Origin of the sequence: Streptomyces sp. BE303 (assembly GCF_036290945.1) — a bacterium.
Classification (GTDB): Bacteria; Actinomycetota; Actinomycetes; order Streptomycetales; family Streptomycetaceae; genus Kitasatospora.
This window is the reverse complement of sequence record NZ_JAQYWZ010000656.1, coordinates 1-88,938: the sequence shown is the minus strand read 5'-3', so window position 1 is coordinate 88,938 and position 88,938 is coordinate 1. Positions and strand designations below refer to the sequence as shown.

Here is an 88,938-nt window from a genome sequence, read left to right as displayed (position 1 = left end):
GGCGAAGGCGGTGGCGACGAGGTAGTCGGTCATCGGAGGTATCCGAGGTGGTGGGCGAGGCTTTCGAGGAGGTCGCGGGCCTGGGCGCGGGTGAGGGGGACGGCGAGGTGGTCGCCGGGGGCGGCGTTGATGTCGAGGTCGGCGGGGAAGCGGAGCTGGAGGTCGGCGTCGGGGACGGACTCGACGGTGAGGTAGGGGACGGTGGTGCGCTCGATGTGCGGGCGCGGGATGGGGATCAGGTCTCCCATCGCGGGTCGGTCCTTTCGCGGAGGAGGCGGAGGAGGTTGAGGAGGGTGGCGACGGGGGCGTTGCCGAAGTCGATCAGGATGCGGCCGTCCACGGTGCCGGGGAGGGTGGCGGCGGAGCCCCAGCGGATGCCGAACGGGCGGCCGGCTTCGTGGAGTTCGGCAAGCAGGGCGGTGACCTCGGCGTCGGTGTAGGTGCGGATGACGGGGTCGTCCGGCGCGATCGGTTCCGGGCTCACGCGGCGGCGTCCAGCTCGAACCAGACGCGCTTGCCCGACTTGCGGGGGTCGGCGCCGAAGCGGTGGGTGAGGGAGCGGACGAGGTGGAGGCCGCGTCCGGAGAGCTCGTAGGGGTCGGCGGAGCTGCGGGGTTCGGGGAGGGTGGGGCTGTCGTCGGCGACGGAGACACGGACGGTGCGGGTGGGGAGGAGGACGACCACGACGGTCGGGGCCTGGCAGCCCGCGTGGCGCCAGGCGTTGACGTACAGCTCGTGGAGGGCGAGTTCGGCGTCGCGGATCAGGTCGTCCGGCCAGCAGGCGAGGGCGAGCACGTCCCGCAGCTCCTCGCGGGCGGCGGACCAGTCGGGCGGGTTGAAGGCACGCATGGGGAACCTCCGAGTGAGGTCGTGCGAGTGGGGAGGGTGAGCGTCGGCGGATGCGTCACCGTGAGCCAGGCCCAGCCATGGCTGCTCTGCGGTGCGAGAGGGCAGCAGACGCCTGCCGCCCGTACGAACAAGCGTTACTGACGACCCGTCGGATCGCTGTGACATTGACGATAGCGCAGGACAGTATCTAATTTTCCACTCTCGCTGGACTTTCACTCTAGGGTGGTAGCGGCGGCCAGAACCCCCCTCTCCAGTGGACCGCCAGCTGACCAGCGCGGCACACTGGGCCCGACCGTCCGGGAAGGAAGCCATGCCTCCACGTTCGACTCCAACGCTCCGTCAACGCCGTCTCGGAACCGAGCTGCGGCGGATGCGGGAGCAAGCGGGCCTTGGAGGCTCTCAACTCGGCCGCATCGTTGGGATGAGCCCTGCGCAGGTCACTCAGATGGAGTCAGGTCGGATCGGGATCAGCGTCGACCGCCTCCACACCATTGCTGCTGCCTGCAACTGCGCCAATCGCCCACTGATCGAAGCGTTGGCCGAGGTCATCGGAGAGCGGTCCAAGGGCTGGTGGGAGACCTACAAAGAGGTCCTGACCACAGACTTTCTCGAAGTAGCCGAGGTTGAGAGCCACGCACGAGCAATCTCGATCTGCACAACGACGTATATTCCTGGGCTTCTTCAGACCGGAACCTACGCCTCGGCCGTTTTTACGCGTGTCTACCCTCCACTATCCCGGGCAGACATAGATGTCAGGACGGCCTTCCGCGTTCAGAGGCAGCAGGTCGTTCGTTCCGGCAAGACGCCACTCACCACGTTCATCCACGAGGCGGCGCTACGCATGCAGTTCGGCGGTCCCAAAGTGCTCGCTGAGCAACTGGGCGCACTGGTCGACGACTCCGCTCAGTCTGGAATCTCGGTCCGGGTCGTACCATTCGCCGTCGACACTTTTCCTGGCGCTGGCGAGAACCTCACGTTCGCAGAGGGCCCAGTCCCCGAGCTCGACACCGTGCAGATGGACGTCTCCCAAGGAACTCTCTTCTTTGACTCCCCAGCGGATCTGGCCAAGCAGCGAGCCATCTTCAACCGGACGGAGACCTCGGCGCTCTCCGAAGACGGATCACGGGACTTCATCCGATCCATCAAGAAGGAAGTCGAGGGTAGGTATGCATGACCGGGATTGGCAGAAGTCCACCTTTAGCGGTGCACACGACGAGTGTGTCGAGATCCGCGCCGTCGATGGGGCGGTAGAGCTGCGGGAGTCCGATGACCCCGGCGTCATAGTCCACACTGACTCCATCACCTTCGCGAACCTCCTCCAAGCCATCAAAGCCGGCGAACTCGACCACCACGCCTGACCACAGGCGGCGGATCTGTAGCGTCGATACCCAGATCGCGGAGGCCCCATGAGCACCCATGCTTGGCAGAAGTCGAGTTACAGCGCAGCGAACAACGAGTGCGTCGAAGTACGTCTCACGGACGGGCTGATCGAGCTCCGCGAGTCCGACGACGGAGACGTCATCCTCCGCACCACCCCGACCGCATTCACCGGTCTCCTCCACGCCATCAAGGCCGGCGAACTCGACCACCACGCCTGACCTCCGAACGATCCGGAGCACGAAAGCCCCGCCCCGCCGAGCTGGGTGCTCGGCGGGGCGGGGCTTTTGCGATACCAGGACGTTCCCTCCGGATCGCCACTCGGCCCGAACGAGGAATCCCCCTCCCCCGGAGCCCGGCCCGACAGGTGGCCCGGTCCCCGGAAAGGCCGCCGCGTCGTCCTCCGGTCCCGCACCGGGGCGAACGCCCGGACCACCGGCAGCCTCGACGCACCCGGCTTCACGGGCCGGCAGCCCCGACCGCCACCACATCGCCCCCCGAGTCAGGCAACTGACGGACAGTCAGCCTAGCAAGCCTGATGCGCTGCGGTCCCCCGATCGCTACCATCCCTGTCGACACAGCTATCAGCGTGTGGCCGAGACGTACTGGGGGGGCCAGGGGTCATGTCCGAACTGCTCGCCGACATCACTGCGATTGCTCCGTATTTCACCGTCGCTGCAACCACCTTCGGGACACACCTGACACAGGAAGCCGCCCAACGCGTAGCCGGGGGAACCCTGGACGCGGGCCAGGGATTCTTCCGCCGGCTCTTCGGACGCCACTCCGACGAGGTGGCCGAAGCCCTCGACCGTCACCACCTGCCCGAGGAACAGGTGGACACCCTGCTCAGCGGCCTCGGTGATGCCGAGCGCCTCCGTCTCGCCCAGGCACTGTCCTCGTGGCTCGGCAGCGCGACGACGAGCGGCCTCTCCGCGGAACGGCTGGTGGACCTCGTCCGAACGGCGCCCGCCGGGCCCGTCACGAACACCTCGACCGGCGACCGGACGATCGTCGGCGGCAGCTTCGGCGACAACAACACCTTCAACTTCGGTGACACCCGATGACGGAACCCCCGGCCGCGAACGGGCCGCCATCCGTCACCTCGACCGGCGACCGCACGATCGTCGGCAGCACCATCGGCGCGGGCAGCATCTTCAACTTCGGCAACGGGCGGAACGGCGACTCGCTGCCGGTCGTGGTCCTGCTGCCGCTCCTGGCAGCGGTCGCCGCCGCCGTCTACGCCGTCCTGTCCTGGCCGGGAGGTCCGCAGCACCAGTACCTCTGGTTCTACCTCGCCCTCTCCGCCGCGTTCGTCGTGGCCGTCCTGTGCGTCATCGGCGGGGCGGCCGCGAAGGGCCCGAAGGGGGCGGCGCCGACCGCGGCGCCGAGCAAGCCGTCCACGGCCGGCCTGCTGCTCCTGTCCTCCGCGCTGGTCCTCGCGCTCCTCGGTCTGGCCGGACTGGAGGACGTCCGGCGCAACGGCGAGATCACCGTGGAGATCTCCGTCCGGGGCGGCCAGCCCCTGGCCGGCGCCGTCGCCGGGACGCGCACGCTGGTGGTGCCCGCCTCGACGGCCGACAACGTCCGGGACCACCTCCGCCTCGCGCTGACGGTCTCGGACGACAACCCGACGTCCCCCACCTGTGTCCACAAGACGACGGCGACCCTGACGCCGACCACGCCGGGAGTCACCCCGACGACCAAGCGGGTGCCCGCGCAAGCCGTCGTCGAGTTCGACCTCGGCGGGAGCCGCGGCGAGGTGACCATCGACGTCACCGTGCGCACCGGGCCCGGCTGCAGCATGCAGGTGGCGGCACGCGGAACGCTCTTCAACGACTGACGACGATCCTGGGGGAAGCACGTGACGGGTAAGCGTCGGGACGTACCGGCGATCCGGGCTGCCGCCGTGGCCGCCCTCCTCGCCCTCACCGGCTGCGGGGGCGAGGCGAAGAAGCCCCTGCTCGGCGAGGGGAAGCAAGTACGGGTCGGGGTGAAGAGCGACCAGCCGGGGACCGGCCTCGAACTGCACTCCGGCGAGTTCGTCGGGCTGGACGTCACCGTGGCCAGGGAACTCCTGGAACGGGTCAACGGGGGGACGCCGTTCTTCGACGGCGTCCTGTCCAAGAACCGCGCCCCCTTCCTGCGGAACGAGACCTTCGCCCTCGTGGTGGCCACCTACTCGATCACCGAGCAGCGCATGCGGCCGTTCAAGGAGAACGGCGAGGGGGAGGGTCTCGACTTCGTGGGCCCGTACGCCTCCGGCCAGCAGGGCGTCCTCGTGCGGGCGGACGACCGCGACCGGTTCCGGAGCACCGGCGACCTCGACGGCAAGCTGGTGTGCGTCTGGCGGAGCACGACGTCCGCGTCGGAACTGAACAAGCCCTCCTACAGCAAGGTGCGGCTGAGCGAGCAGGAGGACGCGGGGACCTGCGTCAAGGAGCTCAAGGAGGGGAGGGTGGACGCGGTCTCCACCGACCAGCTGATCCTCTACGGCTTCATGGAGGCGGAACCCACGCTCGCGGTCGTGCCGGAGATCGCGTTCGGGGCGGCCAACGACTACGGCGTCGCCCTCGCGAAGGGCCACCGCAAGGACTGCGAGATCCTGCGGGAGGCCATGAAGAAGTACGCGGTGAGCAACGAGTGGGACCGCGACTTCCAGAACAACCTGCCCAAGGTGCCGTTGGACACGCGCAACGAGGCCAGGCCCACGGCGTCCGAGATCGACGCCCTGTCCTGCCGCGACGGCGTGGGCAACGCAGCCGTGAACTGACCGGGAACACCACCCCCGCTCCCCCGGAGTAGGAAGTCGGCCGGGCCGACTTCCTGCACCGGGGCAGCCCTCCCGACGCCCGCAACTCCATGTCCCCGGGCCCGGGGAACTGCCGGGCCGAGCCGTTCGAACGCGGCCGAGGAGGCCGATCCGGGCCCGGGCCGTTCCGCGTTCGCCGAGTGGTCGACCAATGGTCGGCAGCCGAGGCGTACTGTCGGCGCATGGCTATCGAGCACCTTGGAGACCGCCTGGCCAACTTCCGGAGGATGGCCGATCTCACACAGGAAGGTCTGGCCACGAAGGCCGGCATTTCCGTGGACGTGGTCCGAAAGCTGGAGCAACGGCGGAAGCAGTCAGCACGGCTGCCCACCCTGCACGCCCTCGCCAAGGGCCTCGACGTCGAGCTGACGGCGCTGCTGGGCGACCCACCGGCCGTCCCCTCGACCGGGGACATCGAACCACCGGAGCTCGTGGCCGTCCGCCGTGCGATCATGCCGCCGCTCTTCGCTCCACCGCCCACCCCGGACAGTGCTGACGATCTCTCACTTCCCATGCTCCGGGCCGAGATAGCCGACGCGTGGACGCTCTACCACGAGGCCGACTTCGGCCGCGTGATGAGCATGCTTCCCGAGATCATCGGCGATGCGCGTCTCGCTGCCGCCGTCGGCAAGGGGCAGGACCGGCCGGCAGCGCAGCATGCCCTGGGAAAGGCACTGCAACTAGGCGGCCACCTCGCCATTCGGCTGGGAAAGACCGATCTCGGACTGTCCAGCCTGGAAAGGGCGATGGCAGCGGCGGACGCCTCCGGGGACCCGCTGCTGCCAGCGATGGTGTGCAACTCCGTGGCCTGGGCGTATCAGCGGCAGAACCGGCTCGACGATGCCCGGTACCTGGCCGTGCACGCCGCCGACGAAGTGGAGCGGGGCCGCATCACCGACGCCGACGGGCTGCGCGTCTGGGGCGGCCTGCTGATGTCGGCGGCCACGAGTACCGCTCGGGGTGGGGACTTCGAAGGCGCTTCGGACATGATGCGCACCGCCGAGAAGGCAACGACCGGGCTCGCTCGCCTGCCCGCCACCTCGGACGGTCGCATGGTCAGCGTGTTCAGCCGTTCCTCGGTCCGTATCGAGCGCGTGCGGCTGGCTGTGCAGCACGCCCGTCCGGATGAGGCGCTGAGGGTGGCCCGAGGAATGAGACTGAGCGCGGCCGACACGGCACGGCACCAGCCATCCGACACCACCACATCGAGAGGAGCCCCAAGCATGGGCAAGCACGGCGGCGGCAAGGGCGACGGCAAGGGCGGCAAGCAGCAGGACGACAGCAACAAGGGCTCGGGGCACGGCGGCGGCGGGTCCGACGAGGGCGGCAACACCTCCGACGGCTCGTCCCCGGCGAGCGGCAAGTGACCGGCACAACGCACAGGGAGGCGAGCCCCCGTGGGCTCGCCTCCGCGCTGTTGGCCGGTGGCGCACTACCGCTCCAAGGCTGACTTCAGTCGAGATGGTCGGAGCGGGGACGCCGACTCCGGTGAATCTCTGATCGACGCCGACGGACTCGCGGTCGCGGCGTCTCGCTCGGTACGAGCGAGACGCCGCCACACCACCGGGTGGAGTGGGAAGTCGGCCGGGCCGACTTCCCACTCCACCGGCGGCGGCCCCGGGCCGGGTCCGGGGAGCGGTCACTTCCGCCAGAACAGGTGGTGCGTCACCCCGCTCGGGCTGGGGACGACGTCCAGGTGGAACCGGTCGAGCAGCTCGTCGGGGGACTCCCAGAGCCGCACCCCGGACCCGAGCGTCACCGGGGAGACCGCCACGTGCAGGGTGTCGACGAGGTCCGCGTCGAGGAACTGCCGGATGGTGGTGGCCCCGCCGCCGAGTCGGACGTCCTTGCCCCGGGCCGCCTCCCGGGCCTGTGCGAGGACGGCGGCCGGGTCGGCGTCGACGAAGTGGAACGTGGTGTCGGAGAGCGTGAACGAAGGCCGCGTGTGGTGGGTCATGACGAACACCGGGGTGCGGAACGGCGGCTCGTCGCCCCACCAGCCGCGCCACTCGTGGTCGCGCCAGGGCCCGCGCTGGGGCCCGAACTTGTTGCGGCCCATGATCTCGGCACCGATGTTGCGGGCGTAGTCCCGCGTGAGGTAGTCGTCGAGGCCCCGGCTGCCCCCGGGGTCGGTGCGCATCGGCCAGCTCGCCGTGGCACCGGCCCAGGCGAACAGCCGCCCGGGGTCGACGTGACCGAACGGCCGCTCGAAGGTCTGGTCCTCGCCGGCGCCGATCCCGTCGGCCGAGACGTTGAAGTTCTGGACTCTCAGTAGCTGGACCACGTGGTCCTCCTGTCGTCGTGACAACGGTGGTGCGACCCTCCGGACCGGGTCGTCACCGTGAGGTCGGAGCCGGTCGACGGATCTTGACCCGTATCGGCAGAATCACCTGATCCGCTGAACGCACCGCCGGAACGTCAAGGGCGGTCGGCCCGCAACGACCACCCGGTGACGGGGCCCGACCGGGCACCGCGACGGTAAGGAGCTGGACATGAAGTTCTTGCTGATCATGCACATCGACCCGGCCATCATGGAGGAACTGACCGACGCCGAGCGCCGGGAGATCATGGACGGCCACGGCGCCTTCATGACGACGATCCGCGAGTCCGGCGAGATGGTCGACACCGGGGCGCTGGCCGACCCGTCCCAGAGCTCGGTGGTCCGCGTCCGTGGCGGTGTGCCGGTCGTCACCGACGGCCCCTACCTGGAGGCCAAGGAGTTCCTGGGCGGCTACTACCTGGTCGACGTCGCGAGCCGGGACCGCGCGCTGGAGCTGGCCGCGATGATTCCGGACGCCCGGGTCAACGGCCTGGGCATCGAGGTCCGCCAGGTGGTCTTCTCCGGCGGCCCGACCGCGTGAGCGCCTCCCGCGCCACCGTCGAGGACCTGCTGCGTGCGCTCGCGCCGCAGGCCCTCGGCGCGCTGGTGCGCCGGTACGGGCAGTTCGACCTGAGCGAGGACGCCGTGCAGGAGGCGCTGATCGCCGCGGCGACGCGCTGGCCGGCCGAGGGCGTCCCGGACAACCCGCACGGCTGGCTGACCACGGTCGCCGGCCGCCGCCTCGTCGACCGGATCCGCAGCGAACAGGCCCGGCGCCGGCGCGAGGACTCGGTGGCCGCCCGGGAGCCGGACCGGACGGCGCCCGGCCCCGGCGAGGACACCCCGGCCGACCGGGACGACACGCTGACCCTGCTGTTCCTCTGCTGCCACCCGGCGCTGACTCCGGCCTCGCAGGTCGCGCTGACGCTGCGCGCGGTCGGCGGACTGACCACCGCGGAGATCGCCCGCGCCCACTTCGTGCCGGAACCGACCATGGCGGCCCGGATCAGCCGGGCCAAGCAGCGGATCAGGGCCACCGGCAGCGAGTTCACCATGCCGGTCGGGCAGGACCGGGCCGAGCGCCTGCGGGTCGTGCTGCACGTGCTGTACGTGATCTTCAACGAGGGCTACACCGCCGGCTCCGGCGACCGGCTGCGCCGCGACGACCTGGCCGCCGAGGCGATCCGGCTGACCCGGCTGCTGCACCGGCTGCTGCCGGACGACGGAGCCGTGGCCGGCCTGCTGGCCCTGATGCTGCTCACCGACGCCCGCCGGACCGCCCGCACCGGACCGGACGGCGAGCTGATCCCGCTCGACGAGCAGGACCGCTCGCGCTGGGACCGCGGCCGCATCGCCGAAGGCGTCGCGCTCGTCACCGACGCGATGACCCGCTCGGCCCTCGGCCCCTACCAGCTGCAGGCCGCCATCGCCGCGCTGCACGACGAGGCACCCAGCACCGACGAGACCGACTGGCGTCAGATCAACACGCTCTACAAGATCCTGGAACGGATCTCGCCGAACCCGATGGCCGGCCTGAACCGGGCGGTGGCGGTCGCCATGATCGACGGACCGGGGGCCGGCCTCGCCCTGCTGGACGAGCTGGCCGCGGACGACCGGATCACGGACCACCACCGGCTGCACGCCGTCCGCGCGCACCTGCTGGAGCGGGCCGGCGACCGTCCGGCAGCCCGGGAGCACTACCACCGCGCCGCCCTCGGCACCACCAGCCCGACCGAACGCCACTACCTGGAGACCCGCGCCGCCCGACTGGACCGGCCCGGGAGGACACCCTGAACGCCGCCGGCACTCGAACAAATCAGTCGCCGGGGTGGTGGGCGCGCGGGAGCATGACGGCATGCGCATCCTCGGCCTCGTCTTCGCGGGCACGTCCACGCCCCATCGCTCCCGGATGGCCGCCTTCCTCGGCGACACCCTGGGGCTGCCCCGTCTCCAGGTGGAGGGCGTCGAGGCCGACCTGTTCGCACTGCCCGACGGCTCGACCTTCGCCGTGGCCTCGCCCGGCGGGATGGGGGACACACCCCGGTCCGTCGGCTTCCTCGTGGACGATCTCGACGCCGCGGCGGCAGATCTGCGCGAAGCGGGCGTCGACGTGGGGCCGGTCGGCGAGAACGACCGTGAGCGCTACCTGCACTTCCGAGCGCCGGACCGTCAGCTCTACGAACTGACCGAACGCAAATCCGGCCCTGCGTGACCCGCAGGGCGGTCAGGTCGGTGCGATCCTCGGGCGCCGCCGGCGGACGGCTGCGCAGCCGGGGGCGAGGAGGACCCGGCGGACAAGCCGGTGGCAGCCGGCGGCGGTTGCCCGCTCCGGGCGCACCGGAGCAGGAAGCCGGACCCGCCGACCTCCTGCTCCGTCGGGCCGCGGCCCCCGGTCATGCGGTCGTGCCCCGCGGGGCGGTCGGGTGGCCGCAGCGGAACAGCGGGTCGCGGGTGTCGAAGGCGACGTCCTCCCGGGCGGCCTCGACGGCGGCGTCCGAGCGCGGCAGGTCGAACGGGAGCGAGCCCGTCATCGGGGCCCGGCCGAACACCGCGTCCAGCACCACGTCGTCGGCCGCACCGAACTCGCCGACCAGCAGGGCCGCACGGGGCTCCAGCGGGGTCAGCACGGCAGGCCGCTCCAGCTGCGCGACGAAGGCGGTGGGCAGGGCGCCGGCCAGCTCCGCCAGCCGCGCGGCCTCCGCCGGCTCGAACTCCAGCGAGCCGGAGTGGAACGCCTGCTCCAGCAGCCCCTCGCGCCTCTCGTACGGCGTGGCGAGCCGGATCACCGCGACGTCGGCGTCCTGCGGCCGGTCGACGACCGTGCCGTAGCGGGCGGCGACCTCCCGGTCCACGCCCTCGACGTACAGCCGGCCGCCGCCGTCGAGCGGCTGCCCGGCGAGGTGGACCAGCGAGCGGGCCTGCACCCGGCGGCCCAGCGCGCGCCCGTCCGGGGTACCGACCAGCCCGGCGGCGGCGTCCGCGTCCACGTACGGGTCGTCGAACAGGCCGAGGCGGAACTTGTCGCGCAGGAGACGGCGGACCGACTCGTCGATCCGGGCCTCGCTCACCGCGCCGGAGCGGACCACGGTCAGGATCAGCTCCGGGTCGGTCTCGCCGCCGAGCTGGTCGGCGCCGGCGTCCAGCGTCAGTGCGACCTGCTCGGGCACGGACAGCTCCTCGACGCCCCAGTGGCGCGGCGGGAGGCTGACGATGCCCGGGACGTCCATGCCGGTGATCGCGTTGAAGTCGGTGCAGACGACACCGTCGAAGCCGTACGTGCCGCGCAGCAGACCGGTGATGACGTCGTGGTTGAAGTTGGCGCCGACCTCGGCCAGCCCGCTGCCGGACGGGATCGCGTAGGCGGGCATGATCTGCGCGGTGCCGGCCTCGAACGCGGCCTCGAAGGGGCGCAGGTGCTGCTCGAACGCGCCGCCCGGGTAGACGAGCCGGCGCCCGGCCGCGAAGTGCGAGTCCTCGCCCCGGAACTGGGGGCCGCCGCCGGGGAAGTGCTTGGTCATGCAGGCGACGCTGTCCGGGCCGATCCGCTCCCCCTGGAGGCCCCGGATGTAGGCGGCGATGGTCCGGGAGGCGCGGTCGGCGTCCTCGCCGAAGGTGCCGCTGATCCGGGCCCAGCGCGGTTCGGTGGCGAGGTCGGCCATCGGGTGGATGGCGAGCCGGATGCCGACGGCGCGCAGCTCGCGGCCGATCAGCTCGGCGTACTCCCGGACGAGGGCCGGGTCGTCGGTGGCGGCGAGGCCGATCGGCTCGGGGCCGGTGGAGAAGCCGCCGCCGGTGAAGGCGGTGGCCGGGTTCTCGGTGAAGCCGTGCCGCGGGTCGGAGGCGAGGGTGACCGGGATGCCGAGCCGGCCGGCGGCGGCGAGGTCCTGGACGTGGTTGTTCCACTCGGCCATCGTGCGGGCGTCGGGCACGGCCATCATGCCGAAGGCGGTAAGGCCGCGCTCGGTGATCAGGTGGTCGCCGGACGGGAACGGGCCGTGGCCGCCGGGGAGCATCCGCCCGTGGCACATCAGGGCGGCCTTCTCGGCGAGGGTCATCCGGCCGAGCAGGTCGTCGACGCGCTCCTCGACGGGCAGCCGCGGGTCCTCGTAGGGCTCCATGGTGCCGTTGTGGTTGAGGTCCCGGAACGGGGTGCCGTCGTGGTGGCGGAGCCGGGCCGTCATGCGAGGGCCTCCGCACCGGCGGTGGCGGAAGCAGCCGTGGCGGGAGCGGCGGCGGCGGCCTTGGCGCGGAAGGCCTCGATCGTGGCGGCCTCCACGCCGCAGTGGGCGAGGAAGCCCTCGGTGCCGCCGTAGCGGGCGGCGACCAGCTCCAGGAAGGCGACCATCGCACCGGCCGGGGCCTCCAGCAGCGGTGCGGGCACGGTGAGCGAGCCCGCGTGGTAGTCGTTCAGGGCGCTGCGGTTGCGCTCGGCGAGGATCTCGAAGATCTGCGTCAGCGCCTCGTTGGTGCGGGCGTAGTCGGCGACGATCTCCTCGGCGGGGACGCCGACCAGGTCGAGCAGCAGGGCGGTCAGCAGGCCGGTGCGGTCCTTGCCGGCGGCGCAGTGCAGCAGCGCGCCGCCGGGGCGGGCGGCGGCCTCGACCGCGCGTGCGACCGACGCGGGGGCGGACTCGGCCATCAGCAGGTAGAAGGCGCCGAGGTCGGCGGCGGTGGTCATCTCCCGCATGGACGCCTCCAGGGCCGGGTTGGTGGGCTGGATGCGCGCCTCGACGATCTCGATCCCGGCCGCAGCTGCCGCGGCCCAGTCGGCCGGATCGGCCTCGGCGTCGCCGCGCAGGTCGATCACGGTGCGGATGCCGGAGCCGGTCAGCAGCTCGACGGTGACGGGGTCGGCGGCCGGGTACGGCTGGGCGGAGCGGTAGAGCGCACCGGGGCGGACCCAGCGGCCGTCCGGGTCGGCGAGGGCGGCGGGGTCGCGGAAGTTCACCAGGGACATGGGAGGGGCCTTTCGAAGGAGGACGGTGGGGCGGGGTGTGCGGCCGGGGGAACCCGGCGGTGGAGCGGTGCCCGGAACCTCGGGGTAGGACATCTAGATGTCTAGATGTCTACCGGTCGAGCCCGGTGCAGGGCAAGCGACGACAGGATGAACATCGGACCGACCCGGCCGCAGTACGGGCCGACGGCGCCCACAGGCCGCCCGCGCGCCGCCCGCGCGCCGCCCGGCTCCGTAGGATCTGCCGCGTGGCAACGCACCGAAGCGACACCCCGCTGTACCGCCGACTGGCCCGGCAGCTCCAGGAGCGGATCGACGCCGGCACGTACCCGGCGGGCGCCCGGCTGCCCAGCGAGCCCGAGCTCAGCGCGGAGTTCGGGGTCAACCGGCTGACCGTCCGGCAGGCGGTGGCCGAGCTGGAGCGGGCGGCCGTGCTGGAGATCCGCCGGGGCGTGGGGACCTTCGTCCGCCCGCCGGCCGTCCGGATCTCGATCACCGTCGACCCGGCCAGCCAGCGGGTCGACCTCGGCAGCGTGCACGGCTCGCTGCCGCTGGACGCCCCGCCCGCACCGGACACCAGGCCGCCGCAGGGCACCGACCCGGACGGGGAGTTCGTGGTCGCCGCCCCACCGGTGGCCGGCTCGGCCGAGGACGAGGAGGCCGCCCGGCAGCTCGGCCGGCAGCCCGGCGAACTGGCCCGGGTGGACACCGTGATCCGGTTCGGCGGCCGGCCCCGGGTGGCCAGCAGCTACTGGGTCGCGGCCGGGCCGCTGCCCACCGAGCTGGTCCGGCCGGGCCGCCCCGGCAACATGGTGCCGGCCCTGGCCGGGGCCGCCGGGGTGGAACTGGAGTACGACTGGCGGGCGTTCGGCGCGATCGGCGCGGACCTCGCCGACGCGGAGCTGCTCGGGGTGCCGGCCGGCACCCCGCTGCTGGTCCGCGAGGGCGTCAGCTGCACACCGGACGGCACGCCCGCGCTGTACGTCCGGCGGCGGATCGACGGCAGCAGCGCGCGGTTCGTGATGCACTTCCGCGACCGGGACGACGCGGGCGGGTCCGCCCGCCGCCCGGAGGCGTAGGCCCGGCGCCCGGAGGCACGGGCCCGGCACCGCGGCGGGTCCGGCCCCGCCGGGCCCGGACTCACCGCGGGTCCCCCGCCGCGTCGCCCGGCCCGACCAGCTCGCGGAACGCCTGCGCCCAGGCCTCCATCGGGTTCGCCGTGCCGGGGGACATGACGTGCGGCCGGGTCATCCCGGCGAGGGCCGCGCCCAGCACCTGCGGCCGGACGTCGACGGCCGGGTCGACGCCGAGCCGCTCGCCGGCGATCACCACCGCCCGCTGCGCGAGGACGTCGATCTGGATCACCGCGAAGTCGTGCACGGTCCGGATGTCGATGAAGCGCCGGCGCAGCGCACGGCGCCGCGCGGTGTGCTCGGCGGGCTCCTCGAACTGCCCGTCGGTGGTCCGCGCGGCGTGCTCGAAGGCCGCCCAGAGTCCCAGCCCGGCCGGCGCCGCCGCGAAGGCGTCCAGCACCACCTGACCGAAGTCCAGGCCGAAGAGCAGCGCCTCCTTGCACGCGTAGTAGCGGAAGAAGGTGCGGTGGGCGACGTCCGCGCGCCGGCAGATCTGGTCCACCGTGGTGCCCTCGAAGCCCTGCTCCTCGAAGAGGTCGAACCCGGCTGTCCGGATCGCCTGCCGGGTCTGCGCCCGCTTGCGGTCGCGCAGCCCGCTCTCGGCCCCACTCGCCGCCACGGTGTCCGTCCCCTGCCCCTGCATACCTTGCTCGCCCCTCGTCGCGCCCGGTTCCCCCGGGCGTCGTGCGTGTCGGTCGTTCCCGTCAACTGCCGTACCGCATACGGCCTCGTCCGTACGCAATCACGGCGGACGCGGCTCGCTCAAGGCGAGCGCGAAGTCGTCGGCAGTTCGTCACGCGAAGTTTGCACAACTGCCAATTGGCAGTTGTGCCACTTCCGAAAGGTGGTCCCCGGCGACGTCCTCGGTGACGAACGCGGCGACGACCGGAACCTCGGCGTCCGCCCCTCGCCACCCCTCCCCCCCTCCGAGGAAGCACGGGAAACCATGAAGCGGCACACGCACGTTCTGGTGGCGACGGCCTGCACGGCCGCCCTCGCCCTCACCGCCGGCGCCTGTTCGGCCTCCGACGACACGGTCTCCGGCGACGGCGCGACCAAGGCCGTGGCCAACGACGGCCCGGCCGTCGACGGCGGCACCCTGAAGATCGGTCTGGACCGCCCCTTCGCCAAGCTCGACCCGGCCGACTCCACCCTCACGTCGATGCCGATGATGATCCTGACCAACGCGCTCTACGACCCGCTGATGATCAACGGCGACAACGGCGCCGTCCAGCCCCACCTGGCGAAGTCCTTCACCCCCAACGCCGACGCCACCGGCTGGACGCTCGACCTGCGCGAGGGCGTCACCTTCAGCGACGGCAAGCCGCTCGACGGCCAGGCCGTCGTCGACCACGTCACCCGCCTCTCCAAGCCCGAGGCCAAGTGCGCGTGCGCCGCCGACGCCGCCGCCATCGGCGGGATGGCGGTCAACTCCCCCACCTCCGTCGTCTTCACCCTCAAGGCGCCCAACGCCGCCTTCCCCAACCTGTTCACCCGCTCGCTCGGCTACGTGTCCGAGGCGCCCGCCGCCGCCGACAGCCCCGCCGTCGGCTCCGGCCCGTACACGGTGGAGAGCGTGCAGCCCGGCGTCTCGGTCACCCTCGCCCGCAACCCCTCCTACTGGGGCGCCAAGGGCCACGCCGACAAGCTGGTCTACAAGGTGCTGCCCGACTCCGACAGCCGCTACCAGTCGCTGCGCTCCGGCGACGCCGACCTGATCTGGACCGAGACGCCCGCCCAGTACAAGCAGGCCGCCGGCGACGGGCTGCGCGCCACCACCGGCCCCGGCTCCACCTCCACCGTCCTGTTCAACACCAAGGCCGCCCCCTTCGACGACCCGAAGGTGCGCAAGGCCGTCCAGTACGCGGTGGACCGCGAGGCGGTCGAGAAGATCGTCTACCTCGGCCAGGGCAAGGTCTCGGACGGCCCGATCGGCTCCACCTCCCCCTACCGCGGCGCCGCCGCCTACCCCGCGCACGACGCGGCCAAGGCCCGCGCCCTGCTCGCCGAGTCCGGGCACCCGGACCTCGCCTTCGAGTACCTGGTCGACAACCGGCCCGAGGGCCAGCAGCGCGCCACCGTGCTCCAGCAGATGTTCGCCGAGGCCGGCATCAAGATGACCATCAAGCCGATGGACTCCGCGAGCCTCGGCACCGCGATGTACCAGCGCCAGTTCCAGGTCATGGACTTCGTCACCAGCCTCTTCGGCGACACCGACACCGCCCTGGCCAGCCTCTACGGGACGAACGCCCCCTACAACTTCACCGGCTGGAACAGCCCCGTCGCCGGACAGGCGATCGCCGCCGGACGCGCCACCCTCGACCAGGACCGGCGGACCCGCTCCTACCAGGAGGCCGCGCAGGCCGTCGTCGACGAGGCCCCGATGCTCTTCCTCACCGAGAACCCGGTCGGCTTCCTCGCCTCCGCCAAGACCGGCGGACTGCCCGACGTCTCCAAGCGGACCGTCGTCAGCGTCTCCCCCGCCGCCCTGTGGGTGAAGAAGTGACAGCCCGGACCCTGCGCGTCGCCGGGTGGGCCGGGCAGGCCGGACGGGCCGGCGCCGTCCTGCTGCTGGTCACCGTGGCCGCGCTCGCGCTGCCGCACCTGATGCCCGGCTCCCCCGCCCTCGCCGCGCTCGGCCCCACCGCCACCCCCGAACAGGTCGCCGCGTACGAGGCGACGCTCGGCCTCGACGAGAACGTCCTCACCGCCACCTGGCGCTGGATCGGCGACGCCCTGCACGGCGACCTCGGCCACTCGCTCTCCACCGGCGCCGCCGTCACCACCGAACTCGCCGACCGCATCCCCGTCACCCTCGAACTCTTCGTCACCGCCCAGGTGGTGGCGCTCGGCCTGGCCCTGCCGGTCGCGCTCTGGTCCGCCTGGCGGCCCGGCGGCACGGTCGACCGGATCGCCACCGCCGGCGCCTTCGTCTGGCTCGCCGTGCCCGGCTTCGTGCTCGGCCTGCTGCTGATCTGGATCGCCGCCGTCCAGCTGCGGATCCTGCCCGCCACCGGCTGGACCCCGTTCACCGAGGACCCGCTCGACAACCTGCGCCACCTGGTGCTGCCCGCGCTCACCCTCGGCCTCACCGAGGCCGCCGTCTTCACCCGCACGCTGCGCGGCCAGCTCATCGACACCCTCGACCAGACCTACGTCGCCGCCGCGCGCAGCCGGGGCATGGGCACCGCGCGCCTGCTGCTGCGGCGGACCCTGCGCCCGTCGTCGCTGCCGCTGGTCACCCTGGTCGGCATCGGCATCGGGACGTCGCTCGGCGGCTCGGTGCTGGTCGAGTCGCTGTTCGCCGTCCCCGGCGTCGGCAGCCTGGCCGCCGGGGCCATCAACGGACGCGACTTCCCGGTGGTCCAGGCGGTGGTGGTGGTCAGTGCCGTCGCCGTGGTGGCGGCCACCTTCGCGGTGGACCTGCTGTACCGCACGATCGACCCGAGGATCGCCCATGACCACCGCTGAACCCGTGACCGGCGCCGGTGCCGTGACCAGCGCCGATGCCGTGACCACCGCCCACGCCGTGACCGACGCCCACGCCGTGACCGCGGCGGAGCTCGCGACGGCCACCGGCGCCCGGCCCGCCGCCCCGGCGACCGCCCGCCCGGGCAGGGGCCACCCGCGCAAGGACCTGCCGCGCAGCGCCCGGCGGCGGCCGTCCGCCGGAGTGATCGCCGCCGGCGCCTGGCTGGCCCTGGTCGCGCTCGCCGCCCTGCTGCTGCCGCTGCTGCCCGGCTTCGACCCGCTGCACGGCGACTTCGCCCACCCGTCCGCCGCACCCGGCCCCGGCCACTGGCTGGGCACCGACGCCGCCGGGCGCGACGTGTTCCAGCGCACCGTGGCCGGCGCCCGCGCCTCCTTCGCCGTCGCCGGCCTCACCATCGCCGTCGGCCTGCTCGGCGGCGGGGCCCTCGGGGTGGCCGCCGGCTGGTTCCGCGGCCCGGTCGACAAGGCCATCGGTTTCGTCACCGACCTGCTGATGTCCGTGCCCACCCTGATCCTGGTGATGATCGTGGTCGCCCTGCGCGGCCCCGGCCTCGCCGTGGTCGGCACCCTGATCGGCCTGTTCACCGTGCCGCACTTCACCCGTGTGGTGCGCGCCGTCGTGCTCTCGCTCAGCGAGCGCGGCTTCGTCCAGGCCGCCCGGATGATCGGCACCGCGCCGCTGCGCATCCTGCGCCGCGAGGTCGTGCCGCACGTCGCGCCCATCGCGCTGACCTTCGCGTTCACCGCCACCACCGTCGCCATCGTCGCCGAGGGCTCGCTCAGCTTCCTCGGCTTCGGGCTCCGCCCGCCGGAGCCCTCCTGGGGCGGCATCATCGCCGAGGGCCGGACCACCCTCGGCAGCGCACCGTGGATCTCGCTCGCCCCCGCGGCGGTGCTCTGCCTGACCGTCCTCGCCCTCAACTACCTCGGCGAGCAGCTCCGTTCGAAGGGAAGCCGCACATGACCGCCCCGGTCCTGGAGGTCCGCTCGCTCGACACCACCCTGCACACCCCCGACGGCCGGGCCCTGCACGTCCTGCACGGCATCGACCTCACCATCGACGCCGGCGAGTGCCTCGGCGTGGTCGGCGAGTCCGGCTCCGGCAAGTCCGTGCTCGCCCGGACCGTCCTCGGCATCCACCCCCGCACCACCAGGGTCACCTCCACCGGACAGGTCCTCCTCGACGGCGAGGACCTGCTCACCGCCGCCCCCGCCCGGCGCGCCGAACTCCTCGGCACCGGCGTCGCCATGGTCCACCAGGACCCGATGACCTCCCTCAACCCGGTCGTCCGGATCGCCGACCAGGTCACCGAGTCGCTCACCAACCGGCGCCGGCTCTCCCGCCGGGCCCGCCGCGAGACCGCCACCGAACTGCTCGCCGCGGTCGACGTCCCCGACCCGGCCCGGCGCGCCCGCGCGTACCCGCACGAGCTCTCCGGCGGCCTGCGCCAGCGCGTCGGCATCGCCGCCGCCCTGGCCGGCTCGCCCGCCCTGCTGCTCGCCGACGAACCCACCACCGCACTCGACGTGACCGTCCAGCGCACCGTCCTCGACCTGCTCGACCGGCACCGCGAGGACCGCGGCCTCGCCACCCTCCTGATCACCCACGACATCGGCCTGCTCTACGGACGGGCCCGGCGGATCGCCGTCATGTACGGCGGACGCGTCGTCGAGACCGGACCCACCGAGGCCGTCACCGAACGCCCCGCCCACCCCTACACCGCCGCGCTGCTCCGCTCGGTGCCGCGGGTCACCGGGCCGCTGCGCCGCACCCTCCCCGCCATCCCCGGCTCACCGCCGGACCTCTCCCGGCCGCTCCCCGGCTGCCCGTTCGCACCGCGCTGCGAGCGCGCGGAGACGGTCTGCACGACCGACGCGCCACCGGTCCACCGGGCCGGTCCCGGGCGGACCGCCTCCTGCCACTTCCCGCTCACCCCGTTGGAGAAGACCGTGACCGCCACGCCCGCCACGACCGCCACGGAGAGCGCCGCATGACCGCCGTCCTCCGGGCCACCGGGCTCTCGGTGGTCCACCGCACCCGCTCCGGACCGCTGCACGCCGTCAGCGGCGTCGACCTGGCGCTCCACGAGCGCCGGACCCTCGCCCTCGTCGGCGAGTCCGGCTCCGGCAAGAGCAGCATCGCCAAGGCCCTGCTCCGGCTGCCCCCGCCCACCACCGGCACCGTCACCCTGGACGGCACCGACCTGGCCGCCCTCGCCCCGCGCGCACTGCGGGCCCTGCGGCCGAGGATGCAGATGGTCTTCCAGGACCCCATCTCCTCGCTCAACCCGCGCCGCACCGTCCGCGACCTGGTCGCCGAACCGCTGGACGCCCACCCGGACCCGGCCCGGCACCGCGCGGAGGTGGTGGAGCGGCAACTCGACGCCGTCGGCCTGCCGATCGGCCTGTTCGGCGACCGCCGGCCGGGCCAGCTCTCCGGCGGCCAGGCCCAGCGCGTCGCCATCGCCCGGGCACTCGCCGCCGAACCGCGCGTCCTGATCGCCGACGAGGCCGTCTCCGCGCTCGACGTCTCCGCCCAGGCCACCGTCCTCAACCTGCTCCGCCGGCTCACCGAGGAACGCGGCCTCGCCGGCCTGTTCATCTCGCACGACCTGGGCGTCGTCCGGGCGGTCAGCGACGACGTCGCCGTGCTCCAGCTCGGCCGGCTCTGCGAACAGGGCCCCACCGAGGAGGTGCTCGCCGCCCCCGCCCACCCCTACACCGCGGCCCTGCTCGCCGCCGTCCCCGAACCCGGCCGCCCGCTCGGGGAGACCGGCCTGCTCCCCGCCGACCCGCCGTCCCCGCTGGACCCGCCCTCCGGATGCCGCTTCCGCACCCGCTGCCCGCTCGCCGACGCCCGGTGCGCCGACGAGGTGCCGGAGCTGCGGGAGGTCGCGCCCGGGCGCACGGCCGCCTGCCACCGTCCGCTGCTGCCCTGAGCGCCGCTCGCCCGGGAGACCGCCCCGGGGCCCCGCCGGCGCCCGGCCTGCGGTTTCCCCCCGGCCGCGTCCGCCACAACCCCTGCCCCGGGCACGGTCGGTGACAACCCGATAACATTCCGCCCGGGGCAGTGCATGCGAAGTGACGCGGACGAACCGGGGCGGAGCAGACGGCATGACGGTGACGAACGAGCACGGACCACCCGAACTGCCGGGCCTGTCGGAGCCGTCGGGCGCACCGGGGCCGCCCACCGTACCGGGGTCGACGGCCGCACCGGGGTCGACGGCCGCACCGGGGCCGGTCGACGTGGCCGCCGAACTCACCCTGCGCTGCCTCGACCTGCTCGCCGACGTCTCCCGCACCGGCCGCCTCCTGCGGCGCGCCGAACTCGAGAGCCTGCGCAGCCTCGGCGAGCGCGGCGCCGAGGCCGGCCACGGCCTCCGCGACCTCGTCACGCACTGCCTCGGCGCCACCCGCCAGGCCTGGCAGACCCTGCCCGGACTCGCCTCCGCCGTCACCGCCGCCGAGCTGCGCCGCACCGGTGACGCCGTGCTCGCCGCCACCGAGGCCGCGCTGGGCGCGCTCGGCGAGGGGCACGAACGCGCGCAGCGGCTGGCGATGCGCCTGGAGGAGTCCAACCGACGGGAGTTCATCGACGACCTGCTGCGCGGCCGCGGCGACCTCGGGGTGCTCGCCGAACGGGCCGAGCGGTTCGGCGTGCGGCTCGCCGCCGGCTACACCGTCGCGGTCGCGGTCGGCAGCCACCCCTACGTCGACGGGCGGACCGGTATCTGCCGGATCCTGCGGGACCTGTGCGGCCGGTTCGACGAGCGGACCGTCCTGATCGTGGTCCGGGAGGGACGGCTGGTCTGCATCGCCCCCGACGGCGAGCAGGAGGTCCTCAAAGCCTTCATCGACCTCACGCTCCGCCCCGCACCCGGCCACACCACGGCGGTCCGGGTCGCGACCGGCCGCCGGCACTCCGGCACCGGCGGCGTCGTCCGCAGCTACGAGGAGGCGCTCAGCACCCTGGAGTACGCGGAACGGCTGGGGCTGCCCGCGAAGCGGCTGCGGGCCGAGGAACTGCTGGTCTTCCCGGTCCTGATGCGCGACCGCGCCGCCATGGCCGACCTGGTCCGCAACGTGCTCGGACCGCTGACCGCGGCCCGCGGCGGCGCGCGACCGCTGCTGGAGACCATCACCGTGCAGGCCGAGGCCGGCTACGTGAACGCCGAGACCGCCCGCCGGCTCGGCGTGAGCGTGCGCACCCTCGGCTACCGGCTGGAGCGCATCCGCACCCTGACCGGCTACGACCCCTCCGACGCGCTGCACCGCTACACGCTGGAGACCGCCGTGATGGGCGCCCGCCTGCTGGAGTGGCCGGCCCGGCCGCTCTGACCGCCCTGCGCGCGGTCGGCCGTGTGCCGCCCACCCCCCGCGCGGCCCGTTCCTGCGTGGCCGACCTCCGTACGGCACGCTCCCGGCGTCCGGTTCCCCCCGATCGGTCCCGGACGTCCCGGGCCCACGGTCCGTTCCCGGGTGTCAAATGGCCGTCAAGATTGCCGGATCCTGGCAATGTGCGAACGGCCCTGCCCTGCCAGGATCTCCACGGCGCCCGGGGGGCCGGCGCCGCGAGGAGAGCCGGAGGGGCGAACGGATGCGGGGATTCTTCAAGGCCGCGCCGGGCTCTCCGATCCTGGTGACGGCCGTCGAGTACTGGGTGTCGGCCCTGCTCGGCGGCTTCGGGGCCGACGCCGCGCACGGGGGTCGCGACGTCGGCCGCCGCACCGGATCCGAATCCGGCGGTGCGGAGGCGTGCGTCGAGCCGTGTGCCGGCGACCAGGGGGACTGGGACGGTGACGCGTTCCCTCTCGTCGGCCGCGCCTGCGTGATCCTCCCCGGAGGCGCCACCGCCACCTCGGGCTGGGCCGAGACCAGCACCGACGACGGCGCCCCCGCCCTCCTGCCGGTCCGCACCGCGCCCGGCGACCCCGTCCTCCCGGCCGGCCGCACCGCCCTCCTCCACTCCCACGACACCGCGACCGGCGTCTTCCTGGTCTCCCCCCTCGACCTCACCGCACTCTTCAGCTGACAGCCGGCCCGACCCGCGCAGCCCCCCGCACGTGTGGCTCGGTGACCTCCTGCGCGCCGTCGGTGCGAGGGAGGTCCGACCGCCCTTCCCGCACCTCAGCGGCGGGCGGCCGCGAGGAGGGCGGGGACGGTGGGGAGCTTGACGCGGGGGCGGCCGGTGGCCTGGCCGCGGGCGCGTTCGGCCTGCTCGATGGCGCGCAGGTGGCGCAGGCCGAGGGCGTCGGGGCGGCGGGTGCGGACCAGCCGGTCGAACTCCTTGCGCGTGCCCGTGGGCACCGGAAGCGCACGGGCGGCGGCGTCGTCCAGCAGGGCGTCCACGGTCTCCTGGGAACAGGCCCGGTTGGCGCCGATGCCGCCGGAGGGACCGCGCTTGGCCCAGCCGACGAGGTACGCGCCGGGGAGCGGGCGGCCGGTGGCCGGGTCGAGGACGCGGCCGGCCCGGTGCGGGACGCTTCCGGCGGCCTCGTCGAAGGGGAGCCCGGGGACGGGAACGCCGCGGTGGCCGATGGAACGCACCACCAGGCCCGTCCGGAGCAGGGCGTCCGTACCGGCCAGCCGGACGGCGTCGACCCGCTCGGCCTCGACCCGCTCGGCCCCGGCGGGGCCGGTGCCGACGAGCTCGGTGGGCGTGGCGAGGAAGCGCAGCACGATCCGCCGGCCGGGGCGCGGCGGGCCCGCGCCGTCGACGCGCTCCAGCGGAAGGCCCGCGAGCAGCGCCGCGCCCGAGCCCTCGGGGGCGGCCGCGAGGGCGGCCCGGACCTCGGGATGATCGTCCACCACGACCTCGACGCCCGGTAGTTGGGTGAGGGCCAGGAACTCGGGCCCGGTCCACGCGGCGTGCTCGGGCCCGCGCCGGGCGAGCAGCACCACCTCGCGGATCCGGCTGCGGCGGAGCGCGGCGAGGGCGTGGTCGGCGATGTCGGTGGCGGCCAGCCGGTCGGGATCGGTGAGCAGGATCCGGGCGACGTCGACGGCGACGTTGCCGTTGCCGATGACGACCGCCCGCTCCGCACCGGGACCGTCCGCGGCGGCGGCACCCAGGTCGACCGCGTCGGCCGGGACGGTCGGCTCCGCGTTGTACCAGCGGACGAAGGTGGTGGCGGGCAGGCTGCCGGGAAGGTCCTCGCCCGGGAGGCCGAGCCTGCGGTCGGCGGCGGCGCCGACCGCGTACACCACCGCGTGGTGGTGGGCGGCGAGTTCGGCGTGGGCGAGGTCGGCGCCGACCTCGACGTTGAGGTGGATCCGCAGGCGCGGGTCGTGGAAGACGGACGCGAAGCTCTCGGCGATCCGCTTGGTCGACTGGTGGTCGGGGGCGACGCCGTGCCGCAGCAGACCGCCGGTCACCGGAAGCCGGTCGATCATGGTGAGTTCGGCACCGGTGGTGCGCAGCAGCGTCTGGGCGGTGTAGCCGGCCGAGGGTCCGGTGCCGACGATGGCGACCCGCAGCGGCCCGGTGCCGAGGTCGAGGCCGGCGGGCAGGCTGCGGGGGAAGGCGGGCGTGCCCCAGGAGTGGTCGGAGGGGTGGTCGCGGAACCAGTCGCGGTTGAGCTCCCCGAAGACGGTGTCCGGCCCCGTCAGGCGGTCGACGGGGAAGACGGCGTCCACGGGGCAGGCGTCGGCGCAGGCGCCGCAGTCGATGCAGGCCGCCGGGTCGATGTAGAGCATGTCGGTCCGGCCGAAGTCGGGCTCGTCCGGCGTGGGGTGGATGCAGTTGACCGGGCAGACGGACACGCACGAGGCGTCGTTGCAGCAGGTACGGGTGATCGCGTAGGCCATGGCGGAGGTGGGGTCCTCGCTGCGTGGGTTCCAGTGGGTTCGGGTGCGTGCGGGCCGACACGGGCAGACGCGGGCCGCGCGGGCCGCGCCCTGAACGCGTCGGGTCGTGAACGGGGCCGGGCCGTGTCTCAGAGCATGTCGACGCGGCGGTAGAGCGCCGCCGAGGCCCGGGTGAGCAGGCCGGTCTCGGCCAGGAAGGCCATCAGGTGGCGGCTGCTGGTGCGCATCATCGCCCGCCGGTGCCCGCTGGCCCGGGCCTCGGCCACCGCCCGGCCGACGTCCAGCCCGGCCGCCGCGTACACGCCCGGGTGGACCATGCTGCTGACGATGACGTAGGCCCCGGTCGCGATCCCCGTGGCGGCCGCCCGGCGGCGGGCCGGGCCCGCACCGCGCAGCCGTTCGCGGATCTCCTGGCGGGCGAACTTCATGTGCCGGGACTCCTCGACCACATGGATCCGGGACGTCCCCCGGACGATCTCCAGGACGTTCTCGCCGCGCATCCAGTCGCGCTGCATGACGTCCAGTACCTCCTCGGCCACCAGGATGCCGCCGTAGGCGAGTTCGCCCCGGGCGAGGGCCTTGAAGGCGCGGCCGGCCTGGGCGATGAGGCGGTTCGGCCTGTACTGCGGGACGCCCATCTTCTCGCAGGCCCGGGCGAACATGATCGAGTGCCGGCACTCGTCGGCGATCTCGGTGAGCGCGAAGCGGAACGCGGCGCTGGCGGGGTCCTTGAGGTACTGGTCGCGCAGCACCATCTGCTGGAGGATCATCTCGAACCAGATGCCGGTGGTCATGATCGAGCAGACCTCGTGCCGGGTGAGGACGACCCGCTGCTCCTCGGTCATCTCCGCCCAGAGCGCGGTGCCGTAGAGGGTGCTCCACTCCGGGTTGAGCCCGTAGTCCCCGGGCGGGAGCGGGGCGTCCCAGTCGATCTCGACGGCCGGGTCGTAGGAGAGCGTCGCGGCGGAGTCGAGCAGCCGCCTGGAGACGTCGTCGTCGGCCGCGGTGTGCGCGCTGCCGCGCGCGGTGGTGTGGGTGCGTGGCGCCGGGTGAGCCATGGCTGCCTCCAGGTGGATGCTCCGGGTGGGTGGCCTGCGCGGGATCCCGCCCGCCCCGCTTATTGACGGAGAGTACAATAAGAGCCCGCGCCCGAGAACCCCCTGCGCGGCAGGACACCGCCTCCCCGGCCGTGCGCCGCCCCGAGCCCCTCCCGTGCCCCCTCCCCCACCCCTCCCGTACGCCGGCGGTCCCCCGGGCGGCCCTGTGGCCGGGCCCGCGAAACTGGCGGCCCCGGCCGGCCGGGGGATGATGGAGAGGTCCCAGGCCGCGCCCGTGAGGCGCCGGCGGAGGAGAGGAGCGGACCGGATGAGCGCGGCGGACGCCCTGCACCGTGGCCGATCGCCCTTCCTCGGCAGCGCGGCCGGAGCCCTGCTCGACGCGGACGGCCGCATCGTCGGCTGGACCCTGGAGGCCGAACGGCTGCTCGCCCTCGGCGCCGCCCAGGTCCGCGGCCGGCCCGTCCGGGAACTGCTCGCCGACCCGGCGGGGTGGCCCTCGCTGGCGGACCTCACCGAGCAGCAACGGCTCGACGGCTGGTCCGGCGCCGCGGAGCTCCGCTCTGGACGGGGCGAGGAGCTGGCGGTCGCCTACCAGGTGCTGCCGCTCGGCGGCCCGCCCACCGAGCCGTGCAGCTGCCCGCCCACCGGCCCGCGCGAAGACCTCCGCGACGGCCACGACCGGCCCGACGCCCCCGCCCGGTACTTCGTCCTCGCCGCCCCCGCGACGCAGGTCGCCCGCTCGCGCCAGGACCAGGCGTTCACCCGCGAACTGTTCCTCCAGGACCGCGTCGGCCTCGCCGTCTTCGACGACCGGTTGCGGCTGATCCGCACCAACACCCACCTGCTCCCCTACAGCGGTCTCCCGCCGGACCTCCGGGGCCGCCGCCTCGGCGACTTCCTCCAGCCCCAGGACGCCGAGGCGGTCGAACGCGGCCTGCACGAGGTGCTGCGCACCGGCCGGCCGCTGGTCGGCGCGGAGGAGCTGGTCCGCACCATCGAGGACCCGGCCGGCGGCGCCGTGATGGCGATCTCCGCGTTCCGGCTCCAGGCCCCGGACGGTCAGGTCATCGGGGTCACCGCGCTGTTCACCGACGTCACCGAACTGCACCGGTCCGGCGAACGGCTCGCGCTGCTCCACCGGGCCACCGCCGCCGTCGGTGGTTCGCTGTCGGTCTCGGCGACCGCCGAGGAGCTGGCGGCCGTCCTCGCCCCCGGGCTCGCCGACCTGGCCGTGGTCGACGTCGCCGAAGCCGTGTTCGTCGGCGAGGAACCGGCCCCGGGCCGGGACGGCCGCCTGGTGCTGCGCCGTACCGCCGTGGCCGTCACGCCGGGACCGAACGCGCTCCCGGCCCCGCCCACCGGCGTCGCCGTCCAGGTCGACCCCGACGACCCGCCCACCCCCGCCGATCCCGCCGATCCGGCCGATCCCGCTGCCCCGGCCGAAGGCGCCGGCGTCACCGGCACGCCCGGCGTCGAGGCCCCCGACGCCGGGGCGGGCGGAGCCGCAGCCGGGGCCGGGGCCGACGCCCCGGCGGGCGTCCCGACCGAGATGACCGCCCCGATGCGCGCCGGCGGCAGCCTCCTCGGCCGGGTGACCGTCAGACGCGCCCCGAACCGGCCGCCCTACCTGCCCGCCGACCGCGAACTGCTGCGCGAGATCGCCGACCGGGCCGCCCTCGCCCTGGACAACGCCCGCCGCTACACCCGCGAGCACCGCGCCGCCGTCGGCCTCCAGCGCAGCCTGCTGCCCCCCTCGCAGGCCGAGACCGCCGCCGTCTCCACCGCCAGCGTCTACCTGCCGACCGACACCGCGAGCGGCATCGGCGGCGACTGGTTCGACGTGATCCCGCTGTCCTCCGCCCGGGTCGCCCTGGTCGCCGGGGACGTCGTCGGCCACGGGCTCGCCGCGAGCGCCACCATGGGGCGGCTGCGCACCGCCGTCCGGACGCTCGCCGACCTCGACCTGGAACCGGACGAGCTGCTGGTCCATCTGGACGACCTGGTCGCCCAGCTGATGGTCGAGGCCGAACGGCCGGACGAGGAGGCCGACCCGGACGACCACCAGCAGGCCGTCCCCTTCGGCGCCACCTGCGTGTACGCGGTGTACGACCCGGTGTCGCGGCGCTGCGCGATGGCCTCCGCCGGGCATCCGCCCCCCGCCGTCGTCGCCCCGGACGGCGCCGTCACCTACGTGCCCGTCCGGCCGGGTCCGCCGCTCGGCGTCACCGGCCTGCCGTTCGAGGTGACGGAGGTCGAACTCGTCCCCGGCAGCCTGCTCGCGCTCTACACCGACGGGCTGATCCAGGGGTACGGCGACGACCTCGACGAGGGCATGGCCGAACTGGGCCGCCGGCTCGCCGCCGTGGCCGGGCCCGGCCCCGCCGCCGGCGGCGCCGGCACCCCGTCGTTGCGCGACCTCGGCCGTGAGGTCGTCGCCGGTCTGCCCGCGCACCGCCTCACCGACGACGTCACGCTGCTGCTCGCCCGGACCCGGGCGGTACCGGCCGAAGCCACGGCGGGCTGGACCCTCGACGCCGACCCGGCCGGCGTCGCCCGGGTCCGGGAGGCCGCCACCGGACAGCTCCGCGCCTGGGGCCTGGAGGACTTGGTGTTCACCACCGAACTGGTGCTGAGCGAGCTGGTCACCAACGCGATCCGCTACGCCGGCGGCCCGGTCGGCGTCCGGCTGATCCGCGCCGAACGCCTCACCTGCGAGGTCTCCGACCCCAGCGCCACCCAGCCCCGGATGCGCCGGGCCCGCCTCACCGACGAGGGCGGACGCGGCCTCTACCTGGTCGCCCAGCTCACCAACCGCTGGGGCAGCCGCTACACCCGGCAGGGGAAGACGATCTGGGCGGAGCAGGACCTCCCCTGAGCGGCCTCCCGCCGTGCCGCGGACACGCCCCCGATCCGACCAATGCGGGTCGGTCGCCGCCCTCGACCGGTGTGATTGGTGCTCTGATGTGCCAACTCACCCGTTAAGGAGAGACATGCGTACTCGCACCACCCTCGCCGCCTGCGCCCTCGCCGCCGCCGCGGTCCTCGCCGGCGGCGGTACCGCCGCGGCCGACTCCGTCGCCGAGGGTGTGGCCGTCGGCTCCCCCGGCGTCCTCTCCGGCAACCAGATCCAGATCCCCGTCCACATCCCGATCAACCTCTGCGGCAACTCGATCAACCTCATCGGGGTCCTGAACCCGGCCTTCGGCAACACCTGCATCAACGCCTGATCCGCCGTCCCGGACGCGGGTCCGCCCCTCGCGGGCGGGCCCGCGTCCGCGCGTCCGGCCCCGCCCGCGCGTCCGGCCCCGTCCGGATGGGCGCTCCCGGGTGGCTCGCACACGATGCACCGCCTCATGCTGGGGCGACGACCCAGCGAGGTGCTGATGTTCGACGAAAGCTTCGCCTTCCCCAAGAGCCTGCTGACGCCGACGGCCGGAGCCACCGGTCGCGGCGCGGTGATCGGCGCCGGCATCGCCGGCCTGGTCGCCGGCTACGAGCTCCAGCGCCGGGGCTACGACATCGTCCTGTACGAGCGGCTGAACCGCCCGGGGGGCCGTGTGCGCACCCACCGCTTCTGGGACGGCACGTACGCCGACCTCGGCGCGATGCGCGTCCCCGCGAACCACCACTGCATCCAGCACTACATCGCGGCGTTCGGGCTGCGGACCCGCCCGTTCGTCAACTTCAACCCCGCCGCCTACTACCACCTGCGCGGCCACCGCGTCCGCATCCGGGACGGGCGGTCGCTGAACTCCGTCTACGCGCTGCGCGCCGAGGAGCTCGGCGCCCCGCTCGACGTCCTGGACAGGCTGCTGAGGGCGGTGTGGAGCTCGCTGACCGCGGACCAGCAGCGGCGCCTGCTGGCCGGCCGGTGGGACGATCCCGCCCTCGACCGGCTCACCACCGTGTCGCTCTGGCAGTACGTCCACGAGCGGCTGTCGCCGGAGGCCTGGCACCTGCTGGGCCACGCCAGCGGCCTGGCGCACTACGAACAGTCGTGCCTGCTGGAGGTCCTCGTCGACTACTTCGGCCTGTTCCACCTCGGGCAGGTGGAACTCGTCGACGGGATGGACACCCTGGTGCAGTCCTTCGTCCGGGCGCTGCGGCCGGGGACCCTGCGCCTGTCCACCCGGATCGACGAGCTCTCGCTGACCGGATCGGGCGTGCGGGTGCGGGGACTGCGGCTGGGCAGCCCGGTCTCCGACCGGTTCGACTTCGTGGTCTGCTGCGTCCCGGTGCCCGCGCTGGACCAGATCGTCTTCCGGCCCGACCTGCCGCACCACCAGCAGCACGCCATCCGCGGCATCAGCTACGCCAGCAGCACCAAGGTCCTGGTGCACACCCGACGGCGCAGCTGGGAGCTGGCGGACGGGATCTTCGGCGGCGGCAGCTTCACGGACATGCCGATCCAGCAGTGCTGGTACCCGTCGGACAACGCCCGCACGCTCGTGGACGGGACCGGCCCCGGGGGGAGCGCGCCCGGCGGAAACGGATCCGGCGGGAACGGATCCGGCGGGAACGGCCACCGCGGCCACGGGCCCGGCATCGGCGGCTCCGTCGTCAGTGGCTCCGTCAGCGGCTCCGTCAGCACGAACGGCGACGGCCCGGCCGGAGGCCCGTACCTGGTCGCCCTCGACCCCGACCGGTCCCACGAGTCCGCGGTGCTCACCGGCGCCTACCTCTGGGGCGCCAACGCCCGCCGCTTCACGACCCTCCCGCAGCCCGACCGCGACCTGCTGGTGCTCAAGTGCCTGGAGCGGCTGCACCCCCTCATCCGCCACGACGTCGACGACATCGTGCACTGGAACTGGGACGACCAGATCGGCCTGGGCGGCGGCGCGTTCGCCCACCTCGCACCCGGCGAGCACATCCGCTACCTGCGCGGACTGGGCACCCCGCACCCGGCCGACGACCCGCGGATCTACTTCGCGGGCGAGCACCTGTCCGCCTCGCACGCGTGGATGCAGGGCGCCGCGCAGTCGGCCCTCGACGTGGTGCTCCGGGTGCTCGACCAGGGGAAGCGGTACGGCACCGCCACGGTGGGGAGCCGACCGTGACCGGCGGGCGCGTGGCCGGCGGGACCGGCGGGACCGGCGGGACCGGGCCCGGACGGCTGCGGCGCGAGGACCTCCGGTCGATCTTCGTCCCGGCGGCGGGCGGCACCGAACTGGTCGGGCTGGAGATCGAGAACGGCGTGGTCGACCCCGAGACCGGCCTCGCCGCCCCCTACGAGGGCGCGGGAGGGATCGAGGAGGTCCTGGAGACCGTGCTCGCCGAGTGGGGCGGCGAACGCCGGACGGACGCCGGGCGGCTGACCGGCGTCGACCTGCCGGGCGGTGACCTCGTCACGCTGGAGCACGGCGGGCAGTTGGAGTACTCGTCCGTCCCGGTGGCCGGCCTGGCCGCGGCCGTGGACGGCACGCGCGAGGCGTTGGAGCGGCTGTCCGAGCTGGTCGGACGGTTCGGTCTGGCCCTGCTGCCGGGCGCGCGGCTCCCCTTCGACCGGGTGGACGCGATGACGTGGGTGCCGATGGTCCGCGGCGCCGTCATGCGGGACTACTTCACCCGGATCGGCGCGGCCGGGCGCGGGGCGCCGAACGTCATGGCGCTCTCGCTGTCCGCCCAGGTGCACCTGGACTACCTCTCGGAGCGGGACTTCACCGAGAAGCTGCGGATGCAGATGGCGGCGTCCTCGACGGTCACCGCGCTGTTCGTCAACTCGCCCCTGCACGAGGGTCGTTCCAACGGTCTGCTGTCACACCGCTCGCAGGACTGGCTGCGGATGGACCCGGGCCGCTGCGGTGTCATGCCGGCCGCCCTGCGGGACGACGTGGGCGCCGACGACGTCGTCGACTGGGCTCTCGGGCTCCCGATGATCTACCACCGGGGCGCGGACGGGGGCTACCGGCCGGCACCCGACCGGCCGTTCGGCGCGGTCCTGCGGCAGGGCTTCGACGACGGCACCCTTCCGGCGTTCGACGACTGGGTCTCCCACCTGTCGCAGATCTGGACGGCGGTCAGGGTCCGCCGGACCCTGGAGCTACGGGCCGGGGACGGCCCGCCGTACCCGCACCTCGCGGCCGTCCCCGCGCTGTGGGTGGGGCTCAGCTACCACCCGCCGTCGCGGGCGGCGGCCTGGGACCTGCTGCGCCCCTACAGCGCGGCGGACCACCGGGCGGCGATGGCCGCGCTGCCGTCCGAGGGCCTGCGGACGAACCTCGGCGGCGACCGCGTCCACGACCTCGCGGCGGAACTGGTCCGGCTCGCCCGGGCCGGGCTGCGGGCCCGGGTCGAGGCAGGGCTGGAACCGCCGAAGGTCCTCGCCTACCTCGATCCCCTGGACGAGGTGCTGCACACCCGGAAGACGTTCGCCGAACAGTGCGCGGACCGCTGGGAGGCCGACCTGCGGCGCGAACCCCGGCGCTACGTCGCGGCGTTCCGCGTCTGACCCTCCCCGCCGAAGCCGCAGGTCCGGCCGACGCGAGCCGGACCGGACCTGCGGAACGTGCGGTGTGCGGAACGTGCGGTGTGCGTCAGTGCCGGCGGCTCAGGCCCTGGTCGATCGCCGTGATCAGCTCACCGTTCGGGGTGTCCCCGTCGAGCGACCAGATCATGGCGCCGCCGAGACCCTCGTTGCGCACGTACGCGGCCTTGGCGCGCAGCACGGTCGGGTCGTCGTACGTCCACAGGGTGGTGCCGTCGAAGAGCCAGGCGTGGCCGTTCTTCTGGCCCCGGTACAGCTTGTACGTCCCCGAGTCGGCGAGCTTCTTCAGGAGCTTGTAGTCCTCGGTACCGGCCGTCCAGGTCGCCGGGGCGGGACCGGCGGCGGGCTGCCCGAGACCGTCGCCCCCTCCCGTGACCCCGGTCCAGCCCTGGCCGTAGAACGGCAGGCCGGTCACCAGCTTGCGCGCGGGGGCGCCCCGCCGCAGCCAGGCGTTGACGGTCTGGTCGACGCTGAAGTCGTTCCGGGCGTAGAGCGCGGACTGCTGGGCGGTGGTCTTCTCGCCGGAGACGTGGAAGTCGTAGCCCTGGAGGTTCACGAAGTCGAAGTCCCGGATGATCTTGGAGACCTCGAAGCCCGCGTCGATCTTGGCGGGGGCGGTGGGCACGTAGGCACTCAGCTCGAAGTGCTTGCGGCGGGACAACGACTTCCCGTACGCGTCGATCTGGGTGCGGAACTCGTGGACGAGGGCGGTGAAGTTCTTCTTGTCCTCGGGGCGGATGCCGTTGCCGGGGGCGCCCTCGGAGCCGGGCCACTCCCAGTCGAGGTCGATGCCGTCGAAGAGCCCCGCGGCGGCGCCCGCGCCACCCCGGGCACCGTCGGCCGGCAGGTTGCCCTTGAGGTAGAGGTCGATGCAGGAGGCGACCAGCGCCTTGCGCCCGGCGGCGGTGCGCGCCGCGTCCGAGAAGTAGGCCGAGCCGCTCCAGCCGCCCAGCGAGATCATCAGCTTGAGGTCCGGGTGCTCGGCCTTGAGCTTGCGGAGCTGGTTGAAGTTGCCGGCCAGCGCCTGGCCGTCGGCGTCGGCCACGCCGTCCACCGACTCGGCCGCGCCGACCGGGCGGACATAGTCGGCCCAGGTGTCGGAGCCGGGGCCTCCCATCTGGCAGGTGCCCGCCGAACCGACGTTGCCGAAGGCGTAGTTGATGTGGGTGAGCTTGTCGGCGGTGCCGCTCGTCTCCAGGTCCTTGACGTGGAAGTTGCGGGCGTAGACGCCCCACTGGATGAAGTAGCCGACCCGCTTGTACTTGAACCCGCCGGACCGGTCCTGGTCGCCCGAGTCCCGGGAGACGGCCGCCGAATCGGGGTCGGCCGCCATCGCGGCGGGCGCCAGCGGGACGAGGAGGCCGAGCAGGGCCGCGGCGGTTGCGCCGAGGGTCAGCCGGGTCGTGGATCTGTGACGCATGACGAGATCACCCCTTGTGCGGTGGGGGCCGCACGATCGTGGGAACGGAGGACGGCGGCAGGGAGACCACTGCCCCGAACGGTCCGTCGTGGGACGGACCGGGCCCGGAGGCCGTCACGTGCGGGGCGCGACGACTCAACAGGGGTAGGTCTAGACCTGTCAACCGGATCAGGCAAAGGTTTTGCAAACGCCGCACCCTGCCGGACCGATCGCCCCCGCACGACCCAAGTCCCGTAAGACCTGCCAAACTTGACGGCCAGTCCGATACTCCCGAGCCCGGGGTTGCGTACGGCACCGGCCCCCTGCGACGCGACCGTGACCGCAGGGGGCCGGACTCCCGGCCGGGCCCTGGACCGCCGGGGTGGCGAGTTGCTCGGCGAGCGGGCCGTACAGCTCGGGGCGGCGGGTCCGCAGGAGGCCGAACTCCAGCCAGTCCCGGCGCTGGTCGAGGTCGAGGTCGGCGACGAGGACGGCGGGCCGGCCCCGCGGGGAGCCGCAGGAGGTGAGGAGGTCGTACGAGGTCACGGGCGGGTCGCCTTCGGGGAGAGGGTGGGCTGGTGGTCCGCGGGTGCCGCGCACGGCATCCTGACTGGATTTTTAGTCAGAATGCACGCAAAAGGACCAGTCAAGGGGTCTCCGGCCGGGACGGGGCAGGGCGAGCGGGGCGGCCCGCCCTCATTCCGGCGGCGGACCTCCTCGGCTACTCGTCCGAGGCCGCGCGGATCGGCCGAGCGGAGGACAACCGAACGGGGACGCCACCGGTCCTGGCCAGGGCCGGGACCCGATCCCTCGTCCGGCACGGGAGCACCGCCGGACCCGGGGCCGGCCGAACACCGCACGGACAGAAGCCCCTTCACGTGCTTCGCTCCAGGTACGAGCAGCCCCGGACCCGGACCCGGGATCCGTGGCCGTCCACCTGTGCCGGACCCTCCGCGCTCGTCTCCCTCCCGACACCCGAACAGGGGATCTCCATGAAGCTCCGCCCTCTCGCCGCCGCGACCCTCACGGCCTGTGCCCTCGTGGCCGGCACGGCCTTCGTGTCGCCCGCCGAAGCCCTCAGTCCCGCCCCGGCTCCGGCCGTCCACGCGGCGGCCGATCCGGTGGCCTGCGCGGCCTCCACCACCGCGGCCGCCACGGCGGCCACCAACGCCGCGGCGGCGGCCGACGTGGCCAAGAGCGACGCGGCCACCTCGGCCGCTGCCGCCAAGGCCCTGGCCGCCGCCATCGCCGCGGGGGAACCCGCGACGGTCCTGGGTGAGGCCGCCGGGACGGCGACCGCGGCCGCCGCCGCGGCCGAGACCTCCGCCGACGCGAGTGCCGCCGCGGCCGCCACCTCCGTCGCCGCCGCCCAGGCCGCCGTCACCTCGTGTGCGGCGGCCTGAGATGCGCACTGTCCGGACCGTTCCGGCCGTCGTGGGGGCGATCGTCCTGACCGCGACCGCCGCCGCCCTCGCCCCGTCCACCGCACAGGCCGTCGTGGCCTGCGACGAGGGGGCGCTGGTGGCCGCCGTGAACGCCGCCAACACGGCCGGCGGCGGCGATGTCGTCCTCGCCGCCAACTGCACGTACACGATCACCTCACCCCACAGCAGTGACGGCGACGGCCCGAACGCCCTCCCGGTGATCACCACCGCCATCACCCTGACCGGTGACACGGACACGATCACCCGCTCGTCGACGCCGGGTACACCGGCCTTCCGCATCGCCAAGGTCTCCGCCGGCGGCAGTCTGACCCTCAAGGGCAAGGTCACCCTGCGCAACGGCCGCGCCGCCACGGACGGCGGTGGCATCCTCAACCACGGAGCCGTGACCCTCACCGCCAGCGCGCTCACCGGCAACACCGCCGCAGGCCGGGGCGGCGCCCTCGCCAACGCCGACACCGCGGCCCCCGCCAAGGGCCCGGCCGCGACCTTCACCGACAGCACCGTGTCCGGCAACAGGGCCACCGGCCGGGGCGGCGGTGTCTACAACGGCCTGCGCGGCTCGCTGACCACCACCGGCAGCGCCGTCAACGGCAACAGCTCCGGGGCCCAGGGAGGGGGGATCGCCGCGGTCGACGCGACCTCGACCACCCTCACCAGCACCTCGGTCAGCGCCAACAGCGCCATCAACGCGGCAGGTGTCTACCGCCGGAACGGGGAGATGACCCTCACCACCTCGCCCGTCAGCGGCAACGTCCCCGACAACTGTGTCGGCAGCGCCCCCGCCGTCCCCGACTGCGTCGCCTGACCTCCTCCGAAGGCACCCGCGTCGCCCGAGCCACAGGCCCGGGCGACGCCGGTGCGACTACCGGAACCAACCGGTCCAGACGCCGTTCCTCCCGCGGGTGTTGTACCAGAGCTTGCCGTCCGTGCCGGTCGTGACCAGCTGCAGCACGTACCCGTCCTCGGAGGCGACGGACACCCCACCGGTCACCCGCCCGCCCATCGAGACCCACGGGCCCCACTGCCGCGTGCCCGGACCGGTCCACGTACTCCACACCGCGAAGTCGGTGCCGACCGCGAAGACCTGCTCCACCTTGTCCGGGAAGTGGACGTACCAGGGGGAGCCCCACCTGCCGCCGCACAGGTACGGGCCGCCGAGCGTGGGATCGGTGCGCGGCCCCTCCGTGGAGCAGCGCTCCCACACCGAGTTGAAGGCCTGGGCCGACGTGGCCGTACCCACCGTTCCGGCCAGCGCCAACCCGACGACCACCGCCGCCGAGGCCACCGCCCTCCCGAACCTCCCCGTCCTCGTCGTCCTCGTCGTCCTCGCCATCGCTGCCATCTCCGCCTCCGAACACTCCGCCCTGCCGGGCGGCAGGCGCGCGGGAGGACCGACCGCCCGACGTCACGGACGGCCGCGGCGCCCCACCCACGAGGCGCCCGTCCTCCCGCACACCTCACCCCGGGCGGGCACCCGCCACCACCCCGACCGACCGGTAACAGCCTTACGGCCGGAGCGAGTTGCCCGCACAACACCGGCGGTCCGGCCCCGACGGGCACGGACCGGACCGCCGGGGGCGCGGTCCGGACCGGGCAACCCGATCGCTCACGTCCGACCGGCGCCTGCGATACTCGGCGCGACTTCACCCAGAGGAGACATTCCCCATGCGCCTGCGTCACGCCTTCGGGCTGACCGTCGTCGCGGCCACCGCCGTACTCGGCCTGTCCGTCCCGGCCGTCGCCGGACCGGCGGCCGCCGTGACCACCTTCCACACCGAACAGCGCGTCCAGGCACAGGCGCGGACCGCCCTCGCCGGGGTGCCCGCCCAGCTCCGGACCGGCGTCGATCCCAGGACCGCCGTGCTCCAACCCGGTGAGCGGGTACAGGTGCTGGGCACCAACGAGACCTCCCTCCTGAACAGCGGCGCCCACTACGGCTACGGGGTCTGGGCCACGTTCTCCACACTGGCCGCCACCAACCGGCCCTTCGCCGAGAGCGCCGTCACCTCGACCGCGATCGGCACCACCACCGACAGCGTGGTCCACAACGTGGCCGCCGCGGGCAACCGGGTCTTCATCGCCGACCGGCGCATGTCGGACGGCCGCTGGTCCTCGTGGGGCGAGATCACCTCGCCCGCCGTCGCCGGGCCGCTGCCCGGCGCCCCCCAGCAGGTCGCCACCGCCGTCATGGGCCGCAAGCTGCACGTCCTCGCCCTCGTCGACGGTGACGTCTACCAGGCCACCGGCGACTGGGGCGCCGGCAGCTGGTCCGGCTGGGGCAACGTCAGCTCGGCCGCCGACCTGCCCCTCTCCACCCGGGTCACGGCCGCCGTCACCGGGAACTCCCTGCACGTCGTGAGCCTCGGTCTCGACGACGGGGTCTACGTCGCGGACGGCAACTACGACCGCGGCACCTGGAGCTCCGGCGAGCCCACCTCCGTGATCGGCCTGCCCTCCGCCATAGCGATCAGCGAGCTCTCCGCCGCCGCGATCGGCAGCAAGCTGCACGTCATCGCCGTGACCGACGAGCGCCTGTACCAGGCCACCGGCGACTACGCCGCCGGCTACTGGGCGGGCTGGCACGACCTGACCACCGCCGCCGGGCCGCTCGGCCCGATCGACGACGTCTCCGCCGTCGCCATCGGCAACAAGCTCCACCTGTACGCCCTCTCCCGGCGCTGGATGTACAACGCCACCGGCGACTACGACCGCAGCGCCTGGTCCGGCTGGGGCAACGTCACCACCGCCGTCGGGGCCCCCGGCCTCACCGGCCTCTCGGTCGCCGCCGCCTGACGGCACACAGGCACCACCCGTGAGCCCCCGGCCGAGCACCCTCGGCCGGGGGCTCACGGGCTTTCCGGGGGGAAAGTGAACGATTCGGGCCAGCAAGATCACGACCGTACGACGATCGGATTTACGGTCGCCCACAGAGCATCAGCCCTGCCATACTCGGGCCGATCTTCACCGACCCTGCCCGAAGCGCGCCCAGGACCTACGCGTGCAGGCCCGTCGGTGAACGCACCGTCACATCCTGAAGGGGGAGGCACCACGTGCGTCTGCGTCACGTCCTCGGACTGACTGTCGCCACGGCCAGCGCCGCACTCGGACTGCCGGGACCGGCCACCGCGGCCCCGGCCGCCACCGCGACCACGCTCCACGTCAACGAGCTTTCCAGAGACTGCGCGGACCAGGGCGCCGGCGCCGGAACCGTCGCGCGGCCGTTCTGCACCGTCTCCGCTGCGGCCGCCGTCGTCGAGCCCGGGCAGACCGTCCGGGTCTGGCCGGGCGACTACCCGGAGGAGGTCCGGATCACCCGCTCCGGCACCCCGGAACAGCCGATCACCTTCCTCGGCGGTCCCGTCGACACCGCGCCCTTCCACAACGCGCCGGCCGTCCGCGGACCGGCGGACCGCAGCTCCTTCGTCCTGACCGGCGTGCACGACGTCACGATCCGGGGCTTCCGGACGTTCGCCCCGCGCGGCGTGCAGGTCCTCGGCTCGACACGGGTGGTCATCGACCAGAACTGGTACGACCGCTCGGGCTACCAGCAGTCCCTCCACATCGGCGAGGGCAGCGACCACGTCACGGTCAGCCGGAACTCCTTCAACCACGGATACGGCCTCGTCGTCGACGGCGCCGCCCACCACGTCCTGGTGACCGGCAACGACTTCAGCCGGACCAGCACCACCGGCGTCACCGCCACCGGCGTGGCCGACCTGGCCGTCACCAACAACACCTTCGCGCTCACCTGCTTCGGCAGCGTCCTGCTGGACGGCGACTCGCCGCGGGCCGTGGTGAAGAACAACATCGCGGTCGACGGGAACGCGAAGAGCGGCCAGGCCGACCGTCCGTACTGCTCGCCCTTCGGCGACGACCAGGCCCAGATCACCGTCTCGGCCGCGGCCGCCCCGACCGCGAGCGTCGACTACAACGTCGTCCACGCGAAGTCCGGCTCGCAGCCCTACAAGTGGGCCGGCACCCGCTACGCGTCCCCGGCCGCGTTCGCCGCCGCCACCGGGCAGGGCACGCACGACCTGGACCTCGACATCGAGTACTCCGCGATGACCCCGGACCGCCCGTTCAACCGGCTGACCCCGGCCGCCGCCGGCGCGATCGACTCCGCCGACCCGACCGCCCCCGGCGTCGGCACCGACCTGTTCGGCCAGCCCGCCCTCGACCACCCCGACGTCGCCAACACCGGGACCGGCACCCGCGACCGCGGCGCCCACGAGCTCGGCGGCATGGTCGGCGAGACCCGTCTGGAGATCACCGGCGAGGGCGTCACCACCCCGAAGGGACCGGTGCCCTTCACCGTCGTCGCCCAGCTCGGCTTCGACAACTCCTGGAACCTCGGCCCGGGTGCCTACCTCGTCGACTTCGGGGACGGCAGCGAGCCGGTCCGCACGACGGACGCCACCGTGCGGCACACCTACACCTCGACCGGCTTCCACCTGGTGACCGCCACGGCCGTCGACGCCGCGGGCGGCCGGGCCGCGGCGGCCATCTCGACGATCCAGGCGAACCCGGACTTCCCGCTGCTCGCCAGCTTCAACGCCAAGAACGCGGGCTGGCCGTACACCTACGAGTTCGAGCTCAGCGGGATGTCGCCCTACGCCCTGGTCGACGGCACGATCGACTTCGGCGACGGCAACACCGCCGTGGTGTACTCGGACACCGACCGCGTCACGCACAGCTACGCGGCGGCGGGCACCTACACCGTGACCTTCACGGCGCGCGACGAGGCCCGGCAGCGGGCCGTCAGCAGGGAGCTCCAGGTCACCGAGACCCCCTCGCTCGCCGTGCTCAAGCCCGGTGAGCGGGTGCAGGTGCTGGCCACCGGCTACTCCTCGCTGCTGAACAGCGGCGCGCACTACGGCTACGGCGTCTGGGCGCCGTTCACCCCCGTCCCCGCCGACGGGCGGCCGTTCCCCGAGAACGCCGTCACCTCGACCGCGGTCGGCAGCACCGACGACGGCGTGGTCCACAACGTGGTCGCGGCCGCCGGCCGGATCCACATCACCGACCGGTCCATGGCGGACGGCAGTTGGAGCCGCTGGGGCGAGGTGACCGCGGGCTACGCGGCCGGGCCGCTGCCCGGCGCTCCCCAGCAGGTCGCCGTCGCCGCCATGGGCCGCAAGCTGCACGTCCTCGCCCTCGTCGGCGGCAGGGTCTACCAGGCCACCGGCGACTGGAACTCCGGCACCTGGTCCGGCTGGGGCGACGTGACCTCGGCCTCCGGGCTGCACGGTGCCGCGCGGATCACCGCCGCCCGCAACGGCAACTCCCTGCACGTCGTGGCCCTCGGCACCGACGGCCGGGTCTACGACGCCGAAGGCAACTACGACCGCGGCGCCTGGAGCTCCGGCGACGTGACCTCGGCACTCGGCCTGCCCTCCGGCGGGCCCGTCACCCAGCTGTCGGCCGCGTCCATCGGCAGCACCCTGCACGTCGTGGCCACGGCCGGCGGCCGGCTCCACCAGGCCAGCGGTGACTACGCCGCCGGCCGCTGGTCCGGCTGGGGCGACGTCACCGCCGCCACCGGCGACCGCGGCTCCGTCGAGCGGGTCTCGGCCGTGGCCATCGGCAACCGGCTGCACCTCTACACCGTCGTCGGCGGCTTCCTGTACAGCGCCACCGGCGACTACGACCGAGGTGCCTGGTCGGAGTGGGCCAGCGTGAGCGCCGCCGTCGGCGCGCCCACGCTCGGCGAGCTCGCGGTCACCGCCTCCTGACACCGCTCCACGGACAGGACGGAGGGCCCCGGGCCCCCGCCCGCCAGGCCCCAGGGAACGACCGCTGCCCCTCACCGTGGTGAGGGGCAGCGGTCGTTCCCTGGCCCGCCCCGCCCGCCCTGGGGCCTGTCCGGCCCGGCCCGGACAGCAGAACGGCCGGTCGATCCGACGTGAAGTCGGTTCGACCGGCCGTTCCGGGTCGGTTGACCAATGTGCGCGAGGGGGGAGTTGAACCCCCACGCCCTTTCGGGCACTGGAACCTGAATCCAGCGCGTCTGCCTATTCCGCCACCCGCGCATCTGGGTGATGGGTAAACCATAGCCCATGCGCAGGGGTGCTTCGAACCAATTCGGCGAGGCGTGCCAGGTCAGCGCCCGACGCGCGCCACGATCCAGTCGATCAGGCCGCCGGAGATGTGGCTGTGCTCGTGGTTGTCCGTGTCGAAAGCGACCTCGTCCAGGTGACCGTTCTCGAGGTCGGCGTCGGTGATGGACAGCGTCGGGGCGACGTCCCACTTCACCGGGTCGAAGGCCAGCGCCGCCGCGCTGACCGACGGCACGAACGTCCCGCTGCGGAAGTCGTCGGAGATCTTCGCCTTCAGCGCGTCCGCGACCTTGCCGAAGGAGTCCAGCGTGCCGCCGGGCGCCCCGTCCAGCGCCGGGACGTCGGTGGTCGTGCTGCGGCGGACCGCCAGGCCCAGGTGCATGCCGCCGATCTTCTGCTTCTCGCCCCTCTCGGCCTGGAACCGGGCCGTCGCGCTGGCGATCAGGGCCTGCCAGTCGAACGCCACCTCGCCCGCCGGCAGCGGGAGGCCGACCCCGTCGCGCCGGCCGTTGGAGACCCCGAGCTTGAGCGGGACGGCCGGGAAGTCGCCGAACCGCCGGAGGTCCTCCAGGAACTCCTTGCGCAGCGGGCTGGACGTCGCCACCGGTCCCGAGTACTTGGAGTTCTCCACCCAGGCCCAGAGCAGCTGCTGGGCGGCAGGGCTGCGGATCAGGTCGGCCTGCTTGACCCCGCCGGGGCCGGCCGGGGTGACGTCCTCGAAGAAGTACGCCAGCTGCTGGAGGATCAGCGGGATCCAGGCGCCGTTGTGCGGCGTGTCGTAGGAGAGGTACGTCCCGGTCTGGTGATCCACCTTCTGGGTCTCCAGCTTGGCGAGCGCGAAGCGGGTGATCATGCCGCCCATGCTCACCCCTCCGACGGTGAGCCGCTCGTCGCCGACGCGCTCCGCGATCACCCGGAGGATGCCGTCGATCGCGACCTCGGCGTTGGCCTGGATGTAGGTGTGCCGCTCCTCGAAGCCGAGGAGGACCACGTCGATGCCCTGGCCGAGCAGTTGGTCGAAGAGGCCCTGCTTGCCGTCGTACGGGGTGTTGAAGTACGCGAAGAGGCCGGGAAGGTCACTCGGGCCGTAGTTGAAACCGTCCGCGAAGACGAACGGCCGGCGCAGGCCGATCTTCGGGTTGGCGTAGTAGACCGCGGCCTTGCCCCGGGCGGTCCGGTCCTTGTACGTGCCGCTCAGATCCCAGACCACGTCGGCCTCCCGGCCGCCGCCCTCCGAGCGCTCCAGCGCACCGGCGAACCACACCTCGGGCGAGAGGGTGGCGGCAAGCTCCGCCACCTCTGCCGAACCGGGCTCCGCCTGCCCCTCCTTGAGTGCGAGGGCTACGTCGATCCTGGATTCCTGTGCCATGGCTACCGCCTCAGTCCGATCCAATGGAGATCATCCGCATACGATGGGCGACTGTAACGGCTCGATCACACAGCGCACCAGGACATGACCGGTACTGGTCGAAAAGCGATCCGAACGGACCGATCGGGAGCGGAAATCGCCGCTTCGGAGGGAGGCGGGGGCGAGCCGGCCGGAGTCCGGCGCTCCCCCGGGGCCACCCCCGAAGCGGGGTTCGGCCCAGCCCCCCGCCCCCTGGCCGATGACGCGCCCGGCGGGTCCGGCGGCCCCGGCGGCCCCGGCCGCGCGCGTCCGGCGGACGGCCGGGCACCCACTTCCACCGACCGGCGACTCCGACCTAACGTTGCGTCATGCAGCGGGTACGGATCGATCGTTCGGACCCGGACGTGCTCGACCTCGTCCTCTGGGAGCGCGGCGGCTCCCTCCGCTACGCGTTCACGACCTCGCTCGGGTCGGCGCTGGCCGTACCCGCACTGTTCCTCGTCGGCGCGCTCGCCTCCGGCCCCGTGGCGGTCCTCATGCTCCTCACCGGCACGGGATGGGGGCCGGTCTGGTCGGTGGCCGCCCTCATCGGTGGCGCGGCGGCGGTCGCCGGGTGGGCGTTCCTCACCCGCAGCGCCTTCCACGAGGTGCACCGGCTCCGCTTCGCCCCCGCGGACGGGCCGGCCACGGTCACCCTCGTCCGGGGTGCACGGGTCGGACGCCCCATGCCCGTCACCGAACTGCGGCGGATCCGGATCGACCGCTCCACCGAGGCACCCCACGGGGGCGACCCGCGCCCGGCCGCCCTCACCGTCACCCTGACCGCACAGTTCGCCCGCCACCGGCTGGCACCCAAGTCGCTCCCGCCGGACACCGACGCCGACGCCCTGCACCGGGAGCTGCGCGAGGCGCTCTCCCCCGCGGTCCCGGTGGAACTGCGGATCCGGCACCGCCCGCACCCCGAGCCCGCACCGCCCGGCGGGCCGCCCGACGCGCCACTCGACGTGCCGCCCGGCCTGTCCCCGGCTGCCCGGCCGGGACCCGCACCACCGCCGCCGTCGGCGCGTGCACGACGACGCCCGGACGCGCGGCGGGGCGCCCGTGGCCGCAGCCGCCCGGCCCGCGACTGACGCCGGGGCCCGGCCCGGGGACCGGAGCCCCTTCCCGGCAGGTCACTTGCCGGCTGCGGCCGCCAGGGTGGCGCGCCACAGCGGGCTGTCCACGTAGTGGTTGTCGTACAGCTCGGAGGAGTCCTTGATCTCCTGCGGGCTCGCCTCGCCGCGCATCACCCGGCCGAGCAGCCGCAGGTAGTCGAAGCGGGGCATGCCCGGCGTGAACACGAAGAGCACGTCGGCCGCGGAGCCGGGTGCGGCGGCGAAGGCGTGCGGGGCGTGCGGGGGGACGAGCAGGAAGTCACCCGCGCCGAGGGTCTCCACCGTGTCCTCGACCAGCACCTGGAGCGCACCGCCGATGACGAAGAACAGCTCGGAGGCCCGGGTGTGGAAGTGGGCCGGGGCGCCGACGGCCCCCTCGGCGAAGGAGGAACGGTAGCTGGTGATCGGGCTGCCGTCGGTCCCGCAGTCGGCGAGCAGGGTCATGACGCTGCTCGGGTCGCTGGTGGTCTCGGCGGTGGCGGCGCGGGTCAGCAGCGGCTTCAGCGGGCTGGCGGTCATGGTGGTGCTCCCCCGGATCGGGCGGTCCCGGCTCCCTGCCGCGACCTCGTGATGATCACTCTAAGGTCGGATGCGACCAGGAGCATGGTGCATTCAGCCGTCGGAATCATGGGTCAATTCGCGTCCAGGGAGATCGCGTTCTTCGCCCGCTCGACCGACTCCTCGGACGCCGGGCCGCCCGGGTTCTCGGTGGCGAGCGCCTGGTTGAGGTCGACGAACGGGCGCATCCGCCGCTCGTAACGGTCGAAGGCCGGGGCGTGCCCCTCCCCGGCCGCACGGGCCCGGCCGAGTTCGTCGGCCAGCAGGTGGGCGCCGACCAGGGCGAGGCCGGTCCCCTGGCCCGACAGCGGCGAGGCGCAGTACCCGGCGTCCCCGAGCAGGACCGCGCGGCCCGCGGACCAGCGGTCCAGGTGGATCTGCGCCATCGCGTCGGCGTAGAAGCCGGTCGAACGGTGCAGCGCCGCCAGCAGCCGGGGCGTCTCCCAGCGGAGTTCCGCCATCCGCTCCGCGACCAGCGTCCGCGCCGCATCGCCGTCCCGCTCGACGGCCTCCTCGCTCCTCCAGCCGAAGGTGACCCGCAACTCCCGGTTGTCGCGCACGGGGTAGACGCCGTAGCCGGCTTCCCCGTCGCGGTGCCAGACCTGCCAGTCCTCCAGGCCGAGGAAGTTGTCGGCCTCGAAGATCGCGACGTGGGTGCCGAGCGGATGCAGGAACCGCCCCTCCGGGCCGAAGGCCAGCCGGCGGACCCGCGAGTGGAGTCCGTCCGCGCCGACCACCAGGTCGAAGGTGCGGGGCCGCCCGCGCTCGAAGGCGACGTGGATGCCGTGCTCGTCCTCGCGGAGCGCGGCGATGCTGTCGCCGTGGACGAACTCGGCCTCACCGGAGGCGTGTTCGGCCAGGATCGCGACCAGGTCCTCGCGCAGCAGCTCGACGTCACCGCTGTCCAGACGGCCGCTGCTGTAGGTCGCCTCGGTGGAGCGGTGCACCTCGTTGCCGTCGGCGTCGACGACGGACATGCCGCGCATCCTGGTCCGGACGGCACGGACCTGCTCGCCCAGCCCCATCCGCTCGACCACGTCGAGGGCGACGCCCCGGATGTCGACCGCCTGGCCGCCGGCGCGGGGGCCAGGGGCCAGCTCGACCACCGTCGGGGCGAAGCCGTTGCGGTGCAGCAGGTGGGCGAGCGCGGTGCCGGCGACTCCGCCACCGGAGATGAGGACGGTCTTCACGGGTGCTCCCTGTTCGGCTTCGTACGCTGTAAGCGACCTGAATGTACGACGTAAATTCAGGGCGCCGCAAGCGCCCTCCACGCCGCTTGGGCCCAGTTCTGAGCTAGGACAGAACGGCCGGGACCGCCATCGGCGCTGCTAGGGTCTGAGCTAGTACAGAGCGGCCGCCCCCACGAAAAACCTCACCCGAGGAGCCCTGCCCGTGGCACCGGACACAGCCCCGCCCCCCTTCCGGCGCATCGCCGCCGAACTGCGGCGGCGCATCAGCACCGGGGAGCTCTCGCCCGGCGAGCGGGTGCCCTCGACCCGACGGATCGCCCAGGAGTGGGGCGTCGCCCTCGCCACCGCCACCAAAGCGCTGACCGTGCTGCGCCTGGAGGGCCTGGTGGAGGCTCTCCCCCGGGTCGGCACCGTGGTGGCCACGCCCGCCACGCCCGCCACGCCCTCCGCGACGACCACGGCCACCGGGGCCGACGCACCGGCTCCCACGCGTCCGCACCAGCCCGCTCGGCACCAGCACCCGCAGGAAAGCGAGTTGAGCCGCGAGCGGATCGTCCGGGCCGCCCTCGCCCTGGCCGATGCGGAAGGCCTCCCCGCCCTCTCGATGCGCGCCGTGGCGGCCCGGCTCGGAGTCTCGGCGATGTCCCCGTACCGGTACGTCACCAGCAAGGACGAACTCGTCCTGCTCGCCGCCGACGCCGCGTTCGGCGACGCCTCCTACCCCGCCGAGCCGCCCGCCGGCTGGCGGCCCCGCCTGGAACTGAGCGCCCGCACCCTCTGGGCGCTGTTCCGGCGTCACCCCTGGCTCGCCCAGCTCAGCCCGGTCACCCGGCCGCTGATGCTGCCCAACCTGCTGGCCCACGCCGAGTGGGCGCTCGCCGCACTGGACGGCCACGGCCTGGACCCCACGACGATGATGGACGTCCACGTCCTGCTGTACAGCTACATCGAGGGCATCGCCGTCAACCTGGAGCGCGAGGCACAGGCCCAGTCCTCCACCGGCGTCACCGCCGACCAGTGGACGGACAGCCGGGTCCCCGCCCTCGGCCCGCTCGCCGACTCGGGCCGTTTCCCGGTCTTCACCCGCCTGATGGCGGACCTCGCGAGCGGCTACGACCTGGACCTGGACGCCCTGTTCGAGTTCGGCCTGGCCAACCTCCTGGACGGCCTGACGCCCCGGATCGAGAGCGCCGGAGCCGACCGGGCGGCCCGAATCACCGGTGGCGGCCGGCCCCGGGCCTAGAGCTCCCGGCCCCGGAAGGCGCGGCGGTACTCGCGCGGGGCCACGCCGACCCGGGTGGTGAAGGCGGGGCGCAGCGAGACGGCCGAACCGAAGCCGCAGCGGACGGCGACCGCGTCCACCGGCAGGTCGGTCTCCTCCAGCAGCCGCTGGGCCGTCAGCACCCGCTGTTCCAGCAGCCAGCGCAGCGGCGTGGTCCCGGTGGCGGCGACGAAGCGGCGGGCGAAGGAGCGCTCCGACATCAGGGCGAGTCCGGCCATCCGGCGGACCGTCCACGGGGAGTCCAGCGCGGCCAGGACCTCGGCGCGGGCCCGGACCAGCGGGTCGTCCCCGTCCGCACCGCCGTCCTCCGGGACCGGGGACGGGATGAACTGCGCCTGCCCGCCCGAGCGGAACGGCGCGGTGACCATCGCGCGGGCGATGCTCGCGGCGGCCCGTTCGCCGTGGGCGGCACGGACCAGGTGCAGGCAGAGGTCGATGCCGGCCGCCACCCCCGCCGAGGTCCAGATCTGCCCCTCGCCCGTGAACAGCACCTCGGGCCGGACGTCCACCGCCGGGAAGCGCCGGGCGAGTTCGCCTGCGAGCGCCCAGTGGGTGGTGGCCGGGCGGCCGTCGAGCAGCCCCGCCTCCGCGAGCACGAACGCACCCGCGCAGAGCGAGGCGACGGTGACGCCGCGCTCGTGCGCGGCGCGCAGCGCGGCGGGCACGGCGGGGTCGCGCGGCTCGTACGGCCGCTCCATCCCGGGGACGACGACCAGGTCGCACTCGGCGAGCGCGTCCAGGCCGTGGTCCGGCACCCGCTCCAGGCCGCCGCCGAGCCGCACCCGGGCGCCGGCCGGGCCGCAGACCCGCAGCTCGAAGTCGGGCAGTCCGGGCCGGCTCGGCCGGTTGTCCCAGACCTCCCCGATCACCGCGTAGTCGAAGGCCCGGACGCCGTCGAAGACCAGACACCCCACCGTGCGCACGACCGTCCACCCTCTCCCTGCCGGTTGGCAGGATCATATCGATGGGTGGCCCCACCGCCCCTCACTCCGCCGGGAGGGGCCGCCGCACGATGGACGCATGACGAACACCAGCGCCTTCGACGCCCCGCTCACCATCGCCCCCGACTCCGTCCTCGTGGTCATCGACGTCCAGAAGGGCTTCGAGGACACCGCGTTCTGGGGCGAACGCGACAACCCCGGGGCCGAACGACGGATCGGCGAACTGATCGACGTGTGGCAGGCCACCGGACGGCCGATCGTGACCGTGCAGCACGTCTCCCCCACCGGGCCGCTCGCGGAGGGCACCCCGGGCCACGAGCTGAAGGACTTCGTGGCGGCGGTCGAACCGGACCTGCACATCACCAAGACCGTGAACAGCGCCTTCTACGGCACGCCGGACCTGCACGCCTGGCTCCGGGAGCGGGGCGCGGAGCAGGTCGTCATCGTCGGCATCATCACGAACGTCTGCAACGAGACCACCGCGCGGATGGCCGGCAACCTCGGGTACGACGCGGTCTTCCCGATCGACGCGATGCACGCGTTCGACATGGCCGGGCCCGACGGGGTCACCGTCCCGGCCGCCGAACTGGCCCGGGCCACCGGCGCGGTGCTGCACGCGATGCGGTTCGCCAAGGTGGTCACCGCGGAGTCGGTGGTGACGGCGGCGAGGGCCGGCGGGCCGGTGACCGCCGGGCGGTCCTGACCGCCGCCGTCGGGCACTTCGTCTCCCCGCCGGAAGTTGATCTTCCGGTCGGAGCCGCCGGGTCGCGCGGTTCCGGAGCGACGGCCCACGGCGACGAAGGAATGTGACACGGGTGGACGAGAAAGCACTGCCGGCCGAACTCTTCGAGGCGCACCGGTCCCATCTGCGGGCCGTCGCCTACCGGATGCTCGGCTCGATCAGCGAGGCCGAGGACGCCGTCCAGGACACCTGGCTGCGGTACGACCGGACCGACACCGCCGACGTCGAGAACCTCGGCGGCTGGCTGACCACGGTGGCCGGGCGGATCTGCCTCAACCAGCTCCGGTCGCGCGCCCGGCGGCGCGAGGAGTCCTTCGAGTCGCGGGCCGAGGCGGGTGTCGCCGAGGTGCCCCGGATACCGGACCCGCTGATCGGGCGCGCGGACGCCGTCGACCCCGAACAGGAGGTGCTGCTGGCCGACTCGGTCGGTCTGGCCCTGATGGTCGTGATGGAGTCGCTGTCGCCCGCCGAGCGGGTCGCGTTCGTCCTGCACGACCTGTTCGCGGTGCCGTTCGACGAGATCGCGCCGCTGATCGAGAAGACCGGGGCGGCCACCCGCCAGCTGGCCGGCCGGGCCCGCCGCAAGGTCCAGGGGCAGGCGCCCGCCCCGGACCGGGACCTCGCCCGGCAGCGGGTGGCCGTCGACGCCTTCTTCGCCGCCACCCGGGACGGCGACCTCGACGCGCTGCTCGCCGTCCTCGCCCCGGACGTGGTGCTGCGCGCCGACGGTTCGGCCGGCCGGGACCGCCGGCCGGTGGTCCTCAACGGCGCCCGCACGGTGGCCGGCCAGGCGGTCATGTTCCGCAGCCTCTCGCCGTACGCGCGCCCGGCGCTCGTCAACGGCGCGGCGGGGGTCGTGGTGGTCGGTGCCAACGGACGGCCGGTCTCGATCATGGCCTTCACGGTGGTCGGCGGCACGATCACGGCCATCGACGTGCTGAGCGACCCGGAGCGGCTCGCCGTGCTGGACCTGGCGGCGTTCGGCGCGTAGGGCCGACGGCGTCCGGGCGGCGGACGGCCGCCCCCGCCCGGGGAAGTCCGGTGCGAGGGGCGGCCGTCGGCGGTCTGCGGGGCTCAGCCCTTCCTGGAGAGGAAGTCGTAGGCGCCCGCCGCGACGTCGTCCAGGTAGGGGCCGGCCTGGAACTTCGGCTCGCCGGTGTGCTTGCCGACCGAGACGTTGCTGACCAGCACCGGTTGGCCGTCCTTCACCGCCAGCCAGCCGCCGCCGCTGGAACCGCCCGTCATGGTGCAGCCGATGGCGTGCATCGGCGGGCGGCTCGGCTCGTACGACAGCCGGGACGGCCGGCCGCTCTCGCAGCGGTTGAGCTCCATGCCGTCGAACGGCGCGGCCGCCGGGTAGCCGTACTCGGAGATGGTCAGCTGCTCTCGCGGGGCGTTGAACCAGACCGGCACCGCGCCGCCGACCGTCTCCTCCAGCGACTTGGCGCCGTCGGCGGGCTTCACCCGGATGATCGCGAAGTCGTAGTGGGTCGCCGGGTCGCCGCCCTTGCCGCCCTCCGCCTTCCACTGCGGGGAGGTCACCGCCTGGGTGGCGTTCCAGATGCCGAACGGCGCGTACTGGGACTCGTCCGCCTGCTTGCCCCCGCTCAGCGCACCGTTGCTGTTGAACGCCGGTATGAAGGAGAGGTTGCTGAAGAACGCGCCGCCCCGGCCCTGGTGGACGCAGTGGCCGGCGGTCCAGACCAGGTTGCTCCTGCCGGGGTGGGCCGGGTCGGCGACCACGGTGGCGGAGCACTGGAAGTGGTTGAGCCCGCCGGCGGCGGCCGCGCCGCTGCCCGGCTCGTCGGCGAACAGCTTCCCGTGCACGCCGAGCTTGGTGTACGGGTGCGGGAGGGGCTGGGCGTTGACCGTCTTGGGCAGCGGGTCGTTGCCGTTGTCGGCCGGCTGGGCCGGCTGGGAGGGCTTCGCGGGCTGGGACGGCTGTCCCGGCTGGGCGGGGGCCTGCGTCGGCTGGCCGGCGGGCGGCTGGGCCGGCGGCGCCGGGGCCTGCGAGGCCGGCTGCTGGGTGCTGGACGGCTTCGGCGCCGCCGGGGTGGTCGGGTGCCCCGGCTGGGTGGGCTGGCCGGCCGGCGGCTTGGTGCCCGGTGCGGACGGCACGGACGGCGCCCCCGGCGCCGTCGGCTGGGCCGGGGCCTGCGTCGGCGGGGCGGGCTGCGTGGGCTGGGCGGGCGGCTGGGCCGGCGGTGCGGTGGGCGGCGCCGGCGGCGCGATCGGCTCGTCGGGCTTGGCCTTGAGCAGCTTGTCCAAGGTCCAGAAGCCCTTGGCGGCGGCCGGGAGGGCGTAGTCCTTCGCCCACTTCTCCCAGTCGTCGAACTTCCACTTCTTCAGCTCGTCCAGATTGGCCGGCAGTCCGAGGTTCGGCTGCGCGCCGGCTGTGACGGCGACGTCGGCCGAGCTGTTCTCCGGACCGCAGGCCGCGGTGGTGAGCAGGGTCAGCGCGAGAACGGACGCCCCCAGCGCACTCCCCGCGGTGCGAACGGAGCGACGGGCATTTCTACCTGACGATGACATGAACTTCTGATCCCCCTGTGTGAAAACGCACGGCGCCGCCGTAACGGCGCCGACGGTGCGCGGGGGAGTATTCCACTGACCGTCAGCGAGGCGTCCACCCGCCCCGTCGACGGCGGGAACGGCGGGAACGGCGGGGACCGCGCGGACGGCGGGAACGGCGGGTCGCGGCCGGAGACCGTCAGCGACCGACCGCACCGTCCAACTGCTCGCGGAGGATGTCGGCGTGCCCGGCGTGCCGTCCGGTCTCCTCGATCATGTGCACCAGCAGCCAACGCATCGACGGCGCCTCGCCGTCGGGCCGCAGCGACCGCGCCCCGGGGCGGTCCAGCTCCGCCGCCGCACCGATCACCGCGTTCGCCCGGACGATCGCCTCCCGGTACGCGGCCACCGACTCCGCCACCGTCTCGTCGCCGGGCGAGAGCGCTTCGTCGTCCCACAGCTCGACGTCGTCACCCCGGTACGCCCAGAGGAACCAGTTCAGTTCGACGGCGGTGAGGTGGCGCACCAGCCAGAGCAGGCTGGTCCCGGACGCCACCCCGGGCCGCCGGGCGTCCTCGTCGGACAGGCCGTCCGTCTTGGCGATCACGCAGGCGCGCAGGTAGTCCAGGAAGGTGAGCAGCGTGGTGTGCTCGTCGGCGTCGACCCCCGGCGGGCGCAGGTCGGCCCGCCCGCCCGCACGGCCCTCGTCCGCCGGCCTCCCGGTCGCCACGTCCCCGGTCGCCACCCCGCCGATCGCGGAATCGCCGGTCACGGAATCGTCGCTCGCGCCGCCATCGGCCACGGTGGTCTCGGTCACGCCCGCCACCCTAACCACGGGCACCGGCCCGACGGCCCCGGCGGAGCCGACCGGTCCTCACCAGCCCTGGCCGTGGAGCCAGTCGGCGAGGTGACGGGCGCAGGTGTCGACGGACTCGCGCCAGGTGTGGGCGGCACCGTCGCCGGCCTCGTCGCTCACGTGCTTGACCAGGCGGACCGGGACGCCGGCGCGGTGGGCCACGGTCGCGACGGCGTAGCCCTCCATGTCGACCAGGTCGGCGTGCTCGGCCAGCCGGTCACGGGCGGCCGGGTCCGAGACGAAGAGGTCGCCGGTGGCCAGCACCGGGCCGTCGCCCTTGCCGACGACCAGGGGGGCGCCGTACGTCCGGCCGGTCAGTGCGAACAGGGCGGGGGTGTCGATGTCGTGCTGAATCACCTGGGTGACGGTGTGGGTGCCCTCCCAGCCGGGGCGCAGGGCTCCGGCGGTACCGAGGTTGACCACCTCGGAGGGGTGGGTCTCCCGGGCGAGGACGGTGGCCAGTGCGGCGGCCGCGTTGAGCTTGCCGATGCCGGTTAGCAGGACCGGGAGCCGGTCGCCGAGGTGGGCGGCCTCCTCCCGGACGGCGACGACGAGCAGCGGACGGTCGGCGGAGATCGTTCCCAGAAGACGCATGCCGCCATCGTACGGAGCGGCCGCCCCCGTCACCGGACCGGCACAAGCGGACCCCAGCCCTCCGACTGTCCGGGGAACCGCATAGGGTGCTTCCCGCGTCGACCCGATCGCCGCCCGCCCCGACACCCTGGGGGCCCGGGGCCCGGGAGACACCCGGTCCGGCGGCGCGCAGCGGTGCGGAGAAGCTCAAGATCGGCGCAACTCGGGTGTGGCCGCGGGGAGTGACGGCCATACTGCTGGCAACGGCCGGGTCCCGAATGCGGGTGCGGGCCACAGGGGAGGGTGAGGCTGGTGGCGACACCGGTTCGTACGAAGGGGTCGGGCGCGCTCGCACCGGGGCGGCCCGACGGTTCATCAGCGGTCGCGCCGGGGCGCGGCGGCCCGGGCCCGGTGGCCGTGGCGACCGGGCCGATCGCCCGGCTGGGGCAGGCCACCCGGACGGCCCCGGGCCGGCTGCGGCTGGCCGGGGCGCTGCTGGCGGTACTGACCCTGGCGTTCGGCGCGCTCACCGCCGCCCAGCTGAACTCCCGGGCGCAGGCCGCGAAGCGGGTCGTCGGGTACAGCCAGCCGCTCAGCCAGGCGGCCGCCGACATCCATCTCTCGCTGGCCGACGCGGACACCACCGCGGCGACCGGCTTCCTGCTGGCGGGCGCCGAGCCGAGGGCCGTCCGGGCCCGTTACGAGCAGGACCTCAGGACGGCGTCCCAGCTGATCTCCGAGGCGGCGGCCCGGACCACCACCTCCTCCCCCGCGCAGGAGTGGCTCTCCACCCTCAACCAGCAGGTCCCGGTGTACGCGGGGCTGGTGGAGAACGCGCGGGCCGAGAACCGGCAGGGATTCCCGCTCGGCGGCGCCTACCTGCGGTACGCCTCCGAGCAGATGCGCACCGGGCTGCTGCCGGCCGCCGAGAAGCTCATCGCGGCCGAGAACGAGGCGCTGGCCGACGACCTCGCGGACGCCCGGGCCACCCCGTGGGCCGGGTACCTGCTGGGTGTGATCGTGCTGACGGCGCTGGTCTGGGTGCAGATGGCGCTGTTCCGGCGGACCAACCGGGTGTTCAACCCGGGGCTGCTGGCGGCGACCGCCGCCGTGCTGGCCGGGGTGCTCTGGCTGACCGTGGCCGCGACCGGCGCCGGCTCCACGCTCCGGCGCGCGGAGCGCGAGGGCGCGGCGCCCCTGCGGGTGCTCAACTCCGCCCGGGTGGACGTACTGACCGCCCGGCTGGCGGAGAACCTGCACCTGGTGGCGCGCGGTTCCAGCGCCAAGTACGCCGAGCTCTGGTCGAAGACCTCCGGGCACCTGGTCGCGACCGACCCCCAGCCAGGCACCGCGCCGACCGGCACGCTGGTGGAGGCGCAGACGCTGGCACCGCCGGAGGCCCGGGGAGCGCTCGACCAGGCGCGGCTCGACTACCAGCAGTGGCGCGAGCGGCACACCGCGGCGAGCGACCTGGAGAACAAGGACGGCGACTACCAGGGCGCCCTGGACGCGACGGTGACGGTCAAGGAGGCGGACGTGCCGAAGACCGCCGACGCCTCGTTCAACGCCGTCGACCAGCAGTTGGCCAGGGCCGCCACCCTGGAGGAGGGCCGGTTCAGGGACGCGGCCCTGGGGGTCGACGGGGACCTGCGCACCGCGGCCGTGGCCGTCGCGGTGCTGGGCCTGCTCGCGGCCGCCGCGGCGGTCCGCGGGCTGGGCCGCCGACTGGCCGAGTACCGGTAGAGGGGGGACGGGAAGATGAGCAGGGCAACGGTACGGGCGGCCCGGACGGCGGTGGCGCTGGCGCTGCTGGCCTCCGGCGCGGCGGTCCTCGGCGGGAGCGGGTCGCCGGGCGCGGCGCCGGCGGGCGGCGCGCCGCTGGAGGTGCAGGCGGCCTCGGCGCCCCGGCAGGAGCAGGCGGGCGCCTGCGACGTGTACAGGAGCGTGCCGCCGAGCGGCGAGGACGGGCCCGCGGTGAAGGCCATCAAGGCCAAGCGCAGCCTGGTCATCGGCATCGACCTGAACAGCTACCGCTGGGGCTCGCGCAACCCGAACACCGGTCAGATCGAGGGCTTCGACATCGACCTCGCCCGGGCGATCGGCACCGCGATCATGGGCGACCCGGAGAGGGTGACGCTCAAGGCGGTCCCGACCGCCGAGCGGATCAAGTTCATCCAGGAGGGCCGGGTCGACCTGATCATCCGCACGATGACGATCACCTGCGAGCGGATGGAGCAGGTGTCCTTCTCGCGGCCGTACTTCACCATGAGCCAGCGGGTGGTGGTGCCCAAGTCGTCCACCGCGAAGAACCTCGACGAGGCGCTGAAGGGCACGACCGCCTGCGCCGCGGCCGGTTCCTCGGCCCTGGAGGAGCTGAAGAACCGCCCGATCAAGGAGCTCGTCACCCCGGAGAACAACCTGGACTGCCTGGTGCTGATGCAGCTGGGCAAGGTCGACGCGACGATGACGGACGACGTCCTGGCGGCCAGTCAGGCGGCCCAGGACCAGACCGTCCGGGTGGTGGACGGCGAGGTCCGGCCGGGCGTGATGGGCATCGCGATGCTGAAGACCAGCACCGACCTGACGGCCCGGGTGAACCAGGTGCTCGGCGACTACCACACGAGCGGCGCCTGGCGCGGCACGTACGACCGCTGGCTCAAGCCGTACCTGCTGAACGACGCCGAGCACTACTGGCCGATGCCGCGGTGACGACCCCGAGGGCCGGGACGGCGGGCTCCCGGGAGGCACCCGCTAGGGTCGGGACGGATCTCGGCGGAGGCCCCGCGGAGCACGGGACGGAGCCGGGGACCGCGGAGCGGCGAAGCACGGAACAGGGAACCACGGAGCAGGCGGAGGAGGAGAGAGGGCGTTGGCGGCTTCTGCTGGCCCGGTGCTGAGCCGGGAGGAGGTGGACCGCGCGCTGGCGCGCCTCGGCGCGGAACGCGACGCGGTCGAGTCCGCGCTGCTCTCCCTCCAGGACCACCCCGGGCTGCGGCTGCTCGACGGCGCCGCGCTGTCCGGGCGGACGCAGGAGCGGTGGTCCGTCGCCGGGCAGGGCCTGCCGATGCTCTGGGCGCTGTTCGACCGCTACTCGGAGGCGCTCGCCTCGGCCCGCGCGGTGCGGGCCCGCAAGGCCCGACCGGGCGGGCCCGAACTCGCCGAACTCAGCGAGCTGCTCACCGGCGACGCGGTGACCGTGCCCGGCGGCGCACCGGACGGCGCGCAACTGCTCGGCGCGCCCGCCCGGCTGGTCGAACGGGTCAGCCTGGACGGGCTGATGACCCGGATGAACTCCTGGTACGCCACCGTGCTGGAGGTGGTCTCCGCCGCGGACGCGGTCTGGACGGCGCTGCCCGCCCGGATCGACCTGCTGCTCGCCGAGCTGCGCCGGGTGCAGACCCTGGCCGGCTCGCTCGGCGTGCACCCCGGCGGCCACCCGCTCGGCGACGACCTGGTCGGGCTGGAGACCGACCTGAACGCGCTGCGGGCCGAGGTGCGCAGCGACCCGCTCGCGCTCTGGCGGCCGGCCCGGGTCCCCGCCCAGCGCGGGACCGTCCCGGACGGCGGCGCGCTGGCCACCCCGTCCGGGGTCGTGGACACCGAGCGGTTCGACCGGGCCGGGCGGGCGCTGGACGGCGTCCGGCTGGAGCTGGAGAACCTGCTGCGGCTGCGCGACGACGCCGAGGAGCGCCTGCAGGGCGTCGGCGAGCTGCTGCAGCGGGCCGACGTCACGCTGGCCGAGGCCCGCCGCGCGCGCGGCGAGGTGCTGGCGAAGATCGCCGCGACCGAGGTGCCCGCCGTCCCGGGCCCGGCCTCGGCGCTGCGCGAACGGATCGTGGTCGCCCTGGAGCTGCGGCAGAACGGGCAGTGGTACCGGCTCGCGCCGCTGCTGGACGCGCTGGAGGACGCGGCCGCCAAGGAACTGGCCCGGGCCCGGCAGTCGCTCACCGAGGTGACCCAGCCGCTGGCCTTCCGGGCCGAACTGCGCGGGCGCCTGGACGCGTACAAGGCGATGGCCGCCCGGCTGCGGGTGGCCGAGGACCCGGAAGTGGTGGAGCGGTACGAGAAGGCGCGCTGGCTGCTCTGGAGCGCGCCCTGCGACCTGCGCGCGGCGGCGGGCGCGGTGGCCCGGTTCCAGCAGTCGCTGCGGCCGGCACAGGGCGAGGCGGCACAGGCGCCGGCCGGCGGGGAGCCGGTCGACGGACAGGCGGCACAGGGACAGGGACTGGGGGGCTGAGGGTGATGGGCGAGACGTGCGTACGGCCGGAGTGCACCGGCAGCGGGACGATCGACACGGACGGCTACTGCGACGAGTGCGGCCTCGCCCCGGCGGGCACCTCCTCCGTCTCCGTGAGGACCGCCACCGGCGCGGCCGTACCGGCCGCGCGGCAGGCCGTCCGGGCCCCGGCGGGCCCGGGCCTGCCGTGCCCCCGCGCCTGTTCCGGGACGATCGACGCCGACGGCTACTGCGACGAGTGCGGCCTCACTCCGCCCGAGGGCTCCGGCGGGACCACCTCCGCGCACTCCCCGACCGGGCGCGCCGTCCTCGACCCGGACACCGGGTCCTCGCGCACCGGCTCGACCCGCACCGGCTCGTCCCGCACCGGCTCGTCCCGTTCGCTGTCCGGACGCTCCCGCTCGCACCGCTCGACCCGGACCGGCAGCGGCCGGTCGGTCTCGGTGCGCAGCAGCCGGGGCAGCGGCACCGTGGGCACCCGCCACCGGCTGGGCGCCGGCCTCGTGACGGTGCCGACCGTCGCCGCGGCCGACCCCGCGCAGGCAGTGCTGGTGAACCCGGAGGTGCCGGAGCGCAAGCGGTTCTGCTCCAAGTGCGACACCCCGGTGGGCCGGGAGCGGAACGGCACGCCGGGCCGCCCGGAGGGGTTCTGCACCAAGTGCGGCACGCCGTACTCGTTCACGCCGAAGCTGCGCCGGGGCGACCTGGTCGGCGGCCAGTACGAGGTGGTGGGCTGCCTGGCGCACGGCGGGCTCGGCTGGATCTACCTGGCGGTGGACCGGCGGGTCAGCGACAAGTGGGTGGTGCTCAAGGGCCTGCTGGACACCGGGGACGAGGACGCGCTGGCGGTGGCCGTCGCCGAGCGCCGGTTCCTGGCCGAGGTGGACCACCCGAGCATCGTCCGCATCATCAACTTCGCCGAGCACCCGGACCTGCGCACCGGCGCGACCGACGGCTACATCGTGATGGAGTACGTCGGCGGCAAGTCGCTCAAGGACATCGCCAACGAGCGCCGCACCCCGGACGGCCGGCGCGAGCCGCTGCCGGTCGAGCAGGCGATCGCGTACGCGCTGGAGGCGCTGCCCGCGCTGGGCTACCTGCACGCCCGCGGGCTGGTCTACTGCGACTTCAAGATCGACAACGCGATCCAGAGCGGCGACACGCTCAAGATCATCGACATGGGCGCCGTCCGCCGCCTCGACGACGACGGCCCGATCTACGGCACCATCGGCTACCAGGCACCGGAGATCGCCACCGACGGCCCCTCCCCCGCCTCCGACCTCTACACGGTGGCCCGCACCCTCGCGGTGCTCAGCTTCGACTTCCAGGGCTACTCCACCGTCCACCGGGACACCCTTCCCGGCCCGGAGTCCGTGCCGGTCTTCGCCGCCTACGAGTCGTACTACCGCTTCCTCGTCCGCGCCACCGACCCGGACCCGGCCCGCCGGTTCGCCTCCGCCGAGGAGATGGCCGACCAGCTCACCGGCGTCCTGCGCGAGGTGCTGGCCCTCCAGGACGGGCGGGCCCGACCCGCGCCCTCCACCCTGTTCGGCCCCGAACTGCGCGTGGTGGACACCGAGCTGGTCGCACCGACGGTCCGGCCCGGCGAACTGCGGCTGGCCGCTCTCGACCCCGCCGCCGCCGCGCTCGCCCTGCCCGTCCCCCGGGTCGACCCGGCCGACCCCAACGCCGGCTTCCTCGCCGCCCTGTTCGCCACCGGCCCGGGGGAGGCGCTGGCCGCGCTGGAGGGCGCGCCCGCCGACTCCGCCGAGCGCCGACTCCGCGAGCTGCGCGCCCTGCTCGAACTCGGCCGGCACACCCGGGCCGTCGAGGCCCTCGCCGCACTGGACCAGGAGTACCCGGACGACTGGCGGGTGGTCTGGTACCGGGGCCTGACCTCGCTGGTCTCCGCCGCGGCCGACCCCGGCGCGCCCGACCACGAGGCGCTGCGCGCCGCCGCCGAGGCCTTCGACGCCGTCTACGACGCCTTTCCCGGCGAGGCCGCCCCCAAGCTGGCCCTCGCCGCCTGCGCCGAACTCCTCGGCGACGGCGGCGACGCGGCCGAGTTCTACCGTCTGGTGTGGAGCACCGACCAGAGCTACCTGAGCGCCGCCTTCGGGCTGGCCCGGGTCCGGCTCGCCGACGAGGACCGGGCCGGCGCCGTCGCCGTCCTGGAGTCCGTGCCGGCCACCTCCAGCCAGTACACCCCCGCCCGGATCGCCGCCGTCCGGGCCCGGCTGCGCGAGCGGCCCGCCACCGACCCGCTCGGCGCCGACCTCGGCGCAAGCTCCGAGCAGCTGACCGCGCTGCGCCTGGACGACCGCCGCCGCGAGGAGCTCGCCGTCGAGGTGCTCGGCGCCGCGCTCGGCTGGGTCACCGCCGGGTCACCCGGCGAGACCGGCGTGGGCCGGACAACCGGCGAGGTCAGCGTGCTGGGACGGCCCGCGGTGGAACGGGAACTGCGGTTCGCCCTGGAGCAGTCATACCGGGTACTCGCCCGGTTGGCCGACCGGGCCGAGAACAGGATCGACATGGTGGAGCGGGCCAACCGCGCCCGCCCCAGGACGTGGGTGTAAGAGATGCCGCAGCAGACCGTGTGCCAGAGCTGTGCCGAGCCGATGGACCCGGGGGACGTCTTCTGCGGCTCCTGCGGGGCGAGCCGCGACGGCCGTCCCGCCCCCGGCGCGATGCCGCCCAGCTGGTCCGCAGCCCGGGACGGTGACGAGGGCCACGCGCCGACCCTGCCCGACACGCCCACCGTCCCGGCGCAGAACTCCCAGGGCGCCAACGGCACGCCGGGCCTCCAGGGCGCCGCGGGTGCACCGGGCGCCGCGGGTGCACCGGGCGCCGCGGCTGCGCACGGCGGACCCGCCTGCGCACACTGCGGGCTCCAGCAGGTCACCGGCGACGGCTACTGCGAGGCCTGCGGCCGCGCCCAGCCGCGCCCCCGCGACCACATGGAGAAGGCGCTCGGCGGCGTCGCCGGGGTCAGCGACCGGGGTGTCCGGCACCACCGCAACGAGGACTCCTTCACCGTCGCCGCCACCTCGCTGCCCGGCGGCGAACCGGTCGTGGTGGCCGTGGTCTGCGACGGCGTCTCCTCCTCCGACCGGCCCGACCAGGCCTCCGAGACCGCCGTCGACGCCGCCTCCGAGTCGCTGCTCAGCTCGCTGGAGGCCGGCCAGGAACCGACCGCGGCCATGCGCCGGGCGATCGCCGAAGCCGCCGCCGCCGTGGCCGCGCTGGCCACCGACGGCACCAAGCCGCTCCGGCCCGACGTCAACGCGCCCGCCTGCACCTACGTCAGCGCGATCGCGACCGGCGGCCGGATCACCATCGGCTGGGTCGGCGACACCCGCGCGTACTGGATCCCGGACGACCGGGTCTCCGCCGAGCCGTTCCGGCTCACCCAGGACGACTCCTGGGCCGCCCGGATGGTCGAGGCCGGGCTGATGGGCGAGGCCGAGGCCTACGCGGACCCGCGCGCCCACGCCATCACCGGCTGGCTCGGCGCCGACGCCGAGGAGGTCGTCCCGCACACCCTCGACTTCACCCCGCACGTTCCCGGCGTGCTGCTGATCTGCACCGACGGACTCTGGAACTACGCCGAGGCCGCCACCGACCTCGCCTACTTCGTCCGTCCGGACGCCCGCACCGAACCGCTCGCCACCGCCCAGACCCTGGTCAAGTTCGCCGTCGCCTCCGGCGGGCACGACAACATCACCGTCGCGGTGATCCCGATCGACCCGCCCCCGGCGGCCGAACCGGCGGAGGGCGAGGACGGCCGGACCGCGACCGCGCTGGACCTTCCGGTGATCACCGCGGCCGGATCCGGGCCGGCGGGCGCGGACGACGAGGACCACGACCCGACCCTGCCGGACATCCCGGTGATCGGCTCCGCCGCCGCTCCGCTGCCCCCGGTCCCGCCCCTCCCCCCGCAGCCGCCGGCCGTCCCCCCGCGCCCGGTCCGGCCCCCGGCGGCCCGCTGAGCCCGGAGGCCGGGACGCCACGCACCGACCGGGCCGGCGGACCGCCGCCACCCGCCACCCCGCTGCACGCCCACCGACCGCCCGCACCATCCGACCATCCGACGGGAGCCACCCGCCCATGGCAACACTGGCCAAGCCGAACCTGCCCAGGTTCGACGTGGAGATCTTCCAGAACGAGTTCCTCGCGGACGGCGCCCGGGAGGTGAACGCCATCGTGACGGTCACCGCGACCGGCGGCGGCACCTCGGGCGGCCGCCCGCTCGGCACCCAGGGCGCCCGCCCGCCCGGCGTCACCGACGCCGGCCCGGGCGGCGCCGGCCCGCAGTCGGCCGCCGTGGTGATCCTGGTGGACTGCTCCGGTTCGATGGACTACCCCGCGAGCAAGCTGCGCGGCGCCCGCGAGGCCACCGCCGCCGCCATCGACACCGTCCGCGACGGCGTCGCCTTCGCCGTGGTCGCCGGCACCCACGAGGCCCGCGACGTCTTCCCCGGCGACGGCACCCTCGCCATCGCCTCGGACGCCACCCGGGCCCGGGCCAAGGAGTCGCTGCGCCGCCTCACCGCGGCCGGCGGCACCGCCATGGGCACCTGGCTGGCCAAGGCCGACCAGCTGTTCCTGACCCGCCGCGACATCGCCATCCGGCACGCCATCCTGCTGACCGACGGCAACAACGAGCACGAGACCGCCGCCGACCTGGAGCGCGCGATCGAGCGGGTCGGCGGCCACTTCACGGCGGACTGCCGGGGCGTCGGCACCGACTGGCGGGTCGACGAGCTGCGCAGGATCTCCTCCGCGCTGCTCGGCACCGTCGACATCGTCGCCGAGCCCTCCGGCCTGGCCGAGGACTTCCGCTCGATGATGGCCGGCGCGATGGGCAAGCAGGTCGCCGACGTCGCGCTGCGGATCTGGACGCCGGCCAACGCGGTCGTCAGGTTCGTCAAGCAGGTCGCCCCCTCGGTCGAGGACCTCACCGAACGCCGCACCGAGGCCGGGCCGCGGGCCGGCGACTACCCGACCGGCTCGTGGGGCGACGAGAGCCGCGACTACCACGTCTGCGTGGAGGTCCCGTCCTCCGCCGTCGGCAACGAGATGCTCGCCGCCCGGATCAGCCTCGTCCTGCCGCCGTCGGTCTCCGGGGGGACGCCGGAGGTGCTGTCGCAGGGCCTGGTCAAGGCGGTCTGGACCGACGACCTCGCCTCGTCGACCCGGATCAGCCCGCAGGTCGCCCACTACACCGGGCAGGCGGAGCTGGCCTCGTCCATCCAGGAGGGGCTGGAGGCGCACCGGGCCGGGGACGTCGACCGGGCCACCGCCAAGCTCGGCGCCGCCGTCCGGATCGCCCACGCGACCGGCAACGAGGGCACCTTCAAGCTGCTGCAGAAGGTGGTGGACGTGGTGGACCCGAAGGAGGGTACCGTTCGGTTCCGTAAGAACGTGAGCGAGGCCGACTCGATGACCCTTGAGACCCGGTCGACCAAGACCGTCCGTGTGAAGAAGTGACCGCCGACGAGCCGACCGGGCCGCAACCCCGGCCGGACACTGCCCCGGCTTGCTGGAATTGAGGGGGGACCTGATGCCGATCTGCCCGAGGGGCCATGAGTCGCAGGCCGAGGACTGGTGCGACTTCTGCGGCTTCCCGATGACGCCGCCGCAGCCGGTACCGCCGCCGCCCGGCACGCTCGCCGGCGCACCCGGCGGCCCGGGGGCGCACGGTGGCCACGGCGCGCCGTACGGCGGTCCGACAGCCCCGCCGGGGGCCGTCCCGCCCGGAGCGGTGCCGCCGTCGAACCCGCGGGGCTTCCCGGACCTCACCGAGGGCCTCGTGGTCTGCCCGATCTGCCGCAGCCCGCAGACCGGGCGGTTCTGCGAGGAGTGCGGGTACGACTACGACCTCTCCGCGCCCCAGCGCGCCCAGCAGCCCTTCGGCGTCCCCGCCCAGGCACCGCCGCCCCCGCCGGCGCCGCTCAACATCCCGGCGGCGTACGGCGGCCCGCCGCAGCCGCCCGCCGCCCCCCAGCCGCCGGCGGCCCCGCCACAGCCAGGCCCGCCCGCCGGGTACGGCTACCCGCCGCCCGCGCACGGGTCGGAGGGCCCCTCCCCCGCCCACGCGGCTCCGCCGTACCAGGAGGCTCCCTACCAGGAGGCGGCCGGGTACCCGGAGTCCCCTTACCGGGAGGCCCCGTACCAGGAGCCCGCGTACCAGGAAGCCGCGTACCAGGAGCCCGTGCACCAGGGCGCGCCGTACCAGGAGCACCAGGGCGCGCCCCCGCAGGGAGCGCCCTATCAGGAGGCCGCCTACCAGGAGGCCCCGCACCAGGGCGCGCCGTACCCCGGCACCGCACCGCGCGAGGACTCCGGCCCGGTCTACGCCCAGCCCGGCCCGACCCGGCGCGGCGACGAGTTCGGCACCTCGTTCCACCTCGCCCCGCCGATGCCCCCGCAGCAGGCCCAGCCGCCGCAGGGGCAGGCCCCCGAGCAGGTCCGCAGCACCTGGTTCGCGGTGGTCGCGGCGGACCGCGAGTACTTCACCGAGATGATGGCCCGCAGCGGCCCCGAGGCGGCCGGCCTGTTCTTCCCGCCGTACTGCCCCGAGCGCCGGATCCCGCTGACCGGGCGCGGCCAGCTGCGGATCGGCCGGCGCAGCCAGCACCGCGGCACCGTGCCGGAGATCGACCTCTCGGTGCCGCCGGAGGACCCGGGGGCCTCGCACCAGCACGCCCTGCTCGCCGAACAGGCGGACGGCAGCTGGGTGCTGGTCGACCAGGACTCCACCAACGGCACCACGGTGAACGGCGGCGGCGAGCCGATCGCCCCGCACACCGCGATCCCGCTGGGCGACGGCGACCGGGTCCACGTCGGCGCCTGGACGACGATCACCCTGCACCGCGCCTGAGCCCCGCCGGCCCGCCCGGGCCGGCAGTCCGGCCACTCGACCGCCCTGGCCGGACGGACGTCACCGTCCGTCCGGCCAGGGCGGTCGGCGTTCATTGTAAAAATGATCATCAAATCAGCCCCGGATCTCTGCCCAAGGCTGCCCCGCGCCCGTACGCTCACTGCCCATGACTGCTGCAATATCCGCCGACGGAATCCGTCAGCGGTACGGGGACGTACAAGCCGTCGACGGGGTGTCACTCACCGTCGAGGCCGGCGAATTCTACGGAATCCTGGGCCCGAACGGCGCCGGGAAGACCACCACGATGGAGATCCTGGAGGGGATCCGCAAGCCCGACGAAGGGCGCGTCGAACTGCTGGGGCTGGCGCCCTGGCCGCGCAACCCGAAGCTGCTGCCGCGCATCGGCGTGCAGTTCCAGGCCTCGGCCTTCTTCACCAAGCTGACGGCCCGCGAGACCATCCGCACCTTCGGCTCCTTCTACGGCGTCGGCCCCAGGCGCGCCGACGCGATGCTGGAGCGGGTCGGCCTGACCGAGTCGGCCGGCGTCATGACCGACAAGATGTCCGGCGGCCAGGCGCAGCGCCTCTCGATCGCCTGCGCGCTGGTCCACGGCCCGGAACTGGTCTTCCTCGACGAACCCACCACCGGCCTCGACCCGCAGGCCCGCCGCAACCTCTGGGACCTGCTGCGGGACATCAACGCCGAGGGCCGCACCGTCGTCCTGACCACCCACTACCTGGACGAGGCCGAGGTGCTCTGCGACCGCGTCTCGGTGATGGACCGCGGGCGGATCCTCCGCACCGGCGCCCCGGCCGCGCTGGTCCGCGAGATCGACGACACCGTCCGGATCAGCGTGGAGTCCGGCCAACTGGCCGTGGACACCGCGCGCGAGCTGTTCACCGCCGCCGGGGCGGAGATCACCTCGCTGGAGGACGACGGCGTCTCGCTCTCCCTCTCCACCCGGCTGCCGGCCCCGGTGCTCGCCGTCCTGGCCGAGCGCAACGCGCTGCGCGGCCTGGAGGTCCGCGGCGCCACCCTGGAGGACGTCTTCCTCCAGCTCACCGGACGGGAGTACCGCGCATGACCACCGAACGCACCGGGTCCGCCGCCGTCCCGGACCAACGGTCCGCCGACCCGGCGGGCACGCCCGCCGGACCGGGCGGGGCGGGCGCACCGGCCGAACGCGAGCGGGTCTCCGCCTTCGCGAGCCTCTCCCGGGTCATGCTGGTCTCGTTCGTCCGCGACCGCACCGCGCTGTTCTTCGTGATGCTCTTCCCGCTGATGTTCCTGCTGCTCTTCGGCACCCTCCTCAAGGGCGCCTCCAGCCCGCACGCCAAGGTGGAGCAGGTCGGCGCGGTCAAGGTCCTGGACGCGGTGCAGGGCGAGGGCCGGGCCGGGCTGGAGAAGGTCCTGACCATCACCCGGGGCGACGACGAGGCCGCCGCGCTGGAGAAGGTCCGCAAGGGCGACCTGGACGCCATGATCAAGGAGGGGCCGGACGGCAGGGTCGTCGTGCGCTACAGCGCCGCCGACCAGGTCCGCGCGGGCTCGGTCCAGGGCATCGTCAACTCCGTCGTCCAGCAGGCCAACCAGGCCGCGTCAGGCCGACCGCCGGCGTACACCCTGGACGCGAGCCAGGTCGAGGACGAGGCGCTGAAGCCGATCCAGTTCCTCACCCCCGGCCTGCTGGGCTGGGCGGTGGCCACCGGCGCGGTGTTCAGCGCCTCGCTGACCCTGGTCGGCTGGCGGCAGAAGAAGGTGCTGCGGCGACTGCGGCTGGCCCCGGTGAGCGCCGGGTCGATCGTGGCCTCCCGGATCGCGGTGTCGGTGGTGACGGCACTGGCCCAGACCGCGATCTTCCTGGTGGTGGCCACCACGCCGTTCTTCGGCCTCCGGCTCACCGGCAACTGGTGGCTGATCATCCCGCTGGTGGTCTGCGCGACCATCGCCTTCATGTCGATCGGTCTGCTGGCCGGCTCGATCGCGAAGACCGAGGAGGCGGCCAACGGCCTCTCGCAGATCATCGTGCTGCCGATGTCGTTCCTGTCCGGCTCGTTCTTCCCGACCGACGACATGCCGGGCTGGCTGAAGGCGATCTCGGAGGCGCTGCCGCTCAAGCACCTGGTCACCGCCGCCCAGTCGGTCCTCTCCCGGGGCGGCGGCGTGACCGACGCGCTGCCGGCGATGGGCGGCCTGCTGCTCTTCGCCGCCGTGCTGACCGGCATCTCGTGGAAGCTCTTCCGCTGGGAGGACTGATCCTCCGGCGCCGGCGCCGCGGCCACCGCCACGGCATCGGCGGCGGGGTCGTACACCTCCGGTCCTGGTCCCCAGGTCCCGGTGTACGGCCCCGCCGCCGTCTGCGACCATGGTCGGGTGAAAGAGATCCGGCGTGGCACGCTCAGCGAGGAGACGTTCTTCGAGCAGGTCGGCGGCGAACCGACCTTCCGGCGGCTGGTCCACCGGTTCTACCAGGGCGTCGCCGGGGACGAGTTGCTGCGGCCGATGTACCCCGAGGAGGACCTCGGTCCGGCCGAGGAGCGGTTCACGCTGTTCCTGATGCAGTACTGGGGCGGCCCGCGCACCTACAGCGACCAGCGTGGCCACCCGCGGCTGCGGATGCGCCACGTGCCGTTCCGGGTGGACCGCGCGGCGCACGACGCCTGGCTCAAGCACATGCGGGTGGCCGTCGACGAACTCGCCCTGCCGGCCGACGCGGAGCGGCAGCTCTGGGACTACCTCACGTACGCCGCCGCCTCGATGATCAACACCGAGGGCTGACCGCACGGCCGACCCGACGGCCCGACCCGGTGGGCCGGGCCGGGTCCGGCGGACGGCCCGACCCGCCTCAGCGGACGGGGCTGAGCCCCAGCCCCGCGCCCGGCGCGGCCGCCGTACGGACCGCCACCGACCCGGCCGGGGCGCTCAGCCTCAGCCAGCCGCCGGCCCGGTGCACGGTGAGCGGGGCGGTCGGGGCCAGGAACCCGATCACGTAGGCCGCGTGGGCGGCGCGCAGCGGCAGTTCGGGCAGCGCCGTGACCGGGCGGGACCAGATCTCGTCGGCCAGCGCGTCCAGCACGGCACGGGTCCGGTGGTGATCCGGGACGGCCTCGCTGCGCTCCCTGAACTCCCGCACCGCGGCCATCAGTTCGGGATACACCCGGGCCGCCTGCGGTTCGCCGACCGGCCGCCAGCCGGTGCGCGGCGGCAGCAGACCTGCCCAGGCCGGGCCGGTGACCGGCCCGGGCAGGGTGACGGTGCCGGCCTCCGTGTCGACGCCGTCCAGGAGCTGCCCGGCCGAGACGGTCAGGTCGACCGGCCCGCCGAGTTCGACCAGCCGCGCGGTCCGCACCGCCAGCGCGCCCGAACCGCCCAGCGGCAGCCGTCCGAAGACGGCCAGCACGCCGCCGCCGGCCCCGGGCCGCGGCACCCCCTGCAACCGGACCGCCGCCGCCCTGTCGAAACGCAGCAGGCGGACCAGGAAGGCGGCCAGGTCGGCGGCCTCCCCGGTGCCGGCGAGGGCGAGGGGGGCGGTACTGATCAACGCTTCAGCTCACATCCGGTAGCGGGGCGGGGTCCTGCGGTCCGCTCAGACCGCCGCGACGGCCGGCTCCTCGTCCATGAAACGCTCCAGGAACCCCCGCTCGACCGGGCTTATCCGGCGGGGCCGGCCCTCGGCCAGGTCGTAGGGGACGACCACGGTCGACGCCCGGACGTAGACCGTCTCGGTGCCGTCCTCGGCGGTGTCCTTGATCTCGTAGCCGACCGTCAGCGAGGCGCCGCCGATCTTGGTGACCCAGGTCTCGACGGTCACCGGCTCGGGCCGGTGGACCAGCGGGCGCTTGTAGTCGATCTCGTGGCGGGCCACCACCGAACCGCCCGCGAACTCCCCCGCACCGGCCGCGGCGGCCTGGGTGAACATGAAGTCGATCCGGGCCTCCTCCAGGTAGCGCAGGAAGACCACGTTGTTGACGTGCCCGAAGGCGTCCATGTCGGACCAGCGCAGCGGACAGGCGTAGATGTGGCGTGCCACGGGTGTTCTCCTCGACGTCCGGTGACCCGGCCGGGCTTCGGTGCCGGTGGGCCGCGGCCCGGCAGGCCGCCCAGGAGGGCGAGTCTGCCGGGCCGTTGTGACGGTTGGGTGTCAGCCTCGGGTCAGCTTCTTGTACGTGGCCCGGTGCGGACGGGCCGCGTCCGCGCCCAGCCGCTCGACCTTGTTCTTCTCGTACGAGTCGAAGTTGCCCTCGAACCAGAACCACTTGCTCTCGCCCTCGTAGGCGAGGATGTGGGTGGCGACCCGGTCCAGGAACCAGCGGTCGTGCGAGATGACCACGGCGCAGCCGGGGAACTCCAGCAGCGCGTTCTCCAGCGAGGAGAGGGTCTCGACGTCGAGGTCGTTGGTCGGCTCGTCGAGGAGCAGCAGGTTGCCGCCCTGCTTCAGGGTGAGCGCCAGGTTGAGGCGGTTGCGCTCACCGCCGGAGAGCACGCCGGCCGGCTTCTGCTGGTCCGGGCCCTTGAAGCCGAACGCCGAGACGTAGGCGCGGGACGGCATCTCGACCTGACCGACGTTGATCCAGTCCAGGCCGTCGGAGACGACCTCCCAGAGCGTCTTCTTCGGGTCGATGTTGGCGCGGCTCTGGTCGACGTAGCTGATCTTGACCGTGTCGCCGACCTTGACCGTGCCGCTGTCCGGGGTCTCCATGTCCTGGAGCATCTTGAACAGGGTGGTCTTGCCGGCGCCGTTCGGGCCGATGATGCCGACGATGCCGTTGCGCGGCAGGGTGAAGCTGAGGCCGTCGATCAGGACCTTCTCACCGAAGGACTTGTTGAGGTTCTCCACCTCGATGACGACGCTGCCCAGACGCGGGCCCGGCGGGATCTGGATCTCCTCGAAGTCCAGCTTCCGCATCTTGTCGGCCTCGGCCGCCATCTCCTCGTAGCGGGCCAGACGCGCCTTGGACTTCGCCTGACGGCCCTTGGCGTTGGAGCGGACCCACTCCAGCTCCTCCTTGAGCCGCTTGGCGCGCTTGGCGTCCTTCTGGCCCTCGACCTTGAGGCGGGACTGCTTGGACTCCAGGTAGGTGGAGTAGTTGCCCTCGTAGCCGATGGCGCGACCGCGGTCGAGCTCCAGGATCCAGCCGGCCACGTTGTCCAGGAAGTACCGGTCGTGGGTGACCGCGACGACGGTGCCCGCGTACTTGGCCAGGTGCTGCTCCAGCCAGTTCACCGACTCGGCGTCCAGGTGGTTGGTGGGCTCGTCGAGGAGCAGCAGGTCGGGGGCCTCCAGCAGCAGCTTGCAGAGCGCGACACGGCGCTTCTCGCCACCGGAGAGCTTGGTGACCGCCCAGTCGCCGGGCGGGCAGCCCAGCGCGTCCATGGCCTGCTCCAGCTGGGCTTCGAGGTCCCAGGCGTTGGCGTGGTCCAGGTCCTCCTGGAGCTTGCCCATCTCGTCCAGCAGCGCGTCCGAGTAGTCGGTCGCCATCAGCTCGGCGATCTCGTTGAAGCGGTTGAGCTTCCCCTTGATCTCCTTGACGCCGTCCTCGACGTTCTCCAGGACGGTCTTGGTCTCGTCGAGCGGCGGCTCCTGGAGCAGCATGCCGACGGTGTACCCGGGCGAGATGAAGGCGTCGCCGTTGGAGGGGTGCTCCAGGCCGGCCATCATCTTCAGCACGGTGGACTTGCCCGCGCCGTTGGGGCCCACGACGCCGATCTTCGCCCCGGGGAGGAAGCTGAGCGTCACGTCGTCAAGGATGACCTTGTCGCCGTGCGCCTTGCGCACCTTGCGCATCGTGTAGATGTATTCCGCCACGTGAGATCGCTCCGGCGTCGTCGGGAGTATTCGGCTTGCAGCGTTCCATTGTGCCGCACCGGCCGGGAGCGCAGAACCGCGCACCGTGCCCCTGGGGGGTATGCGGACGGCCCTCCGTGCACGCGATCCCCGCCGCCGGGGCCCCGAACGCGGACCGGCCCGGCCCCCCGCACACGTGGTGCGGGGGGCCGGGCCGGGGGTCAGCTCCTCGGCGCCTCGGGCGGAGGTGCCCCGGGTAGAGGCGCCCCAGGCAGCAGAGGTGCTTCAGGCAGAGGCGCTTCAGGCGGCGGTGCCACCGTGGCGGCCACGACGGCGCAGCAGGAAGACCGCGGCACCGCCGGCCACGACCAGACCGCCGGCGACGGCGGCGATGATCGGGGTGGCGTCGCTACCGCCGGTCGCGGCCAGGCCACCGGTGGTGCCGGGGGCCGAGCTGGTGACCGCCGGGGCGGGCTGGGCGGCCGCCGTGGTGCTGACGGTCGCCGACGGGGTGGGGGTGGCGCTCTTGGTCGCCGACGGGGTGGTGCTCGGGGCCGGGGTGGTCGGCGCCGGGGTCGACGGCTTGGCCGTCGGGGTGGGGGTCGGCGTGGTCACGCTGACCGTCTTGCAGTCCAGGATGCCCTTGAAGTTCTTGGTGAAGCCGTTCGGGCCGGTGACGGTGATGTCGTAGGCGGTGTCCTCGGCGACCGGGACGACGACGGTCTCGATCTTGCCCGGCTGGACGGTGAGGTCCTTGCCCGGCTTCACCGAGACGGTGGCCGCCTCGTCGCCGCCGTTGGCGACCGACACCTTGACGCCGTTGGCGACGCACTCGACCACGGCGGTGCTGTCGATCAGCGCACCCTTGGCGGCCTTCCAGGTCGCCTTGGCGGAGTCCTTGACGCTGAGCTTGGTGGAGCCCGCCAGGATCATGGTCTGGCTGTGCTTCTCCGGGGTGTAGCCCTTGCTGAGGAAGACGCGGCCGCTGGGCACCACGGTCTCGGCGGCGGCGTTGACCGTGGCCGTGCCGTCCGGGGTGTCGGCCGGGACGTCCAGCCACAGCTGGGTGTCCTTGGCGACCGGGCCGGCCAGGTCGGCGACCGGCTTGCCGTCCTTGTCGACCAGCTTGACCTTGTCGGCGGCGTCGCCGGCGAGCGCCAGCTTCACCTCGTTGGCGCTGGAGTTGATGGTGAACGGGCCGAGCTTGGTGCCGGGCTTGCCCGACACCGAGTCCGGGGTGAGGCTCAGCGACGGCTTGGGCTCCGCGGCTATGCCCTTGTTCTTCTCGCTGACCAGGTAGTCGCGGAGCTGCTTGGCCTCGGCGTCGACCGGGGTGGCGTTCTTGCCGTCGGAGAACTTCCAGATCGCGGCCTGGGTCCCGGCGGCGGCGTCCTCCTTGGTGAGCTCGCCCTTGACGCCCGCGTCGGCGGCCAGCTTCTTGAGGTCCGTCACCTGCGGGTAGGAGTTCTCCAGGATCCAGCGGATCTTGGAGGCGTCCTGAGCCTTCTCCGGGCGGCCGAGCGAGCTCGACTTCCAGTCGGACTCGCGGTACTCGATGGCCTTGGTGATGTCGACCGGGTGGTCGATGTCGATGCAGTACGTCTTGATCTCACCGTCGGCCGTCTTGAGGGTGAACAGCCCGCCCTGGATCGAGTGGCCGCCCTCGATGGCGATCTCCTCGCTCATCATGGTCGGCTGGACCACTGCCGTGACACCGTCTCCCGGCGCGTCGGCCGCAGCCGCCGCACCGGCTGCGAACAGGCTTCCGCCCAGCGCAACGCTGGTCGTGAGCATGACAGTGGTGATGCGCGGAAGACTCCGCCCATGCCTCTGGAACATCTGGGATCCCTCCGGGCCGGGCCTTGCCGATGGCAGCCCGCCTTGCTTGCCGCGCCCCCTGTGGCGCTGCTTCACGATGTGAACCAGACGAATCCTATTGAGCCCCAGGGGCCCGGAAACCCCCATGCGAAATTAGGACGATTCCGTATCTGTATCGTTATCAACGCTCCCAGTATCCACACAAGCTGACGCCCTGCCAGAAAGTCTGGATCTTTCTCTTAACCGGAACGGGATTGCACGGGCGGTCCCAACAACCTTCTCGATCAACATATTTGTCGACAGTCAAGGCGCTCGCCCGCCGCCCCGCCCGCCGCCGGTCGACACCCCCGCTTCCCTCGCACGACACCTGCGCGACGCCCAACACCGCCGTCACCAAGCCCCTCCCCGCCCGTAGGACGCCCACGATCCGCCCCGGCGCGGCCTCCCCGCGACGAGTCCGAGCCCACGCTCCGCAGCCCCGGCGCCATCCGCGGGCCCGCCCGGAACGCCCCTCCCCCGCGCGAACGTCACCGCCCCTCAGCTCGGATCGTGTCCGACCGACCGTTCGGCGATCTCGCCTCCGGCCCACCGGCCGCCTCCGCCGCCCACTCCCGCCCCCTCAGCCTCCCGCCCACCACCGCCGGGTCACCCTTCGTCAGCGCGCCGGACGGACGCCCCGCCGAGGCCCGCCGGTACCCACCCGCGCAGGCCGGCGCCCGCCTCGGACCGCGCCGCCACCCACGACACCCCGCCGTCCGCCCGGAGCTCTCCGGCCGGGTCGGGCCGCCGTCCGGTCGGCGCCGGTCGGACGTGCGCGGTCGCACTCCGCCGGACGCCCGGATGCGACCCGCCGCCGCGGCGGCATTCCCGATCATCGTCATGACGGTCTCGTACACAGCCACGCTCCGCTCTCCCGGTTGCACCGTACGGAATCGACCGGTGCGCGTTGAGAGTGCGCTTCTCGGGGAAATCCGTACCAGGGGGATCGGAAATCCTGTGGACAACTCGGGGCTGTGGAAAACCACTGTCACTCTCAGGGGTGAATTTCAGCCTTTGTGTGACCATCAGGCCTCCGATCTGCGGGTCCATGACAACAATCGCCCCGGATCGCCGCCCGACCCCGGACACCCCCACGGGCGGCCCGCCGACCGTCCGCGCACGTCATCCGACCGAACGAACCCGAATGCGGCCCCCCACCCGCGCCGGGGCCGGCCTCGACCGCGGCGCTTTCTCCGTGCCGAATCCATAACGGGTGGGGAGACAGCCCCGTAACGACTGCACAACGTCCGGCGCGGAACACCGCCAGACCGCTGCACTCACGGCCTTCACCTGCGATTATCGGACCGCTCCACCGAGGCCGACACACCAACGGCGGTGTCGTTACGCCCGACCGAGGATCGAGACACCCTTATCCTGTCCCGACAGGGCAAGGGCCCGCCAACCCCCACACCCCACCCTCAGGCACGGGGACGGACAACGGGCGCCACGCGCCCGCCGCCCGGTCCCGGCAACGGTCACGCCCATCAGGGTGCCGCCCGTCCCGCCCCCATAGCTCAGCGGATAGAGCACCCGCCTTCTAAGCGGTAGGTCGCAGGTTCGAATCCTGCTGGGGGCGCCACACTGTTTTTCCCGCAGGCCACCGCAGGCGCCGGACCCGTCATCGCGCCCCCCGCCGCCGTGAATCCCGGGTACCCACCGCGCATATGCCGTGACCATCCGTGTCATGACCGCGGACAAAAACACGGCGAAAAGGGGATACCCCGAACTACACCCGGCGGAATGCCCGTTTCGGGCCTTACGCCGCGGCCGGACATCACCGCCCGGCCGCCGATCAGCCCGGGCGAACGGCCCCGACGACCCCGCCCGCCCCGCCCGCACCGCCCGCCGCACCCGCCGCACCCGCACCGCCCGCGGTGGCGGCACCCGCCGCCGCCGAGGCCGCCAGGCCCACCAGATAGGCGTCCAGCAGCGCCACCTGCCGCTCCGGCGGGAACTCCGCCGGAGCGAACAGCGCCTGCACCACCAGGCCCAGCGCGAAGGCCTGGGCCCCGGCCGCGAGCTGCGCCGCCGGCGCCTCCGCCGACAGCTCCCCGAGCCGCTGCGCGGCCTCGACGTGCTCCGTCATCGCCGCACGGGCCCGCCCGTACCGCGCCGCGTGCGCGTCGGCCAGGTCCGGATCGGCCAGCGCGACGTCCCAGGAACCGACCCAGATCCGGTTGCCGGCCACCGCGGCCGGGTCCAGCGGCAGGATGTCCAGCAGCGCCGCCCGCAGCCGGGCCAGCCCCTCGGGGGGCGGCGGGCTGCCGTCGGCCGGCGCGGCACGCCTCGGCCGCGCGCCCGAGCGCCGCTCCAGGACGTCGAGCGCGTGCGCGACCAGGGCCTTCTTGCTCGGGAAGTAGTGGGTCAGCAGCCCGGTGCTGGCCCCCATCTCGGCGGCCACCGCCCGCAGCGTCAGCCCTTCGAAGCCGCGGGTGGACAGCACCCCCCACACCGCCTGCGAGACCTCGGTGCGGCGGGCTTCATGATCTCCACGGGCCGGCGTCATGGGGCTATCTTACGTACCAAACGTTTGTTATGTATGGACGAAGCACGATCACCCGTACGAACGACCCGGACCGACCTCGTCCGCCCGACGCGCCACGAAAGGCCAGCCCATGTTCGCCCTCCCCCTCGCCGAGAACGCCGTGCTCCGCCCGCTGGAGCCGTGGCAGGCCCCCGAGTACCTGGCCCACATCGAGCGCGGCCGGGCGCACATCGACCGGTGGATCGGCTGGGCCGCCCTGGCCGCCGACCTCGAGTCGGCCCGCGCCGTCCTGCAGCGCTACGCCGACCGGCAGGCCGCCGACTCCGCCCGGCTCTTCGGGATCTGGCTGGACGGCACGCTGGTCGGCGGCGTGATGTTCGTGCAGTGGGACACCAAGACCGGCACCTGCGAGATCGGCGTCTGGACCGAGCCCGCCGCCGAGGGCCGGGGCCTGATCGGCACCGCCGTCCGGCTCCTGATCGACTACGCCTTCACCACCCGGGGCATGCACCGGATCGAGTGGCACAACCGGCCCGACAACGTCCGCAGCCGGGCGGTCGCCCAGCGGCTGGGCTTCACGCTGGAGGGCGTCATGCGGGAGAGCTACCTGCACCGGGGCGTCCACCACGACGGCGAGGTCTGGTCGATGCTCACCCACGAGTGGAAGCCCGCGGGCGGCCCGGCCGGGGCGGCGGAGGCTGCCGGGGCGTAGGGAGTTTCGGGAGCTTCGGGCACGCCCGGGGTTTCGGGGACACCCTGGGCTTCGGGGACGCCCTGACCGCGCCGTCGGTCCGGGACCCCCGGCCCGGTGGGTGCACCCGTCGGGCCGGCGACCCCGGACCTCACCGCGGCATCCGGTCCTGAGAGAGTGGCCGCACCCGTCCACCCTCCCGGAGGTGCCCATGGCCGCCAGGCCGCTGCTGACGCGGGACCGCACCCCGCTGCCCACCCACGTCGACGGCCTCAACGCCCACCTCGGCGAGGACGGCCTGGCGGTCCTGGAGTTCGACCGCCCGCACCGGCGCAACGCCGTCACCCTGGAGATCTGGCAGGCCCTGCCGAAGGTGCTGCTGCGCCTGGCCGAACAGCCCGGCCTGCGCGCCCTGCTGGTGACCGGCGCGGGCGGCACCTTCAGCGCCGGTGCCGACATCGACGAACTCGCCGGGGTCTACGGCGACCCGGACCGCGCCGACGAGTACCACGCGATCAACGTCGCCGCCGAGGAGGCGCTGGCCGCCTTCCCGCACCCGACGATCGCCGTGGTCCACGGCGCCTGCGTGGGAGGCGGCTGCCAGCTCGCGGTCGCCTGCGACCTGAGGTTCGTCGCCGAGGACGCGCGGCTCGGCATCACGCCGGCCAAGCTCGGCGTGGTCTACCCGGCGGTGCCCACGCTGCGGCTGGCCCGGCTGGTCGGACCGTCCCGCGCCAAGTACCTGCTGTTCTCCGGCGAGCTGCTGCCCGCCCCGGACGCCGCCGCGTTCGGCCTGGCCGACCGGGTCCTCCCGGCCGCCGAACTGGACGCCGCCGCGCTGGACTTCGCCCGTCTGCTGACCACCCGTTCGCCGCAGACCATCGGCGCCGTCAAGGCCGCCCTGGCCGTCGCCCCGGAGCAGGCCGCGGCGGCCCTCGCGCCCTGGGAACGCCGTTCCCGCGAGTCGCCCGACGTCCGGGAGGGGCTCGCGGCCTTCCTGGAGCGCCGGCCGCCCCGGTTCTGAGCCCCGCCGCGCCTCGGTCCGCCGCCCTCGCGGTGTCACCGTGCCGCCGTGCCGCCGGACCGCCGCACGGCCGTCGATATGATCATCCGACCGTTCCGCCGCCGAGTCCGTCCTGGAGCCCCACCGCGATGACCGAGCCCACGCCCGCGACGATCCGGGCCCGGCAGATCACCGACGGCCTGGAGCCGAAGAACGTGATCATCTGCCTGGTCCTCCTGCTCGGCGGGGTGCGGTACGGCTGGAGCGGGCTCGGCTGGGCGGCGTTCGCGGCGCTCTTCGCGGCCGTGATCCCGACCCTGTTCATCCGGCGCGGCATCCGCAGGGGCACCCTTGAGGACCGGCACGTCGGCCACCGGCAGCGGCGGCTGACGGTCCTCCCGTTCGTCATGGGCTCGGTCGCGACGGCCTTCGGCGTGATGCTCGGCCTGGACGCGCCGGCCGACCTCACCGCGATCGTGCTGGCGATGTTCGCCTCGCTGGTCCCGATCCTGGTGATCACCGTCTGGTGGAAGGTCTCGGTGCACACCGCCGTGGCGAGCGGCGCGACGGTGTGCCTGGCGATCGCGCTCGGGCCCTGGTGGCTGCTGCTCTGCCCGCTGGTCGCGGCGATCGGCTGGTCCCGGGTGGTGCTGCGGGACCACACCACCGCGCAGACCGTCGTCGGCACGGTGGTGGGCGCGCTGTCCGCCGGGCTCGCCTTCTGGGCCGCCCGCTGAGGCCCGCCCCCCGGGGCATCGCGGACCCCGCAGGCACAGCGGACCCCACGGACGCCGCGGACCCGGCGGACTCCGCGGACCCCGCCGCTCAGCGGATCGGAAGTCCGGAGACCGCCCGGGCGATCACCAGGCGCTGGATCTCACTGGTCCCCTCGAAGATCGAGTAGATCGCGCTGTCCCGGTGCATCCGCTCGACCGGGTACTCCCGGGTGAAGCCGTTGCCGCCGAGGATCTGCATCGCCTGCGCGGTGACCCACTTGGCGGTCTCGCCCGCGTACAGCTTGGACATCGAGCCCTCGGCCGAGGTGAACGGCAGGTTGTTCGCGGCCATCCAGGAGGCCCGCCAGACCAGCAGCCGTGAGGCGTCGATCCGGGTCTTCATGTCGGCCAGCTGGAAGGCCACCCCCTGGTTGTCGATGATCGGGCGGCCGAACTGCACCCGGGTCCTCGCGTAGTCGAGAGCCACCTCGTACGCGGCCCGGGCGATGCCGATCGCCTGTGCGCCGACGGCCGGGCGGGAGGCCTCGAAGGTGGCCATCGCCGCGTTCCGCCCGCCCTTGCGGACGCCCTCCCGGGCCCGGGCGAGGCGCTCGTCCAGCTTCTCCCGGCCGCCGAGCAGGCAGTGCCCGGGCACCCGGACGGCGTCCAGCACCACCTCGGCGGTGTGCGAGGCCCGGATGCCGTGCTTCCTGAACTTCTGGCCCTGACTCAGCCCGGGGGTGCCCGGCGGCACCACGAAGGAGGCCTGCCCGCGCGCGCCGAGCGCCGGGTCGACGGTGGCCACCACCACGTGGACGGCGGCGATCCCGCCGTTGGTCGCCCAGGTCTTCGTGCCGTCGAGCACCCACTCGTCGGTGGCCTCGTCGTACACGGCCCGGGTGCGCAGCGCGGAGACGTCGGAGCCGGCGTCCGGCTCGGAGGAGCAGAACGCGGCCACCTTGACGTCGTCCGGGGTGCCGAACATCTGCGGCGCCCAGGTGCCGATCTGCTCCTCGGTGCCGTTGGCGAGCACGGCGACGGCGGCCAGTGTGGTGCCGACGATGGAGAGGCCGATGCCGGCGTCTCCCCAGAACAGTTCCTCCATGGCGATCGGTATGCCGACGCCGGAGGGGTCGAAGTACTGCTGGGCGTAGAAGTCGAGCGAGTAGATGCCGAGCTTGGCGGCCTCCTGGATGATCGGCCAGGGGGTCTCCTCGCGCTCGTCCCACTCGGCGGCGGCGGGCCGCATCACGTCGGCGGCGAAGCCGTGCAGCCAGTCGCGTACGGCGAGCTGGTCCTCGCCCGGGTCCAGCGAGAAGGTGCTCATGGGTGCGTGCCTCCGAAGAAGGGTGCGGCCGACCGGGGTGTTACCTCGGGTAACATCGTCGGAGTCTGCTACTGCTTGGTAACCGGTGTCAACGCCCTAGCGAAGGAACAGCGCATGTCCCCAGAGCCCCGCCGGGAGCAGTTGCTCAACGCCGCCGACCGGGTCGTCCAGCGCGACGGGCCCGGCGCCAGCATGAACGCGATCGCCGCCGAGGCGGGCATCACCAAACCGATCCTCTACCGCCACTTCGGCGACCGGAACGGCCTGATCAGGGCGCTGACCGAGCGGCACACCGGCGGGCTGCTGGCCGCCGTCCGCGCCGCGCTCGCCGAACCGCTGGAGCGGCGCGACCGGGTCGAACACGTGCTGGACACCTACCTGGCCGGGATCGAGTCCCGCCCGCAGGTGTACCGGCTGCTCACCCACCCCGAGCCGGGCGACCCGAGCGGAGCCGGGAACGCGCTCGCGCCGGCGCTGCGCCAGATCGCCGAGGAGATCACCCGGGCCGTCGCGGGCCAGGTCGACCTCGGCGCCGACCGCGAACTCCTCGCCGAGGCCTGGGGGCGGGGCATCACCGGCATGGTGCTGGCGGCCGGGGACTGGTGGCTGGAGTCCAAGCCCTGCTCCCGGGCCCGGATGGTCCAGGCCCTCGCCGACCTGCTCTGGGGCCGGCTGGCCGCCGCGGCCGACCTGCCGACCGCCCTGTCCACCGGCTCGGCGGCGCCGGAGCCGACAGCCGGCTGAGGTCCCGCCTCCGCCCCGCCGCCCCCGCACCCCGCCGGCCCGGCGCCGACTCCCCACCGCACCCTTGTGCCGGACATGCCGGCCCCGGCATCATCGGGCCCCACCCTCCCCCGCTCCGGAGGTCCCGATGCGCCTGCGCCGCACCGCCGTTGCCCTCCTCCTCGCCGCCACCACCGCCGGCACCGCGCTGTCCGCCCCACCCGCCGCGGCCCGGCCACCGCACCGTCAGGCGGCGTTCCCCACCGCCGCCGTCACCGGCCCGGACGGCCGCACCGACCCGGTCGACGCCGACGGCCGCCGGCTCCGGCTGCGCGGCTTCAACCTCGACAAGTACGCCGAGGCCACCGAGCAGGACGTCGAGTCCCTCGCCGCCCGGGGCTTCACGCTGATCCGGGTGGCCGTCTCGTGGACCAGGCTGGAGCCCCGCCGCGGCCGGCTGGACCAGGCCGAGCTGGGCCGCCTGCACCGGCTCCTCGGCTGGGCCGACCGGTACGGCGTGCTCGCCCTGGTCGACTTCCACCAGGACGTCTACGGCCCGAAGTTCGGCGGCGGCGACCGCGGCATCCCGCTCTGGGCGACCCGCGACGACGACCTGCCCTTCGAGGCCGACCCCGACGACTGGTTCGCCGGCTACTTCCAGCCCGCCGTCCAGGCCGCCTTCCGCCACCTCTACGACGACCCCGACCTCCGCGCCTGGCAGGCCGACTTCTACACCCGGCTGGCCCGCGAACTCCGCGGCCACCGCTCGCTCCTGGGCTACGACCTGTTCAACGAACCGTTCGGCCCGGTGGACGGCGACCCGACCGACCCCGCGGTGCTCGCCGCCGCCTCCGCCGCGCTGGAGCAGGGCCGGCTCGCCGACATGTACCGCCGGCTGATCGCCGCCGTGCGCCGGGTCGACCGGCGCGCCTGGCTTTTCGTCGAACCGACCGTCCTGGTCGGCCAGGGCGTGCCGACCCGGTTGCCGGGCTTCACCGACCCCCGCCCCGGCGCCCCCCGGCTCGGCTACGCGCCGCACTTCTACGACACCGCCGTCGAGTCCGGCGCCGACTGGGACCCGGCCGGCGGCTTCGTGGAGGACTACACCGCCGCGATCGCCGCGTACCCGGCCGCGCACCGGCTGCCGGTGCTGGTCGGCGAGTGGGGGCCGCCCGACGCCCGCAGGCCCGGGAACGCCCTGCTGGTCCGCCGCCAGGTCGACGCCATGGACGGCTTCGCCGCCGGCTGGACGATGTGGTACTGGTGCCGGGGCGACGGCGGCTACTGCGCCCTCGATCCGGCCGGGCGGCCGGCCCCGGGCCACGGACCGGCCTTCGGCCCCTACCCGGCCGCGGTGGCCGGGACGGCCGCGCGCACCACCGCGGACGGCGCCTCGCACACCGTCCGGTGGGCCGCCGACGGCACCGGCCACGCCACCGAACTCGTCCTGCCCGCCGCCGCGTTCCCGGCCGGCGTGCGGATCACCGTGCGACCGGCCGGCGCACTGGTCGCGCTCGACCAGCCCGCCGGGGAGCGGGCCGGCACCGCCCGGATCCGTCTCCCGGGCGCCCGGCCGGGCACCGCGGTCACCGTCACCCTCGAAGGGCGCTGACGCCCGGCGGCGGGTCCGCCGCCGGGCAGCGCCCCCGGTGGCGTTCCTAGGCCAGCCCGCGCCGCGCCAGCAGCGGGCCGGTCTCCGGGTCGCGCCCGACCACCGCGCGGAACGAGGCCAGCGCGTCCCGGCCGTCCCCGCGCGCGAGCAGCTCCCGGCGGAACACCTCGCCGCTCTCCCGCACGCTCCGGCCGTTCCCCTCGAACCACTCCACGGTGTCGGCGTCCAGCACCTCCGACCAGATGTACGCGTAGTAGCCCGCGCTGTAGCCGCCGGCGAAGATGTGCGCGAAGTAGTTGGTCCGGTAGCGGGGCGGCACCGCGGCCACCGCCAGCCCCGCCTCGGCCAGCGCCGCCGCCTCGAACTCCTCCGCGTCGGCCACCTCCTGGCCCTCCGGCAGGGTGTGCCAGGCCCAGTCCAGCAGCGCCGCCGCCAGGTACTCGACGGTCCGGAACCCCTGTCCGAAGGACTCGGCCGCCCCGATCCGCTCGACCAGCTCGGCCGGCAGCGGCTCGCCCGTCTCGTGGTGCTTCGCGTAGTTGGCCAGCACCTCCGGCCGGACCATCCACATCTCGTTCACCTGCGAGGGGAACTCCACGAAGTCCCGCGGCACGGCCGTCCCCGCGAAGTACGGGTACCGCACGTCCGAGAAGAGCCCGTGCAGGGCGTGCCCGAACTCGTGGAACAGCGTGCGGACCTCGTCCCAGGAGAGCAGCACCGGCTCCCCGGGCGCGGGCTTGGCCACGTTCAGGTTGTTGTACACCACCGGCCGCCGGCCCAGCAGGTGCGACTGGGTGACCAGTTCGTCCATCCAGGCGCCGCCGCGCTTGGACTCCCGGGCGTGGAAGTCGCCGAGGAAGAGGCCCAGCGGGGCCCCGTCCTCCTCGAACACCTCGAAGACCCGGACGTCCGGGTGGTACGCGACGAGGTCCGGCCGCTCGGTGAAGGTCACCCCGTAGGCCAGGTTCGCGGCGAAGAAGACGCCGTCCCGGAGCACCCGCTCCAGCTCGAAGTACGGGCGCAGCGCCCCCGCGTCCACCTGGTACGAGGCCTGCCGCACCTGCTCCGCGTAGTAGGCCCAGTCGTGCGCGGCGATCTCCTCGATGCCGTCGGCGGCGGCCAGCTTGCCCAGCTCGGCCGCCTCCCGGCGGGCGTTGGCGACCGCCGGCGGCACCAGCCGGGCCAGCAGCGCGTCCACCGCACCGACCGAACCGGCCGTCTCGTCCGCCACCACGTACGCGGCGTGGGTGTCGAAGCCCAGCAGGCGGGCGCGTTCGGCGCGCAGCGCGGCCATCCGGATCGCGAGCGGGCCGTTGGTGTCCACCGCGCGGCCGAGCGAGGCGGCGAGCAGGCGCTCGCGCACCGAGCGGTCGGTGAGGGAGGAGAGTTCGGTCTGGTTGGAGAAGTTCTTCAGGCTGAGCACGTACGAGCCGTCCAGGCCGAGCGCGCGGCCGTTCTCCGCCGCCGCGGCGACCGCGTCCGGCGAGAGGCCGGCCAGCTGGTCGGCGGAGTCCAGCACCAGCGCCCGGGCCTTGGAGTCCGCCGACACGTTCTGGCGGAACGCCGAGGCGCCGACGGCCAGTTCGGCGTTGAGCTCGCGGAGCCGGTCCTGCTGCTCGGCGCCGAGCCGGGCGCCGGCCCGGACGAAGGCGGTGTGCCGGCGCTCCAGCAGGCGCAGCGACTCCTCGTCCAGTCCGAGCGCGTGGCGGCGCCCGTGCAGTTCCTCGATCCGGGCGAACAGCGCGGCGTCCAGGTGGACGGCGTCCCGGTGCGCGGCCAGCCGCGGGCTGATCTCGGCGTCGATCCGGTCCACCTCGGGGGTGGTGTCGGCGGAGGAGTGGTTGTCGAAGACCCCGCGGACCCGGCGCAGCAGCGCCCCCGAGCGCTCCAGCGCGATCAGGGTGTTGTCGAAGGTCGGCGACTCCGGGTCTGCGGTGATCGCGGCGATCTCGGCGAGCTGTTCGGCCATCCCGCGCTCGAAGGCGGGCAGGTAGTGGTCCGGCCGGATCTCGGCGAACGGCGGCAGTTCGTAGGCCAGCGTGCTCGGCCTGAAGAACGGGTTCTCGGTCATTCCGCCGACCCTACGCGGTGTCATCGGCCCTGCCTACGTCCCCGCCCGCCCGCCGGGCGCACCGCTCCCGCCGTGCGCCCGGACCCCCGGGGCCACCCCGCGCAAGCACCTCCCGGACCCGTCGTTCCCCTCCTCCTCCGGGGCGCCCCGGACGCTCCCGCGGCCGGCCGCGGACCACCCGGGGGCCACGCCCGGGAACCGGCCCCGGACCGCCTCGCTCCGGTTGTCACACCCACCCGCTACCGTCGAGTTCCGCCCGCCGTACGCCCCTCGGACGGCACCCGTCCCGACGAAAGGAGCCCCCCGTGACACCCCGGATCGCCCTCGTCCCCGACCCGCACGGCCGCGGCGGCCGGCTCCAGCCGCTCGACGACGCGGGTACCCCGCTCGGCCCGCCCGTCCCCGCGCCCGACCTCGCCGCCGCCGTCGCCGCACGGGAGGCCGCCGACCACCCGCGCTGGGTCTGGGCCGCCACCGACTCCGGCTACGCGCCGCTGCTCCCACAGCTGCCCGACCGGCTCGCCCGCTGTCACGACCTGCGGCTGGTCGAGGCCCTGCTGCTGGCCCACGAGGGCCGGTTCGGCGCGCCGCGCTCGCTCGGCGCCGCCTGGGCCCGGCTCCTCGGCCGGCCCGTCCCCGCCGACCTGCCCGAGCCCGGCTCCGCCGAGGCCGGCGACGGCCAGGACACCCTGTTCGCCCCGGACCGGCTGCAACTGCCGCCCGGCGCCGACCCGCTGGCCGCCGTGGTCGCCGTGCACGCCGAGCAGCAGCGCCGGCTCGCCGCGATCGCCGATCCGGTCGCACGGGCCCGGTTCCGCCTGCTGATCGCCGCGGAGTCGGCCGGCGCCCTGGTCGCCGCCGAGATGGCGCACGACGGTCTGCCCTGGCGCGCCGACGTCCACGACCGGCTGCTCACCGAACTGCTCGGCCCCCGCCCCGCCGTGCCCGGCAGCCGGCCGAGGCTCCTCGCCGAGCTGGCCGCCGAACTGCAGCAGGCGCTCGGCGGCCGCCCGTTCAACCCCGACTCGCACAGCCAGGTGCTGCGTGCCTTCGCCGACGCCGGCATCCAGCTCGGCTCCACCCGGTCCTGGGAGCTGAAGGCCGTGGACCACCCCGCCGCGAGCCTGCTGGTCCGCTACAAGGAGCTCTCCCGGATCCACGCCGCGCACGGCTGGGCCTGGCAGGACGCCTGGGCGCGCGGCGGCCGGTTCCGCCCCGAGTACGTGGTCGGCGGCGTGGTCTCCGGCCGCTGGGCGAGCCGGGGCGGCGGCGCGCTGCAGATCCCGCGCATCCTGCGCCGCGCCGTGGTCGCCGACCCGGGCTGGCTGCTGGTCGTCGCCGACGCCGCACAGCTGGAGCCGCGCGTCCTGGCCGCCCTCTCCCAGGACGCCGGGCTGGCCCGCACCGCGGCCGGCGGCGACCTGTACGAGGCGCTCGCCGCCAACGCCTTCCAGGGCGACCGCGAGAAGGCCAAGCTGGGCCTGCTCGGCGCCATGTACGGCCAGACCAGCGGCGACATCGGGCCGCTGCTCACCACGCTGCACCACCGCTACCCGGCCGCGATGGGCTACGTCGAGGCGGCCGCCCGCACCGGCGAGGACGGCGGCGTGGTCGCCTCCCGGCTGGGCCGGCCCTGCCCGCCACCCTCGGCGGACTTCCTCGACCTGACCGAGGCGCCGGAGACGGCGGGCGACGCCGGCGGGCGCTCGGCCCGCGCCCGGGGCCGGTTCACCCGCAACTTCGTCATCCAGGCCAGCGCCGCCGACTGGGCCCTCGCCCTGCTGGCCGCGCTGCGCCGCCGTCTCCACGCCCTGCCGGTCGCCGGTCCGGGCGACCGGCCGCACCTGGTCTTCTTCCAACACGACGAGGTGGTGGTGCACACCCCGGCCAACCTGGCCGACGAGGTGGCCGCCGCCGTCGGCGAGGCCGCGGAGGAGGCACGGCGGCTGGTCTTCGGGGAGACGCCGGTGCGGTTCCCGCTCACCACCGCGGTGGTCGAGTGCTACGCCGACGCGAAGTAGCCCGGGGCGGGCCGGGCGACCGGGCCCGGGGCGGGCGTCAGAGCTTGCGGAAGCCGCGGGCCTCCTCGGCCGCCGCGACGACCTCGGACAGCGCGGCGCCGGTCGAGGCGGTCACCGCGGCGGAGACCGCGCCCTCCACGAACGGCGCGTCGACCAGGACGACGCCGGGTCGCGGGTCGTCCTCCAGCACGGTCACGGCGGTCAGCACCGAGCTCCCGAGGTCGGGCAGCACCACCACGCCGGCCCCGGCGTCCGCCTCGGCGACGGCCCGGGCGATCAGGGCGTAGCTGGTGCCGAGCCCGCCCGTCTCGGTGCCGGCCGCCACCACCACCCGCACCGTGTCCGAGGCGAGTTCCCCCAGCAGTTCCTTCAGCCCGGCGGCCAGCCGCGCGCTGTGCGAGACCAGGACGATGCCCACGTAGTCGCTCATGGCCCGACCCTACGGCGCTGCTCCACCCGGGTGAGCCGGACCGGCCGTTCCCCCGCGTGTCGGAATCCGTGCCCGCACCACCCGCCTGGCGTAGCGTCGGGTCAGCACCGTCTACCGAGGGGAGCGCAACGCCGTGAAGAAGCTCATCAACGCCGCGGAGACCGTCCTGGAGGACGCGCTGGCCGGATTCGCGGCCGCGCACCCGGAGCTGACGGTGGACGTGGCCAACCGGGTGATCACCCGCGCCGCGCGGCCGGGCACGTCCAAGGTCGCCCTGGTCTCCGGCGGCGGCTCCGGCCACGAACCCCTGCACGGCGGTTTCGTCGGCCCCGGCATGCTGGACGCGGCCTGCCCGGGCGAGATCTTCACCTCCCCCGTCCCCGACCAGGTGCTGGCCGCCGCCCGGGCGGTGGACTCCGGCGCGGGCGTGGTCCTCGTGGTGAAGAACTACACCGGCGACGTGATGAACTTCGAGCTCGCCGCCGAGCTGGCCGCCGAGGAGGGCCTGGAGGTCCGCACCGTGCTGGTCGACGACGACGTCGCGGTCGAGGACTCGACCTGGACGGCCGGCCGCCGCGGCACCGGCGCGACGGTGCTGGTCGAGAAGATCGCCGGCGCGCTGGCCGAGCGCGGTGCCACGCTGGACGAGGTGGCCTCCCTGGGCGGCCGGGTGAACGCGGCCTCCCGCTCGTTCGCGATCGCGCTGACCGCGGCGACCGTCCCGGCGGCGGGCAAGCCCGGTTTCGACCTGCCGGAGGACGAGATCGAGGTCGGCGTGGGCATCCACGGCGAGCCGGGCCGCCGCCGGGAGAAGCTCCGCCCGGCCCGCGAGCTGGCCGGCGAGGTGGTGGAGACGATCCTCGCCGACCGCCACCTGACCGCCGGGGACGAGGTGATCGCCCTGGTCAACGGCCTGGGCGGGACGCCGCTGCTGGAGCTGTACATCGTCTTCGGCGAGGTGGTCGCCAGGCTGGCCGAGCACGGCATCACGGTGGCGCGCAGCCTGGTCGGCAACTACGTGACCAGCCTGGACATGGCGGGATTCTCGGTCACCCTGACCAAGGCCGACGAGGAACTGCTGGACCTGTGGGACGCCCCGGTGGACACCCCGGCCCTGAAGCGCGCCTGACCCGCGGCACGGGGGAAGGAAGAGGAGGAATGACCGGCATGGAATTCGACACCCCGCTCGCCGAGGCGTGGATCCGCGCGATCGCGGCCTCGGTCGAGGAGGAGCAGGGGCGGCTCACCGAGCTTGACTCCGCGATCGGTGACGGCGACCACGGCAGCAATCTGCAGCGTGGCTTCGCCGCCGTGCTGCCCGCCCTGGACGGCCTGGAGCCGACCGGGCCCGGCGCGGTGCTGACCAGGACCGGCACCACGCTGATCTCCAAGGTCGGCGGCGCCTCCGGCCCGCTGTACGGCAAGGCGTTCCGGGCGGTCGGGGCCGCGCTGCCCGGGCCCGGCGGAGGCCCGGTCGACGCGGCGGCGCTCGGCGAGGCCCTGGCCGCCGGCCTGCGCGCGGTGCGGGACCTCGGCAAGGCCGAGCCCGGTGACAAGACCATCGTCGACGCCTGGACGCCCGCGCTGGCCGCCTACCGGGACGCGGTGGCCGGCGGCGCCGGTCTGCCGGAGGCCGCCGCGGCGGCGGCCGAGGGGGCGGAGCGGGGAGCCCTGGGCACCGTGCCGCTCCAGGCCCGCAAGGGTCGCGCCTCCTACCTGGGCCCGCGCAGCGTCGGCCACCAGGACCCGGGCGCCACCTCCACCGCGCTGGTCTTCCGGGCACTGGCCGAGGCTGCCTCGCGCGCCGGCTAGGACGGCCGGCGACGAACGGCGGGCGGCAGGACGGCGGACGGCGGACGGCAGGACCGGCCTACCCGCCGTCCGTCCGGGTGATCAGGAGCAGCAGCGCGTCGTCCCGCAGCTCCCCGCCGGTGTGCTCCAGCAGGTCGGCGTAGACCCGGCCGACCGCCGCCTCCAGCTCCGCCGAGGAGCGGGCCGCGCCCCGGACCAGCGGGCCGACCCGCTCCGCCAGCGGGTAGAACTCGCCGTTGCGGCGATGCCTGGCCTCGATCACGCCGTCGCTGCAGAGCACCAGCACGTCCTCGGTGCCGAACGGCTGCCCCCAGCTGGCGGGCTCACCGGTGGCGAGCCGGCCGAGGCCGAGCGGCACCCACGGGTCGGGCGCGTCCAGGACGTGCGCCCCGCCGTCCGCGTCCACCCGGATCGGCGGGACGTGACCGTACTGGAGCAGTTCCACCACCCCGGGCGTGCGGAACTCGGCGAACAGCGCGGTGGTGAACTCACCGTCCGGCACGTGCCGGTCGACGCTCGCCTCGACCCGGGCCGCCACGCCGCGCAGCCCGGTCTCGTCGTACGCGGCCTCGCGGAAGGCACCGAGCACGACGGCGGCGGTCTGCACCGCCCCGAGTCCCTTGCCCCGGACGTCGCCGACGGCGACCCGGGTCCCGTGCGGGGTCTCCAGCACCGAGTACAGATCACCGCCGATCCCCGAGGCGTCGGCGGCGGAGACGTACCGGACGGCGAGGTGCAGCGGTCCGACGACCGGGCCGGGCAGCCGGAGCAGCGCCCGCTGGGCGGCTTCGGCGACGGAGCTGACGGCCGCGAACGCCGCCGCCCGGTTCATGCGGATCTTGGCGACCAGGGCGGAGAAGAGGGTGAGGAGCAGGTAGCTGATCATCGCGCCCCAGAGGAAGCGGGCGTCGTTGAGGGTGTCGACCTCGTCGTAGTGGCTGAGGCCGAAGACGGCGAGCAGACCGAGGAGGCAGACGGCGAGCAGTTCGAGCGGGCGCAGGGTGAGGGCGGCGATGCTGGGCACGACCGTCATCAGCGGGGCGAGGTAGCGGTCCCGGCCGGAGATCAGGTCGGTGAGCCCGACCAGCAGGATCGCGATCAGCGCGGGCGAGGCGCGGCGCCAGAACGGGATGTCCTGGAGGTCGACCGCCAGCAGGACGCCGCGTCGTCGGGCCCAGGACAGCCCGCTGCCCGTCGGGACGGAGGGCGACTGGGCTCGGCGGTACGGAGACACATATCGAACATAACGGACGATCAACAACCCCACCTGCGCACCCCGGCCCGGCGGGCCCCGGCTAGCCCGACCGCACTCATCCCACTCGTCCAAAACGTACCAAAGAGTCCGATTTGTCATACAGTGCGACGAAAGCGGCTCACGCAAGGGAGGCCTCCACCGGTGTCCGGATACCGCCACACCCCCCGCACCTCCGCACCCCCCGCCCGCTCGGCGGCCCGCCCCGCCCAGTGGCCCAGGATCTTCCTGGTCGGAGCGCTGCTCTGGATCGCCACCGTCGCCGTCACCTTCCTCACGGGCAACAGCAACCTGGTGCCGACCGTCGTCCTGCTCGGCAGCTTCCTCGTCCCCGCCACCGTGACGGTCTGGGCGTACGAGCGGTACGCCGCCGACCTCGGCGCCGACCGGATCTTCGCCTGCTTCGGGATCGGCGGCGTCATCGGCGTGCTCGGCGCCTCCGTCCTGGAGACGTACCTGCTCTCCCCGTCGGTCTGGATGTACGTCGGCGTCGGCCTGATCGAGGAGGCCGTCAAACTCGGCGCCCTGATCATGGTCAGCCGACGGCTGCGGGTCAGCGGCCTGCGCTACGGCCTGGTCCTGGGCGCCACCGTCGGCGCCGGCTTCGCCGCCTTCGAGAGCGCCGGCTACGCGTTCAACGCGGTGCTCAGCATCCAGGGACTCTCCCTCAGGAACCTGGTGGAGACGGAGATCCTGCGCGGCGTCCTGGCACCCGTCGGCCACATCCTCTGGACCGCGATCCTCGGCGGGGTGCTCTTCCGCGAGCGGCGCGCCGGGCGCTTCCGCTTCACCACCCCCGTCGCGCTCACCTACCTGGGCGTCGCACTGCTGCACGCGCTCTGGGACTCGATGAGCGGCATCGCGGTCTGGCTGGTCGCGAAGACCACCGCGGCCGACTGGCAGCGCGCCCTGTTCGACCTCGGCTACATCCCCGCCCCGACCGGCGAGCAGGCCCACCTCTACACCCTCTACGACACCGCCGGCCTGGTCGCGGTCTCGCTCGGCGGGCTGCTCTGGCTGCGGCTGCTGGTCCGCAGCGAGCGACCCAGCCCGATCCCCGCCCAGTACCCGGCCGCCCCGACCAGGGGCTGACCCGACAGGCCGGCCGCGCACGGCGGCGGCGCCCCGACGACGCCACGGTTCGAACACCCGGGCCCACGGCGCTCGAATCCGCCCACGTCACGGCGCGGATTCGGGCACAGCGTGCCCGGACGCCTACGCTCTGCTCTCGGACCGCACTCCGGGAAGATCCCGAATGCGATCCACGCCACATTATCCGTATCCCTACGGAATACCCCCTGTGGGTATGGTGTCATCAGAAGCAGGACCCGGGCGTACGCTCGCGGCCGTAGCGAACCTTTCGGAGGCCCCGAATGTCCAGCACCATCACCTACTCCGTGACCGGCATGAGCTGCGGCCACTGTGAGAACTCGGTCAGCAAGGAGCTCTCGACCCTGGCCGGCGTGACCGACGTGTCCGCCGACGCCAAGGCCGGCACGGTCACCGTCTCCGCGGCCTCCCCGCTGGACGACGAGCTGGTACGCGCCGCCGTCGACGAGGCCGGTTACGAACTGGTCGGCCGGTCCGTCTGAGCCCCCGCCGCGCGGCGGGGCCGGGCGACCCCGCTCCCCCGCCGCGCCCTCCCCAAGGAGCTGATCAGCACATGAGCACCTCCACCTCGGGCTCCGCATCCCCGGACGCGGCCACCGCCATAGCCGGTCAGGACGGCCCGGCAGACGTCCGGGAGCGCGTCGAACTGTCGATCGGCGGCATGACCTGCGCCGCCTGCGCGGCACGGATCGAGAAGAAGCTCAACCGGATGGACGGCGTCGAGGCCACCGTCAACTACGCCACCGAGAAGGCTCGGGTCGACTACGCGCCCGGAGTGACCGTGGCCGACCTCATCGCCACCGTCGAGAACACGGGCTACACCGCCGAGCTCCCCCCGCCGCCGGTGGCCGCCCCCGCCACCCCGACCACCGGGACCGGGGCGTCCGCGGCGGGCGCACCGCCCCCGGCCGATCCACTGCTCGACCGGCTGCTGATCAGCGCCGTGCTCACCGTGCCGGTGGCCATGCTGTCGATGATCCCGTCGCTCCAGTTCACCAACTGGCAGTGGCTGGCGTTCGCCCTCACCGGCCCGGTGGTGGTGTACGGCGGACTGCCGTTCCACCGCGCCGCCTGGACGAACCTCAAGCACGGCGCGGCGAGCATGGACACCCTGGTCTCGCTCGGCACCCTGGCCGCCTTCGGCTGGTCGTTCTGGGCCCTGTTCTGGGGCGACGCGGGCATGGCCGGGATGCGGCACGAGTTCTCGTTCTCGGTCGGCGACGCCGACGCCTCCTCCATGCTCTACCTGGAGACGGCCGCCGCCGTCACCGTGCTGATCCTGTTCGGCCGCTACCTGGAGGCCCGCTCCAAGCGCCGCGCCGGAGCCGCCCTGCACGCGCTGCTGGACCTCGGCGCCAAGGACGTGACCGTCCTCCAGTCGGGCCGCGAGGTCCGCCTGCCGGTGACGCAGCTCGCCGTCGGCATGCGGTTCGTGGTCCGCCCCGGCGAGAAGATCGCCACCGACGGGGTGGTGGTCGAGGGCGCCTCCGCCGTGGACGCCTCGATGCTGACCGGCGAGTCGGTTCCGGTCGAGGTCGCGGTCGGCGACGCCGTCACCGGCGCCACCGTCAACGCGGGCGGCCGG

Annotated in this window: 78 protein-coding genes, 2 tRNA genes and 1 pseudogene; 52 read left to right on the top strand and 29 right to left on the bottom strand. The window is 74.1% G+C overall.

Annotated elements, in window-relative coordinates; translation table 11 throughout:
* Positions 1-29: 29 nt before the first annotated feature.
* From PUR56_RS16030 to PUR56_RS16020, 3 genes are read right to left on the bottom strand one after another with little or no spacing between them, the layout of a single operon-like run.
* Positions 30-248: a hypothetical protein gene (locus PUR56_RS16030; protein ID WP_329949425.1), complete on the bottom strand. Its 219-nt coding sequence runs from the start codon at positions 246-248 to the stop codon at positions 30-32.
* Entirely contained in the window at positions 236-484 is a 249-nt protein-coding gene (locus tag PUR56_RS16025) for a hypothetical protein (RefSeq protein ID WP_329949424.1), read from the bottom strand. Before PUR56_RS16025 ends, PUR56_RS16030 begins: the two co-directional genes overlap by 13 nt.
* Complete coding sequence (locus PUR56_RS16020; RefSeq protein ID WP_329949423.1) at positions 481-849, bottom strand: ATP-binding protein; 369 nt, start codon at positions 847-849, stop codon at positions 481-483. Before PUR56_RS16020 ends, PUR56_RS16025 begins: the two co-directional genes overlap by 4 nt.
* A gap of 310 nt (positions 850-1,159) precedes the next feature.
* Here PUR56_RS16020 and PUR56_RS16015 point away from each other — a divergent pair, with 310 nt between their 5' ends.
* The 7 genes from PUR56_RS16015 to PUR56_RS15985 all read left to right on the top strand — a co-directional run bounded on the left by PUR56_RS16015 (position 1,160) and on the right by PUR56_RS15985 (position 6,402).
* On the top strand, positions 1,160-2,023 hold the full coding sequence (locus PUR56_RS16015; RefSeq protein ID WP_329949422.1) for a helix-turn-helix domain-containing protein: 864 nt from the start codon (positions 1,160-1,162) through the stop codon (positions 2,021-2,023).
* On the top strand, positions 2,016-2,207 hold the full coding sequence (locus PUR56_RS16010; RefSeq protein ID WP_329949421.1) for a DUF397 domain-containing protein: 192 nt from the start codon (positions 2,016-2,018) through the stop codon (positions 2,205-2,207). Before PUR56_RS16015 ends, PUR56_RS16010 begins: the two co-directional genes overlap by 8 nt.
* A gap of 48 nt (positions 2,208-2,255) precedes the next feature.
* Positions 2,256-2,447, top strand: a complete 192-nt coding sequence (locus PUR56_RS16005; RefSeq protein ID WP_329882029.1) for a DUF397 domain-containing protein — start codon at positions 2,256-2,258, stop codon at positions 2,445-2,447.
* A 402-nt stretch (positions 2,448-2,849) separates the two neighbouring features.
* Positions 2,850-3,290, top strand: coding sequence for a hypothetical protein (locus tag PUR56_RS16000; RefSeq protein WP_329882028.1), 441 nt, complete (start codon positions 2,850-2,852; stop codon positions 3,288-3,290).
* Positions 3,287-4,066: a hypothetical protein gene (locus PUR56_RS15995; RefSeq protein WP_329949420.1), complete on the top strand. Its 780-nt coding sequence runs from the start codon at positions 3,287-3,289 to the stop codon at positions 4,064-4,066. Before PUR56_RS16000 ends, PUR56_RS15995 begins: the two co-directional genes overlap by 4 nt.
* Before the next feature lie 21 nt (positions 4,067-4,087).
* Positions 4,088-4,996, top strand: coding sequence for a transporter substrate-binding domain-containing protein (locus PUR56_RS15990; protein WP_329949419.1), 909 nt, complete (start codon positions 4,088-4,090; stop codon positions 4,994-4,996).
* 221 nt (positions 4,997-5,217) lie between these two features.
* A complete protein-coding gene (locus PUR56_RS15985; RefSeq protein ID WP_329949418.1) occupies positions 5,218-6,402 on the top strand; it encodes a helix-turn-helix domain-containing protein in 1,185 nt (394 codons plus the stop codon).
* Between the two features lie 272 nt (positions 6,403-6,674).
* On the opposite strand, the gene PUR56_RS15980 is transcribed toward PUR56_RS15985, so the two are convergent.
* Positions 6,675-7,319: a dihydrofolate reductase family protein gene (locus tag PUR56_RS15980; RefSeq protein WP_329949417.1), complete on the bottom strand. Its 645-nt coding sequence runs from the start codon at positions 7,317-7,319 to the stop codon at positions 6,675-6,677.
* Between the two features lie 208 nt (positions 7,320-7,527).
* Between PUR56_RS15980 and PUR56_RS15975 the strand changes: the two genes are divergently transcribed.
* The 3 genes from PUR56_RS15975 (at position 7,528) to PUR56_RS15965 (ending at position 9,567) form a co-directional block, all read left to right on the top strand.
* Positions 7,528-7,896 carry a YciI family protein gene (locus PUR56_RS15975; protein WP_329882021.1) on the top strand — a complete coding sequence of 123 codons (369 nt, stop codon included), beginning with the start codon at positions 7,528-7,530 and terminating at the stop codon, positions 7,894-7,896.
* The gene (locus PUR56_RS15970; protein WP_329949416.1) at positions 7,893-9,149 is read left to right on the top strand and encodes an RNA polymerase sigma factor; all 1,257 of its coding nucleotides are present in this window, start codon (positions 7,893-7,895) and stop codon (positions 9,147-9,149) included. The genes PUR56_RS15975 and PUR56_RS15970 overlap by 4 nt, the downstream gene beginning before the upstream one ends.
* 61 nt (positions 9,150-9,210) lie before the next feature.
* On the top strand, positions 9,211-9,567 hold the full coding sequence (locus tag PUR56_RS15965) for a hypothetical protein (protein ID WP_329949415.1): 357 nt from the start codon (positions 9,211-9,213) through the stop codon (positions 9,565-9,567).
* Positions 9,568-9,748: 181 nt separating this feature from the next.
* Here PUR56_RS15965 and PUR56_RS15960 read toward each other — a convergent pair whose 3' ends face one another.
* Both PUR56_RS15960 and PUR56_RS15955 read right to left on the bottom strand, forming a co-directional pair.
* Positions 9,749-11,536, bottom strand: a complete 1,788-nt coding sequence (locus tag PUR56_RS15960) for a glycoside hydrolase family 3 protein (protein WP_329949414.1) — start codon at positions 11,534-11,536, stop codon at positions 9,749-9,751.
* Positions 11,533-12,312 (bottom strand): tyrosine-protein phosphatase, encoded by a 780-nt coding sequence (locus PUR56_RS15955; RefSeq protein ID WP_329949413.1) that lies wholly within the window; start codon positions 12,310-12,312, stop codon positions 11,533-11,535. Before PUR56_RS15955 ends, PUR56_RS15960 begins: the two co-directional genes overlap by 4 nt.
* Before the next feature lie 245 nt (positions 12,313-12,557).
* Here PUR56_RS15955 and PUR56_RS15950 point away from each other — a divergent pair, with 245 nt between their 5' ends.
* Complete coding sequence (locus tag PUR56_RS15950) at positions 12,558-13,388, top strand: GntR family transcriptional regulator (RefSeq protein WP_329949412.1); 831 nt, start codon at positions 12,558-12,560, stop codon at positions 13,386-13,388.
* 61 nt (positions 13,389-13,449) lie between these two features.
* Here PUR56_RS15950 and PUR56_RS15945 read toward each other — a convergent pair whose 3' ends face one another.
* Complete coding sequence (locus PUR56_RS15945) at positions 13,450-14,061, bottom strand: TetR family transcriptional regulator (protein ID WP_329949411.1); 612 nt, start codon at positions 14,059-14,061, stop codon at positions 13,450-13,452.
* Positions 14,062-14,388: 327 nt separating this feature from the next.
* Between PUR56_RS15945 and PUR56_RS15940 the strand changes: the two genes are divergently transcribed.
* From PUR56_RS15940 to PUR56_RS15910, 7 genes are all read left to right on the top strand, one after another.
* Positions 14,389-15,948 carry an ABC transporter substrate-binding protein gene (locus tag PUR56_RS15940; RefSeq protein ID WP_329949410.1) on the top strand — a complete coding sequence of 520 codons (1,560 nt, stop codon included), beginning with the start codon at positions 14,389-14,391 and terminating at the stop codon, positions 15,946-15,948.
* Complete coding sequence (locus PUR56_RS15935) at positions 15,945-16,913, top strand: ABC transporter permease (RefSeq protein WP_329949409.1); 969 nt, start codon at positions 15,945-15,947, stop codon at positions 16,911-16,913. Before PUR56_RS15940 ends, PUR56_RS15935 begins: the two co-directional genes overlap by 4 nt.
* Positions 16,900-17,898 carry an ABC transporter permease gene (locus tag PUR56_RS15930; protein WP_329949408.1) on the top strand — a complete coding sequence of 333 codons (999 nt, stop codon included), beginning with the start codon at positions 16,900-16,902 and terminating at the stop codon, positions 17,896-17,898. The genes PUR56_RS15935 and PUR56_RS15930 overlap by 14 nt, the downstream gene beginning before the upstream one ends.
* Entirely contained in the window at positions 17,895-18,929 is a 1,035-nt protein-coding gene (locus PUR56_RS15925; RefSeq protein WP_329949407.1) for an ABC transporter ATP-binding protein, read from the top strand. The genes PUR56_RS15930 and PUR56_RS15925 overlap by 4 nt, the downstream gene beginning before the upstream one ends.
* A complete protein-coding gene (locus PUR56_RS15920; protein WP_329949406.1) occupies positions 18,926-19,873 on the top strand; it encodes an ABC transporter ATP-binding protein in 948 nt (315 codons plus the stop codon). Before PUR56_RS15925 ends, PUR56_RS15920 begins: the two co-directional genes overlap by 4 nt.
* A gap of 175 nt (positions 19,874-20,048) precedes the next feature.
* A complete protein-coding gene (locus PUR56_RS15915; protein WP_329949405.1) occupies positions 20,049-21,272 on the top strand; it encodes a helix-turn-helix domain-containing protein in 1,224 nt (407 codons plus the stop codon).
* A 259-nt stretch (positions 21,273-21,531) separates the two neighbouring features.
* Positions 21,532-21,966, top strand: a complete 435-nt coding sequence (locus PUR56_RS15910; RefSeq protein WP_329882008.1) for a hypothetical protein — start codon at positions 21,532-21,534, stop codon at positions 21,964-21,966.
* Between the two features lie 95 nt (positions 21,967-22,061).
* Here PUR56_RS15910 and PUR56_RS15905 read toward each other — a convergent pair whose 3' ends face one another.
* Both PUR56_RS15905 and PUR56_RS15900 read right to left on the bottom strand, forming a co-directional pair.
* Positions 22,062-23,741, bottom strand: coding sequence for a 4Fe-4S binding protein (locus tag PUR56_RS15905; RefSeq protein WP_329949404.1), 1,680 nt, complete (start codon positions 23,739-23,741; stop codon positions 22,062-22,064).
* 128 nt (positions 23,742-23,869) lie between these two features.
* Entirely contained in the window at positions 23,870-24,799 is a 930-nt protein-coding gene (locus PUR56_RS15900; protein ID WP_329882006.1) for an AurF N-oxygenase family protein, read from the bottom strand.
* A 307-nt stretch (positions 24,800-25,106) separates the two neighbouring features.
* Here PUR56_RS15900 and PUR56_RS15895 point away from each other — a divergent pair, with 307 nt between their 5' ends.
* From PUR56_RS15895 to PUR56_RS15880, 4 genes are all read left to right on the top strand, one after another.
* Positions 25,107-27,674 (top strand): SpoIIE family protein phosphatase, encoded by a 2,568-nt coding sequence (locus PUR56_RS15895; RefSeq protein ID WP_329949403.1) that lies wholly within the window; start codon positions 25,107-25,109, stop codon positions 27,672-27,674.
* A gap of 115 nt (positions 27,675-27,789) precedes the next feature.
* Positions 27,790-28,026: a chaplin gene (locus tag PUR56_RS15890; RefSeq protein WP_329882004.1), complete on the top strand. Its 237-nt coding sequence runs from the start codon at positions 27,790-27,792 to the stop codon at positions 28,024-28,026.
* 126 nt (positions 28,027-28,152) lie between these two features.
* Complete coding sequence (locus PUR56_RS15885; protein WP_329949402.1) at positions 28,153-29,856, top strand: flavin monoamine oxidase family protein; 1,704 nt, start codon at positions 28,153-28,155, stop codon at positions 29,854-29,856.
* Positions 29,853-31,247, top strand: coding sequence for a glutamate-cysteine ligase family protein (locus PUR56_RS15880; RefSeq protein WP_329949401.1), 1,395 nt, complete (start codon positions 29,853-29,855; stop codon positions 31,245-31,247). Before PUR56_RS15885 ends, PUR56_RS15880 begins: the two co-directional genes overlap by 4 nt.
* Before the next feature lie 85 nt (positions 31,248-31,332).
* On the opposite strand, the gene PUR56_RS15875 is transcribed toward PUR56_RS15880, so the two are convergent.
* Both PUR56_RS15875 and PUR56_RS15870 read right to left on the bottom strand, forming a co-directional pair.
* Entirely contained in the window at positions 31,333-32,703 is a 1,371-nt protein-coding gene (locus tag PUR56_RS15875) for a glycoside hydrolase family 18 protein (protein WP_329949400.1), read from the bottom strand.
* A 378-nt stretch (positions 32,704-33,081) separates the two neighbouring features.
* Positions 33,082-33,195, bottom strand: a pseudogene (locus PUR56_RS15870) (hydrolase); the annotation flags it as partial.
* A 479-nt stretch (positions 33,196-33,674) separates the two neighbouring features.
* On the opposite strand from PUR56_RS15870, the gene PUR56_RS15865 reads away from it, so the two are divergent.
* Positions 33,675-34,085 carry a hypothetical protein gene (locus PUR56_RS15865; RefSeq protein WP_329949399.1) on the top strand — a complete coding sequence of 137 codons (411 nt, stop codon included), beginning with the start codon at positions 33,675-33,677 and terminating at the stop codon, positions 34,083-34,085.
* 1 nt (position 34,086) lies between these two features.
* Positions 34,087-34,932 (top strand): hypothetical protein, encoded by an 846-nt coding sequence (locus PUR56_RS15860; RefSeq protein WP_329949398.1) that lies wholly within the window; start codon positions 34,087-34,089, stop codon positions 34,930-34,932.
* A 57-nt stretch (positions 34,933-34,989) separates the two neighbouring features.
* Here PUR56_RS15860 and PUR56_RS15855 read toward each other — a convergent pair whose 3' ends face one another.
* Positions 34,990-35,469, bottom strand: a complete 480-nt coding sequence (locus PUR56_RS15855) for a hypothetical protein (RefSeq protein ID WP_329949397.1) — start codon at positions 35,467-35,469, stop codon at positions 34,990-34,992.
* 323 nt (positions 35,470-35,792) lie between these two features.
* On the opposite strand from PUR56_RS15855, the gene PUR56_RS15850 reads away from it, so the two are divergent.
* Together PUR56_RS15850 and PUR56_RS15845 are read left to right on the top strand one after the other, a co-directional pair.
* Positions 35,793-36,920 carry a hypothetical protein gene (locus PUR56_RS15850; protein ID WP_329949396.1) on the top strand — a complete coding sequence of 376 codons (1,128 nt, stop codon included), beginning with the start codon at positions 35,793-35,795 and terminating at the stop codon, positions 36,918-36,920.
* 257 nt (positions 36,921-37,177) lie between these two features.
* Positions 37,178-39,859 carry a PKD domain-containing protein gene (locus PUR56_RS15845; RefSeq protein ID WP_329949395.1) on the top strand — a complete coding sequence of 894 codons (2,682 nt, stop codon included), beginning with the start codon at positions 37,178-37,180 and terminating at the stop codon, positions 39,857-39,859.
* Between the two features lie 213 nt (positions 39,860-40,072).
* Here the strand turns inward: PUR56_RS15845 and PUR56_RS15840 are convergent.
* Together PUR56_RS15840 and PUR56_RS15835 are read right to left on the bottom strand one after the other, a co-directional pair.
* Positions 40,073-40,156 (bottom strand) — tRNA-Leu (locus tag PUR56_RS15840).
* Positions 40,157-40,226: 70 nt separating this feature from the next.
* A complete protein-coding gene (locus tag PUR56_RS15835; RefSeq protein WP_329949394.1) occupies positions 40,227-41,552 on the bottom strand; it encodes a hypothetical protein in 1,326 nt (441 codons plus the stop codon).
* Positions 41,553-41,899: 347 nt separating this feature from the next.
* Between PUR56_RS15835 and PUR56_RS15830 the strand changes: the two genes are divergently transcribed.
* Positions 41,900-42,661, top strand: coding sequence for a hypothetical protein (locus tag PUR56_RS15830; protein WP_329949393.1), 762 nt, complete (start codon positions 41,900-41,902; stop codon positions 42,659-42,661).
* 42 nt (positions 42,662-42,703) lie between these two features.
* Here the strand turns inward: PUR56_RS15830 and PUR56_RS15825 are convergent, their stop codons facing one another.
* Positions 42,704-43,204, bottom strand: coding sequence for a cupin domain-containing protein (locus PUR56_RS15825; protein WP_329949392.1), 501 nt, complete (start codon positions 43,202-43,204; stop codon positions 42,704-42,706).
* A 113-nt stretch (positions 43,205-43,317) separates the two neighbouring features.
* Positions 43,318-44,433 (bottom strand): FAD-dependent monooxygenase, encoded by a 1,116-nt coding sequence (locus PUR56_RS15820; RefSeq protein ID WP_329949391.1) that lies wholly within the window; start codon positions 44,431-44,433, stop codon positions 43,318-43,320.
* A gap of 196 nt (positions 44,434-44,629) precedes the next feature.
* On the opposite strand from PUR56_RS15820, the gene PUR56_RS15815 reads away from it, so the two are divergent.
* Entirely contained in the window at positions 44,630-45,676 is a 1,047-nt protein-coding gene (locus tag PUR56_RS15815) for a TetR/AcrR family transcriptional regulator C-terminal domain-containing protein (protein ID WP_443034511.1), read from the top strand.
* On the opposite strand, the gene PUR56_RS15810 is transcribed toward PUR56_RS15815, so the two are convergent.
* Positions 45,673-46,638, bottom strand: coding sequence for a GlxA family transcriptional regulator (locus tag PUR56_RS15810; protein ID WP_329949389.1), 966 nt, complete (start codon positions 46,636-46,638; stop codon positions 45,673-45,675). The genes PUR56_RS15815 and PUR56_RS15810 overlap by 4 nt on opposite strands.
* Positions 46,639-46,735: 97 nt before the next feature.
* Between PUR56_RS15810 and PUR56_RS15805 the strand changes: the two genes are divergently transcribed.
* Complete coding sequence (locus PUR56_RS15805; RefSeq protein WP_329949388.1) at positions 46,736-47,359, top strand: cysteine hydrolase family protein; 624 nt, start codon at positions 46,736-46,738, stop codon at positions 47,357-47,359.
* A gap of 112 nt (positions 47,360-47,471) precedes the next feature.
* Positions 47,472-48,389: a sigma-70 family RNA polymerase sigma factor gene (locus PUR56_RS15800; RefSeq protein ID WP_329949387.1), complete on the top strand. Its 918-nt coding sequence runs from the start codon at positions 47,472-47,474 to the stop codon at positions 48,387-48,389.
* 83 nt (positions 48,390-48,472) lie between these two features.
* On the opposite strand, the gene PUR56_RS15795 is transcribed toward PUR56_RS15800, so the two are convergent.
* The 3 genes from PUR56_RS15795 to PUR56_RS15785 form a co-directional block, all read right to left on the bottom strand.
* On the bottom strand, positions 48,473-49,930 hold the full coding sequence (locus tag PUR56_RS15795; RefSeq protein ID WP_329949386.1) for a trypsin-like serine peptidase: 1,458 nt from the start codon (positions 49,928-49,930) through the stop codon (positions 48,473-48,475).
* 178 nt (positions 49,931-50,108) lie between these two features.
* Entirely contained in the window at positions 50,109-50,639 is a 531-nt protein-coding gene (locus tag PUR56_RS15790) for a DinB family protein (protein ID WP_443034510.1), read from the bottom strand.
* A 144-nt stretch (positions 50,640-50,783) separates the two neighbouring features.
* The gene (locus tag PUR56_RS15785; protein ID WP_329881982.1) at positions 50,784-51,359 is read right to left on the bottom strand and encodes a nucleosidase; all 576 of its coding nucleotides are present in this window, start codon (positions 51,357-51,359) and stop codon (positions 50,784-50,786) included.
* 396 nt (positions 51,360-51,755) lie between these two features.
* Here PUR56_RS15785 and PUR56_RS15780 point away from each other — a divergent pair, with 396 nt between their 5' ends.
* From PUR56_RS15780 to PUR56_RS15735, 10 genes are all read left to right on the top strand, one after another.
* Positions 51,756-53,081: a hypothetical protein gene (locus PUR56_RS15780; protein ID WP_329949384.1), complete on the top strand. Its 1,326-nt coding sequence runs from the start codon at positions 51,756-51,758 to the stop codon at positions 53,079-53,081.
* A 15-nt stretch (positions 53,082-53,096) separates the two neighbouring features.
* On the top strand, positions 53,097-54,047 hold the full coding sequence (locus PUR56_RS15775; RefSeq protein WP_329949383.1) for a glutamate ABC transporter substrate-binding protein: 951 nt from the start codon (positions 53,097-53,099) through the stop codon (positions 54,045-54,047).
* Positions 54,048-54,207: 160 nt separating this feature from the next.
* Positions 54,208-55,575: a hypothetical protein gene (locus PUR56_RS15770; RefSeq protein ID WP_329949382.1), complete on the top strand. Its 1,368-nt coding sequence runs from the start codon at positions 54,208-54,210 to the stop codon at positions 55,573-55,575.
* Between the two features lie 5 nt (positions 55,576-55,580).
* A complete protein-coding gene (locus PUR56_RS15765; protein WP_329949381.1) occupies positions 55,581-58,151 on the top strand; it encodes a serine/threonine-protein kinase in 2,571 nt (856 codons plus the stop codon).
* Positions 58,152-58,154: 3 nt separating this feature from the next.
* Positions 58,155-59,564: a PP2C family protein-serine/threonine phosphatase gene (locus PUR56_RS15760; RefSeq protein WP_329949380.1), complete on the top strand. Its 1,410-nt coding sequence runs from the start codon at positions 58,155-58,157 to the stop codon at positions 59,562-59,564.
* A 118-nt stretch (positions 59,565-59,682) separates the two neighbouring features.
* On the top strand, positions 59,683-61,065 hold the full coding sequence (locus PUR56_RS15755; protein WP_329881976.1) for a vWA domain-containing protein: 1,383 nt from the start codon (positions 59,683-59,685) through the stop codon (positions 61,063-61,065).
* A gap of 73 nt (positions 61,066-61,138) precedes the next feature.
* Positions 61,139-62,458, top strand: a complete 1,320-nt coding sequence (locus tag PUR56_RS15750) for an FHA domain-containing protein (protein WP_329949379.1) — start codon at positions 61,139-61,141, stop codon at positions 62,456-62,458.
* Positions 62,459-62,624: 166 nt separating this feature from the next.
* Positions 62,625-63,542, top strand: coding sequence for an ABC transporter ATP-binding protein (locus tag PUR56_RS15745; protein WP_329949378.1), 918 nt, complete (start codon positions 62,625-62,627; stop codon positions 63,540-63,542).
* On the top strand, positions 63,539-64,714 hold the full coding sequence (locus PUR56_RS15740; RefSeq protein ID WP_329949377.1) for an ABC transporter permease: 1,176 nt from the start codon (positions 63,539-63,541) through the stop codon (positions 64,712-64,714). The genes PUR56_RS15745 and PUR56_RS15740 overlap by 4 nt, the downstream gene beginning before the upstream one ends.
* A gap of 117 nt (positions 64,715-64,831) precedes the next feature.
* Positions 64,832-65,236: a globin gene (locus PUR56_RS15735; RefSeq protein WP_329949376.1), complete on the top strand. Its 405-nt coding sequence runs from the start codon at positions 64,832-64,834 to the stop codon at positions 65,234-65,236.
* Positions 65,237-65,303: 67 nt separating this feature from the next.
* On the opposite strand, the gene PUR56_RS15730 is transcribed toward PUR56_RS15735, so the two are convergent.
* The 4 genes from PUR56_RS15730 to PUR56_RS15715 all read right to left on the bottom strand — a co-directional run bounded on the left by PUR56_RS15730 (position 65,304) and on the right by PUR56_RS15715 (position 70,037).
* Complete coding sequence (locus PUR56_RS15730; protein ID WP_329949375.1) at positions 65,304-65,999, bottom strand: hypothetical protein; 696 nt, start codon at positions 65,997-65,999, stop codon at positions 65,304-65,306.
* 45 nt (positions 66,000-66,044) lie between these two features.
* A complete protein-coding gene (locus tag PUR56_RS15725; protein WP_329949374.1) occupies positions 66,045-66,488 on the bottom strand; it encodes an acyl-CoA thioesterase in 444 nt (147 codons plus the stop codon).
* A 111-nt stretch (positions 66,489-66,599) separates the two neighbouring features.
* Complete coding sequence (ettA, locus tag PUR56_RS15720; RefSeq protein ID WP_329949373.1) at positions 66,600-68,264, bottom strand: energy-dependent translational throttle protein EttA; 1,665 nt, start codon at positions 68,262-68,264, stop codon at positions 66,600-66,602.
* A 279-nt stretch (positions 68,265-68,543) separates the two neighbouring features.
* Positions 68,544-70,037 carry a Cys-Gln thioester bond-forming surface protein gene (locus tag PUR56_RS15715; protein ID WP_329949372.1) on the bottom strand — a complete coding sequence of 498 codons (1,494 nt, stop codon included), beginning with the start codon at positions 70,035-70,037 and terminating at the stop codon, positions 68,544-68,546.
* Between the two features lie 1,566 nt (positions 70,038-71,603).
* Here PUR56_RS15715 and PUR56_RS15710 point away from each other — a divergent pair.
* Positions 71,604-71,679, top strand: a tRNA-Arg gene (locus PUR56_RS15710).
* A 213-nt stretch (positions 71,680-71,892) separates the two neighbouring features.
* On the opposite strand, the gene PUR56_RS15705 is transcribed toward PUR56_RS15710, so the two are convergent.
* Complete coding sequence (locus PUR56_RS15705; protein ID WP_329949371.1) at positions 71,893-72,606, bottom strand: TetR/AcrR family transcriptional regulator; 714 nt, start codon at positions 72,604-72,606, stop codon at positions 71,893-71,895.
* A 109-nt stretch (positions 72,607-72,715) separates the two neighbouring features.
* On the opposite strand from PUR56_RS15705, the gene PUR56_RS15700 reads away from it, so the two are divergent.
* The 3 genes from PUR56_RS15700 (at position 72,716) to PUR56_RS15690 (ending at position 75,016) form a co-directional block, all read left to right on the top strand.
* A complete protein-coding gene (locus PUR56_RS15700) occupies positions 72,716-73,297 on the top strand; it encodes a GNAT family N-acetyltransferase (RefSeq protein WP_329949370.1) in 582 nt (193 codons plus the stop codon).
* 190 nt (positions 73,298-73,487) lie between these two features.
* Positions 73,488-74,300 carry an enoyl-CoA hydratase/isomerase family protein gene (locus PUR56_RS15695; RefSeq protein ID WP_329949369.1) on the top strand — a complete coding sequence of 271 codons (813 nt, stop codon included), beginning with the start codon at positions 73,488-73,490 and terminating at the stop codon, positions 74,298-74,300.
* A gap of 128 nt (positions 74,301-74,428) precedes the next feature.
* Positions 74,429-75,016, top strand: a complete 588-nt coding sequence (locus PUR56_RS15690; RefSeq protein WP_329949368.1) for a hypothetical protein — start codon at positions 74,429-74,431, stop codon at positions 75,014-75,016.
* A gap of 88 nt (positions 75,017-75,104) precedes the next feature.
* On the opposite strand, the gene PUR56_RS15685 is transcribed toward PUR56_RS15690, so the two are convergent.
* Positions 75,105-76,322 (bottom strand): acyl-CoA dehydrogenase family protein, encoded by a 1,218-nt coding sequence (locus PUR56_RS15685; RefSeq protein ID WP_329949367.1) that lies wholly within the window; start codon positions 76,320-76,322, stop codon positions 75,105-75,107.
* Between the two features lie 114 nt (positions 76,323-76,436).
* Between PUR56_RS15685 and PUR56_RS15680 the strand changes: the two genes are divergently transcribed.
* Both PUR56_RS15680 and PUR56_RS15675 read left to right on the top strand, forming a co-directional pair.
* A complete protein-coding gene (locus PUR56_RS15680; RefSeq protein WP_329881962.1) occupies positions 76,437-77,066 on the top strand; it encodes a TetR family transcriptional regulator in 630 nt (209 codons plus the stop codon).
* Positions 77,067-77,193: 127 nt separating this feature from the next.
* Positions 77,194-78,657 (top strand): cellulase family glycosylhydrolase, encoded by a 1,464-nt coding sequence (locus PUR56_RS15675; RefSeq protein WP_329949366.1) that lies wholly within the window; start codon positions 77,194-77,196, stop codon positions 78,655-78,657.
* 46 nt (positions 78,658-78,703) lie between these two features.
* Here the strand turns inward: PUR56_RS15675 and PUR56_RS15670 are convergent, their stop codons facing one another.
* Positions 78,704-80,728: a M3 family metallopeptidase gene (locus PUR56_RS15670; RefSeq protein WP_329949365.1), complete on the bottom strand. Its 2,025-nt coding sequence runs from the start codon at positions 80,726-80,728 to the stop codon at positions 78,704-78,706.
* Between the two features lie 305 nt (positions 80,729-81,033).
* Here PUR56_RS15670 and PUR56_RS15665 point away from each other — a divergent pair, with 305 nt between their 5' ends.
* Positions 81,034-82,749, top strand: a complete 1,716-nt coding sequence (locus PUR56_RS15665; RefSeq protein WP_329949364.1) for a bifunctional 3'-5' exonuclease/DNA polymerase — start codon at positions 81,034-81,036, stop codon at positions 82,747-82,749.
* Between the two features lie 37 nt (positions 82,750-82,786).
* On the opposite strand, the gene dhaM is transcribed toward PUR56_RS15665, so the two are convergent.
* Positions 82,787-83,179, bottom strand: coding sequence for a dihydroxyacetone kinase phosphoryl donor subunit DhaM (gene dhaM, locus PUR56_RS15660; protein ID WP_329949363.1), 393 nt, complete (start codon positions 83,177-83,179; stop codon positions 82,787-82,789).
* 133 nt (positions 83,180-83,312) lie between these two features.
* Between dhaM and dhaK the strand changes: the two genes are divergently transcribed.
* Together dhaK and dhaL are read left to right on the top strand one after the other, a co-directional pair.
* Positions 83,313-84,308, top strand: a complete 996-nt coding sequence (dhaK, locus tag PUR56_RS15655) for a dihydroxyacetone kinase subunit DhaK (RefSeq protein ID WP_329949362.1) — start codon at positions 83,313-83,315, stop codon at positions 84,306-84,308.
* A 29-nt stretch (positions 84,309-84,337) separates the two neighbouring features.
* Positions 84,338-84,991: a dihydroxyacetone kinase subunit DhaL gene (dhaL, locus tag PUR56_RS15650; RefSeq protein ID WP_329949361.1), complete on the top strand. Its 654-nt coding sequence runs from the start codon at positions 84,338-84,340 to the stop codon at positions 84,989-84,991.
* A gap of 58 nt (positions 84,992-85,049) precedes the next feature.
* Here the strand turns inward: dhaL and PUR56_RS15645 are convergent, their stop codons facing one another.
* On the bottom strand, positions 85,050-86,225 hold the full coding sequence (locus tag PUR56_RS15645; RefSeq protein WP_329881955.1) for a PP2C family protein-serine/threonine phosphatase: 1,176 nt from the start codon (positions 86,223-86,225) through the stop codon (positions 85,050-85,052).
* A 162-nt stretch (positions 86,226-86,387) separates the two neighbouring features.
* Here PUR56_RS15645 and PUR56_RS15640 point away from each other — a divergent pair, with 162 nt between their 5' ends.
* The 3 genes from PUR56_RS15640 to PUR56_RS15630 form a co-directional block, all read left to right on the top strand.
* A complete protein-coding gene (locus PUR56_RS15640) occupies positions 86,388-87,335 on the top strand; it encodes a PrsW family intramembrane metalloprotease (RefSeq protein ID WP_329949360.1) in 948 nt (315 codons plus the stop codon).
* Between the two features lie 281 nt (positions 87,336-87,616).
* Positions 87,617-87,835: a heavy-metal-associated domain-containing protein gene (locus PUR56_RS15635; protein ID WP_329881953.1), complete on the top strand. Its 219-nt coding sequence runs from the start codon at positions 87,617-87,619 to the stop codon at positions 87,833-87,835.
* A 71-nt stretch (positions 87,836-87,906) separates the two neighbouring features.
* Positions 87,907-88,938: heavy metal translocating P-type ATPase (locus PUR56_RS15630; RefSeq protein ID WP_329949359.1), on the top strand; the 1,032-nt coding region annotated here is incomplete at its 3' end.

What these genes read in the sequence shown, in the direction of transcription:
- PUR56_RS16030 (WP_329949425.1), bottom strand. Translation starts at nt 248, where the DNA reads ATGGGAGACCTGATCCCCATCCCGCGCCCGCACATCGAGCGCACCACC.
- PUR56_RS16020 (WP_329949423.1), bottom strand. Translation starts at nt 849, where the DNA reads ATGCGTGCCTTCAACCCGCCCGACTGGTCCGCCGCCCGCGAGGAGCTG.
- PUR56_RS16015 (WP_329949422.1), top strand. Translation starts at nt 1,160, where the DNA reads ATGCCTCCACGTTCGACTCCAACGCTCCGTCAACGCCGTCTCGGAACC.
- PUR56_RS16010 (WP_329949421.1), top strand. Translation starts at nt 2,016, where the DNA reads ATGCATGACCGGGATTGGCAGAAGTCCACCTTTAGCGGTGCACACGAC.
- PUR56_RS16005 (WP_329882029.1), top strand. Translation starts at nt 2,256, where the DNA reads ATGAGCACCCATGCTTGGCAGAAGTCGAGTTACAGCGCAGCGAACAAC.
- PUR56_RS16000 (WP_329882028.1), top strand. Translation starts at nt 2,850, where the DNA reads ATGTCCGAACTGCTCGCCGACATCACTGCGATTGCTCCGTATTTCACC.
- PUR56_RS15995 (WP_329949420.1), top strand. Translation starts at nt 3,287, where the DNA reads ATGACGGAACCCCCGGCCGCGAACGGGCCGCCATCCGTCACCTCGACC.
- PUR56_RS15985 (WP_329949418.1), top strand. Translation starts at nt 5,218, where the DNA reads ATGGCTATCGAGCACCTTGGAGACCGCCTGGCCAACTTCCGGAGGATG.
- PUR56_RS15975 (WP_329882021.1), top strand. Translation starts at nt 7,528, where the DNA reads ATGAAGTTCTTGCTGATCATGCACATCGACCCGGCCATCATGGAGGAA.
- PUR56_RS15965 (WP_329949415.1), top strand. Translation starts at nt 9,211, where the DNA reads ATGCGCATCCTCGGCCTCGTCTTCGCGGGCACGTCCACGCCCCATCGC.
- PUR56_RS15960 (WP_329949414.1), bottom strand. Translation starts at nt 11,536, where the DNA reads ATGACGGCCCGGCTCCGCCACCACGACGGCACCCCGTTCCGGGACCTC.
- PUR56_RS15955 (WP_329949413.1), bottom strand. Translation starts at nt 12,312, where the DNA reads ATGTCCCTGGTGAACTTCCGCGACCCCGCCGCCCTCGCCGACCCGGAC.
- PUR56_RS15940 (WP_329949410.1), top strand. Translation starts at nt 14,389, where the DNA reads ATGAAGCGGCACACGCACGTTCTGGTGGCGACGGCCTGCACGGCCGCC.
- PUR56_RS15930 (WP_329949408.1), top strand. Translation starts at nt 16,900, where the DNA reads ATGACCACCGCTGAACCCGTGACCGGCGCCGGTGCCGTGACCAGCGCC.
- PUR56_RS15925 (WP_329949407.1), top strand. Translation starts at nt 17,895, where the DNA reads ATGACCGCCCCGGTCCTGGAGGTCCGCTCGCTCGACACCACCCTGCAC.
- PUR56_RS15920 (WP_329949406.1), top strand. Translation starts at nt 18,926, where the DNA reads ATGACCGCCGTCCTCCGGGCCACCGGGCTCTCGGTGGTCCACCGCACC.
- PUR56_RS15915 (WP_329949405.1), top strand. Translation starts at nt 20,049, where the DNA reads ATGACGGTGACGAACGAGCACGGACCACCCGAACTGCCGGGCCTGTCG.
- PUR56_RS15910 (WP_329882008.1), top strand. Translation starts at nt 21,532, where the DNA reads ATGCGGGGATTCTTCAAGGCCGCGCCGGGCTCTCCGATCCTGGTGACG.
- PUR56_RS15905 (WP_329949404.1), bottom strand. Translation starts at nt 23,741, where the DNA reads ATGGCCTACGCGATCACCCGTACCTGCTGCAACGACGCCTCGTGCGTG.
- PUR56_RS15900 (WP_329882006.1), bottom strand. Translation starts at nt 24,799, where the DNA reads ATGGCTCACCCGGCGCCACGCACCCACACCACCGCGCGCGGCAGCGCG.
- PUR56_RS15895 (WP_329949403.1), top strand. Translation starts at nt 25,107, where the DNA reads ATGAGCGCGGCGGACGCCCTGCACCGTGGCCGATCGCCCTTCCTCGGC.
- PUR56_RS15890 (WP_329882004.1), top strand. Translation starts at nt 27,790, where the DNA reads ATGCGTACTCGCACCACCCTCGCCGCCTGCGCCCTCGCCGCCGCCGCG.
- PUR56_RS15885 (WP_329949402.1), top strand. Translation starts at nt 28,153, where the DNA reads ATGCTGGGGCGACGACCCAGCGAGGTGCTGATGTTCGACGAAAGCTTC.
- PUR56_RS15875 (WP_329949400.1), bottom strand. Translation starts at nt 32,703, where the DNA reads ATGCGTCACAGATCCACGACCCGGCTGACCCTCGGCGCAACCGCCGCG.
- PUR56_RS15865 (WP_329949399.1), top strand. Translation starts at nt 33,675, where the DNA reads ATGAAGCTCCGCCCTCTCGCCGCCGCGACCCTCACGGCCTGTGCCCTC.
- PUR56_RS15860 (WP_329949398.1), top strand. Translation starts at nt 34,087, where the DNA reads ATGCGCACTGTCCGGACCGTTCCGGCCGTCGTGGGGGCGATCGTCCTG.
- PUR56_RS15855 (WP_329949397.1), bottom strand. Translation starts at nt 35,469, where the DNA reads ATGGCAGCGATGGCGAGGACGACGAGGACGACGAGGACGGGGAGGTTC.
- PUR56_RS15850 (WP_329949396.1), top strand. Translation starts at nt 35,793, where the DNA reads ATGCGCCTGCGTCACGCCTTCGGGCTGACCGTCGTCGCGGCCACCGCC.
- PUR56_RS15835 (WP_329949394.1), bottom strand. Translation starts at nt 41,552, where the DNA reads ATGGCACAGGAATCCAGGATCGACGTAGCCCTCGCACTCAAGGAGGGG.
- PUR56_RS15830 (WP_329949393.1), top strand. Translation starts at nt 41,900, where the DNA reads ATGCAGCGGGTACGGATCGATCGTTCGGACCCGGACGTGCTCGACCTC.
- PUR56_RS15825 (WP_329949392.1), bottom strand. Translation starts at nt 43,204, where the DNA reads ATGACCGCCAGCCCGCTGAAGCCGCTGCTGACCCGCGCCGCCACCGCC.
- PUR56_RS15805 (WP_329949388.1), top strand. Translation starts at nt 46,736, where the DNA reads ATGACGAACACCAGCGCCTTCGACGCCCCGCTCACCATCGCCCCCGAC.
- PUR56_RS15795 (WP_329949386.1), bottom strand. Translation starts at nt 49,930, where the DNA reads ATGTCATCGTCAGGTAGAAATGCCCGTCGCTCCGTTCGCACCGCGGGG.
- PUR56_RS15785 (WP_329881982.1), bottom strand. Translation starts at nt 51,359, where the DNA reads ATGCGTCTTCTGGGAACGATCTCCGCCGACCGTCCGCTGCTCGTCGTC.
- PUR56_RS15775 (WP_329949383.1), top strand. Translation starts at nt 53,097, where the DNA reads ATGAGCAGGGCAACGGTACGGGCGGCCCGGACGGCGGTGGCGCTGGCG.
- PUR56_RS15765 (WP_329949381.1), top strand. Translation starts at nt 55,581, where the DNA reads ATGGGCGAGACGTGCGTACGGCCGGAGTGCACCGGCAGCGGGACGATC.
- PUR56_RS15760 (WP_329949380.1), top strand. Translation starts at nt 58,155, where the DNA reads ATGCCGCAGCAGACCGTGTGCCAGAGCTGTGCCGAGCCGATGGACCCG.
- PUR56_RS15755 (WP_329881976.1), top strand. Translation starts at nt 59,683, where the DNA reads ATGGCAACACTGGCCAAGCCGAACCTGCCCAGGTTCGACGTGGAGATC.
- PUR56_RS15750 (WP_329949379.1), top strand. Translation starts at nt 61,139, where the DNA reads ATGCCGATCTGCCCGAGGGGCCATGAGTCGCAGGCCGAGGACTGGTGC.
- PUR56_RS15745 (WP_329949378.1), top strand. Translation starts at nt 62,625, where the DNA reads ATGACTGCTGCAATATCCGCCGACGGAATCCGTCAGCGGTACGGGGAC.
- PUR56_RS15740 (WP_329949377.1), top strand. Translation starts at nt 63,539, where the DNA reads ATGACCACCGAACGCACCGGGTCCGCCGCCGTCCCGGACCAACGGTCC.
- PUR56_RS15715 (WP_329949372.1), bottom strand. Translation starts at nt 70,037, where the DNA reads ATGCTCACGACCAGCGTTGCGCTGGGCGGAAGCCTGTTCGCAGCCGGT.
- PUR56_RS15705 (WP_329949371.1), bottom strand. Translation starts at nt 72,606, where the DNA reads ATGACGCCGGCCCGTGGAGATCATGAAGCCCGCCGCACCGAGGTCTCG.
- PUR56_RS15700 (WP_329949370.1), top strand. Translation starts at nt 72,716, where the DNA reads ATGTTCGCCCTCCCCCTCGCCGAGAACGCCGTGCTCCGCCCGCTGGAG.
- PUR56_RS15695 (WP_329949369.1), top strand. Translation starts at nt 73,488, where the DNA reads ATGGCCGCCAGGCCGCTGCTGACGCGGGACCGCACCCCGCTGCCCACC.
- PUR56_RS15690 (WP_329949368.1), top strand. Translation starts at nt 74,429, where the DNA reads ATGACCGAGCCCACGCCCGCGACGATCCGGGCCCGGCAGATCACCGAC.
- PUR56_RS15685 (WP_329949367.1), bottom strand. Translation starts at nt 76,322, where the DNA reads ATGAGCACCTTCTCGCTGGACCCGGGCGAGGACCAGCTCGCCGTACGC.
- PUR56_RS15680 (WP_329881962.1), top strand. Translation starts at nt 76,437, where the DNA reads ATGTCCCCAGAGCCCCGCCGGGAGCAGTTGCTCAACGCCGCCGACCGG.
- PUR56_RS15675 (WP_329949366.1), top strand. Translation starts at nt 77,194, where the DNA reads ATGCGCCTGCGCCGCACCGCCGTTGCCCTCCTCCTCGCCGCCACCACC.
- PUR56_RS15670 (WP_329949365.1), bottom strand. Translation starts at nt 80,728, where the DNA reads ATGACCGAGAACCCGTTCTTCAGGCCGAGCACGCTGGCCTACGAACTG.
- dhaM (WP_329949363.1), bottom strand. Translation starts at nt 83,179, where the DNA reads ATGAGCGACTACGTGGGCATCGTCCTGGTCTCGCACAGCGCGCGGCTG.
- dhaL (WP_329949361.1), top strand. Translation starts at nt 84,338, where the DNA reads ATGACCGGCATGGAATTCGACACCCCGCTCGCCGAGGCGTGGATCCGC.
- PUR56_RS15635 (WP_329881953.1), top strand. Translation starts at nt 87,617, where the DNA reads ATGTCCAGCACCATCACCTACTCCGTGACCGGCATGAGCTGCGGCCAC.